Source organism: Neobacillus terrae (assembly GCF_011393025.1).
In the GTDB taxonomy this organism is placed as follows: domain Bacteria; phylum Bacillota; class Bacilli; order Bacillales; family Cytobacillaceae; genus Neobacillus_A; species Neobacillus_A terrae.
The window spans coordinates 344,132-459,474 of record NZ_JAAOEO010000001.1 but is presented as its reverse complement, the minus strand read 5'-3'; the positions used below and the strand labels follow the sequence as shown (position 1 = coordinate 459,474).

The 115,343-nt window shown below is 38.1% G+C and carries 106 protein-coding genes, 2 tRNA genes, 2 pseudogenes and 2 other annotated features (2 of these 112 running past the window's edge); of the genes and pseudogenes, 35 read left to right on the top strand and 75 right to left on the bottom strand.

The features are described 5' to 3' along the window. Positions 1-360, bottom strand: partial view of a GntR family transcriptional regulator gene (locus G8761_RS02360; protein WP_166023224.1) — the 5' portion only. It extends 354 nt beyond the left edge of the window; 360 of the gene's 714 nt are visible here — the first part of the coding sequence; it begins with the start codon at positions 358-360; its stop codon lies off the left edge, out of view. A gap of 187 nt (positions 361-547) precedes the next feature. Here G8761_RS02360 and G8761_RS02355 point away from each other — a divergent pair, with 187 nt between their 5' ends. After that, positions 548-1,606 (top strand): lactonase family protein, encoded by a 1,059-nt coding sequence (locus G8761_RS02355; RefSeq protein WP_166023222.1) that lies wholly within the window; start codon positions 548-550, stop codon positions 1,604-1,606. Positions 1,607-2,028: 422 nt separating this feature from the next. On the opposite strand, the gene G8761_RS02350 is transcribed toward G8761_RS02355, so the two are convergent. After that, positions 2,029-2,469: a peptidylprolyl isomerase gene (locus G8761_RS02350; RefSeq protein WP_166023220.1), complete on the bottom strand. Its 441-nt coding sequence runs from the start codon at positions 2,467-2,469 to the stop codon at positions 2,029-2,031. A 312-nt stretch (positions 2,470-2,781) separates the two neighbouring features. Between G8761_RS02350 and G8761_RS02345 the strand changes: the two genes are divergently transcribed. Continuing rightward, complete coding sequence (locus tag G8761_RS02345; RefSeq protein ID WP_166023218.1) at positions 2,782-3,432, top strand: MtnX-like HAD-IB family phosphatase; 651 nt, start codon at positions 2,782-2,784, stop codon at positions 3,430-3,432. Continuing rightward, positions 3,432-4,485, top strand: a pseudogene (locus tag G8761_RS02340) (iron-containing alcohol dehydrogenase family protein). Before G8761_RS02345 ends, G8761_RS02340 begins: the two are co-directional and overlap by 1 nt. Here G8761_RS02340 and mug read toward each other — a convergent pair. The 10 genes and pseudogenes from mug to G8761_RS02290 all read right to left on the bottom strand — a co-directional run bounded on the left by mug (position 4,477) and on the right by G8761_RS02290 (position 12,220). Continuing rightward, positions 4,477-4,979, bottom strand: a pseudogene (gene mug / locus G8761_RS02335) (G/U mismatch-specific DNA glycosylase). The pseudogenes G8761_RS02340 and mug overlap by 9 nt on opposite strands. A 16-nt stretch (positions 4,980-4,995) precedes the next feature. Next, positions 4,996-5,406 carry a hypothetical protein gene (locus G8761_RS02330; RefSeq protein WP_166023216.1) on the bottom strand — a complete coding sequence of 137 codons (411 nt, stop codon included), beginning with the start codon at positions 5,404-5,406 and terminating at the stop codon, positions 4,996-4,998. Positions 5,407-5,491: 85 nt separating this feature from the next. Continuing rightward, positions 5,492-7,042, bottom strand: a complete 1,551-nt coding sequence (locus tag G8761_RS02325; protein ID WP_166023214.1) for a glycine betaine ABC transporter substrate-binding protein — start codon at positions 7,040-7,042, stop codon at positions 5,492-5,494. Next, the gene (locus G8761_RS02320) at positions 7,035-8,183 is read right to left on the bottom strand and encodes an ABC transporter ATP-binding protein (protein WP_166023212.1); all 1,149 of its coding nucleotides are present in this window, start codon (positions 8,181-8,183) and stop codon (positions 7,035-7,037) included. Before G8761_RS02320 ends, G8761_RS02325 begins: the two co-directional genes overlap by 8 nt. A gap of 470 nt (positions 8,184-8,653) precedes the next feature. Beyond that, positions 8,654-9,196, bottom strand: a complete 543-nt coding sequence (locus G8761_RS02315; RefSeq protein ID WP_166023210.1) for a DUF2179 domain-containing protein — start codon at positions 9,194-9,196, stop codon at positions 8,654-8,656. Positions 9,197-9,332: 136 nt separating this feature from the next. Continuing rightward, entirely contained in the window at positions 9,333-9,761 is a 429-nt protein-coding gene (locus G8761_RS02310; RefSeq protein ID WP_166023208.1) for a cell wall hydrolase, read from the bottom strand. A gap of 132 nt (positions 9,762-9,893) precedes the next feature. Further along, the gene (locus tag G8761_RS02305; protein ID WP_207789049.1) at positions 9,894-10,412 is read right to left on the bottom strand and encodes a GNAT family N-acetyltransferase; all 519 of its coding nucleotides are present in this window, start codon (positions 10,410-10,412) and stop codon (positions 9,894-9,896) included. 18 nt (positions 10,413-10,430) lie between these two features. Next, positions 10,431-10,622, bottom strand: a complete 192-nt coding sequence (locus tag G8761_RS02300) for a hypothetical protein (RefSeq protein WP_166023206.1) — start codon at positions 10,620-10,622, stop codon at positions 10,431-10,433. 150 nt (positions 10,623-10,772) lie between these two features. Next, positions 10,773-11,264 (bottom strand): CDP-diacylglycerol--serine O-phosphatidyltransferase, encoded by a 492-nt coding sequence (pssA, locus tag G8761_RS02295; protein WP_166023204.1) that lies wholly within the window; start codon positions 11,262-11,264, stop codon positions 10,773-10,775. Between the two features lie 305 nt (positions 11,265-11,569). Further along, entirely contained in the window at positions 11,570-12,220 is a 651-nt protein-coding gene (locus G8761_RS02290) for a GDSL-type esterase/lipase family protein (RefSeq protein ID WP_166023202.1), read from the bottom strand. Between the two features lie 223 nt (positions 12,221-12,443). Here G8761_RS02290 and G8761_RS02285 point away from each other — a divergent pair, with 223 nt between their 5' ends. Next, positions 12,444-12,695, top strand: coding sequence for a sigma-G-dependent sporulation-specific acid-soluble spore protein CsgA (locus G8761_RS02285; RefSeq protein ID WP_166023350.1), 252 nt, complete (start codon positions 12,444-12,446; stop codon positions 12,693-12,695). 582 nt (positions 12,696-13,277) lie between these two features. On the opposite strand, the gene G8761_RS02280 is transcribed toward G8761_RS02285, so the two are convergent. The 6 genes from G8761_RS02280 to G8761_RS02255 all read right to left on the bottom strand — a co-directional run bounded on the left by G8761_RS02280 (position 13,278) and on the right by G8761_RS02255 (position 19,442). Beyond that, the gene (locus G8761_RS02280) at positions 13,278-14,189 is read right to left on the bottom strand and encodes a YitT family protein (protein WP_207789048.1); all 912 of its coding nucleotides are present in this window, start codon (positions 14,187-14,189) and stop codon (positions 13,278-13,280) included. 437 nt (positions 14,190-14,626) lie between these two features. Beyond that, positions 14,627-16,456, bottom strand: coding sequence for a DHA2 family efflux MFS transporter permease subunit (locus G8761_RS02275; protein ID WP_166023200.1), 1,830 nt, complete (start codon positions 16,454-16,456; stop codon positions 14,627-14,629). Between the two features lie 8 nt (positions 16,457-16,464). Next, positions 16,465-17,121, bottom strand: coding sequence for an HlyD family secretion protein (locus tag G8761_RS02270; RefSeq protein ID WP_166023198.1), 657 nt, complete (start codon positions 17,119-17,121; stop codon positions 16,465-16,467). Between the two features lie 6 nt (positions 17,122-17,127). Next, positions 17,128-17,571 (bottom strand): MarR family winged helix-turn-helix transcriptional regulator, encoded by a 444-nt coding sequence (locus G8761_RS02265; RefSeq protein WP_166023196.1) that lies wholly within the window; start codon positions 17,569-17,571, stop codon positions 17,128-17,130. Between the two features lie 365 nt (positions 17,572-17,936). Further along, positions 17,937-18,962 (bottom strand): low-specificity L-threonine aldolase, encoded by a 1,026-nt coding sequence (ltaE, locus tag G8761_RS02260; RefSeq protein ID WP_166023348.1) that lies wholly within the window; start codon positions 18,960-18,962, stop codon positions 17,937-17,939. Between the two features lie 141 nt (positions 18,963-19,103). Further along, the gene (locus tag G8761_RS02255; protein WP_166023346.1) at positions 19,104-19,442 is read right to left on the bottom strand and encodes a YmaF family protein; all 339 of its coding nucleotides are present in this window, start codon (positions 19,440-19,442) and stop codon (positions 19,104-19,106) included. A 148-nt stretch (positions 19,443-19,590) separates the two neighbouring features. On the opposite strand from G8761_RS02255, the gene G8761_RS02250 reads away from it, so the two are divergent. Genes G8761_RS02250 through G8761_RS02240 form a run of 3 tightly spaced genes read left to right on the top strand, consistent with a single transcriptional unit; the run spans position 19,591 to position 20,927 of the window. Next, the gene (locus tag G8761_RS02250) at positions 19,591-19,794 is read left to right on the top strand and encodes a DUF1657 domain-containing protein (protein ID WP_166023194.1); all 204 of its coding nucleotides are present in this window, start codon (positions 19,591-19,593) and stop codon (positions 19,792-19,794) included. A 47-nt stretch (positions 19,795-19,841) separates the two neighbouring features. Continuing rightward, on the top strand, positions 19,842-20,048 hold the full coding sequence (locus G8761_RS02245) for a DUF1657 domain-containing protein (protein ID WP_166023192.1): 207 nt from the start codon (positions 19,842-19,844) through the stop codon (positions 20,046-20,048). Between the two features lie 18 nt (positions 20,049-20,066). Continuing rightward, entirely contained in the window at positions 20,067-20,927 is an 861-nt protein-coding gene (locus G8761_RS02240) for a DUF421 domain-containing protein (RefSeq protein WP_166023191.1), read from the top strand. A gap of 39 nt (positions 20,928-20,966) precedes the next feature. On the opposite strand, the gene G8761_RS02235 is transcribed toward G8761_RS02240, so the two are convergent. The 6 genes from G8761_RS02235 to G8761_RS02210 form a co-directional block, all read right to left on the bottom strand. Next, the gene (locus G8761_RS02235) at positions 20,967-23,384 is read right to left on the bottom strand and encodes a molybdopterin-dependent oxidoreductase (protein ID WP_166023189.1); all 2,418 of its coding nucleotides are present in this window, start codon (positions 23,382-23,384) and stop codon (positions 20,967-20,969) included. Then, on the bottom strand, positions 23,384-23,821 hold the full coding sequence (locus G8761_RS02230; RefSeq protein ID WP_166023187.1) for a hypothetical protein: 438 nt from the start codon (positions 23,819-23,821) through the stop codon (positions 23,384-23,386). The genes G8761_RS02235 and G8761_RS02230 overlap by 1 nt, the downstream gene beginning before the upstream one ends. 216 nt (positions 23,822-24,037) lie before the next feature. Next, the gene (locus tag G8761_RS02225; RefSeq protein ID WP_166023185.1) at positions 24,038-24,505 is read right to left on the bottom strand and encodes a DUF1259 domain-containing protein; all 468 of its coding nucleotides are present in this window, start codon (positions 24,503-24,505) and stop codon (positions 24,038-24,040) included. Positions 24,506-24,660: 155 nt separating this feature from the next. Then, positions 24,661-25,317 (bottom strand): potassium channel family protein, encoded by a 657-nt coding sequence (locus G8761_RS02220; RefSeq protein ID WP_166023183.1) that lies wholly within the window; start codon positions 25,315-25,317, stop codon positions 24,661-24,663. Between the two features lie 23 nt (positions 25,318-25,340). Then, positions 25,341-26,684, bottom strand: a complete 1,344-nt coding sequence (locus G8761_RS02215; protein WP_166023181.1) for a TrkH family potassium uptake protein — start codon at positions 26,682-26,684, stop codon at positions 25,341-25,343. Between the two features lie 20 nt (positions 26,685-26,704). Next, entirely contained in the window at positions 26,705-27,985 is a 1,281-nt protein-coding gene (locus G8761_RS02210) for an ArsB/NhaD family transporter (protein WP_166023179.1), read from the bottom strand. Between the two features lie 619 nt (positions 27,986-28,604). Here G8761_RS02210 and G8761_RS26955 point away from each other — a divergent pair. The 3 genes from G8761_RS26955 to G8761_RS26945 all read left to right on the top strand — a co-directional run bounded on the left by G8761_RS26955 (position 28,605) and on the right by G8761_RS26945 (position 29,954). After that, entirely contained in the window at positions 28,605-29,000 is a 396-nt protein-coding gene (locus G8761_RS26955; RefSeq protein ID WP_338000903.1) for an MFS transporter, read from the top strand. A 64-nt stretch (positions 29,001-29,064) separates the two neighbouring features. Then, a complete protein-coding gene (locus G8761_RS26950) occupies positions 29,065-29,526 on the top strand; it encodes an MFS transporter (protein ID WP_338000905.1) in 462 nt (153 codons plus the stop codon). Positions 29,527-29,585: 59 nt separating this feature from the next. Next, on the top strand, positions 29,586-29,954 hold the full coding sequence (locus G8761_RS26945; RefSeq protein WP_243449866.1) for a PAS domain-containing protein: 369 nt from the start codon (positions 29,586-29,588) through the stop codon (positions 29,952-29,954). A 71-nt stretch (positions 29,955-30,025) separates the two neighbouring features. Here G8761_RS26945 and G8761_RS02200 read toward each other — a convergent pair whose 3' ends face one another. Then, complete coding sequence (locus G8761_RS02200) at positions 30,026-30,172, bottom strand: lmo0937 family membrane protein (protein ID WP_155899931.1); 147 nt, start codon at positions 30,170-30,172, stop codon at positions 30,026-30,028. Between the two features lie 251 nt (positions 30,173-30,423). Between G8761_RS02200 and G8761_RS02195 the strand changes: the two genes are divergently transcribed. Beyond that, on the top strand, positions 30,424-31,728 hold the full coding sequence (locus G8761_RS02195) for a NarK family nitrate/nitrite MFS transporter (protein WP_166023177.1): 1,305 nt from the start codon (positions 30,424-30,426) through the stop codon (positions 31,726-31,728). A 715-nt stretch (positions 31,729-32,443) separates the two neighbouring features. Here the strand turns inward: G8761_RS02195 and G8761_RS02190 are convergent. From G8761_RS02190 to G8761_RS26930, 3 genes are all read right to left on the bottom strand, one after another. Continuing rightward, positions 32,444-33,451: a 3D domain-containing protein gene (locus G8761_RS02190; RefSeq protein WP_166023175.1), complete on the bottom strand. Its 1,008-nt coding sequence runs from the start codon at positions 33,449-33,451 to the stop codon at positions 32,444-32,446. A 582-nt stretch (positions 33,452-34,033) separates the two neighbouring features. Next, a complete protein-coding gene (gene fdhF / locus G8761_RS26935; RefSeq protein WP_338000902.1) occupies positions 34,034-36,121 on the bottom strand; it encodes a formate dehydrogenase subunit alpha in 2,088 nt (695 codons plus the stop codon). Positions 36,122-36,286: 165 nt separating this feature from the next. Beyond that, positions 36,287-38,833, bottom strand: a complete 2,547-nt coding sequence (locus G8761_RS26930) for a PAS domain S-box protein (protein ID WP_166023171.1) — start codon at positions 38,831-38,833, stop codon at positions 36,287-36,289. A gap of 264 nt (positions 38,834-39,097) precedes the next feature. On the opposite strand from G8761_RS26930, the gene yhfH reads away from it, so the two are divergent. The 3 genes from yhfH (at position 39,098) to G8761_RS02160 (ending at position 40,830) form a co-directional block, all read left to right on the top strand. Further along, entirely contained in the window at positions 39,098-39,232 is a 135-nt protein-coding gene (gene yhfH, locus G8761_RS02170) for a protein YhfH (RefSeq protein WP_166023169.1), read from the top strand. Positions 39,233-39,567: 335 nt separating this feature from the next. After that, positions 39,568-39,822, top strand: coding sequence for a hypothetical protein (locus G8761_RS02165; protein WP_166023167.1), 255 nt, complete (start codon positions 39,568-39,570; stop codon positions 39,820-39,822). 822 nt (positions 39,823-40,644) lie between these two features. Beyond that, positions 40,645-40,830: a hypothetical protein gene (locus G8761_RS02160; RefSeq protein ID WP_166023165.1), complete on the top strand. Its 186-nt coding sequence runs from the start codon at positions 40,645-40,647 to the stop codon at positions 40,828-40,830. 45 nt (positions 40,831-40,875) lie between these two features. Here G8761_RS02160 and G8761_RS02155 read toward each other — a convergent pair whose 3' ends face one another. From G8761_RS02155 to G8761_RS02145, 3 genes are all read right to left on the bottom strand, one after another. Further along, a complete protein-coding gene (locus G8761_RS02155; protein ID WP_243449865.1) occupies positions 40,876-41,094 on the bottom strand; it encodes a cold-inducible protein YdjO-related protein in 219 nt (72 codons plus the stop codon). Between the two features lie 191 nt (positions 41,095-41,285). After that, on the bottom strand, positions 41,286-42,470 hold the full coding sequence (locus G8761_RS02150) for an MFS transporter (protein WP_166023163.1): 1,185 nt from the start codon (positions 42,468-42,470) through the stop codon (positions 41,286-41,288). Positions 42,471-42,626: 156 nt separating this feature from the next. Then, positions 42,627-44,555, bottom strand: a complete 1,929-nt coding sequence (locus G8761_RS02145; protein ID WP_166023161.1) for an endonuclease MutS2 — start codon at positions 44,553-44,555, stop codon at positions 42,627-42,629. A gap of 703 nt (positions 44,556-45,258) precedes the next feature. On the opposite strand from G8761_RS02145, the gene G8761_RS02140 reads away from it, so the two are divergent. Further along, complete coding sequence (locus G8761_RS02140; RefSeq protein ID WP_166023159.1) at positions 45,259-45,861, top strand: SCO family protein; 603 nt, start codon at positions 45,259-45,261, stop codon at positions 45,859-45,861. Positions 45,862-45,920: 59 nt separating this feature from the next. On the opposite strand, the gene G8761_RS27605 is transcribed toward G8761_RS02140, so the two are convergent. Next, positions 45,921-46,046 carry a hypothetical protein gene (locus G8761_RS27605; RefSeq protein ID WP_275940678.1) on the bottom strand — a complete coding sequence of 42 codons (126 nt, stop codon included), beginning with the start codon at positions 46,044-46,046 and terminating at the stop codon, positions 45,921-45,923. 368 nt (positions 46,047-46,414) lie between these two features. On the opposite strand from G8761_RS27605, the gene G8761_RS02135 reads away from it, so the two are divergent. Next, positions 46,415-48,034 carry an ABC-F family ATP-binding cassette domain-containing protein gene (locus tag G8761_RS02135; RefSeq protein ID WP_166023157.1) on the top strand — a complete coding sequence of 540 codons (1,620 nt, stop codon included), beginning with the start codon at positions 46,415-46,417 and terminating at the stop codon, positions 48,032-48,034. A 115-nt stretch (positions 48,035-48,149) separates the two neighbouring features. Here the strand turns inward: G8761_RS02135 and G8761_RS02130 are convergent, their stop codons facing one another. Beyond that, entirely contained in the window at positions 48,150-48,281 is a 132-nt protein-coding gene (locus G8761_RS02130; RefSeq protein WP_166023155.1) for a YuzL family protein, read from the bottom strand. 111 nt (positions 48,282-48,392) lie between these two features. Here G8761_RS02130 and G8761_RS02125 point away from each other — a divergent pair, with 111 nt between their 5' ends. Further along, entirely contained in the window at positions 48,393-48,635 is a 243-nt protein-coding gene (locus G8761_RS02125; RefSeq protein ID WP_166023153.1) for a YkuS family protein, read from the top strand. A 72-nt stretch (positions 48,636-48,707) separates the two neighbouring features. Here the strand turns inward: G8761_RS02125 and G8761_RS02120 are convergent, their stop codons facing one another. After that, positions 48,708-49,184 (bottom strand): Hsp20/alpha crystallin family protein, encoded by a 477-nt coding sequence (locus G8761_RS02120; protein ID WP_166023151.1) that lies wholly within the window; start codon positions 49,182-49,184, stop codon positions 48,708-48,710. Between the two features lie 125 nt (positions 49,185-49,309). Here G8761_RS02120 and G8761_RS02115 point away from each other — a divergent pair, with 125 nt between their 5' ends. The 3 genes from G8761_RS02115 (at position 49,310) to modB (ending at position 51,154) form a co-directional block, all read left to right on the top strand. Next, complete coding sequence (locus tag G8761_RS02115) at positions 49,310-49,573, top strand: hypothetical protein (RefSeq protein WP_166023149.1); 264 nt, start codon at positions 49,310-49,312, stop codon at positions 49,571-49,573. Positions 49,574-49,688: 115 nt separating this feature from the next. After that, a complete protein-coding gene (gene modA / locus G8761_RS02110; RefSeq protein ID WP_420800224.1) occupies positions 49,689-50,489 on the top strand; it encodes a molybdate ABC transporter substrate-binding protein in 801 nt (266 codons plus the stop codon). Then, positions 50,489-51,154: a molybdate ABC transporter permease subunit gene (gene modB / locus G8761_RS02105; RefSeq protein ID WP_338000901.1), complete on the top strand. Its 666-nt coding sequence runs from the start codon at positions 50,489-50,491 to the stop codon at positions 51,152-51,154. The genes modA and modB overlap by 1 nt, the downstream gene beginning before the upstream one ends. Positions 51,155-51,562: 408 nt before the next feature. Here the strand turns inward: modB and G8761_RS02100 are convergent, their stop codons facing one another. Together G8761_RS02100 and mprF are read right to left on the bottom strand one after the other, a co-directional pair. After that, positions 51,563-52,699 carry a D-alanyl-D-alanine carboxypeptidase family protein gene (locus G8761_RS02100; RefSeq protein ID WP_243449864.1) on the bottom strand — a complete coding sequence of 379 codons (1,137 nt, stop codon included), beginning with the start codon at positions 52,697-52,699 and terminating at the stop codon, positions 51,563-51,565. 282 nt (positions 52,700-52,981) lie between these two features. Further along, the gene (mprF, locus tag G8761_RS02095) at positions 52,982-55,519 is read right to left on the bottom strand and encodes a bifunctional lysylphosphatidylglycerol flippase/synthetase MprF (RefSeq protein WP_166023143.1); all 2,538 of its coding nucleotides are present in this window, start codon (positions 55,517-55,519) and stop codon (positions 52,982-52,984) included. A 306-nt stretch (positions 55,520-55,825) separates the two neighbouring features. Between mprF and G8761_RS02090 the strand changes: the two genes are divergently transcribed. The 7 genes from G8761_RS02090 (at position 55,826) to G8761_RS02060 (ending at position 62,918) form a co-directional block, all read left to right on the top strand. Then, positions 55,826-56,275 carry a cupredoxin domain-containing protein gene (locus G8761_RS02090; protein WP_166023141.1) on the top strand — a complete coding sequence of 150 codons (450 nt, stop codon included), beginning with the start codon at positions 55,826-55,828 and terminating at the stop codon, positions 56,273-56,275. 391 nt (positions 56,276-56,666) lie between these two features. Beyond that, a complete protein-coding gene (gene pflB, locus G8761_RS02085; RefSeq protein WP_166023139.1) occupies positions 56,667-58,892 on the top strand; it encodes a formate C-acetyltransferase in 2,226 nt (741 codons plus the stop codon). 58 nt (positions 58,893-58,950) lie between these two features. After that, positions 58,951-59,694 (top strand): pyruvate formate-lyase-activating protein, encoded by a 744-nt coding sequence (pflA, locus tag G8761_RS02080; RefSeq protein ID WP_166023137.1) that lies wholly within the window; start codon positions 58,951-58,953, stop codon positions 59,692-59,694. Positions 59,695-60,514: 820 nt separating this feature from the next. Further along, a complete protein-coding gene (locus G8761_RS02075) occupies positions 60,515-60,991 on the top strand; it encodes a hypothetical protein (protein WP_166023135.1) in 477 nt (158 codons plus the stop codon). A gap of 137 nt (positions 60,992-61,128) precedes the next feature. After that, a complete protein-coding gene (locus G8761_RS02070; RefSeq protein WP_166023133.1) occupies positions 61,129-61,425 on the top strand; it encodes a hypothetical protein in 297 nt (98 codons plus the stop codon). Positions 61,426-61,448: 23 nt separating this feature from the next. Further along, a complete protein-coding gene (gene yidC, locus G8761_RS02065; RefSeq protein ID WP_166023131.1) occupies positions 61,449-62,243 on the top strand; it encodes a membrane protein insertase YidC in 795 nt (264 codons plus the stop codon). 147 nt (positions 62,244-62,390) lie between these two features. Next, positions 62,391-62,918 carry a YhcN/YlaJ family sporulation lipoprotein gene (locus G8761_RS02060; RefSeq protein ID WP_166023129.1) on the top strand — a complete coding sequence of 176 codons (528 nt, stop codon included), beginning with the start codon at positions 62,391-62,393 and terminating at the stop codon, positions 62,916-62,918. A gap of 465 nt (positions 62,919-63,383) precedes the next feature. On the opposite strand, the gene G8761_RS02055 is transcribed toward G8761_RS02060, so the two are convergent. The 8 genes from G8761_RS02055 to G8761_RS02020 all read right to left on the bottom strand — a co-directional run bounded on the left by G8761_RS02055 (position 63,384) and on the right by G8761_RS02020 (position 69,256). Next, on the bottom strand, positions 63,384-63,980 hold the full coding sequence (locus tag G8761_RS02055) for a GNAT family N-acetyltransferase (RefSeq protein WP_243449863.1): 597 nt from the start codon (positions 63,978-63,980) through the stop codon (positions 63,384-63,386). Positions 63,981-64,049: 69 nt separating this feature from the next. Then, positions 64,050-64,253, bottom strand: coding sequence for a DUF6501 family protein (locus tag G8761_RS02050; RefSeq protein WP_027321608.1), 204 nt, complete (start codon positions 64,251-64,253; stop codon positions 64,050-64,052). A 30-nt stretch (positions 64,254-64,283) separates the two neighbouring features. After that, positions 64,284-64,535: a hypothetical protein gene (locus G8761_RS02045; RefSeq protein ID WP_166023127.1), complete on the bottom strand. Its 252-nt coding sequence runs from the start codon at positions 64,533-64,535 to the stop codon at positions 64,284-64,286. Between the two features lie 288 nt (positions 64,536-64,823). Beyond that, entirely contained in the window at positions 64,824-64,982 is a 159-nt protein-coding gene (locus G8761_RS02040; RefSeq protein WP_166023125.1) for a hypothetical protein, read from the bottom strand. Between the two features lie 321 nt (positions 64,983-65,303). Continuing rightward, a complete protein-coding gene (locus G8761_RS02035) occupies positions 65,304-65,606 on the bottom strand; it encodes a hypothetical protein (protein WP_166023123.1) in 303 nt (100 codons plus the stop codon). Positions 65,607-65,887: 281 nt separating this feature from the next. Then, the gene (locus tag G8761_RS02030) at positions 65,888-66,580 is read right to left on the bottom strand and encodes a Na-translocating system protein MpsC family protein (protein ID WP_166023121.1); all 693 of its coding nucleotides are present in this window, start codon (positions 66,578-66,580) and stop codon (positions 65,888-65,890) included. 112 nt (positions 66,581-66,692) lie between these two features. After that, entirely contained in the window at positions 66,693-68,339 is a 1,647-nt protein-coding gene (locus G8761_RS02025; RefSeq protein ID WP_420800223.1) for an AMP-binding protein, read from the bottom strand. A gap of 134 nt (positions 68,340-68,473) precedes the next feature. Then, positions 68,474-69,256: a VOC family protein gene (locus G8761_RS02020; RefSeq protein ID WP_166023117.1), complete on the bottom strand. Its 783-nt coding sequence runs from the start codon at positions 69,254-69,256 to the stop codon at positions 68,474-68,476. Between the two features lie 198 nt (positions 69,257-69,454). Between G8761_RS02020 and sda the strand changes: the two genes are divergently transcribed. After that, positions 69,455-69,580 carry a sporulation histidine kinase inhibitor Sda gene (sda, locus tag G8761_RS02015; RefSeq protein ID WP_420800222.1) on the top strand — a complete coding sequence of 42 codons (126 nt, stop codon included), beginning with the start codon at positions 69,455-69,457 and terminating at the stop codon, positions 69,578-69,580. Positions 69,581-69,924: 344 nt separating this feature from the next. Here sda and odhB read toward each other — a convergent pair whose 3' ends face one another. The 7 genes from odhB to G8761_RS01985 all read right to left on the bottom strand — a co-directional run bounded on the left by odhB (position 69,925) and on the right by G8761_RS01985 (position 79,174). Then, positions 69,925-71,220, bottom strand: coding sequence for a 2-oxoglutarate dehydrogenase complex dihydrolipoyllysine-residue succinyltransferase (gene odhB, locus G8761_RS02010; protein ID WP_166023112.1), 1,296 nt, complete (start codon positions 71,218-71,220; stop codon positions 69,925-69,927). Beyond that, the gene (locus G8761_RS02005; RefSeq protein ID WP_243449862.1) at positions 71,207-74,065 is read right to left on the bottom strand and encodes a 2-oxoglutarate dehydrogenase E1 component; all 2,859 of its coding nucleotides are present in this window, start codon (positions 74,063-74,065) and stop codon (positions 71,207-71,209) included. The genes odhB and G8761_RS02005 overlap by 14 nt, the downstream gene beginning before the upstream one ends. Before the next feature lie 335 nt (positions 74,066-74,400). After that, complete coding sequence (locus tag G8761_RS02000; protein WP_166023110.1) at positions 74,401-75,804, bottom strand: HAMP domain-containing histidine kinase; 1,404 nt, start codon at positions 75,802-75,804, stop codon at positions 74,401-74,403. Next, positions 75,804-76,481 carry a response regulator transcription factor gene (locus tag G8761_RS01995; protein ID WP_166023108.1) on the bottom strand — a complete coding sequence of 226 codons (678 nt, stop codon included), beginning with the start codon at positions 76,479-76,481 and terminating at the stop codon, positions 75,804-75,806. The genes G8761_RS02000 and G8761_RS01995 overlap by 1 nt, the downstream gene beginning before the upstream one ends. A gap of 39 nt (positions 76,482-76,520) precedes the next feature. Beyond that, positions 76,521-76,649: a hypothetical protein gene (locus G8761_RS27600; protein ID WP_275940677.1), complete on the bottom strand. Its 129-nt coding sequence runs from the start codon at positions 76,647-76,649 to the stop codon at positions 76,521-76,523. Positions 76,650-77,112: 463 nt separating this feature from the next. After that, the gene (gene mnmH, locus G8761_RS01990; protein ID WP_166023106.1) at positions 77,113-78,201 is read right to left on the bottom strand and encodes a tRNA 2-selenouridine(34) synthase MnmH; all 1,089 of its coding nucleotides are present in this window, start codon (positions 78,199-78,201) and stop codon (positions 77,113-77,115) included. A 391-nt stretch (positions 78,202-78,592) separates the two neighbouring features. Next, positions 78,593-79,174: a hypothetical protein gene (locus G8761_RS01985; protein WP_166023104.1), complete on the bottom strand. Its 582-nt coding sequence runs from the start codon at positions 79,172-79,174 to the stop codon at positions 78,593-78,595. Positions 79,175-79,362: 188 nt separating this feature from the next. Between G8761_RS01985 and G8761_RS01980 the strand changes: the two genes are divergently transcribed. After that, positions 79,363-79,971 carry a class I SAM-dependent DNA methyltransferase gene (locus G8761_RS01980; protein WP_338000900.1) on the top strand — a complete coding sequence of 203 codons (609 nt, stop codon included), beginning with the start codon at positions 79,363-79,365 and terminating at the stop codon, positions 79,969-79,971. A 106-nt stretch (positions 79,972-80,077) separates the two neighbouring features. Here G8761_RS01980 and trpA read toward each other — a convergent pair whose 3' ends face one another. The 11 genes from trpA to G8761_RS01925 all read right to left on the bottom strand — a co-directional run bounded on the left by trpA (position 80,078) and on the right by G8761_RS01925 (position 93,123). Continuing rightward, complete coding sequence (gene trpA, locus G8761_RS01975) at positions 80,078-80,860, bottom strand: tryptophan synthase subunit alpha (RefSeq protein WP_166023102.1); 783 nt, start codon at positions 80,858-80,860, stop codon at positions 80,078-80,080. Next, entirely contained in the window at positions 80,857-82,059 is a 1,203-nt protein-coding gene (gene trpB, locus G8761_RS01970) for a tryptophan synthase subunit beta (RefSeq protein ID WP_166023332.1), read from the bottom strand. The genes trpA and trpB overlap by 4 nt, the downstream gene beginning before the upstream one ends. Next, positions 82,059-82,682, bottom strand: a complete 624-nt coding sequence (locus tag G8761_RS01965; RefSeq protein WP_166023100.1) for a phosphoribosylanthranilate isomerase — start codon at positions 82,680-82,682, stop codon at positions 82,059-82,061. The genes trpB and G8761_RS01965 overlap by 1 nt, the downstream gene beginning before the upstream one ends. Continuing rightward, positions 82,679-83,470 (bottom strand): indole-3-glycerol phosphate synthase TrpC, encoded by a 792-nt coding sequence (trpC, locus tag G8761_RS01960; protein ID WP_166023098.1) that lies wholly within the window; start codon positions 83,468-83,470, stop codon positions 82,679-82,681. Before trpC ends, G8761_RS01965 begins: the two co-directional genes overlap by 4 nt. Then, complete coding sequence (gene trpD / locus G8761_RS01955) at positions 83,471-84,496, bottom strand: anthranilate phosphoribosyltransferase (protein WP_166023096.1); 1,026 nt, start codon at positions 84,494-84,496, stop codon at positions 83,471-83,473. Further along, a complete protein-coding gene (locus tag G8761_RS01950) occupies positions 84,468-85,079 on the bottom strand; it encodes an anthranilate synthase component II (protein ID WP_166023094.1) in 612 nt (203 codons plus the stop codon). Before G8761_RS01950 ends, trpD begins: the two co-directional genes overlap by 29 nt. Beyond that, entirely contained in the window at positions 85,079-86,476 is a 1,398-nt protein-coding gene (trpE, locus tag G8761_RS01945) for an anthranilate synthase component I (RefSeq protein ID WP_166023092.1), read from the bottom strand. The genes G8761_RS01950 and trpE overlap by 1 nt, the downstream gene beginning before the upstream one ends. 57 nt (positions 86,477-86,533) lie before the next feature. Continuing rightward, positions 86,534-86,781: a binding site (T-box leader), on the bottom strand. A gap of 27 nt (positions 86,782-86,808) precedes the next feature. Further along, positions 86,809-87,059 (bottom strand) — a binding site (T-box leader). 498 nt (positions 87,060-87,557) lie between these two features. Further along, entirely contained in the window at positions 87,558-89,498 is a 1,941-nt protein-coding gene (locus G8761_RS01940; protein ID WP_166023090.1) for a glycoside hydrolase family 15 protein, read from the bottom strand. Positions 89,499-89,573: 75 nt separating this feature from the next. After that, on the bottom strand, positions 89,574-90,395 hold the full coding sequence (locus tag G8761_RS01935) for a carbohydrate ABC transporter permease (protein ID WP_166023088.1): 822 nt from the start codon (positions 90,393-90,395) through the stop codon (positions 89,574-89,576). Between the two features lie 11 nt (positions 90,396-90,406). Beyond that, positions 90,407-91,708 carry a carbohydrate ABC transporter permease gene (locus G8761_RS01930; protein WP_243449861.1) on the bottom strand — a complete coding sequence of 434 codons (1,302 nt, stop codon included), beginning with the start codon at positions 91,706-91,708 and terminating at the stop codon, positions 90,407-90,409. A 110-nt stretch (positions 91,709-91,818) separates the two neighbouring features. Beyond that, the gene (locus G8761_RS01925; protein WP_166023086.1) at positions 91,819-93,123 is read right to left on the bottom strand and encodes an ABC transporter substrate-binding protein; all 1,305 of its coding nucleotides are present in this window, start codon (positions 93,121-93,123) and stop codon (positions 91,819-91,821) included. Positions 93,124-93,330: 207 nt separating this feature from the next. On the opposite strand from G8761_RS01925, the gene G8761_RS01920 reads away from it, so the two are divergent. Further along, positions 93,331-94,605, top strand: a complete 1,275-nt coding sequence (locus G8761_RS01920; RefSeq protein ID WP_166023085.1) for a bacillibactin exporter BcbE — start codon at positions 93,331-93,333, stop codon at positions 94,603-94,605. 243 nt (positions 94,606-94,848) lie between these two features. Here the strand turns inward: G8761_RS01920 and G8761_RS01915 are convergent, their stop codons facing one another. Genes G8761_RS01915 through G8761_RS01905 form a run of 3 tightly spaced genes read right to left on the bottom strand, consistent with a single transcriptional unit; the run spans position 94,849 to position 98,395 of the window. Further along, a complete protein-coding gene (locus G8761_RS01915; protein WP_166023083.1) occupies positions 94,849-96,720 on the bottom strand; it encodes a PTS fructose transporter subunit IIABC in 1,872 nt (623 codons plus the stop codon). Continuing rightward, entirely contained in the window at positions 96,720-97,646 is a 927-nt protein-coding gene (gene pfkB, locus G8761_RS01910) for a 1-phosphofructokinase (RefSeq protein WP_166023081.1), read from the bottom strand. The genes G8761_RS01915 and pfkB overlap by 1 nt, the downstream gene beginning before the upstream one ends. After that, positions 97,643-98,395, bottom strand: coding sequence for a DeoR family transcriptional regulator (locus G8761_RS01905; RefSeq protein WP_166023079.1), 753 nt, complete (start codon positions 98,393-98,395; stop codon positions 97,643-97,645). The genes pfkB and G8761_RS01905 overlap by 4 nt, the downstream gene beginning before the upstream one ends. 227 nt (positions 98,396-98,622) lie before the next feature. On the opposite strand from G8761_RS01905, the gene G8761_RS01900 reads away from it, so the two are divergent. The 3 genes from G8761_RS01900 to G8761_RS01890 all read left to right on the top strand — a co-directional run bounded on the left by G8761_RS01900 (position 98,623) and on the right by G8761_RS01890 (position 99,406). Next, positions 98,623-98,706, top strand: a tRNA-Leu gene (locus G8761_RS01900). A gap of 54 nt (positions 98,707-98,760) precedes the next feature. Next, positions 98,761-98,849, top strand: a tRNA-Ser gene (locus G8761_RS01895). A gap of 266 nt (positions 98,850-99,115) precedes the next feature. After that, a complete protein-coding gene (locus G8761_RS01890) occupies positions 99,116-99,406 on the top strand; it encodes a DUF6509 family protein (protein ID WP_166023077.1) in 291 nt (96 codons plus the stop codon). 438 nt (positions 99,407-99,844) lie between these two features. Here the strand turns inward: G8761_RS01890 and G8761_RS01885 are convergent, their stop codons facing one another. From G8761_RS01885 to G8761_RS01870, 4 genes are all read right to left on the bottom strand, one after another. Continuing rightward, positions 99,845-100,342 (bottom strand): metallophosphoesterase family protein, encoded by a 498-nt coding sequence (locus G8761_RS01885; RefSeq protein ID WP_166023075.1) that lies wholly within the window; start codon positions 100,340-100,342, stop codon positions 99,845-99,847. A 110-nt stretch (positions 100,343-100,452) separates the two neighbouring features. After that, complete coding sequence (locus tag G8761_RS01880; protein WP_166023073.1) at positions 100,453-102,279, bottom strand: hypothetical protein; 1,827 nt, start codon at positions 102,277-102,279, stop codon at positions 100,453-100,455. A gap of 377 nt (positions 102,280-102,656) precedes the next feature. After that, complete coding sequence (locus G8761_RS01875; protein ID WP_166023071.1) at positions 102,657-104,621, bottom strand: hypothetical protein; 1,965 nt, start codon at positions 104,619-104,621, stop codon at positions 102,657-102,659. A 22-nt stretch (positions 104,622-104,643) separates the two neighbouring features. Then, a complete protein-coding gene (locus G8761_RS01870; protein ID WP_166023069.1) occupies positions 104,644-105,873 on the bottom strand; it encodes an ATP-grasp domain-containing protein in 1,230 nt (409 codons plus the stop codon). A 154-nt stretch (positions 105,874-106,027) separates the two neighbouring features. Between G8761_RS01870 and G8761_RS01865 the strand changes: the two genes are divergently transcribed. Continuing rightward, positions 106,028-106,594, top strand: a complete 567-nt coding sequence (locus G8761_RS01865; protein ID WP_166023067.1) for a GNAT family N-acetyltransferase — start codon at positions 106,028-106,030, stop codon at positions 106,592-106,594. Positions 106,595-106,838: 244 nt separating this feature from the next. On the opposite strand, the gene G8761_RS01860 is transcribed toward G8761_RS01865, so the two are convergent. The 5 genes from G8761_RS01860 to ku form a co-directional block, all read right to left on the bottom strand. After that, positions 106,839-107,798: a nucleoside hydrolase gene (locus G8761_RS01860; RefSeq protein ID WP_166023065.1), complete on the bottom strand. Its 960-nt coding sequence runs from the start codon at positions 107,796-107,798 to the stop codon at positions 106,839-106,841. A gap of 71 nt (positions 107,799-107,869) precedes the next feature. After that, positions 107,870-109,540 (bottom strand): FAD-dependent oxidoreductase, encoded by a 1,671-nt coding sequence (locus G8761_RS01855; RefSeq protein WP_166023328.1) that lies wholly within the window; start codon positions 109,538-109,540, stop codon positions 107,870-107,872. 143 nt (positions 109,541-109,683) lie between these two features. Then, a complete protein-coding gene (gene glpK, locus G8761_RS01850; RefSeq protein WP_166023063.1) occupies positions 109,684-111,174 on the bottom strand; it encodes a glycerol kinase GlpK in 1,491 nt (496 codons plus the stop codon). Positions 111,175-111,239: 65 nt separating this feature from the next. Further along, a complete protein-coding gene (locus G8761_RS01845; RefSeq protein WP_166023061.1) occupies positions 111,240-111,896 on the bottom strand; it encodes a phosphatase PAP2 family protein in 657 nt (218 codons plus the stop codon). Between the two features lie 99 nt (positions 111,897-111,995). Beyond that, a complete protein-coding gene (gene ku, locus G8761_RS01840; protein WP_166023059.1) occupies positions 111,996-112,838 on the bottom strand; it encodes a non-homologous end joining protein Ku in 843 nt (280 codons plus the stop codon). A 133-nt stretch (positions 112,839-112,971) separates the two neighbouring features. Between ku and G8761_RS01835 the strand changes: the two genes are divergently transcribed. Then, on the top strand, positions 112,972-114,822 hold the full coding sequence (locus G8761_RS01835) for a DNA ligase D (protein WP_166023057.1): 1,851 nt from the start codon (positions 112,972-112,974) through the stop codon (positions 114,820-114,822). Positions 114,823-114,847: 25 nt separating this feature from the next. Here G8761_RS01835 and dapF read toward each other — a convergent pair whose 3' ends face one another. Continuing rightward, positions 114,848-115,343, bottom strand: the 3' portion of a protein-coding gene (dapF, locus tag G8761_RS01830) for a diaminopimelate epimerase (RefSeq protein WP_166023055.1). It continues 488 nt past the right edge of the window; the window shows 496 of its 984 coding nt (coding positions 489-984); its start codon lies off the right edge, out of view; the stop codon is at positions 114,848-114,850.

Below are 115,343 nucleotides of genomic sequence, written 5' to 3'. Positions count from 1 at the left end.
ATTAGTATCAATCGCCAGATGTTCCGCCACTTCCAATGATGGAAATTGAACCTCAAAATTAATGACCTTACTAGTTATGTTTTTATTTTTTAGCAAATTGGTTAAGCCCATTGCCTCATTACTTGCAACTTTAACCCTGCTATTTTGTATGGCAGACCGAACAATAAAAGTACCATGACCTCTTTTTCTATATAGAAGCCCCTCCATTACCAGGATATCTAGCGCTCTTTTCATTGTCATTCTGCTGCACCCAAATTCATTGGCAAGAGAGATTTCATCCGGTATCGGCTGATCAATAGAGTATTTCTTTTCCTTAATTCTGTTTCTCATTTCAGCCGAAATGGCTTCGTACTTATTCATGAAAGAACCACCCTAAATAAAAATATAGATAGTATATATATTATAATAGACCATATTATCAAAAATGGTTAAGTTTTTCTCCTTACATAAGAGATAACCATATGGCTTGAAAACCAGTAAAATTAATAATCTTTGGGGGTTATGATAAAATAAAACAAATCAAATTAATCTAAAGGAGAAAAAATTTATGACTTTCGAGACAAAATTCCAAGGATATATTGGTACCTACACTAAGGGTGACAGTAAAGGAGTTTATTCTTTTACACTGGATACTGATACAAAAACATTAATAGACGTAAAGGTAGCTGCGGAATTAGAAAATCCTACATATGTTAATATCAGCAGTGATAATCGCTTTCTTTATTCGGTCGAAAAAGAAGGAGACCATGGAGGAGTAGCTTCTTACAGTATTAATAATGCTGGAGACCTAACAAGTATTAATTCCCAGCTTTTAGAAGGAGCTTCACCTTGTCATGTGAGCCTTGATAGTAAAGCAAAATATCTTTTCAGTGCGAATTATCATAAAGGTGAAGTGGTTTCTTATTTATTAGATCCTGAAAGCGGTTCTATATCTCCAGCTGTATCGATCAATAAACACGAGGGTTCAGGTCCGGATCCAAGACAGGAAAAACCTCATACTCACTTTGCGGGTGTCACTCCTGATGAGAAATACGTTGCCGTAGTAGAGTTAGGATCTGATTTCGTTATAACCTATGAACTTAATCAGGAGGGAAAATTAACTGAAGTTAGCAGGCTTCACGTTAAGGGAGGCAGTGGTCCACGCCATATTACTTTCCATCCAAATGGTAAAATTGCATATGTAATGACTGAATTTAGTTCAGAAGTAATTGTTTTAGACTATGACACTGAAAACGGACAATTCACTGATAAACAGTATATTTCAACCCTCCCAACTGATTTTACTGAAAACAATCAGGGAAGTGCCATTCATATCTCATCTGACGGCCTCTTTGTTTATGCTGGTAATAGAGGTCATAATAGTATTGCTGTTTTCCGGGTTACAGGAGAAACAGGTGAACTTGAATTTGTAGAACTTGTTTCTACCGAAGGAGACTGGCCTAGAGACTTTTCACTTGACCCTAGTGAAAAATTTATCGTTGGCTCCAATCAAGAGTCCCATAACCTTGTACTATATGCCCGTGATCAGGAAACCGGCAAACTTACATTACTTCAATCTGATGTGACTGTTCCATACCCTGTATGCGTTAAGTTTTTAAACTACTAATCAATATCTAAACATTTAGAAAAACTTGGAATTCGACAAGTCCCTTTGGCGGATGCCCTAGTTTTTCTTATCACGCTCAAAACGGCACATCGTGTGCCTTTCGCCTGACTAGGACATCCTGTCCGTCGTGCGTTAAGAATTTATGGATATAAATTCTGATTAGCTAAAAAAGACAGGAATGGCATTTCATTGCCGTCCTGTCTTTTCATATTTTGCGGGCGTAATACAATCAGCTGACAATCACAATTCAATAATGAGAGCCTGTCGATTGAACACTTTGGTAAGGCTGTGGGTTTATTTGTCCATGAGCGTCCATTATATTTTTATTAATTGTAAAAACTTAAGTTCATCTGATAAATATTCATACAAAAATTTCAATAGCCAAAAAAAGAGAGAGTAAATATACTCTCTCTTAGATGAGATTACTCTTCATCAAATACTCTTACTTCTTTCATTTTGTCACCGTTTCTCATGTTCTTAGCAGTCTCAAGGCCTGATGTTACTTGCCCAAAAACTGTATGAACTCCATTTAAATGTGGCTGTGCCTCATGGACAATAAAAAACTGGGAAGAACCAGTATCTCTTCCTGCGTGAGCCATTGATAGAGATCCTGCAAGGTGTTTATGCGAATTACCTTCTGTTTCACATTTGATTGTTTTGCCGCTTCCACCCATTCCTGTTCCAGTTGGATCGCCGCCCTGTGATACGAAGCCTGGTATTACTCGGTGAAAGACAACACCATCATAAAAACCTGAATTAGCCAGATTTTCAAAATTAGCTACTGTATTTGGAGCTTCATTTGGAAAAAATTCAACCTCAATCTTTTCGCCGTTTTCCATCAATATGTATCCTTTTTTAGCCATAAGTTTCATCTCCTTAAAATAACAAATTCAACTAATCATACCACTTTTTTCTCACAGAAGAAAGCATCGTGCATTTGAACTGCTCTTCGTGGTATAATAAGAAAGCCTCTTCCGAACATTCGCTTGTTGCGGGACACTTAACCAGTTCGGACGGAAGAGGCTGGTGCCGGCTTAGCTGGCATCATACATACCGAACGGCCGGATGATTCATTCTGGCCGTTTTTTTGACTTTGCCTCTAATTATTTCGCATCTCTTTTCCAACTTGTTATAATGGTAAACAAATCTTTGTAATGTATGTCTGGAGGAGAATTATGAAAAAATGGGCGTTTGTATCTGACTTTGATGGTACTATTTCATATAAGGATTTTTACTGGATGGTAATTGAAAAATATTTTCCAGAGGGACATAACTTATATAAGCAGTGGAAATCAGGGGAAATCCTTGATATTGACTTTCTGCAGACTGTTTTTAAGTCTATTAATCAAAAGGAAGAACAAATTATCAATGATATTCATACCATTCCAATTGATGAATACGTTCCTTACCTTATTAAAAAGGTTCAGGAAAATGGCGGGGACTTTTACATCTTAAGTGCCGGAACTGATTACTATATATATCAAACCTTAAAAAAGTATGGTATTGAAAATGTAAAAGTTTATTCTAATTCCGGATCTTTTCATGAAAATAATGTCCACCTGGCACTGGAGGTAAACAGCCCGTATTATTCTCAGCGTTACGGCATTGATAAATCCAAAGTAATCCAGGAGTTAAAAGAAAAGTACGAGCAGGTATTTTTTATTGGGGACAGTGAACCGGATTCCCATCCTGCAGAATTTGCAGATGTAACCTTTGCTAAAAGTGAACTGAAGGATTTACTGGCTGAAAAAGGCATACCTTTCATTGCTGTGAATTCGTTCAAGGAAGTTGAAACCTATCTTGTCGATAAAGGGCTGATATCCTAATGGCAAACTCAATGATCAACATTCCTATACCCTCTATCCTTATGATTCGCCAGGATGCGTTATCCGAAATGGAGGAAGCCTTAAGAAAACACGGATTTCAAAAAAGCTCTTTTCATTTTTGATGATTTTACCTTTGATTCATTTAAAAACAGAGTTGCTCTATCACTAAAGGCTATTAAAGCCGCCTTTTTTACACTTCCATCTAATTTGGATGTTCAAAATTTAATTAAACTAGCTTTCTCTTTAGATCATTATGATGTCGTTCTGGCTGTAGGTGGCGGCTTAACCATTGACTGCGGAAAATATATTGCTCATACAAGGGATTGGCCTTTTATTAGCATTCCGACTTCATCATCTAATGACGGTTTTGCCAGCAGAAATTGTTCTCTTATGGTTGAAGGTAAAAAAACAACAATACCCGCAAGTGTCCCTCTTGGAATTATTGCAGATTTAGACATATTAATGAGTGCACCAGAAAGATTCATTTTGGCAGGTATTGGTGATTTAGTTTTAAATATTACCGCTTTGTATGATTGGGAATTCGAAGACCAAATGGGCAAAAGTACTGTTAATGCCTTCGCTTATATGCTTAGTAAAAAAGCCGTAAACAGTTTTCTTAGAACCCCGATGGACCATTTAAAAAGTCAGATTTTAATAAAAGAACTGGTAAGCTCCCTTACGTTAGGCGGAATTTCAACAGTGATAAGCGGGAACAGTGCACCCATTAGTGGTTCGGAGCATTTAATTTCTCACGCTTTAGACAAACTTTCGGATCCACCTCATATGCATGGAATTCAAGTAGGTTTAGCTACCTATTTAATGGCAAAGGTACAGAATCATCGTGCAGAAAGAATTTTTAAAATTTTCACCAGAACCGGTTTCTTTGATTATGTTAAAACTCTTCATTTTAAAAGAGAAGAATTAATAGAGGCTGTCAATCTGTCTCCCTCCATTAAACCTGGAAGACATACTTATTTACACGAAGAAGCTAATAGAGATAAGGCAAAGGAAATTCTTTCAGAAGATATCCTTCTTCAAAATTTACTATGTTAATAATGTAAGCAGCTGTTTATAAATATCCACTACCTCTTCAACCTTCATTCGTACCAGGCCGCTTGATGACGGTGCTACAAAATCCATGGTTCCAGAAACTGCCGAATTTTTCTGCACCCCCAAGGTACATTTTTATATCCGGTAAACTCCTGATACACGCCCTTACCCACATAACAAACAACTTTCGGCCTATATCTCTCGATTTTTGCCCGAAGTTCTTTTGCTCCCTCTTTATATTCCTCTTTCGTAATTTCATCTGCTGCCTTTGTGGGACGAGATACTATATTCGTTAATCCGTATCCTAAATCCAGCAGTTTATAATCTTCTTCATTCTTATACTTTATTGGTGTTAAACCAGATAAATGAAGAATTTTCCAAAAACGGTTATTAGGATTTGCATAATGGTGTCCCGATTCACCAGAACGTAAGCTTGGATTAAAACCAACAAAGAGAATTTTTAAATTATCTTTTAAATGGTCTTGTATAAAATCCATCTTCCTCACCTCTATCTTATCTATACTTATGTCTTCCGCTGAATCGTCGCCTGTAAACATATCTTCGAATATCTTTTTCTTTTATGTTTCCATCAAATGAAGAAAATAACAGGCTTTGAAATTCTCGATAATGTGACATTACATATAAAGCAAACTCTTTTCTTGTTTTCTTTTCGGCGTGTTTATATTCTTCTTTTTTGGTTATATCCCTAACTTGTTCCTTAATATATTCCTTTGTATCTTCCCATTTTTCCTTTCTGGAAGTGAGAATGTCTTTTGCATAATGAGGAAGTTTTTCAATAACCAAATCAATATATCCCTCCACCCACATCAGCATTCTGTCTTTCTCTGGCAGCTCGTAGATAATATGGAGAAGCTCTATTGGATCTGATTTGTCAGATGCTGCATACCGGCCGGCACGGTTCATAATATCACCCTTTTTTGAGATAGTTTACCTCCAATTATAAAAAATAAAAAATCCGGGAGATCAAAACTCCCGGAAATTATTACTTTTACTTTATAAGACCTTTCTTTTTCAAGAAATCTCGTGCAACCTGTTTCGGATCTGCTTTATCAAGATCAACACGTGCATTCATTTCGGCCATATCTTTATTTGTAATTTTGCCTTCAAGTTCGTATAGCACTTTTTGAAGCTTAGGGTATTTTTTAAGTGTATCCTTTCTCACAATTGGTGCTGCATAGTATGGCGGGAAGTACTTTTTATCATCCTTTAAAACACCCAGATGGAAACGCGGAATCCGTCCATCAGTAGTAAAAGCTGGTATGACCTGAACATCCCCTTCCTTCACAGCCGTATACATGAGGTTTGCATCCAGGCTTTCCTTGCTTTTAAAATTTAGCCCATATGTTTTTGAAAGGGCTGAATAGCCATCTTCTCGTTCATAAAAATCTGTTGGTGCCCCCAAAACAAGGTCTGGAGAGTGAGAAACCAGTTCCGAAACTGTTTTAATGTTTAGCTTTTTATACGTTTCAGGATTTAGGGCCATAGCATACGTATTCTCAAAGCCAAAAGGCTTTAGCCATTCAAGCTGGTATTTTTTATCATACTCGCTTTTAACTTTGTTATAAATTTGGTCTGCGTCCATTCCTGGCTTATACTTATCCTTCAGAACCGTCAAAAGCCCTGTTCCTGAATATTCAACATAAACATCGATGTCGCCTTTTTGAATGGCTTTTGTTAAAATCGGAGTTTCTCCAAGACCTTCATCCACTCTTACCTTGTAATTAGTTTTATCTTTAATATACTCTTCTAAAATATGAGGCAGGATGTATTGTTCCGTCCATTTTTTACCTGCAATTACTATCGCATCATCCTGTGCTTCACCTTTAAAGGAAAAGAATAACAAAAGTGCAGCTACTGGAAGTGCAATATAGCCAATTTTCTTTAAGGAAACCCTTTTTCTGCTTTTTGGATCAGTTGCAATTTCAATTCTTTTTAAAATCCAGTCACATAAAAGAGCAAGGAGCGCTGCTGGAATAGCTCCTGCAAGAACTAGTTCATTTCTTGTAGTGGACAATCCGCGGTAAATCAAATCCCCTAGTCCTCCCGCCCCAATAAAGGCAGCCAAGGTTGCCACTCCAATAGTCAAAACAGTTGCTGTACGCAATCCGCCCATAATAATAGGCAAAGCCAATGGGAGTTCAATCATCCGGAGGATTTGGTTTTTAGTCATTCCCATTCCCCGCCCTGCTTCAATAGCTGAAGCATCAACACCAGTAATTCCGATGTAAGTATTTCGTAAGATTGGAAGAAGAGCATAAATGGTCAAAGCAATAATCGCAGTTGTGTTACCTATACCAAACAAGGGCAAAAGGAAACCGAATAGGGCAAGACTTGGAACTGTCTGAAATATGGAGGTGACTCCGATAATCGGTTCTGCCAGCCTTCGTTTTCTTGAAATATATATTCCCAATGGGACGGCAATTGCTGTTGCAATAAGAATAGAAACAAGCGATAAAAACAAGTGCTCTTTTAAGCCCATTACTATATCAGGCAAGCGTTCACGAAAGGTTTCACCTAATGTTGTAAAGAAGTTATTCATTGATCTGGCCCCCTTTCTGTGTAGGTTCTGTATTAATGCCAGCCAGACCTCGCATCATTGTTGCACGCGTAATAAGTCCCGAAAGCTTTCCATTTTCAAGGACAGGGATAAATGTGGAACCTTCCATAGCAAAAATCTCCGCCACTTCTGTATAAGGGGTACTTCGTTCGACTGTACTATAATGAGTGTTAATAATATCTCTAAGGGTTTTATCTTCTTCTCCAAAATATCTTTGGACCGTTTCAATAGGAGCAATTCCAAGGAGTCGGTGTTCGTTATCTGTTACGAGAAGGCTATCAACCCGTGAACTTCTCATAATTTTCAAAGCTTCTGCAAGACCTCGGCCAGGACGTGCTGTTACAAGCTTGCTTATCATAAGATCCTCTGCTGTTGGTATATTTGAAACGCCATTTTCCAGCCTTTTTTCACCAATAAAGCCTCTGACAAAATCGTCAGCCGGATGCCGCAGAATTCGTTCAGGTGTGTCGAACTGAACAATTCTTCCTTCATTCATAATGGCAATTTTATCTGCTATTTTGATAGCCTCGTCCATATCATGAGTAACAAACACAATTGTCTTTTTAATTTTTTCCTGCAATTTAACCATTTCATCCTGAAGCTGTTCCCGGCTTATTGGGTCGAGTGCACTAAAGGGCTCGTCCATCAGGATAATTGGCGGCTCTGCGGCAAGTGCCCTAATAACACCTACTCTCTGCTGCTGGCCGCCACTCAACTCTGCAGGATAGCGATCCCGAAACGTTTTTGGATCTAATCCAACCAAATCCAGCAGCTCATCTACTTTTTTATCATATCGATCCTTTTCCCAGCCCTTGAGTCTAGGAACAAGGGAAATATTATCACCGATTGTCATATGAGGCAGCAACCCGATTTGCTGAATCACATAACCGATATTCCTGCGCAGCTTTACAGGGTGCTGTTTAGAAATATCTTCACCATTTATTAAAATTTTTCCATTGGTTGGTTCGATAAGGCGGTTAATCATTTTCATTGTCGTCGTTTTACCGCAGCCGCTTGGCCCTATTAGAGCAATGAACTCTCCTTTATTAATATGAAAATTTATATCCTTTAAGACTTCGAGTCCATTAGGATACTTTTTGGTAACTTGCTCAAAGGTAATCATCTTTTCCCCTCATTTCTCTTTTTCTTTATCTTGGGATAAAGCTAATTTCATATACCCTTATTTAGCAAGTTAGCAAACATTTTTCAAAAATAACTTTAACCTTAAAATACGCAAGCGCCCGTAAGGCCATTTGAAGAAAGGCTAAGTTCGCCACGTCCTGTGGCAACGCCTTTCTGACCCGCGTCCTGCGGGCCTCCACTTCGACTGAGAAAAAGGAAAAAGTAATGCGGAAGTGTCTTACCCAGGGACGACAAGCAAAAGACGAGCCGGCGAGAAGGTTGTTCTTTAACCTTCAGACGGATTTGCTTATGACCTCGAGCCCCTAACACTAAAGATGGACAGCATTAAGAGCTTAGCGATTCAATGTTCAGGGAGGAGAGGGACAGGCACTGGCCGGGCGAAGAAGCAAGATTAGATATATCTACGATTAAGTGTTATTTACCGTTAATCCCCAAAAAAAAGAAACCGGTTTATGAACCGGCTTCTTTGTATTTTTTTGCTTTTTTCTTCATTCGGGTGGTCATATACCCGCCTTGGAAAGAACGAATTTCAAAAGACACCAAAAAGGCTTTAGGAGCAATTTCATTTATAATTTTTAAAAATTCCTTTTCTCTTGACCTTTTCGCGACAACTTCCAGGCGGACACGATTGGAATTTATGCCTTCACCTACAAATACAGTTACACCAAAACCTGCTTCCCGCAGGGTTTCAACCAATTTATCACTTCGCTCAAGAAGGCTTACATTGTATGTAACATAACCAAAGGCTAACTTCCTTTCAATGTAGCCTCCGAGCAGAAGTCCCGCACTGAACCCCAGTACATAAGCACCTATATTCAGCCAGTTGGATAGATCCTTGAAGACAATTCCCAAGCTAATAATATAAATGATGCCTTCGATCAGTCCTGCACTGGCAGCTGATTTGGTTTGATTTTTTACTAGCAGGATGGTCCTAAGAGTTAATACCGGAACATAGATAATTTGAAGCGCAAAAATGAGAAGGGCTTCGAGCATTTTCGTATCCCCCTTTAAGATTAAACTATTCTGCAATAATAGCATAATTAGGGCACCCATTGTATTAAAATCCTTAAAATACCTTACTTGAAAAACAACAATAAAAGGAGCCCTATATCCTGGCTCCTTTTCCCTCTTAAAAAGTGTTATAAACGTTTTGGCATTCTTCTCCGGTTGGTTCATAAAAACAATGAAGCTTATACCGCCCCACAAATGGCTGGTCATACCAGGTTGGCGGACAATCCCCCTGTGGCCTGAAGTACCATAAACTATATTTAGCCGGCCAAATTCTTTGCCCGTTTATCGCTTTTCGGGCAAGCCTTCTTTCCTGCTCCCTTGGCCTTTGATAAAAATAACCATGTGTAACAGCCTCAAATGCATGCGCTTGGTATATCATTTGAGGAATGGTTCTTAACCCTTTAAAGTCAGAACAATTGGCCCTAATTCTGTTGATCCCAACATTTCCTACGGCCATCATCCCTTGGATTCCTTCGCCTTCAGCTTCCGCTCTTAATAAACGTGCCAATAAATCGATATCGGATTGTCTGGCTCTTACAACTGCCATTGCATCACCTCCAGTGTATCTCTTCATTATCTTATTTTTGAAACACTGGGAATGTTACGGAATAATTCCAATTGATTTTAAAATCCCGAAGCACAATGATTAAAAAAGAAACTCATTGTATTTCCAAATTACTCACACATTATTAAAGGCTTCTGGGTAACGAACCCGGCCGGAAATATCTTTTAATGAATCTTTCCTTAGTTCTTTAGCCATGAAAACATTGTCTGGCACATCAAAAGGCGGAGTTATTCCATAATTACTTGCTGGCAGAAATCCAAACTTCGGATAGAATCGGGAATGTCCCAACACGATAACATCATTAAAGTTTAATGCCCTGCATTTTTTCAAGCCTTCCCTTACAAGCAGGGAGCCTACACCTTGTCCTTGATAATCTGGCTTTACAGCCATTGGTGCTAAGGCTATTGTTGTGATAGTATCTTCATCAGTTTCTATAAAAACTTTGCTAAATAAAATATGCCCCACCACTTCATCCTCCTCATTTAAAGCAACCAGAGATAAACCGGGAATAAAAAATTCAGAATTTCTGATTGCATCAACAAGGTTTGCTTCTCCTTCACGCTCAAAGGCTAGATTGTTTACCTGTCTTATAGCTGAAAGCTGTTCAGGTATTTCCGTGTCAATTTTAATCAACCATTGTTTCCCCCTGTATTATCTGCGATTCACTTTTTTCTGTTTATTCATTACTTCATAAGATTTTTCAATAATATCCGTTAACACATCACTTTTATATATCCGGCCAAGTTTCGTATTATCCTGATAATATTGGACAATTTCATCCAGCTTATTAGAGGTTTCCTTTTTAATTCTTACGTTTAGTTGAATTCTATTTTCCTCTTGCATGTTCGTTTCCTCCTGGTCATGTTGATAGGAATTTGCTAGCTATTTGATAACTATTCGCTATCTATTTTTAAATACCTTCTTTTCATTTTTTAAAAACAAAAAAGACTGCCTATTTAGGCAGACCTTTTATGGCCAGTAAACTAAGATTCCTTAAAATTTTTTTATTCTTATCGGACTTACCATTAATCCTGCCAGAAGCAAGGTAATATAAGGGTTACTGTATAAAAACAGTCCCATTCCTGCCATTATTAACCCTGCTAATGTTATGGGTATTCCACAAAAATAGCCTACCGTTGGTTTTACACTGAATCTTGCGAGTCTTAAGGCTCCCATGGCTGGAAAAAACATAAAGGCCACAGAGGAGATCCATGATCCATCAGAGAGAGTATGAAACAGGATGGCAGGTGCTACACCAAAACTTACAATATCTGCAAGCGAATCCAATTCTACACCTATTTCGCTATTCACTTTTAGTTTTCTCGCTATTCGCCCATCAAAAAGGTCAAAAAATGCTGAGAGAAAAATAAAAACTGCTGCCAACCGAAAAAAACCGTTCATAATTAAAGTTATAGAAAAAATTCCTGATAATAAATTCCCAATAGTAAACCAATTCGGAACAGTTTTAACTACTTGTAATGGCAATTTCCTTCCACCTTTTCTTAAAGTCTTTCTAGTCATTCTATTTTCTGCTTTACGCACAGCAGTATGCTGAATTGAGCTATTTTATTTTTTGGCATTCCTTGTTAATTTTGTCTGGGTGTTTTTTAAAATTAGGTACCCTCTCCCAAATGTTTTGGAATCTTCCCCTGCAATGTCCGTCTGCCTTTACGCGCTTTTTTTGATGAGGTTCGTCCCTTCCTATCCAACCGGCTTTTGGCTACATCAACAATGAGCTTTAATTTTGTCTTTTTGGAAAGAGAAAGAGGGTACATATTGTCCCCCCCCCTCTATTCCTCTTCAGTGTCCTGAAGATGTTTATATCCAAGCCTATTTAAGAGCTCTGCAATACGCTCATATCCCATGTCGTTAGGATGGATGCCATCAATTGATAAGAATTCACTTTCGTAGCCCTTAAAGGCTTTTTGGATGTCTGCAATTCGGACATGTTCTAAAATAGCAAGTGTCTTTAAGTGTTTATTAAATTCTCCTACCCACTTAGCTGCTAGTTCTTCTTTTGGAAAGGGATTATATAGATTAACCATGCGAATGATATATGGACGATCAGCTTCATTTTTCCACTTATGAATGGTATCGAGTATTTTCGTCATATTGCTGATGCACAGTTTCAATGCCTTTTTAAAATCATCTTCATTTTTGTCTGTAAGATATTGCCTTGCCGCAAAAATAAGATCATTTCCACCAGCGGTAATTGTGATGATATCCGCCTCTTTAATTGATTCCTTAATGTAATTCTTCTTCATTTCTTTTAACAAATCTGCAGTTTTATATCCTGGATAAGCGAATACCCTTAAAAATACGGGTTCCTCCAAATCATATTCAGCCATGCTTCTAAATCTTTGTACGAACCCCGGTGAAAATAAAGATCTTCCAACCCCGGCTGATAAAGAATCACCGAGAGCTACATATAAATAACTCATTATTGCCTACCTCCCCCAATACCTCTAAAATAAAATATTCAAAAATAGGCGATTGTGCTATTAATCGGTGACTTAATATTTCAAAGAGCTGGCGGAAAAAAGCTAAGGGTTTCGAACGAATCGGATGTCTAAAGCTGAGATTTAAAAAGCAGTTAAATAATTGAGAGGAAAAAGGATAAAAATAGGTATGTTAGATAAACCGCTTACACAGGAAGGTGACAATATGGATAAAACACTCGGATACTTGAGGGAAACCCTTTCGAATTATTCAGAAGACAATTCTTTAGGCCAACATCTATTACATAAGCTTTTGAATCATAAATATGCTTCTGAAGGCGACTTTGTAAGGCATTTAACTGCAAAAGAAATCGACTTTTTAAACGGAATCCTAAAAAAGGAAATACAGTATGCAAAAGATGAACAGGATGAAAAAAGAACATATGAACTGAATGAAGTATTCGAACTGCTTTTTTAAGTAAGGCTTTGTTAAACTTGGTTGTTGATTTTCGCTCCACAAAGGAATGCTTCTAAGAAGAATTATTGCAGGGACAGGCCACCTTTTGCCTGTCACGAAGACACTCGCTTTCCGCGGGCAGGTCGGGAGCCTCCTCGTCACTTCGCTCCTGTGGGGTCTCCCTTGACCCGCTTTTCCCGCTGGAATCTCGTGTACTTGTTCTTCGATTAACATAGATAAAAATCAACACTGTTCTTTAACACAGCCTAAAGTAAAAAAGATGGCTATAAGCTGCCATCTTTTTTAACTTTAGTTAGGAAATTTCCTATTATTATTTCCGGGGCAAGCGCAAAGACCGACAAAACTCGCTCATATATTCATTCTTTTTTCTTCATTTTTTGACATATTTTCTGTATATCAAACATTCGTACTTTCATGTTGCAGATGTTAGCCGGAAATATTTCAATGAATTTATTTCTTTTCTAGAATGAATACCAAGATGAATTAATATTAGACAAATTTTGTCACGTTACAAAACTTTGAAAAGGATGACCACGGAAAAGTAGAAAATATTTCCAATTATTCATCTTCCAACAACTAGCTCTAATGAATGTCTCTTTTCTTAAATCGTCCTCCTCTTACTTCAGCAATATCGGAAACTGCTAAAAATGCAGAGGGATCGTTTTCGGAAACAATTTCTTTTAATTTTGCCTCTTCAAGACGATTTACCACGCAAAAGATCACCTTTTTATCGTCCCCCGAATATGCCCCTTCCCCATTAATATAAGTAACTCCCCTGCCCAGTCGGTCAAGTATAGCCTCGCCAATTTGATGAGCATTCTCGCTAATTATCCACGCGGATTTTGACTCATCTAGTCCTGTAATGGTAATATCAATTGTTTTAAAAGCTACATAATAAGCAATTAGAGAATACATTGCCCGGTCCCAGGTGAAGACGAATCCTGCAGTACCTAAAATAAATAAATTAAAAAACATTATTATTTCCCCTACGGAAAACGGCAGCTTTTTATTCGTTAAAATAGCAAGAATCTCTGTTCCATCCAATGATCCTCCATAACGAATAACCATACCCACACCAATCCCCAAAATAATTCCTCCAAATACTGAAGCGAGCAGAATATCCTCGGTTAAGGCTGGTACAGGATGAAGAAGTGCGGTAACAACCGATAAAATAAAAATTCCGAATAAGGTCGAAAATGCAAAGGTTTTTCCAATTTGTTTATATCCAATAAAGAAGAAAGGTATGTTTAATAAAAAAATGAATAATCCCAAATTCCAGCGAGTTATGTATGACAGCATAATGGATATACCGGTTATTCCTCCGTCAATAACTTTATTAGGAACAAGAAAAATTTCAAGGCCGACTCCCATTAAAGTGGCTCCCAGAGCTATAAGCAAAGCCCGTTGAAATATTTGAGTTTTTGAAAGCTTCCTATGCTGTTTTTTATTCCCAGACCTTGACGGATCAGGAATAACTATAGCTTGTTGATTCAATAATCCCAACTCCTTTCGTCCTTTTTCTAAGTATATACACAGTTAAAGGAATGTTGAACTCTTAGCTTTTTGAAAACACAAATCCCAAGATAGAAGGGCAACATTTTGTTGAGGTGGGGCAAAACTTATTAGACGTTCCCGCCTTCTAGTAAGTCATTGAATAGCACGGATGGGGCAAAAGATATGATAAGTGGGGCATTCATTTGAGGAACTGGGGCATATGCTCTGGAAGGTATAACAGATAAGTGAAAAATCCATAAACTCACCAGAACTAGAAAATGACTATTTTTTATTAAAAATATTTAAAAGAAACCTTTTTAAAAATACCCTCCTAATTCACCTAATAACCCGGAAAGTTATATCTATAAAGCGTTTATTCCGATTAAAGTAAAAAAGGCTGTACCAGCGCTAAATAAAGCACCGATACAGCCTTATTTTTATTGTTCTTTAACCTTAGCTCTTTTAATAAAAAAGGCGAGGATTAATGCAACAAAGGCTATTCCTGTTGCAACAATAAATGAATCGTTAATCCCGTCTATTGTTGCTTGTTTCATGGTTTGTCCGTATAGTGTTAGAACAGCAAGACTATTTCCTGCAGCTGAAGGAACATGAGCCATGGCAGCTAGTCCCTGGCCAACTTGAGCTATCCTGCTGCTAATAAATGGATTCTCTGTGGTAATTGTATTAAGGTATCCCCCATAATGAGTTCCACTTCTTGTCGTCATGACCGTTACAAGAAACGCTGTACCAATACTCCCTGCAACCTGTCTGGCAGTATTTGATGCAGCTGTTCCGTGGGAAGCAAGATGACGCGGAAGCTGATTCAACCCTTCAGTCATTACTGTCATCATCAGGAAGGACATGCCGAACATACGCATAACATAAAGTACTAAAATATGGCTGAATGTGCTAGACATAGACAGGTGGCTGAACTGCCAAGTTGTAATAACAGTAATGGTTAAACCAATAACAGCCAGCCATCTTGCACCCACTTTATCAAATAGCGCCCCAGCTATAGGAGACATGATTCCCATTACAATTGCTCCAGGTAAAAGCAGGAGACCTGATTCAAATGCAGAAAATCCTCTTATATTCTGAAGGTAGATTGGCAGCAAAATCATTGCACCAAACATTGCCATATTAATAATCATACTTATAATCGTCGTTAATGCGAAAATATCGTATTTAAAAACCCGGAGCTCCAGCATTGGTTTATCAGTTGTAAGCTCACGGAATGTAAAAGCGATTAGAGAAATGATACCGATTATGAGTGAAGTCACGACTATTGAACTGGACCAGCCATTATTTCCAGCTTCACTAAAACCATAAAGCAGAAAACCGAAACCAAGTGTTGAAAAAAGCACACCCGGAAAATCAAATTTTGGATTGGTAACTTCTGTGACATCCCGCATCCACAAGTAACTGAGAATTAAATCTAAGATTCCTATAGGAATTACTACATCAAATAGAAGTCTCCATGAATAATGCTCTACAATCCATCCTGAAAGTGTAGGACCGATGGCAGGAGCAAAAATCATTACAATGCCCATAATTCCCATAGCCTTTCCACGCTTTTCCGGTGGGAAGATGGTAAAGAAGACCGTCATTAAAAGTGGCATTATAATTCCGGCACCAGCTGCTTGAACTACCCGCCCTGCCATTAACATTGTAAAATTGGCCGAGACTGAGCAAACAATTGATCCAATCGTAAACAGTAACACGGAAGTTAGGAACAACTTTCTGGTACCAAACTTTTCGATTAAGTAAGCTGTTACAGGAATAAATATTCCATTTACAAGCATATATCCGGTAGACAGCCATTGAACAGTATTCGCAGAAATATTAAGGTCTGCCATTATATGGGGGATTGCTACGTTAAGCAATGTTTGATTCAGGATAGCTACAAAAGCTCCGAGCATTAAAGCAGCAAGTATTTTGCCGTTTCCGCTGTTATCTCCTGTCTCATTTCCCCGGTCACGGCGTGTTTTTGTATTCCTGCCTAATTCAGCTTCTTTTAGTTCTGCTCTAGATTCAACATATTCAAGTGCTGGTTCAGGAACCGCTGAATTTTCAAGCATTTCGTCTACTTGGTCATTAAGAGTATTATTGTCATTAGAGATTTCTGATTCCGCTGTTGGGTCAGAGGATAAGAATGGCTTCCTTCTTTCCTCTCTCTCTAATCTGCGTCTTCTCTTTACCAGCCTGATATTCAAAAAAGCCAGCAGCGCAAGGCATATTAGAACGTAAACCGTGATAGTAATTGCCATTTTATCACCTACTTATGAATTCTCACTGTCACGTTCATTCCAGGAACAAGTTCAAGTCCTTTGTAATTATCAATTGAAATTCTAACCGGAATTACCTGAGTAACCTTTGTATAATTTCCAGATGTATTTGTATTCGGAAGTAAAGAGAAAGTTCCTGAAGTTGCAAAGCCAATCTTTTCAATTTTTCCATTTAAATCATTGTTAGGGAATGCATCAACATAGATATCTACATCCTGGCCGACCTCTATATCATTAATATTTGTTTCTTCTATATTTGCAGTAACCCATAAGTTGTCAAGATCATACATCTGTGCAAGCGGAGTACCTGCGCCCACAAAAGAATTCTTTACAGCATTACTTTGTACTACTGTTGCATTTTGAGGTACAGTAATTTTAATTTCTGAAGGAGAAGCGGTACCTGTACCAGCTGCCATTACTGATCCAATTTCTTCATCCTTGCTGAATTTATCCCCAACTTTTCCTGTCCAGTCAATCAGTCTGCCGTTTGCCGGGGAAGCAATGGTTACTTGCTGTCCTGAAATCTGTGCGTTATCTGTGCTTAAATAGTTAACAGTCCGATTGTAATAGGAATAGGCAGCTAATCCCCCGCCCACCAAAATGATTAATAAAATAACGTTTAAAAGAACAAGTCTTCTTGCATTCATATGTTGTTATTCCTCCTCCATCGATAGCCTTGACCGCACCAATGCGTGCAATCTTAATAAGTTTTTGATTTCTTCCTCAGGCAGTGCCATAACACTGTTGATTCTTTGAATTATAAGAGATTCAGGGGATGCTAATACTGATTCGATAATTTCTTCCCCTTTTTTAGTCAAATGTATGGAAACGGCCCTCCGGTTTTCCGGCGGTACAACTCTGTCTACCAGCTCGTGCTGGACAAGCCTGTCAATTACTCCACTAACAGTGCTGTTGGTCAGCCGTAATTTTTCAGCTAAATCACTTAAACTGCTATCCGGATTATCCAGTAGTCTATAAAGGGTTTTTAATTGCACAACAGTAAGTCCAACCCTGTCTGCATCCTTTTTAATCAGCTTATAAATCTCTCTGTTTATTTCTGAAAATGATTCCAATATTTCGTTGTTGAAAGCGTACATGCCTGCCTCCCTTCTTTCCCTGGTTATATTACCCATCCGAACATTTCGTATACGAAACATACGGTTTACAAGAAAGTATTATAACTATAGCCAAAAGGTTGTGTCAACAAATAAACTCATATAACGATAATTAATATTCCCCACTTAGTTGATGAAAAACCAAAAATTGATGCTATGTAAGACATTTTGGTTCCCCTTTTGCATCCCTTATAAAAGTTGTTTTTCTAAGATCAGCGGAAATAGAAAAAAGCAGCAGGCTAATTTTGCCCGCTGCCATAAAATCTCTGAAATATCCCTTTTTGGTTTCGGGGATTGTTAACGTCTAACCAATATCATTCTTCAGAATTTTTCATATCTGCTATGCTCTACTTTTGTGCTGCTTGCTTTATCCCTGAAAGTGCCATTTCAATGTCTTTAGTATTGATATCAAAATGAGTAACAAACCTAACTCGGCTGCCTCCAAAAGTGCCCGCAAGAATTCCCTGTGACTTCAGTTTTTCTACAAACTGATCTGAAGTTATGTTCAATCCGCTGACATCAGCAACAATCATATTTGTCTCAACTTTATTAACAACACTTAAACCCGGCATATTACTAATTCCTTCAGCTAATTGTTGGGCATTCAAATGGTCCTCTCCCAATCTATCACGCATTTTAGTTAGGGCTATTAATCCTGGAGCGGCAATAATCCCCGCCTGCCTTAATCCACCTCCCAAGCGTTTTCTCCATTTGCGGGCTCTTCGGATAAATTCCTCAGATCCAACAAGCAATGAACCTACAGGAGCTCCCAAACCTTTTGAGAGGCAAATTTGAACACTATCACTGTTATTAGAAAAATCTGTTACTGGACATCCAAGAGCAGCTGCGGCATTAAACAACCGTGCACCGTCAATATGTACAGGAATATTATTTTCTTTTGCTAACATAAAAATCTCTTTCATATTGCTAGGTTGGATGACGGCACCACCTGCACGGTTATGAGTATTTTCGAGGCAAATTAACCCTGTTTCTGGATAGTGCTGGTCTTCTCCTCTAATGGAGGCTAATACATCGGCAGGATTCATTGCTCCATTTTCACCTTTTATGGTTCTTAGCTGTACACCTGCAAGAGCCGAAGGAGCTCCAGACTCGTAATAGAAAATATGGGATTCTTCCTCTAAGATGACCTCATTTCCCGGTCTGCAATGGGCAAGAATGGCAAGCTGGTTTCCCTGTGTTCCACTTGTCACGAAGAGTGCTGCCTGTTTTCCGAGTAATTCTGCAGCTGTTTCCTCGAGTTTTTTGACGGTAGGATCCTCTCCGTATACATCATCTCCTACTTCTGCCTGATAAGCAGCTTTTCTCATCTCTTCCGTTGGTTTAGTCACTGTATCACTTCGAAGATCAATCATCATAAAACCCATCCCTTTTTATGTATTAAAGCCTAAAAGGCATTCTTTAATTATAATGAAAGAAAAAATGAATTGGAACTATTGAAGACTGAATGTTTCAAAAAAGACAATTGGTATGGTCCCAATTGTCTTTTTTTCAAATTATTTATTTCCTGGTGCAGGATGGTCCACTCCTCTGATGTGGTGTTTATGACCGTCCTCTTCTGAAGTGTAGAAGTCATAGTAATGTACATGCATTCCATTTCCTACTGGAATAGCGGGGCCTGAATAAGCCTTATAATGATGGTTATGTCCGTTTTCAAACATGACATAGCCTTCGGTATAATGAATATGCCCGCCATCCTGTGTCTGAATCGGCGGTGAAGTAATATCGAGACATTGATGTACGTGCCCTGCGCTTACTGAAGTATAGTCTACAGAACCATGATTGTGGTGCGGTACAAACCCATTAACAAAATCATCTTTACCCGGTTTTGCCATCATTTTTCCCCCTTTACTCCATATAGCTTAAATATATGAACGAATTAAAAAAAATTGCATTAAATCCCTACCTAAAAAGCATACATATCATTTTAAATAAACGACATACTACATTTGTAAGTTAATTTAATTTGAAAAGGGGATTATTATGACCGTTATTGCTCAGGTAAAACAGGCTGTTGCCGGGTTAAAAAGCGCCCAGGCAAGCTTTGAAACTTTTGCTTTATCAACTGATAACCAAAATGCAAAGCAGCTTTATCAAGATGCTGCTCAGCAAACACAAACTATTCTCGATAACCTCGAACCTCGTCTTCAGGAAATTGAACAAGAAGAACCACAATATAAACAGTAATTTTGACAGGCTGGCGCTTAGCCAGCCTCTTTGAAAGGATGTTAAGAATGACTGTAATTTCAAACGTGAAACAATGCCTATACAGTCTTAAGGGTATTGAATCTCAACTCTCAATTTTGGCATTAAATTCAAACCATGAAGATGCCAGCAAAGTTTTTCATGAATCCATGCTAACTATTAGTGAAATAAATAAAGAACTTACCGATCGGATGGAAAACTTGCAAAGAGAAGAACCTCAGTATAAAAACTCATAAAGTGGAGGTGGAAAAAGTATGCCAGGATGGATCGATATTATCATACGGTCTTTTATTTTTATGATTATATTATTTCTTGTGACAAAGATGCTTGGCAAAAAGCAAATTTCCGAACTTTCCTTTTTAGAGTATGTTTCAGGAATTACCATAGGAAGCATTGCAGGTGAAGCAATTACAGGACTCGAAGAAAGTATGATTAATGGTGCCGTTGGTATATTTTTTTTCGGTGGTCTTACTTTTTTGGTTGACGTCTTTTCTTTAAAAAGTAAATCCTTCCGGGATATTGTGGAAGGAAGAGGTGCTGTAATCATTAAGGATGGAAAAATTCTCGAAGATAATTTAAAAAAAGAAAAGTATACCATTGATGAACTCTCAGCTCTGCTGCGGCAAAAAAACATCTTTCGGACTGCAGATGTAGAATTTGCCGTACTTGAACCTCGCGGAAATCTGAGTGTTTTGCTAAAAAAAGAGAATCAGCCATTAACACCAAAGGATTTAAATTTAAAAACAGCCAATGAGAAGGAACCTCAAACTGTTATAATGGACGGAAGTATACTCAATGAGGCATTAAGAGCTTCAGGTAAAAGCAAGGGCTGGCTAGAAACAGAACTGGAAAAAATGAATCTATCCTTACCAAATGTTTTTATGGGACAAGTTAATTCTTATGGGGAACTGACAGTAGATATTTACGACGATAAAATTAAAGTCCCTTCTCCTCAACAGCGACCTCTTTTACTAGCCACCTTAAAAAAATGCCATGCAGATATGATGAGTTTTTCACTTCAAACTCAAAGCCAGGAAGCTAAAACAATGTTTCAAAAAAACGGAGAGAAACTTGAAGAAACAATAAAAAAACTTTCACCCTATTTAAAAGGCTAAAAACAATACCCTTTTCCTTGAGAAAAAGGGTATTGTTTTTTATTTATATGGAAGATATTCAGGCAGCGGAACATTTGCAATGGAGAGAGGTATTTCCAGCTTGATTCCCATTTGAACATCATAAGGAGAGACAAGCCTATTAACCTTTTGAATAGCATCAATACTAGTACCAAATTGTTCGGCAATAGTACCGAGAGTTTCATTTTCGCCAACTAAATGAGTATCTCTCATTTTTTCTATTCTGCATGCAGACTGCTTAAAGGTAGGCTGTTTGGATAGCGGATCTGTAAAATCTGCCGTTAACGCATTTGCTGCCTCCTTTTTATGCCAGCTTCCGTAATGAAAAGGAACAAAGATTAACCCTTTTTGAACTGTTTCTCCAATTCTCACTGGTACTTCAATTTCCCCTCTTGGAGAAATAATCCTAACCTTCTCACCTTCTATCAGCCCTAGTTCAAGAGCATCTTCTGTATTAATTTCCGCATATCCATTTGGTGCTGCAGTCTGCAGGTATGGAGAACGGGCGGTTTTTGTCCTTGTATGCCAATGCCAGACCAGCCTTCCTGTTGTCACCCATAAAGGGTATTTCTTATTTGGCTGCTCTACAGGAGGGAGGTACCTTGTTGGATGGAGTATGGCCATTCCATTTGGATTTAATTCCTCAAACTCTTCCTTCGAGAGCGGTCTTCCTGTAAACTGATCTTTTGTGAAGGATTGAGTATAGGAGGTTTCTGTTGGAAAGTGTCCATCAGAGTATAATCGGGCGGTTCCTTCTGGTGCCTTTTCTGTAACAGGCCATCTCAATCCATTGTATTGTTCTAGCTTTTCATAAGTAATTCCAGTCATGTCACAAGGCCTTCCCGCTGAGACCTTTTTCCATTCTTCAAAGCATTCTTCTGGTGTTGAATATTGGATCAGAGGATTCCCATCCTTGTCCTGAAAATCCATTCTTTGGGCAAAATCAAGCAATATCTCAAAATCAGATTTCACTCCCATAGGGGGCTCCACTGCTTTCCTTAATAAATTAATCGTCCTGTCCGCATTTTCCATCGTTCCTTCTTTTTCTCCCCATAGTGCTGCTGGGATTACAACATCTGCAACAACTGATGTTTCTGTTAAAAATGGATCCTGTACAACAACAAAGGTTTTTTCAAATGCCTTTCTTGCCCTCGCCCTATTTGGAAGTGAAACCATTGGATTTGTTCCTATGTTCCAGAAAAACTCGATCTCACCATTTTCCATCATATCTATTTGCTCTTCTATTCCTTTTTCAGGCCCTACTGGTAAATCCATTTCCTTAACGTTCCAAAGTTCGGCGATTTCTTTTAGATGTTCCGGATTATTTGAATTTCTGTTTGCCGGGTAAGTACCTACGCCTCCAGCTGTACGATTTGCAGATGAGCTTGGCTGACCTGCCATATGGAGAGGCCCCGAGCCCGGTTTGCCGATAAGTCCCCTAATTAAATGCAGATTATTAATCGCTACACATGCTGTGGTGGCATCAGCACTTTGGTAGGTTCCCTGAAGGGTAGTGGTCACCAGTGAGTCAGTTTGTCCAAGGATATCTGCTGCTTCTTTTATTAATCCAGCAGGTATTCCAGTAACTTTACTAGTATGTTCCAAAGTCCACTCTCCAAGTGGCTCTGCCATTTTTTCAAAACCGATTGTATTGTTTTCGATAAAATGGTGGTCTACACGACCCTCTTCCAATACTAATCTTTGGAGACCGTTTAATAATGCAACGTTTGTTCCCGGATACAATTGCAGATGCAAGTCTGCCATACGGGCGGTAAGAGTTTTTCTCGGATCCACTACTATAATATACGGCTTTCCTGTTCTTTTTTTTCGTTCCATTATTCTTTCAAATAGGACAGTTCCTGTTTCAGCAGGATTATGCCCAAACATGAATAGGGTATCTGTTTCATCAACATCATCAAAAGAGGCCGGAACCCCATCAGAACCAAAGGATTGTAAAAGGCAAAATTCAGTAGTAGCGGTACAGAGCCTTGTATTGGCGTCAAGCAGGTGCGTTCCAATTCCCGCCCGGCCAATTTTTGCAATGGTATAATAATCTTCCAGGAAAGCCTGTCCCGTAGAATAAATAGCTATCCCATTACGGCCCTTCTTTTTTAACGTTTCCTTTGCTTTTTGAACCATAAGTTCCATTGCTTCCTCCCAAGAAGCTGGTACGAGCTGCCCAAATGCATCCCGAATCATCGGTGTAAGGAGCCTGTCTGGACTATTATTTGCATGCCATTGATTTTCACCCTTTGGTCCCAGTCTTCCTCGGTTAATAGGGTGTTTGGAATTACCTTTAATCCCAACAACCTTATTATCTTTTACTGCAATATGGCATCCGCAGCCTACTGAACAGATATTGCATGTGCTGTAAACCCATTTATCAACTTCTCCCTGGGTATATACATTCATATCAACCCGTTCTTTTTCCCAAGCCATTATTGACCACCCTCTCTTTGTGTTTTAGGCAAATATAACTCTGGCACTGCATATTTAATCTTTTCTGGACCGAATTGCTCTTCCAGCTCCTTTGCTGCTTCCTTCAGGTTCTTTTTAATCCTCTGAAATAATAAATCTAAATCGTTAACATGCTCAGCTGCACTTTCATCCTGCCAGGTTAGGGCTCTTCCCCAAGCCCGAAAGGTTGAATCAGCTATAGAATCGTCATGATATAAAATAGAAATTTCTTTCTTAAAGGATTTAAAATCTTGTTCCTTCCTTTGTAAAGAATCCATAAGTTTTCCACAGGTATCCTTTTGTTCTTCCAGCACTGTACGAAAAAGAATAGCTAATGGATTTTCGGCATCCTGGCTTTCCTTGATAATTTGATCAGAGTCATCCCTAACTCTCATAAAAATATTCTTTAATCTGTCCATTCTGGCCCGCCCTTCCTTTAAGTTTAGTTTTATATATCTAGTAGCCCTATCAAATAAGGTTAAACCCGCTCACGTAATTTTTAATGCAATTCTCATTTCAAATTACTGCTGCAGGGGCTTTCCTTAAAAATATTTATATAAAAAAAAGCCCAAAGCTGATAACTCAGCCTAGGGCGTTATGAAACATTTATACATGTAAAGGAAGGTGGGGGATTCCTAAAAAAGCCCAGCCTCCTTCGCAGCCTTATAACTATTTCTTGCAAACTCGAATGGATCTCCAACCTTTTCCCAATGCATATACATCAGACGTGGTTCGTCAAACAGCCAATGATTGTGGACAGCTGTCACTGTAATTCCTCTTCTTCTCAGAGCAGTCATGAATGGGTTTATTTCTCTTTCCAGTACAACTGATTCACCAAGGTTCAGCGTTCTTCCTTTTCGATTGTCTTCAAAGGATAAGGCAAATGGGAGTGCTAATGGGGAACGGGTATGGCGGCCTAAAATGGTGGCATTTATATCCCGCAGTCTTTGAACAACACAGACCGGAGTTGATGTAATGACCTCACCTCCAATGATGTTTGCCAGTCTCTGGCAATCATTTTCAATGGATGCGGAGGGAGATACCTCCGACCTCCTATTATTCCTTCCAGGTTCGTCATTATAGTAATAATCATAGGTTCTCATTTTTTTCACCTCATTTTTTCTAATATTTTATTCTCTTAATGGGGACGAGTTTGGACATTTATCAAACTTCATATGCCCTTTTTTTAAAAACCAAAAAAAGAGGTAACAAAATGACCTTTGCTGGGCCTTTCATTACCTCTTTCATATGCTTTTCATTAATCAGTCATATTTGCAAAACGTGCCAGATCAGCATTTTCACCAATAACTACAAGAACATCATCCTTAGCAATACTTTCGTCTGGGGAGGGGGATATTTTTATAGTGCTATTATGCCGTATAGCAATAACACTTAAATTGTATTTTGCCCGTAAGTCCAGTTCTCTTAGTGATTTATTACTCATACAATCAGGGATTTTTATTTCTTCAACACTATATTTATCGGAAAGTTCAATAAAATTAAGTACATTCGGTGATAAAAGCTGATGGGCAACTCTTTCTCCCATATCCCTTTCCGGGTGAACAACCCAATCAGCTCCCACTTTATAAAGGACCTTTCCATGAAGCTTATTTAAAGCTTTAGCTATAACTTTCTTCACACCGAGTTCCTTAAGGAGAAGAACTGAAAGGATGCTTGCCTGAATATCATTTCCAATAGCAACAATAACAGTGTCAAAGTTTCTAATTCCGATGGATTTTAATGCTTCTATTTCAGTCGTATCAGCAATCATGGCATGAGTCACCACAGAATTGGCATCTTCCACTCTTTCTTCGTTAATGTCTATACCGAGTACTTCCTGCCCAGCATCGGAAAGCTTGGTTGCGATACTTGTTCCGAATCTCCCCAGCCCGATAACAGCATACGAATTTATCAAGGACTTTCCCTCCTCTGTTCTTATTAGCCAATCATGATTTTTCCTTTTGGATAACGGAAAGCATCAGGTGATCGTTTAATGGATACCGCGTAAAAAATGGTTAAAGGACCAACTCTTCCGGCAAACATTGTAAAAATAATAAGAGCTTTTCCTAAATGTGACAATTCAGGGGTAAGTCCCATAGAAAGGCCAACTGTAGCAAAGGCAGATGTAACCTCATAAAGAATCATTAGAAAGTCTCTACCATGTTCAGTAATGGTTAAAAGCATGGTTATTACCATAACAAGGAACAAACCGCACAAAGTAACTGTCAAAGCTTTATAGATTGTTTCATAATCAATCCTTTGACGATAAAAAATAACATCCTCTTTCCCTCTAATCTGAGACCAAACAGCTCCAAGAAGGGTAGAAAACGTGGTCGTTTTAATACCGCCTCCTGTTGAACCCGGAGAGGCTCCGACAAACATTAAGAATATCGTTAAAAAGGTAGAAGACTGAGTCATATCAGGCAAACTTAGGGTATTGGCCCCCGCTGTTCTTGGTGTAACGGATTGGAAAATAGATGCCAGAATTTTTCCTGAAAAAGAAAGCGGCTTTAATGTTTTGGGATTGTAAAACTCCAGGAGGAAGAAACATAATGCTCCACCCACAAGCAATAAGAAGGTGGACATTAAAACAACCTTTGTATGGAGTGATAAACGTTTTGTCTGCTTGTATTCAACTACTTCATTCATAACAATGAATCCGATTCCGCCTAGTATTATGAGAGCAGACACGGTTAGTGTAACAATAGGATCTTCTACATAGGCGGTTAGGCTGGTGAAATGCCCCATAATATCAAATCCAGCATTATTAAACATAGAAATAGAATGAAAAACCCCAAAGTAAATCGCCTTGCCAATTGGCATATCAAAAGAAAAACGGATTGAAAGTAAAAGGGCACCCGCTGCTTCTATAACGGCAGTAAAAATTAAAATCCTTCTTGCCAGGCGTACAATCCCTTCCATAGAAAGATTATTTAAGGATTCCTGCAGGAGAATCCTTTCTTTTAATGAAATTCTTTTTCCGAGAAGAAATGCAAACAACGTAGCAAATGTCATAAATCCCAGTCCGCCAATTTGAATGAGAGAAAGGATAACTATTTGCCCAAAATGCGTAAACGTTGTACCAGTATCAACTACAACTAGACCTGTTACACAGGTAGCTGAAGTGGCAGTAAATAGGGCATTTAAAAAATGAAGCCCTTTTCCATCAACTGTTGAGACTGGAAAAGTCAAAAATAAAGTTCCTAGTAATATGATTCCTGCAAATCCAAGAACTAATATTTTCGGGGGATCAAGAAAATACTTTTTTCTCTGCATATTCATACTTCCCTACTATAATTTTTTTATAGCAAATATCTGAGATAGACATAAATCATTGAAATGAAAATCGAAACCAGCATTAATGGAAAACCAATAAAAAGAAATTTAACAAAAGAAATATTATGGCCTTCTTTTGCTGCAAGCCCCGCAACCACCAGGTTGGCAGAAGCTCCAATCAATGTACCGTTCCCTCCAAGACAGGCACCGAGGGACAAACTCCACCAAAGCGGGTCTAAATTGTTAATACCCAAATTCCCCATCTCTTTAATCATAGGAATCATGGTAGCAACAAAAGGGATATTATCTACGAAGGAAGAGACGATGGCACTCATCCAGAGAATTAGTAAAGTTGTGGATTTTAGTTCTCCCCCAGTCCAAGACATTGCTTCTCTTGCAACCGAAGCTATTAATCCCGTTTCAACAAGCCCGCCGACAATCACAAACAGTCCAATAAAAAAGAAAAGGGTTGTCCATTCCACTTTTTCAAGTGCCTTTTCCAAATACTTATCACCAGTAATCAACAGAAGCAGAAATGCGCCAGCCAAAGCAATTGTAGCTGTTTCAATGCCTATTAATTGATGAAGAAAGAACCCGCCTATTGTAAGAACAATAACAATAAGGCATTTTCTTAAAAGTGCTTTGTTTCGAATTTCTGAATAAGGATCTTTTTCCAACAGACTGTCGATTAATTCCGGTGTTGTTTTTAATTGCTTTCTATATATGAGCGTAAGAATAAATAGAGTTACAATCATAATTATGATAATGACAGGCGTAAGGTTGTTGATAAAAGACAAGAAAGTCAGCTTTTTAACAGCGCTTCCGATCATAATATTGGGAGGGTCACCAATCATTGTGGCTGTGCCCCCAATATTTGAGGCAAATATTTCCGAAATTAGATATGGCATTGGATTCACTTTAAGCTGAACTGTTATGCTTAACGTAACAGGAACAACAAGCAAAACGGTTGTCACGTTATCAAGGAATGCTGAAGCTATTGCTGTGAATATACTTAATGCCACTAGTATACTGAGGGGATTTCCTTTTACCTTTTGTGCAGACCAGACAGCAATAAACTCAAAAACACCTGTTTGAGAAGTAATCCCTACAATTACCATCATTCCGATTAATAATCCAATTGTATTAAAATCAATGTGATGCAAGGCGCTTTCCTGGTCTAGTACACCGAGTGCTACCATAAGGATTCCGCCAATCATTGATATAATGGTCCTATGTATTTTTTCAGAAATAATAAATCCGTATGTAACTAGAAAAATAATAAGTGCAATACTTTCTTGTGCTTCCAACCCTTTTCACTCCAGTTCTGTAACCTTATTTTTTGGCTTTCTCCCGGAATGTATTCCCATAAAACAAAAAACACCTGGGAATACCAAGGAAGTTTACAGCCTTTTTAATTGATTTTCCCAGATTGCTTATGAAGTTAGCTGTCAGTTTCGGCCTCCCTCCTGAAAAAATGCCTTAAGGCATGCATTATTCTCAAATGGGAATCACCCCAAGTGGATTACCATGTGTTGGTTTCCCCGCTTTTGAAGATTAAGCGAAATTATTTATACAAGGAAAAATATACTACTACCAATATTAACAAACAAGCCAACTGCTGTCAGGATTTTATTTTTGAATATTTAGAACTATAAAATATGATTATTAAAATAGGCTTTTCTTCCATTCTAAACATGTGGTATTTTTAATTCGAAATACACTCAGGTTTAAATATGATTAGGTTTTTTAAGGACAAAGAATTTGACCTCAATGGGGAATGAAATGACAATCGAAAAAAAAACAGCTTTTCTTGCAAACGGCAAACCTGATTGCTGGCTTTATGGTTTGGGTACTGCTTTCTTCCCTAATGCCTTTTATTAAGAAAGATATACCTCTATCACTAACCCAACAGTCTTGGGTACTGCGGTGCCAGTCGTTCTGTGCTCCTTGCTAAGAATACCTATTGGTTACTGGACAAATAAATATGGAGCAAGGGTCCTATTTCTCTGGAGTTTTGTTATTCTTCTTATTCCTATTGCTATAATTTATTTTGCCACATCCCTCTTTACACTGCTTATTGGCGAGGTTCTTTTGGGAGTAGTAGGCGGGGCTCTTTTTTCAGTAGGAGTTACCTCGCTTCCTAAATACTATCCAAAAGAAAAACAAGGATTAATTAATGGTATCTATGGCTCAGGAAATATTGGAACGGCTCTCACAGCCTTTATCGCAAATCTTTGCAGCTTCTTTTGGCTGGAGAAGGACTACAGCCATTTTCTTTGCTGGAATAGTTATTTTTATCTTTTTAACCTTCTTAATTGGTGATCGCAAAGAAAAGAGAGTAAGTGTACCATTTTATGATCAATTCATTGAAGTTAGAGATAACTGAATATTATGGTTACTTTGTTTATTTTATATTATAACCTTTGGCTCCTTTGTTGCATTTACTATTTACCTTCCTTCCTTTTTAATTAATCAATTTGATTTAAACAAAATTGATGCTGGGATTAGGACAGCGGGATTTATTGCAATTGCTACTATATTTAGGACTGTTGGTGGGTGGCTTGGTAACAAAATCAATTCATTATTCATATTAATGGCGGTTTTTGCTGGATTAACATTCTCTGGTTTCCTTTTATCCTTTACACCTTCTTTACCTATATATTCTTTTGGATGTCTCCTTGTGGCCTTTTGCGCAGGAATTGGGAACGGAGCAATTTTTAAAATAGTGCCGGTATACTTTTCGAAACAGGCAGGGTTGGTTAATGGAATAGTAAGTGCCTGCGGCGGAATAGGTTGTTTCTTCCCTCCGTTAATCCTTACTCTTTTATTTAGTTTAACAGGTCATTAAGCTATTGGGTTTATGACTTTATTGAGTTTTCCCTAGCCAGTTTAATATTGGTTTTTTGGATGTTCTATCAGGATAAGTTAAAACTAGCTGAAAAAATTATTGACCATTCATTTGAAGGAATTCTCATAACTGACTCAGAGGGAATAATCCAAAAGGTTAATTCATCTTTTTCTAGAATTACTGGTTTCTCACATGAGGATGTAATAAAAAAAACTCTAAGCGTCCTTCAATCAGGTGAACACGTTTTTATAGAAAAATGTGGGAGAATTTTCAGCAAAAACGGAATCTGGAACGGTGAAATTTGGAATAAACGCAAAAACGGGGAATCTTATAAGGAAGACTTGACCATCACCGCCATCAAAAATGAAGCAGGTGAAACACAAAATTATGTAGGTATGTTCACGGAGATTCATTCAAAGGAAGAATAGAAAAAGGCTTTCCGCTAAGCGGAAGGCCTTTTTTGTGAATAGTTTTTTAAGTTAAAACTTTCAATTACAATCTATCGTGATGCCTTGCCTCTAATAAAATTGAAGATGAAAACTACCACTGCGGCTACCAGTAGAAAATGTATTAGTCCTCCGGCAATGTGGAAAACAAGACCCAATACCCATAAAACAAGTAAAATTGCTGCTATTGTCCAAAGCATAATATTCATCCTTTCTTGTGTGTTTAGAAGTATACTACCCCTCTTTTACTTTTTAAAAACAATTATTAATTGGTTAATTTACAGCCTTCTTGTAAAAACGTTACAATTTTTTGTCTTTCTAATTGAGTTCACATTTCCTTCACAGCTTTTGTGAGGTACGTCACAATTTTTCGAAACCATTCTCATTATTATAAACAATATAAATAACCCACTAATAAAAACAAAAATGAAATACATGGAGGAGAATTACAATGGCAGGAATTACTTATTGGAATCCAGAAGATAAAAAGTTCTGGAAAGAGGAAGGAAAAAAACATGCACAAAGGAATTTATGGATTTCAGTTCCATCTCTGATGCTTGCTTTTATAGTCTGGCAGATCTGGTCTGTGGTTGCTGTTCGCTTAAATGATATTGGCTTCCATTTTACAGAAGAACAATTATTCACTCTGGCAGCTATCCCAGGTCTTGTAGGTGCAACACTACGCTTCCTATACACTTTTGCAGCAGGTTCAATTGGAGGTAAAAATTGGACTGTAATTTCAACTGGATTATTGCTGATTCCTGCAATAGGCATTGGGTTCGCAGTTCAAAATCCTGAAACACCATTTACTATTATGCTTTTACTAGCTGCGCTTTGCGGGCTTGGCGGAGGAAGCTTTTCATCTTCATCAGCTAACATCAGCTTCTTCTTCCCAAAAAAGGAAAAAGGTACTGCCCTCGGAATTAACGGTGGTTTAGGAAATATGGGTGTCTCTGTAGTTCAATTTGTTACACCATTAATTATTACATCTGGAACCTTTGCCCTAGTTGGCGGTAAACAAGTATTATCTAATGGCCAGCATGTATGGCTTCAAAATGCAGCTTTTATCTGGGTTATTCCTATTATTGTTATGACATTGCTTGCAGCTTTTAAGATGGATAATCTTCCTAATGCGAAACAGTCAGTAGCAGATCAATTTGTTATTGTAAAACGCAAGCATACTTGGATTATGACAACTCTATATGTGGCAACATTCGGTTCATTCATTGGTTATTCAGCAGCATTCCCGCTTTTATTAAAATCCCAATTCCCAGAACATCTCTCCCTTGCTTTCCTAGGTGCACTGGTTGCAGCTGCTGCAAGGCCGGTAGGAGGATGGCTGGCTGATAAAATGGGAGGAGCTAAGGTTACAGCTTATGTTCTTGTGGTTATGGCTATTGGGGCAGTTGGAGTAATTTACTTCCTGAATGGAAAACAATTTGGCGGATTTTTAGGAGCTTTCCTTCTTCTTTTCCTTGCTTCAGGAATCGGTTCTGGTTCTACATTCCAAATGATTCCAACTATCTTTATTCCTAAAGAAGCTGCTCCTGTTATCGGTTTCTCAGCAGCATTTGCAGCATACGGTTCCTTCTTTATTCCTAAGTTATTTGGCTGGTCTGTAAAGGCAACTGGTACTCCTGTAACAGCTTTTTACTTCTTCATTGCTTTCTACGTAGTCTCATTTGCTCTAAACTGGTACTTCTATCAAAGGAAAGCCACTACAGCTGTTAGTCAAATGGTAAAGCAGGCCGGTTAATCCGGTCTGTTTTTTTGTTGTTAGACGCTGTATAAACTTTTTGCTAAATACACCCGCATTCCTCGGGTGACTTTGAAGTTTCGTCATCACTTCGCTCCTGCGGGGCCACCCCTCTCGAGTCTCCGCCTTCAGCAACATTGTTAAAAATCACCACTACTTTTTAAATACGAGACTGTTGTTAAAAAGTGGCATCTTTTGTGCGAGAGTTTATTTACCTTCTTAAAAAGGTATGAAGATAGCAAATAAGGTTTATCATTTTAAGTGAAAAGCATTTTTAAATCGCTAAAGCGAAGTAGTACATTTCTTTTTCAAGGTCGGGTATTCAATTAATATATCGTGTTCGGGCATTCTTTTAATAAGTCGTGTTCGGGCAAGCGGAGTCGGGCATTTCACTAGCAAGTCGGGCATTTCACTAGCAAGTCGGGCATTCTTTAGTAAATTAGTGCATTCTTTTGATAAAATCGTGCATTTACCTTATCAATTTTGATTTGAAGCTTTATGGGGTATATTCGTCAAAAATCTTGCGTATTGCTAAATGCATAGAGTCTAATTTTATTAAAAATAGAACTTTTTTAAAAAATATATAAATTAGAAACTTATTTTAGCAAAAAATCGTTTATTTACTAGAATGTCTTTCTTGTTTATCCAAAGGGGTATACCACTCAATACTAAAAAGGTTGTCCCATAAAGGACAACCTCTAGCTCTTTTATTCTATTAATCTAGAAGAGTAACTTTTATTTGTCTTGAACCCCATTTCACCGCTTCATCTTGTGATGAAATAAAGACATCAATTTCATTACCTTTAATACCGCCGCCAGTGTCTCCTGCAACTGCATATCCATATCCTTCTACATATACCTTGGTTCCTAGAGGGATAACTGACGGATCCACAGAAATAATCTTGGCATTTGGATTTTGTTTAAGATTAATACCAGTAGCTGTCACTCCAGAGCAGCCTTCACAAGATGCAGTATAAGCTGTAGCTTTAACTGTAATAACTTTACCTTCAACTGCTTCTGTTTTGGCAGTAGAAGTTTCAGGCTGAGTTGGCGCTGGTGCTGGTGCCAGTTTTGGCGCTGGTGCTGGTGCCGGTTTTGGCGCCGGTGCTGGTGCCGGTTTTGGAGCCGGAGCTGGTGCAGCTGGTTTGACTGCTGGTACATCTGGTTTTTCAACTGGTGCCGGTTTGCTTACAGGCTGAACAGCTTTTGGCTGCTGGGCTACAGCTGGCTTTGTAACTGCAGGCTTGGAAGCAGGTGCAACAGCCGGTTTTACTGCAGGCGTACTTTGAGCTTTAGCCGTACTTTGTGCTTTTACCTGAACTGCAGGCTTGGCTTGCTGGATTGCAGCTTCTTTTACAATGTTATGACCGCTCTTAAATATTTCTAAATTTAGGCCTGGTTTAATTAAATCACCATGTAGCTGATTCCAGCCCATAAGTTCATTTAAAGTAACACCATAGTTTTTAGCAATATCCCATAAAGTATCTCCATCTTTCACCAAGTAGTTTGCTTCTGGTGAAACTGTAAGGACATCCCCCGGATGAATTAAATCAGTAGATAAGTTATTCCATTTCATTATGTGTTCTACAGACTCGTTATGTACTTTAGAAATCTTCCAGAGTGAATCGCCTTTATTTACTGTGACTTCTGCCGCCTGTACATTAGCACCTACAGTTCCTGAGAGTGCAGCGACTGCTATTAATGTTTTAAATGTTTTTTTCATTTTCTTACCTCCCATGTTCTAAGCAGCTAACATAAAATATCTTAACATGAAAAACTGAAATACAAAGAACAGGCGTGTTATAAAATGGTTACAAGAATGGCAGCTATATTACGATAACATTTCAAAATAACTGAATATTCAAACTATATTTATGGTTTTTAGGACTAACACTCCATCTCTGGAAATATTTAAAAAAGGGGTTTTTCAAATCCTTTGTTTTCAAGTTTCCAACATAAACATAGTGAAAACTTCATAAAAACGTCTAAATTCAATGCGCCTACTTCGTGAATATAATTTGTATATTTTTTATGTAAAAAAATCACAAAGTATTATTCTTTTATTTATATGTAAAATCCTGAGGAGAAAAATGATTTACTTCTTAATAATGATTCTTACACTTTTATTTGCTGAAGCGCATTAAATAGTTTACCAAAACTCCGCCTATTAATCTTCACAAGACAAGGCTTGATCAAATGATTTTTGTATTGCTAAATTCTTTATTAGTCTTTTCAACTTACCTTTTGACCAATTATCATTTTTCATAAAAAGCCGACGCCACTTGGCAGCCGACTTTTTTAGTATTTACTCATCCAATTTTCGGATCTTAACTGCACATGCTTTAAACTCTGCAGTTCCTGAAACAGGATCAAATTCATTAAGTGTTAGGACATTGGTTGGTACCTCACTCCAGTGGAAGCTCATAAACACCAATCCAGGAACCACCTGTTCCGTTATCTTTGCTTTAACTTTTACTTCTCCTCGGCGTGATTCAACCAATACTGTTTCCGCATTCTCTATTTTAAGCATTGCAGCATCCTGAGGATGAATATCAACAGTTTCCTCTGTTTGTTTAAGCTTTACACCATTAGCGTAGTATTTAGTTTGGGAATGAGTATTGTACGACTCATACCTTCTTCCAGTTGTCAGCATAAAAGGATACTCTTTATCAGGCAGTTCCAGTGGGGGAGTATAATCTACTGGTATAAATGGAGATTTAGAAGCCTCCATTCCTTCCTGATAAAACCTTTCATGCATAATCAATGTTCCAGGGTGTGATTCATCGGGACAAGGATAATGCAAACTGTACTCCTGGTCAAGCCTTGTATACGAAATTCCTCCGTACATCTCCCATGCGAGCCTGCGGATTTCATCCCAAATCTCCTCGCTGTTATGGTAGTCCAACTGATATCCCATTTTCGTAGATAGCTCGCAAAGTATCTTCCAGTCTTCTTTTGTGTTTGGATGGGGTTCTACTGCCTTCCTGACTCTCTGAATCCTTCTATCTGTATTTGTATATGTTCCGTCCACCTCTCCCCAGGAACATGCAGGGAGAACGACATCTGCCAGTTCAGCAGTTTCAGTGAGAAAAATATCCTGCACAATTAGCAAATCAAGTTTTTCGAGAAGCTTTTTTGTATGGTTCATATGAACATCAGCCATTAAGGGATTTTCTCCTATTACATACATTGCCTTTAATTCGCCTGCCTCGAGACGGTCAAAGGTTCTTGTTTGAGTATCTCCCACTTCTTTATTAATTGTAACCTTCCATTCTTTTTCATATCTTAGCCTGTTTTCTTCCTTTACAATACTCATGGCACCTGGCAGCTGATTAGGAAGGCACCCCATATCACCTGCGCCCTGTACATTGTTCTGGCCTCTTAAGGGCATTATTCCACTGCCCTTTTTTCCGATATTCCCCGTAAGTAGCGCTAAGTTACCAATATCAAACACATTATTTACACCGCAATGATGTTCGGTAATTCCAAGAGTGTAGGCAATCATCGCGCTTCCTGCGCCAGCATACTCTCTTGCAGTGTCGATAATATCTTCAGGACTTATCCCTGTAATAGCTGATGCATATTCAGGAGTATAAAGTTCAACTTTTTCTCTTAATACCTCTACATCATTAGTATATTTAAAAATGAAGTCTGGGTTATACAGTCCTTCTTTTAATATGATTCGAATCAAGGCATTTATTAAAGCAATATCTGTGCCTATATTTATTTGGAGATGTCGGTGGGCTGATTTAACCATATCAATTTTTCTCGGGTCAATAACGATCATTTTTAGGCCTGCTTTTACTGCTTTCTTTATTCGGTTAGCAATTATAGGATGGGCCTCGGTTGTATTAGAGCCAAACAATAATAATACATCTGCTTCATAAAAATCATCCAGTGTATTTGTGGGGAATCCACTGCCAAAAATAGTTGCCAGACCGGCAACGCTTGGAGCGTGTCACGTACGGTTACATCCGTCTATATTATTGCTGTCGAGGACAGTCCTCATGAATTTTTGAGTAATATAATTGGATTCATTTGTTGTTCTTGCACACGCAAACATGGAAATCGCTTTACCGCCCCACTCCGATTTAATTTTGGCTAACCCTTTAGCAATAAAATCGTAGGCTTCCTCCCATGTTACTTCTGTAAGCTGACCAGATTTCCGTAACATAGGTGACTTGAGTCTTTTTTCTGCATGAACGTACTCATAGGCAAATGCGCCCTTAACACAGGTTTGTCCTTTATTCACTGGGGCATCCTTATCACCACGGATTTTCTTAATTCTGTTGTCCTGAACTTCTGCAATTAATCCGCAGCCGGTGCCGCAGTACCCGCAAACGGTTTTAATAAATTTTGGCTCCCCCACTCGTTTCCCCTCCAATAAAAACATAAGTACTTATATAAACATATTAATTCATTCTGTTTTAATTGCCGAAAAAATATATGGCAATAAAACAACAATTAAAGCACTACCAAATTTATACCTCCTCTGATTTATAGGTAAAAAATAAATAAAAAAACGGGAGAAAGAAGTCTCCCGTTTAGTCTTGTATTATTATGCTGTTTTGGCAGGAAGGACGATATTGAATGTAGTACCTTTATTCGGTTCGCTTTCAACAAAAACCTTGCCATTATGGCCTTCAATAATTTTGAAACTGACCATTAAGCCAAGCCCATTACCATTCTTCTTAGTTGTATAGAAGGGTTCTCCAAGCTTTTTAAGCTTTTCTTCAGGAATACCAACGCCTGTATCCTGAATCGAAATCTGGACATTTTTATCATCCATAGTGGTTTTGACAACAATATCTCCACCGTTTGGCATTGCCTCTATTCCATTTTTTATAAAGTTAAGAAATACCTGTTTTAGTCTGTTCTCATCACATTCAACCTGAATAATCTCATGATTGCAGTCACTATGAAGACGTATATTTTTCTTTCTTGCTTCAAACTCAAGAAGAGAAACAACATTTTTGATAACCGGCACAATATTTTTTTCCTCAAGTTCAACGGCTTTTGGTTTGGCTAAAACCATGAAATCCTCAACAATAGTATTGACTCGTTCAATTTCATCCAGAATAATACCTAGAAACTCAAGCCGTTCAGGATCTTTTTCATCCAGCTGGAGGAATTCCGCGTATCCTTTCATAGAAGTTAAAGGATTCCTGATTTCATGGGCGACCCCGGCTGCCAGCTGCCCAACTGCTGCCAGCTTATCCTGCCGGTGCAATACCTCTTCGGTTTTCTTACGCTCTGTAATATCATTTCGAATCGCGACATACTGGTAAGGCTTGCCTTCTTCATTTAAAAAAGGAACGATAGTGGTATCAACCCAATAAAGGCTGCCATCTTTCGCTTTGTTGCGTATTTCACCTTTCCAGACCTTTCCATTCCCGATTGTTTGCCATAAATCTTTAAAAAACTCCTTCGGATGGTAGCCAGAGTTTAAAATACTATGAGTTTTTCCAATAAGTTCGTCACGGGAATATTTGGAAATCTCACAAAACTTATCATTTACACTAGTTATAATCCCTCTTGAATCTGTAAAAGCAACGATTGCAGATTCATCTAGCGCAAATTTAATATCACTAATTTCTTTTAAAGTTTCTTTTAAGTGACCCTCAGCCGTTTTTCTATCCGTTATATCTGAACGAATAGCAACATACTGATATGGCTTCCCCTTCGAGTTCATAAATGGGACAATTGTGGTGTCTACCCAGTAAAGGCTGCCGTCTTTTGCACGATTACAAATTTCACCCTTCCACACTTTTCCTTGTCCGATCGTTTTCCACAGATTTTTAAAAAACTCCTGAGGGTGAACACCTGAATTCAAAATCCGGTGATCTTCTCCAATAAGCTCATGCCGTTTATATTTTGAGATCTCACAGAACTTTTCGTTTACACTCGTAATAGTGCCTTGGGCATCTGTAATGGCTACGATTGAGGATTGGTCCAAAGCAAAGTTAATGTCTTTCACGTCTTTAATTTTTTCGAGCAATCTTTCTTCAGACTTTTTCCTATTAGTTATATCGTATCTGATGGATACATATTGGGTTGGTTTCCCCTTTTTATCCAGGAAAGGAACAATTGTAGTATCCACCCAATAGAATGAGCCGTCTTTTGCCTTATTTCGAATTTCCCCCCGCCAAATTTGACCGCTTTGGATAGTCTTCCAAAGACCAATAAAAAATTCTTTAGGATGATAGCCCGAATTCAATATTCGGTGGTTTTTACCCATTATTTCATCTTTTTCGTATTTAGAGATTTCAACAAATTTATCATTAACATAAATGATATTACCCTTAGGGTCGGTAATTCCAACAATAGCGGATTCGTCCAAAGCTAATTTAATATCCTTAAGATTTGTATCTGAGGCAGACAGACGTTTACTGATTAAGGCACTGGAACCAATCAGGCCTCCAAATATAAGGATTGAAACAAATAGGACAAGATAAATAATAAAATCTTCCCGAAGGAAATTTCCATTCGCAAAACCACTAAGATTGAAAGCCCCGGAAGAAGCTCTTTTTAAAAGAAAATGCGCTTCTACAACAGCAAGAGTCAATATGATGGAACTAATGGGTTTAAGCCAAGCCTGGCCCTCCTCAGAAAAGTTTTTTGAGTAAAAAAGGATCCATAATGAAAATAAAAAGACACCAAAAGTAAGTATTCCTGACAAGCCCAGTAAAAATGGATTGTAACTCGCTGACATCTCCATAGAATACAGACCTATCAGATGTATAGAAAACACAGCCAGCGTGAGTAAAATGGAGGCGGCTGCTAAATGAACGCGCTTAAGTTCCTTTCTCAGCAAGGTGTAAAATCCCATACCTGTAAAGGCCACACCCATAAAAATTGAAAGTATGGAAAGAGGTATATTTATTCTTGAAAACCGTCCAATATCAACGGCTAAATAACCCATAAAATTCATTACCCACATTCCAATTCCCATAGAAATCGTACCGCCAAGGAAAAGGGTCCGTTTATTACTGTTCGAAAACCTTAATAATGTAAACATATCAAGTGCTGTATATGAAGCCATAATCGTCAAGCCTATGGCGAAAACAATCAAAAAAGGATTAAAGTTGTTTATAATATCATTCATCCCCTTGCATCAACCCCTTATAAATTCGAGATTCTAATACGATTGTAATGGAAAGAAATTTTTTAGGGAAGTACCAAAACATAGGAAGGAATATTTTTTTAAGGTATTTATCGTATATATATATGAAAACTGGCGTTTATATACAAAAATAAAAAATTTTTAGAAAACAAGAAAAAAAGTCTACACTTTTTTAATTTTTTTGTTTATACTGTACTATAACAGGTTAAATAAAAATAAATTGTATTATAAAAGGAGGAGTTAAACATGTTACAAAGTCCAGTTGAATTTTTCCGCAATCTTCCAAAGAAGGTTTGTCCAGAATGTGGCCAGCATATGCAGGAACAGGCTGAATCCTATCTAATGGAATGTGACCGCTGCCTTTCCAAAAAAGAAGAATAGTTAAAATTAAAGGCGGCCAAATGGCCGCCTGTTTTCTTTTTTTTTGTTCTGATCACTTCTACTGTTTGATTACTGATTTTCGTTTTTAGACGCTCGTTTTCAAAAAGCGAACAGGAGGGCTGCTTTTCCTGCCGAACTCCTCGACTTCCGCTTCAATCAATACAGCTACACAAACCAACAATTGAAACTTTAAAACACTAGATCTCATGAAGCGCCTTTAAGATCATATTATTATTCACTCGAAGGTAATTCTTACTAATTATCATTATTTATATGAATTTTTTTCCGTTTTGCCTATAATTAGGGAGATTGGAACGGAGGGATATTTCACAAAGATGTTTTTGATTAAATGGAGCTATACAAAAAGGTATAATATTAAAGGGATTTTTGATCGATTTCCAAACTCTCCTGTTATTTTTAGGCAAATTAAGGATTATTATTTTATATACAAAATAAATTGGGATCTGGATGATCCTCCTGTTGGCAGAGAAGATTTAGAGGAAATGGAGCTTCTTCTTAATGAAGAACTGGGAACGAGCAGCTATTATTTTCAAAGGAAAAACTATATCAATAAGACAGGAGCTTCTTAATTGGACGGGCTTATTGTTTTTATTAGAAAAACTTGGCTTTCTCCAAGCCCTTACCCTACTTTTTCTTATCACGCTCAAAACGGCACATCGTGTGCCTTTCGCCTGACTAGGACATTCTGACCGTCGTGCGTTCAGAATTTATGAATAAGAGTTCTAGCTTAGCTTAAAAATAAACTCTCCGTAAAATTACGGAGAGTTTTCTTTTTAACAGTTTTAGAGACCCAACCATTCTATTGGCTTATTATTCCTATTTCAAAAGATTAAGCCAATAGGTGTATGTTCCGCTTTTTTATAAAAAGCTTTAACCTCCCAAAAGTTGTTGGAGGCAGACTTTTTATTTATTAATTGGATTCACATAACACTTTTATTAAGTTTTAGGCTTACACTTCCCTATCGCCAATTATCAAGCACTTCCTTCATTTATCTGTTTCAGAAATATCATTATACAAGCAGCAGACCTTGTTAATTCTATTTCGTCCCCAGGATTTTATCTGTTAGTTTTCCGAAATAAACAGATAAATCTTCAAAAGAGGGAAAGCCTGATATAAGAAGAGAAAATTATTCGTTCACTATGATCGGAACGACACAATGATTAGGCCTCTAAAAAAAGTTAAATTATTTACTTTACATTATTATCTTATCACTAACATTCATTTTTATAATGAGATTTGTGACAAATTTTTAAAATTATTAGTTCTGTTATACGATAATGGTTTTGATTTGAGTTTCCCCGCTTTTACTCCTTGTCGTTGCATCTATATGGAACACTGTATAATAGATCCTCTTTAGACGAAACCTTTTATAAAAGGGGTGAAAATTGTAATGACGGATAAACATAAATATTTAAGCACTGCTGTTGAAAAAGAGCAAATTACGATTGAAAACGGCGGGAACTTTCCTAATAAGAAAAGCATTCATGGCGATTCTGTAGATGAACATAAATATTTAGAAGAAGCCAACATGTATTTAGCGGGTAAAGAAATAGGCCAGCAAAATGAAAATCAATAAATACTTAGACATTCAGCTGGCCTTTTACTTCTGTATTATAACAGATTAAATTTTAGGAAGATCTCTAAATTCCATAATCGTTTCATTACCACACATCGGACAAAGCAAATCATCAGTTGCAAAATCTTTTCTCATCCAGCCTTTACAAGAATCATCGGAGCATGAATAAACTTCTGTACTTACCAAAATGTTTTCAATGGCGTCTTCTTGGTTCCTCTTTCCATAAAAAATAGAAATCGCCTCCTTTACTATTAGTATGCCCAAAGAACCATTTTCCATTTATGGATTGAATAAGTTAAGGGACTGAGCAGTTCATGATTTTTATCTTTTGTGGTGTTTTCCACTGTACAAAGTATTTTGTTCTTTACATTATCAGGAATATAAAAGTAAAAGAGGAGCTCAAAGCTCCTTTTTATCTTATTTGCAAAAACACATTATATTCTTTATTGCTCATTTTATTCTCCTACAGCAATTTTACGAATAGACATACTGCTTTTTTCTTCCTTAATAAGCCATAATGTAAGCAAAACTCCGAGAAATGCAAGTACTGCAAAAAATAGATAAACCCCAAAAATGGAATAACTGTCATAAATCAATCCGCCAACAAAGGTGCTAAACCAGTTCCCTAAACCGTTACCAATGGCAGAATAAATTGTAACTGCTGTTGCTGTAATATGTGAGGGTGTAATTTCCCGTATATATTGTAATCCTGCCGGAATAAACAAACCGAGAGAAAAACCCTGGATAACTGCTGAAGCATAAACCAATGATAAGCTAGGCTCCATAAAGTAAAATAGCCATCTAACCAGCGAGACCGTTCCTGCAATTGCAGCAATGGGTAGAAGACCAAATTTGTTAATACCTCTTCCTGCTACTCTCATAAACGGAATCTCTGACATCACCGCAATAAAGAAGGCAATTCCTATACCAGTGTATGTACCGCCCAGATCGTCTACAAACAAACCAAAGTAGGTGTTATTGGCCAAATTAGGACCAAAAATCAAAAAGGTAACAAAAAGAAAGATTACAAATTTCTTAAGTTTAAAAAGATCTTTCATTCCTGAAAAGATTTTTACGTTTTCTCCTGTATGTTCTTTTGGAAGCCTAAAAGCTAAAATAGAAGCAAGCGACAAAGAAACAAAAAATGAAAAGAAAATAACTGCGGGAGAAAATTCTGAAAGCTTCCCCATAATAAAAACGGCCAGTCCAAAACCTAATGATCCGAACAATCTGATATTCCCGTAATTATAATTTAACCTGCTTGAGAACTTTAAGGAAATACTATCAGAAACAGGTATGATGGCACTTTGAAAAATTGCTACCAGAACAGCCGTCAAAAAAAACATAGAGTAAGAACCGAAAAGGTAATAACCAAACCCACCAACTCCAGCCAAAAAGGTGGTAAATGTTAAGACTTTGGTAGGCGAATGGGTTAAATCGGAAATCATCCCCCAAAGTGGCTGAAAAAAAATCATAACAATAGGGCCAATTGAAAGAATTGTACCAATTTGATACCCATTTAATTTTTCAACTTCTGATAAATAAACGCTTAATAATGGATATAAACTGCCTACACCGAAAAAGGACAGCAAATAAAATCCCTGAAGCGAGAAGATATTTCTTCTTTCTTTTCTTTCCATTAACTAAATCTCCTTTATAAAACACACTTCCATATTTTGCTTTACTTATTGTAACATGACCACGTCATAAATGTACTTAAAATCAAAGGATTTCTAATTATCAGAAAATATCGGTGGATTTTGAAGAAAGGGCCGTAGATCCTACCGACCCTGATTTTATTCAAAATGTTCTATGACAATTCCTTCCTCATGTTTACGTGATAACAAAGAATTTTTCTTCCTGTTCTCTTTCGATTCGAAGATAATATCAAAATCATAATCTTCAGGATATAGCTCCCTGGCAGGAATATAAAGCTTCATTCTCTTTTGATTGATGCTGATTTTTTCTCCTTTAACTTGAACCACATAGTTCCCCTTCTCATCTGGCCCTTTATAGACAATTCCAAATTCATCGGTGTTGGTAAGAAGAACATTGTCACCCTGTATAAATTTTTGTAATTTCGGGGTTGCTGATTCCACTTTTTTTTCTCTTCGTTGATGTCTGTTTATGATGATTTGCTTTTCTATTTCTCTTTTTTCTACTGTATCTATTTCCTCCAAAGGGTACTCCTTGTTTTCCTTATAGGTAATCAAATGTGCTTTTTCTATTATTTTAAGATGAATCCCAAGTTTTAATGCTATGGCAAACGCTTGACTCTCGCCGCCCTTGCCTATAATAAGCTTGTATGTTGGCCGTAATGTTTCAAGGTCAAATTCCATCGAACCATTAAGAAAACCGGAATGATTATCCGCAAACTCTTTAATTTCGCTGTAATGAGTGGTAGCTAAAAGAGTTGCACCCTTATCATAAAGCTGTTCAAGAATTGCAGCAGCAAGCCCCATTCCTTCCCTTGGATCCGTCCCTGAACCTAATTCATCCAACAGGACAAGAGAATTATCATTCGTTTCCTTTAAAATTTCTATTATATTAACGATCCTTGAACTGAAGGTGCTTAAATTGTCTATAATACTCTGACCATCACCAATATCGACAAGGACCTTTTGAAATATACTTAAAGAACTGCCCTCCGCTACTGGCACATGCAACCCTGATTGGGCCATTAAGGTTAAAAGCCCAACTGTTTTAATTGAAACTGTTTTTCCACCAGTATTTGGGCCTGTAATTACTAGAGCATTTTCCTGTCTTCCAAGTTCCAGTGTAAAGGGACAAGCTTTATCTCCCAGTAATGGGTGACGAGCTTCAACAAGATGGATATAGTGAGTTTCGTTTAGGGCTACAGTTCTTCCGTTCACATGTCTGCTATGTTTTGCCTTAGCAAAAAGAACATCGTAATGAATCATCGTTTCAATTGATAACCTTAGCTGCGGTTCCTTGCTTTCCACTAGTCCTGTTAAAAAAAGAAGGATTTTATGAATCTCAGCTTCCTCTTCTGCCACCATCCATTCATGCTGTTCTTGGTAGACTGCAATTTCTTCAGGTTCAATAAAAACAGTTGACCCTGAGGCGGAAGTATCTAATACAGCCCCTTTAATTTTGTTCCTGTATTCCTTCTTCACGGGAATGACAAATCTGCCATGCCTTTGACTTACAACACTCTCTTGAAGATATAATTTGTATTTGTTGGATCGAACCATTTGCTGCATTTTTTCATTTAATCTTTCCTTTTGGATAGACAGCTGTTTTCGTATACTCAATAATTCTTTACTTGCATAATCATCCACCTGACCATTGCGAATACAGCGAATAATCTCAGCTCCAAGTTCAGGCAGTTCCTCAATTGTATTAACATAAGAAGAAATCCTTGGTCCTATGAATTCTTTATCGCTCATATACCGCCGCATCTTTCCACAGCAATCCAGAAATTCGGCGAGTTTTGTTAATTGGTCCGGACGTAAGGCCACCCCCTTGTTTAAGCTTGTCATTAACAGTTCTACACCGTCTAGGCCATGGACAGGAACACTTGCACTCTTTTTTAGAATTTCCACAGCTTCTGTGACTTCCCCAAGCATAGCTTCAATTTGTTTTAGGTTTATGGAAGGAACAAGCTCTACGATTCTTCTCCTGCCCTCCGCTGTCAAAGCGTAAGCTGACACAGTTTCCTTAACTTTTAAAAAATCAAGTACTTGAAAGGTTTGTTTATTCAATGTTGTTCCTCCTGAAAGTTTAATAAAAAAGGCCGTAATGAACAATGTCATTACGGCCTTGAAGACAGAAATACTCTTCTTCCTTTTCACATTTCCAAAATACAAAATAAAAAGCTGTATACACAGAGGTACACAGCTATACTTTGTCAATTCAGTATGCTTTTTCTATGACCATTGTTCTTAACTTCCCTTTCAACCACAGCTAAATAAACCTATGTGTTTTCCACAAAAAGGCTGTGAGAATCAAAACGGGATATCCAATTAGTGGATTAGTTAAGAACGGCACCTAACATAAAACATACTCCTTTATCAATCAATTTATTAGAATTATATAACACTTCCATTATATAGTCAATTCGACAAAATATTCCACAAAAAATCTTTTTTTCGTGAAAATTCATAAACAGGTAACAAAGATAAAACTTTCCCTTAAGCTTTTATCGTTATAATAAAGAAATCAAGGTCATCTAAGAATTTTTTAATTCAAGGAAGGACAAAAAGCTAGGATATTTTTATTATTCTCTCCGGGTATATACAAATTTATAAAATGACTTCGGAGGGTCAGGAGCTTTGTCTCTGGTGGTTTTATACTCAAATTAAGAAAGGGTATAAGCTCCTCAAATGTCCTTAATGGATATAGTTCACAATTTATCCATATCTTTTTTGCATAAAGTTCTTTATCTTATTTATGGGGGGAGAGAAAATGAAAAAAATTTATGTGATCAGCAGCTTGCTCATAATCATTGGCATTCTCGGTGGAATTTCTTTTTTCCTAATCCGTGATGCATCGGCCAGGATTCCTGATAATGCGGCTCTTACTACCCAAAACAATGAAACTTATCGTTTTGGTGATGACCATAAAAAGCTAAAGCTCGTGGAATTTATCTATACCCATTGCCCTGATATATGTCCGACTACTACACAAAAAATGCTTCTTTTACAGAGGGACTTGAAAAAAAGCGGAGCGTTTGGAAAACAAATTGAGTTTGTAACGATAACAATTGATCCATACCGGGATACCCCTAATACACTTAAAAAATATATGTCTTCCTTCGGCATAAAAAATGATAGTAACTGGAAGTTCCTAACTGGACAAAAAGAAACTATTAAAAAAGACCAAAAAAAAATCAAACAGGTAGCAAATGCTCTTCAATTTCAATACACCGATCCTGGAAATGGCTTTTTTGTACACAGTACTTTTACTTATCTTGTTGATGAAAACAATAAGTTTATTAAAAAATTCCCTATGGGAGAAGAATTTAACCATAAGGAAGTATTTAACTATATAAACGATCGGCTAAATTAATCAATTACCGAAAAGAAAAAAGCGGTTATCCTCGGGGATGGCCGCTTTTTTCTTTTGTACTATGTTGGATTATTTTTTAACTGCTGTAATGATAAAAGATAATTGGATTTCGGTTTAGTCAAACTGGCCTTTATTCCTGCTTTTTTTAATTTGTTTACTAGGTCGGAAATTGGTTTCTTAGCCATTCTACTCACCTTCTTTATTTGCTGGTCACAAATTCAATTTTACACTAAAAGTATGAATAAAGTGTGAAAACTTTTAAAAAAATTGGATAATTTTTCAGGCATCTTATCATTTAAAAAGTTAAATATAATACAAAATTATAGTGGTGTTATTCCCGGAAAATGTAAATTACAAACCTTGGTTTAATTAATTTTTTAATTAATAAAAAAGGAAAAGACCTTTATTTGGCCTCTCCTGCCCTTTTCTTTCCAAAATGCCCCTATTAAATATCCAAATTAATACAATTTCACACCTTCAGCTAAAAACCATTCGCTATGACCTTTTTTTAATGATATAATTTTTGAGATATTTATATATGGAGGATTTAAACATGATTACGGTAAGTAACGTAGGTTTAAGATATGGTGATAGAAAATTATTTGAAGATGTAAATATAAAGTTTAACCCTGGCAATTGCTATGGCTTGATCGGTGCAAACGGTGCCGGAAAATCAACATTTTTGAAAATTTTATCCGGGGAAATTGAACCACAATCCGGAAGTGTTTTCCTAGGCCCTAATGAAAGACTGGCTGTTTTAAAACAGAACCACTTCGAGTACGAGCAGGACGAAGTTTTAAAAGTCGTTATTATGGGACATGCCCGCCTGTTTGAGGTAATGCAGGAGAAAGATGCTATTTACATGAAGGAAGACTTTACAGATGAAGACGGCATGAAGGCTGCTGAACTTGAAGGAGAATTTGCCGACCTTAACGGCTGGGAAGCTGAATCAGAGGCTGCAATTCTGTTAAAAGGCCTCGGTATTGAAGAAGACCTTCACACAAAAAAAATGGAAGAACTAACTGGCTCAGAAAAGGTAAAAGTTCTGTTGGCCCAAGCTCTATTTGGTAAGCCTGATGTCCTTTTGCTTGACGAACCGACAAACCACCTTGATATTAAGGCGATTCAATGGCTGGAAGAATTCCTAATTAACTTTGAAAATACTGTTATAGTTGTATCCCATGACAGACATTTCTTAAATAAAGTTTGTACACATATTGCTGACCTTGACTTTGGTAAAATTCAGATTTATGTTGGAAACTATGACTTCTGGTATGAATCCAGCCAGCTGGCTCAAAGAATGGCACAGGATGCTAATAAGAAGAAAGAAGAAAAGATCAAAGAACTTCAAAGCTTTATTGCTCGATTCAGTGCAAATGCATCGAAGTCCAAACAGGCTACTTCACGGAAAAAGCTTTTGGACAAGATCTCACTTGATGATATTCGGCCATCTTCAAGACGTTATCCTTATGTAGGCTTTACGCCTGACCGTGAGATCGGAAATGATCTCTTAAGGGTTGAAGGTCTCACTAAAACAATTGATGGTGTTAAAGTTCTTGATAATATTAATTTTGTGATGAATAAGGATGACAAAATTGCTCTTGTAGGAACAAATGAGATTGCTATTACCACTCTTTTTAAAATTCTTATGGGTGAAATGGAAGCTGACAGCGGCACAGTTAAATGGGGTATCACAACAACTCAGGCATATTTTCCAAAGGACAATTCTATGTTCTTTGAAGATAGCGAATTAAATCTTGTTGACTGGCTGCGCCAATTTTCTCCTAAAGATGACAGCGAAAGCTTCCTAAGAGGCTTTCTCGGAAGAATGCTATTCTCAGGTGAGGATGTCCTTAAAAAGTCCAGTGTGCTTTCTGGTGGAGAAAAGGTACGCTGCATGCTTTCTAAAATGATGTTAAGCGGTTCTAATGTTCTTTTGCTGGATGAACCGACAAATCACCTGGACCTTGAATCAATCACTGCTCTGAACAATGGTCTAATCAACTTTAAAGGTTCATTAATATTCTCTTCGCATGACCATCAGTTTATCCAAACGATTGCGAACCGTATTTTTGAACTTACTCCAAAAGGACTTGTTGATAAGCAAATGACTTATGATGAGTACCTCGAAAATGCAGAATTGCAAAAACAAATATCGCTTATGTATCAATAATAAGAAAAGCGGAAGCGCCTGAGCTAGACAATTTAATAGGTAAAACTTTATACTTCATTACATTTAAAATTAAAAAGGTGCAAAAAGAACCTGCTTGGTCTTTTTGCACCTTTTTTTAATCTCTTTTTTGTTTTTTTCGTGAAGAAGACACACTTTTGCTTCCAGTTTCTGTTTGTGTGGTCCCTTGCCCTTCAACCTGGCTTGAGGCAAGACCAATAGTTGATGGATCCTGTTTTCTTTTGGACATGTCAGCACCTCCACTTTTAGCTTCCTGCAGATTGAATCAAGTTATGCAGAAAAGGCAAGGAATAATTGATTTCCACTTAGGCAAGCTAAGTTTAGGAGGAGGTGTTTGGAAATGGCGAAAGTAGGAGTAGAACAATCACTTACAAATGTCCAGCAGGCACTGCGAGACAAAGGATATGATGTTGTGGAGTTAAAGCAGGAATCTGATGCGCAAAATTGCGATTGCTGTGTATTGACTGGCCTTGATTCAAATGTAATGGGTATTCAGGACACTGCAATAAAAGGTTCTGTTATTGAAGCAAACGGACTATCGGCTGATGAAGTATGCCGTGAAGTTGAAAGCAGGCTTCAATAAGCATATTCATGTAAGATCCCTAAATATTTGTACCGTTCCTGCTTTCCCAACATGCAGGAACGGTAGGTCTTTTTATTCTATATTAATTGGCTGAACATATGAGGGGGGTTTTAAATAACTTACGATTAATATCCCATTCCAAAATTTAGCCTGAATCTCTTCTGGCTTTATCTCATCAGGAAGCTTGATACTCCTCTTGAATTCCCCATAAAATCGCTCAGAATATTTTTTTCTGAACTCAGAGAAAAACTGCATCGAAACTCCTTTTATTAATAACGAGTCCCCATTAAGCCCCAGCTCAATATCTTCTTTTTTAACACCTGGTATTTCAACCAATATGATAACTTCTTTATCATTTTCCAATATGTCAATAGGAGGGAAAATGTCACCTTTCTTTCCTTGGCTCATATTTTCGCCATCTGTAGGCTTTTCTCTTTTTTGTTCATCCATAAATCCTGCCATATCCTGATCAAAAATCGTTTTCCAAAAATCGTTTCCATGCATGCTTTGTGCGATATCCAGCCACTGCTTCAGCTTATCCATATCCATCCATTTCATCTCCTTCTCAGGTACCTCTGGCAAGAGAATGTTTATTGTCCTATTTGCAGTTTGCTTTTCCTCATATTTGTCCTATGCATGCATATATTTTAGAAGCAAGCAAAGGAGGAAATTACGTGCCTGCTCCAATACCGTATATTAATATAAATATCTATATGATTAAAATTAATTCCTTCGAAAATGCTTCGGCAGTTAATATCGGTCAAAATCTTCTTGCAGACTGGCATAATTCTGATAAAAAAAACCAGGGCTTTGGGCAAAACTTTGGAGATGGCAGTCAATTTTGTGCAACGAGAAGCATGGTAGATGACCGTGACCAGATTGACTCGCCATCTTCGTTTGTATCCCATCCCTATGTGGGTGAAAACGACGATTGCTGAAGACTTTTTTTCTCAGCCTGCTCCTGCAGCAGGTTTTTTTTCGTGCAGTAATCTTTGCTTTTATGAAGAAGAAGATTCCTATATAATTTTCTTATGTCTATACTACTTTGATTTTCTGGAGGATTTTATGAAAAAGCTTTGCTTTACACTGTTACTTTCGTTTTCACTCCTTATCGTTCTAAGTGCATGTGCCGCGAAGGATGTACCATCACAAAAACAAGAAGAATCTGAAATAACGATTTCTGCAGCAGCAAGCTTAAATGATGCACTTAAAGAAATAAAAACCACTTTCGAAAAGAAACACAAAAACATCCACCTGTCCATTAACCTCGGAGGTACAGGAGCCTTGCAGCAGCAAATTATTCAAGGTGCACCGGTCGATGTTTTTATTTCGGCAGCAAAAGACAAATTTGATGATTTAATACAAAAAGGGTTAATAAAAAAAGAAGACAGCAAAGATTTATTGGGGAATAAGCTTGTACTCATCACTCCTAAAAGACATTCCGCTATTCAGTCTTTCTCCGATTTATCGGACAATAGGGTTTCGAGGGTTGCAATTGGTACACCCGCAACAGTTCCAGCAGGAATGTATGCGAAGCAGGCACTGCAAAAATATCAAGTTTGGGATAAACTCACACCCAAACTTATACAGGCTAAGGATGTCAGGCAGGTACTTACATATGTAGAAACGGGAAGTGTTGATGCCGGTATCGTATATCTTACAGACGCAAAAGTCTCCAATAAGGTGAAGATTGTTGAGACAGCTTCCGAAGATATGCACGATCCTATTATATATCCAGCAGGTATAATAAAAGAAACAAAACACCATAAAGAAGCAGCTATCTTTTTGAAATACTTAAAAAGTACTTCAGCAAAAAAGACATTTGAAAAATATGGATTTATAGTATTGGATTGATGAGTATGTTTAATAGTGATTTTTGGTTTCCCTTAAAATTATCTGTTCAAGTTTCTTTAATATCTGCGTTTTTTGTATTCCTTTTTGGAATTATAATAGCGAAACTTATGTCTGGTCCGAACTTCAAGGGAAAAACTTTATTGGAAACTGCCTTTCTACTTCCTATTGTCCTTCCACCAACAGTAATAGGTTTCTTATTAATAGTTCTCTTAGGTCCACATAGCCCTGCTGGGGCACTGGCGGAAAGGATAATTCAGCATTCCATAATGTTTACAGCTTGGGCTGCAGTGCTTGCTTCCTCTGTTGTGGCCTTCCCTCTAATGTATCAGACTGCTAAAAACGGGTTTCAATCTGTAGAAAAAGAAATAGAAGAAGCAGCGAGAGTCGACGGAGCAGGAGAACTGCTGACCTTTCTTTATGTATCTCTGCCTTTATCCTATAAAGCTATAATCAGCGGTACGATTCTTAGTTTTGCCCGAGCTCTTGGCGAATTTGGAGCCACCTTTATGTTTGCGGGTAATATCCCTGGGAAAACCCAAACAGCTTCTACAGCTATTTATATTGCAATGGATTCGGGAGATATGAAAACAGCATGGACTTATGTGATATGTATGATTGCTATTTCTTCCATCATGCTATTTACCACTAATCTGGTTAAAAAATAAAGGTTATTTAGAACTCATCGGAGTTTATTTTGCATCTTTGTTTTTTGAGGCGGAAGGCGGAAGGCGGGAGACTCCTCGAAAATCCTCAATTATGCTTTAGCATAATTTTGTTAGATGTATATTCAAGAAAGTTTTCCTTATGCTGCTGCATTTCCTTTGTGAGATGTAAATTCAGGAATGATGCTTGTGCAGTCGTATTTTCTTTGTGCGTTCAGTTACTTCTGATGGCAAGTTCAATAGAGTTGCGAGAAAACGGGTTCATGCGAAACCACCAGGCGTGCAGCTTCAAGTAAAAGTCTTCAGAAAGCGAGCGAAAACCATCTGGCAAGTATAATTATAAACCATGAATAGATCATAAATAGAGGGTATTCCAAACTTACAGTTTGAAATACCCTCTTTCTTATCTGCTTAGCTTCTGATTAATTTTCTCTTTAAAAACATGAATAGAAAAATAGCAAGAACAGGAATGATTCCATAAAACAAATTCAAGTGCATATTTTCTGTATATTCTTCCTTGTGTTTCTCATTTGGGATCTTTTTTTCGGTCAGCTTGATTTGCTGTAGTATATCCCCATTCTTATTTTCTACGTTAAGCATACTGCTTTTTTTATCTACTTTTTCTACCTGATCATTCAAAGGTTTAGTAACCATTGTCTCTTGGGAAACAAGGTAGAGATTTTTTCCACTTTTAAACGTTTTGTCCTTTGGCAGAGTCTCATGGCCGAAGGAAGAAAATCCATAATTAAATAATTTTACGGTGTCCTTATAAATATCTTTCTTATGATCGGCCTTAAGGGCAACGACGACTAGCTTTAATTTTCCATTATCAGCAGAAGTAGCCAGTGTCTGTTTTGACTCATCGATAAATCCTGTTTTTCCGCCAGTGACATACTGAAAAGGAACCTCACCATTTAACATGCGATGTTTAGAAACTAAAGTCGTTTTCCAAGATTGTCCGACCCAATTTAACTCTTTTAATCCAAAGACTTCTGAAAAGACGGGATTTTGCAGAGCATACTTTGTAATCAGTGCCAAGTCCATAGCAGTTGTATAGTGATTTTCATTGAAAAGACCATTCGGGGTCACAAAATGGGTGTGCTGCACCCCAATATTTGTTCTTAGATACTCGTTTAGCTCTGTTTCAAACTGCTCAACTGTACCTCCAAGATGTTCCGCAATCGCAACTGCCGCGTCGTTTCCTGAATTAATAAGCATTCCCTGAATGAGTTTTTTTAATTGGACCTTTTCTCCAACGTTTAAATAAACCCGCGTCCCCTCTGTTGTGGCAGCATTCCTGCTTACGGTGACGATATCATTGAGATTACCTTTTTCAATAGCATAAATAGCCGTTGCTATTTTTGTTAAACTAGCAGGATATAATGCTTCATCCGGATTTTTGCTATATAGAACAGCTCCTGTTTCTGTATCTATCATTACAGCTGCTTCACTTTTTATATTTATTTTTTTATCCTGGCGGGCAAACGCACCTGTCTGAGTTGAGAAAAACATTATAAATGCCATTAGGCACGCAACAAATTTCGTCAATTTTTAACACCTATCTTCCACTTTAGTCCTATTAATTTTAACAGATTCGACAAACTAATAAACCATTTTCTTTAATGTTTAATCTATGTAAGAAAACAGTAATAATCCATTCTTATAGAAGATTTTAAATCCAAATATGATTAATTGTCCTGCATGACCCCAATGAAGGATAGCTATCTTATACACTTCAATAGAGCCAACTAAATATAAAAATGCACACATCATTATATATAGATGACGTGTGCATTACTTTGAAAATATTTTTATATTGTGTTTTAGACTTTATTGTTTAACCCTCTTTTTTGAAATCAAAAGGGTGATTTGTGCCATTGTAAATGGCAGGGATGACTTCTTTCGATATGCCAGATACTTAGGTTCCCATATGTCAGTAAATTTTTGTTTAAACATCCTTAAGCCCTGAAATTGATATATAAAATGACCATGTAAAAAGATCTGTGCAGCCACCCTTTCACTTAAAAAAGAAAATCTTGAAAGACCTACGTTTGCTAATGGCGCCATTCCCATATTAAACCTTTTGTAACCTTTTTGATTAGCCCATTCGAATAGAGAAATAAAAAGATAATCCATTATTTCAGTGGGTGCATCAGGACTAAAACGGATTAAATCTACCGAGATGGTTTGGCGGTCATCATATATAGGCATGATACTGGCAAAGCACAAAATTTTCTTATCTGGGTCCTCGACAATCGCTAATTCAGCTTTATTCAGATAAACTTCATCAAAGAACCCCAGAGAAAAGCCCTTTTCCTTCCTTTCCTGCAGCCATTCATTAGAGATATCTCTTAATGACTTAAACAGTTCGTCCGAAAAAGGCGGTTCGGCAAGCCTAAATCGGTAATTGTCATGCTCGAATTGATTTTGAATGTTTCGTAACGATTTCATCCTATTTCCCTTAAGATTAAATTCATCCAATTCCACAAATGCTTCTTCTCCGAGCTTAAAAAAGTCATAACCATTGCCATGTAAAAATGGCAGCAGGTCATTACTCACCTGATAAAACACCAATGAATAGCCATGAAGGTCCGATATTTCCTGAAATTCTTCTATAGCCTCAACCATATCATTTTTTTCTCCAACAGGGTCCCCGAGGATAATAAGCTTATCTGCATATTGTGCATAAGAAAACATAACATTTCTTTTACTGTTCCAAAATACATATTTATCATGTAAGAATATAAGATGGGATAGAACTTTCCCTTTATATTTCTTCAGATGAGCCAGTATTTCCTTTTCCTGACCTGCAGTTTTCTCCATTTCCCAATCTTTCGGTTTACTTATCAAATAGCCAAACATCAGGACTAAAAATGCAATTGTGAGTCCGAGGAGTGCACTGTTAAATAAATCATAATAATTAGTTATAAAATAGGGCCTTAATTTTGGAGGAATATTAAACTTCGCAGTTGGAAGATTGAGATATCCTATAATCAAATACATTGAAGTAATAATAACAATCAAAGTCAGATCAAATATCGTCTTCCCCCAGGTCATCACGTAGCTTTCCCTATAAAATTTATTTCGTGACATTCTTAAAAGTAAAGCCACCACAAGTAAAAAAGCAGCCTCTTCATAATCTATTCCCTTAAAAATTGAAAACAGAGCTGCAAACGATAACGCAATCATCGTTAGCTGGTAGGCCCTTTTTACACTATATTCAATTCCGCGTGACAGCCCAAGCAGTAAAAATCCCGCTGCTACCGATAGGCGATGAGATAAGTCCACAATGGGAAAGGCCAAAAACTCCTGAATGACTTTTAAACGTGAGACCACCCCAGGAACAGATGCAGATAACAACATAATCAATCCCGATATAAAAACAAGAGCTGTTAATACTGTATGGCTTGCATTTTGAATAATCGCATTGGGAAGGTTATTCCAGGATTGATTCCATCTTTCCCAATATTCCTTAATAAATAAGATGACACTTATCAAAAAAGGAAGAACATAATAGCCCATCCGGTAAAATAATAGTAAAACCAAAACCTTTTCATCTGGGATATTTAAATCGTGCATTCCCCAAATAAATATCAAATCAAATGAACCAAGACCACCAGGAATCATACTGATGATTCCTGCACAGGAAGCTACAATAAAAACAGGCAGAAGCCCTGTAAAGCCAATGGAAATCCCCAATATACCGCATAAAATCCAAATAGCAAGAAAAACAGCCGCCCATTCAAGCAATGAAACAAGAGTAAGTTTTACTCCTGTATCAAGAGATATGAGGATCTTATCGTCTTTTTTATGCTTAACTACATGAATTACAGCAAAAACAGGCAAATAGAGCCCTACACCTAAAACGGCAAAATAAAGCCATTTTGTATCCAAAAATAGGGGGAAATCACGAAAGCCCAAAACTATAAACCATGAGATAAGAGATATTCCAGTCAAATAAAAGAGGGAGACAGAAGCTATCCCTCCCAATAATCTCCTTTTATCCTGTTCAAGTTTATTGTAAAAATAGGTTCGAAGCATCGCACCAATTATCCCGCCAAATCCAATTAAATTTGAAAAAGAATTGGCGATAAACGACTGTTCAAACAGTTTTCGCGAAGGAACTTTTAAATCTAATATCTTTACAAGTATAAAATCATAAAAAAACATTGGAGTAACCGCTAACAATGTGACTGCAAAAATCAGGACCACTTTACCAATATGAAGCTGGTTAACTTCATTTTTAAGCAAATGAACATTAATATTTCCAGCAAATTTATTTAGTTCATATACCGCCAAAATCAACAAGAGGAGTGGAAAAATGAATTTAGCAGCTGTAAAAACTTTTTCTTTTCTAATTGCACTCATGCTGATTCTCCCTTTTTTCCTCTGATTCCTGTATTTACTATAATCTTTTCTGGACAAAAAACAAAGAAAATTATTCGAAGATCCCTTATTCACCGTTCTGTTCATCATTTCTTTTTAAGCCTTTGTACTGTTACCTTTTCTTCCCCTTAGTTCCCCTCGACCATCATATAAATGATGAAAAGCATATAGAAACTTGGTCCTTCCATACATTTACGGGTCATTTTACAAGTTAGTCCAAAAAATCAGACAAGTTTTCACCTTATACCCGTATATATAGTACTAGGACTAGTATGAGGGGGTTGTATTATGAATTTCTTTGTAATAAAGAAACAAACAGTTTTACTGCTTTTCCTTATCTTTATAACTGCTGTTTCCTTTTCGGTATGGTACATGCTAAAGGCAGCGGATACCGTTGTTTTTAACCAGGAGAATTCAAACATCCGTGAAATCCATTTGGTTACTGGAGAATATAAAACCAAATTAAGCACCGGAAAAGAAATTGAAGCTTATAGATGGGATCCTGGTACAATTTCTATTGAAAAGAATGAAAAAGTAAGACTTGTTATTTATGGAGTCAATGGAGAAAGTCATCCTTTTCATATTGAAGGAACCAGTATAAAAGGAACCATAAAAAAAGGACAAGAAACTGTTATCCCTCTTACATTAAAAAAAGAAGGAACTTACCGCCTTATATGCCATGCACATCCAGATAAAGACCATAATGGTCCTATGATTGCCTATATTGTAGTAGATTAAAACAACAGGTACACCACCTGTTTTTTTTTATTCCACCTCTTATCTCCCTTCTTACTCGGCCCCTTTACAAATTTCCTGTTGCGATTTCTAAAAAGTGGTGTTTTTTGAGTTTCTACTATATTCATATTTATATCCTTGATTTTATCTTATATAACAGATTTTTATAATTACATATTTTTTATAGTACAGTTTAATCCATAAGTCCCTTTATACAAAAAAAAAACTTTCTCCTTTACAGTTATCAGCCCCTAAAAACCTAGATTTCACAATATCTTAACAATTACCCCCTAATTCACGTGACTTTTATCACTTTTTAACTGTGATACTCAAGGTAAGATAATAATGTTAAAGCTGTTATATAGTTTTAAAAATAAACTAGAGGTGAATCACCATGGAACAATGGAGAGGTTTTGCAAAAGGCACATGGACAAGAGAGGTTAATGTCCGCGACTTTATTTTGAATAATTATACTCCTTATGAAGGAGATGACTCTTTTTTACAAGGAGCTACAGAAGCAACAAATAAGCTTTGGGAACAGGTAATGGATCTTACCGTGAAGGAACGTGAAAACGGCGGAGTATTAGATATGGATACTGAGACAGTATCTACCATCACTTCTCACGGACCTGGATATTTAAATGAAGAACTTGAGAAAGTAGTAGGTGTACAAACTGATAAGCCCTTTAACCGTTCCATGCAGCCATTTGGCGGTATACGTATGGCGAAAGCCGCTTGTGAAGCATATGGATATACTTTAAATCCAGAAGTAGAAAAAACGTTTTCTGAATTTAGAAAAACTCACAATCAAGGGGTTTTTGATGCTTATACCGATGAAATGATGCTGGCCCGTAAAGCTGCTATTATTACTGGCCTTCCTGATGCATACGGCCGGGGACGTATTATTGGAGACTACAGACGTGTTGCTCTTTACGGCGTTAACTTCCTTATGCAGGAAAAACAAAAAGACTTAAAAAACACAAGCAGTGTTATGACAGAAGAAAATATGCGCCTGCGTGAAGAAATTGCCGAACAAATCAGAGCGCTCAAGGAATTAAAAGAATTAGCTAAGAGCTATGGCTTTGACATCTCAGAACCAGCAAAAAATACTCAGGAAGCATTCCAGTGGCTTTATTTCGGATATCTTGCTGCCATTAAAGAACAAAACGGTGCAGCAATGAGTCTTGGACGTGTCTCTACTTTTCTTGATATTTATATTGAGAGGGACTTAATGGAAGGCACTTTAACAGAGGAAGAAGTACAGGAAATAGTTGACCACTTTATTATGAAGCTTCGCCTTGTTAAATTTGCTCGGACCCCTGATTATAACGAATTATTCAGCGGAGACCCTACCTGGGTGACAGAATCTATAGGCGGTATGGCAATGGACGGTCGCTCCCTGGTAACGAAGAACTCTTTCCGTTTCCTTCATTCACTGGATAATCTGGGTCCTGCACCTGAGCCAAACCTAACAGTTTTATGGTCATCTCAGCTCCCAGAAAACTTTAAAAAATACTGTGCAAAGATGTCTATTAAAACAAGTTCAATCCAATATGAAAATGATGACATCATGAAGCCTGAATACGGAGATGACTATGGAATTGCCTGCTGTGTTTCAGCAATGGAAATCGGCAAGCAGATGCAGTTCTTTGGTGCCCGTGCAAACCTGGCAAAAGCCCTCCTTTATTCCATTAATGGCGGTATAGATGAAAAACTTAAAATACAGGTTGGCCCATCATATCAGCCTATTACCTCTGAAGTACTAGATTATGAGGAGGTAATGCAAAAGTTTGATAATATGATGGATTGGCTTGCAGGACTTTATATTAATACATTAAATATCATTCACTATATGCATGATAAGTACAGCTACGAAAGAATTGAAATGGCGCTGCATGATTCCAAGATCCTTCGTACAATGGCAACAGGAATTGCCGGACTTAGCGTAGTTGCAGACTCACTAAGTGCAATTAAGTATGGCCAGGTTAAAGTAATCCGCGACGAGAATGGAATCGCTGTTGACTTTGAAGCTTCAGGAGATTTCCCTAAATACGGAAATAATGATGACCGTGTGGATAGCATTGCAGTTGATATTGTCGAACGCTTTATGAAGAAGCTGCGCAAGCATCATACTTACCGGGATTCTCTGCACACTATGTCCATTCTCACAATTACTTCCAACGTAGTTTATGGGAAGAAAACAGGCAATACTCCGGATGGACGTCGCGCAGGTGAGCCTTTCGCGCCAGGAGCAAACCCTATGCATGGAAGGGATACTAAAGGTACTCTAGCTTCTCTTTCTTCCGTAGCAAAGCTTCCTTACACTTATGCAATGGATGGCATTTCAAATACTTTCTCCATTGTGCCGAAAGCGCTGGGCAAAGAAGAAGAAAACCAAATCCGCAATCTTGTTTCCATTCTTGACGGCTATGCCATTACGGCAGGACACCATCTAAATGTTAACGTATTTAACAGAGAGACTTTGCTGGATGCAATGGAGCATCCTGAATTATACCCTCAATTAACAATCAGGGTTTCAGGTTATGCGGTTAACTTTATTAAACTGACTAAAGAACAACAGCTTGATGTTATTAACCGAACCTTCCATGAATCTATGTAACTGAAAATTAACCTGAGGCTAAAGGCCTCCGGTGTACTACCGAAAGGGGAAAATCATCATGAACGGAAATATTCACTCTATTGAAACTTTGGGCACAGTAGACGGGCCAGGTATACGTTATGTAGTATTTACACAGGGCTGCCTTCTTAGATGCCAATTTTGCCATAATGCCGATACATGGGAAATTGGAAGCGGCAAACCGATGGCTGTTTCCGAAGTCATGAATGATTTAACTTCCTATCTCCCTTTCATTAAGGCATCAGGCGGGGGGATTACTGTGAGCGGCGGTGAACCATTACTTCAGATCCCCTTCCTGCTGGAACTTTTTAAGGCTTGCAAAAGTAAAGGAATTCATACAACCATTGACTCTTCTGGAGGATGCTTTTCAAGCTCTACCCATTTTCTTGAGGGCCTCGAGGAATTGCTTCAGTACACCGATTTAATTTTACTTGATTTAAAGCATATTAATCGGAAAAAACATATTAAACTAACCGGGATGGCCAACGACCACATTTTAGATTTTGCCAAATTCCTATCAAGTCATAAGGTTCCTGTGTGGATACGTCATGTGCTTGTACCTTCCGTTACAGATGATCCCACCGATCTAAAGGAACTCGGCGAGTTTATCGGCTCCTTAGAAAATGTTCAAAAAATAGAGATTCTCCCTTACCATAAGCTCGGAGTTTATAAATGGGAAGCTCTTGGCCATGAATATCCATTAAAGGATATTGAACCCCCTTCTGAAGAAAAAGTACAATATGCTTTAGAGATGTTAACTAAACATTGGAGAAAACCTGTTTAAAAGAAAAATGCCTTTTTTGGCATTTTTCTTTTTTAGCTTATCAGAATTTATTCATAAATTGTAAACGCACGACGGACAGGAAGTCCTAGTCAGGCGAAAGGCACAGGATGTGCCGTTTTGAGCGTGATAAGTAAAACTAGGGCATCCGTAAAAGGAGCTTGGCGAATGCCAAATTTTTCTAATGTTCGAATTTACTTTATAATTAGATTAGAGGTGAATTACGATGGAAGCTTCTTTTAAAAAATCTAAGTTTTTACTTTTCATTTTAATCTCTATCCTTATTTTTATTTCTAATTTTGCATTATATAGACTTTCATATGTACAGCCATTACCAGAACATATTGTTATAGGTACCCTGATTGACCTATTTATCATGATTCCCCTTTCTGCTTGTTTCATTTTCTATCTGAACCGTTTTTCAATACAGAAAATAGGTTTATTAATCCTTCTTTCATATGGAGCAGCTTATTTTATTATCCCGAAGGACCTTTTAAAAAACGATCCTTTTGTTCCTTTTTTTCTTGGTATATGCGAAGGAGTATTTTTTTTAATTGAACTTTATACTTTTATATGCTTAGCTAAAACACTCCCTCCCCTCATAAAGAATTTTAAAAGAATTAATAGAGGAAATTCATATTTTCTCTTAAACATAAGAAAAGTTACGAATAATGATTATTCGAATAATCGTCTGAAAGGCATTTTATCCACTGATATTTCTTTATTTTATTACGCCCTTTTTTCTTGGAGAACAAAAACCTCTCATAGTAAAGGCAGACTTTTTACCTATCATAAAAAAACCAGTTCATTGGTGATGAGGGTTATGCTGATTCATGCTATGGCTATTGAAACAATAGGGCTTCATTATTTCCTTCATCAATGGAATCCGATAGCTTCCTCTATATTATTGATTTTTAATATTTATGGTATCTTGTTTTTTCTTGCTGAAATTCAGGCAATCAGACTTTCTCCATTTCTTGTCACTGAGGATGAACTTATCCTTCAAGCAGGACTATCAAAAGGAATGCAAATCCCCCTTAGAGAAATAGAAGAATTCAAGACATATTCCGGACCAGATATAATTCCAGGCAAGAAAAAAAACAATATTTTTGATGCCCGTCCATCTGATTTCATTATGGAAAAACCACAGTTTCAAATTAAGCTTAAAAACAAGTTACGCATTTTTTATATGTATGGTTTACGGGGCAGCGTTAACCAAATTATCCTGTCAGTAGATAACCCAGGGGAGTTTTCCTCTTATTTGAAAGATAAACTAAACCGTTTAACCGATTCGAAATAAAATCCGACTTTACTTTTGTATAGTGAATAAATTATTATTGTGCCGTCTTTTAGCTTTGGTTATATATAATATTAAATTGATTCTTGTCCCTTTCTCCTTTATACTCATATCATGGCTACAAAACGAGGTGAATGATTTTGATCCAGATCCTGATTGACTTAACAGACTTTAATACACTTACAGCACTTTATATAAGTATATATATTGGAATGACTATTAAACTTCTCTGGGCATGGAGTGCCGAGAGTTCTTTTCTTGGCTCAATTACTGATACTGCAAACACAAAAATCGTTCAGCCATTCTTTTATAATAGCGAAAAAAGCAATAATCACAGCAATCATATTTTAATGTGGATTATAAAATATATCCGCAGAAAAAAAAGCTCGCAGGATGGCCGTGAAGAACACTCTTCCTTTTTGCTTTATACATTATAATTTTTTAAACTTCAGGAGGAAATATGAAAATTAAACGTTCTTCATTTACAATAATAGGATTATTAACACTAACTACTTTATTACTCTCAGCATGTTCAGCTCAAAATGGTAAAGGCGGCAGCGGATTCTTCCACACTTATCTTGTTGAACCTTTTATCAAGAGTATTCATGGACTTGCTGGTATCTTTGGCGGTAATTACGGCTTATCTATCATTGTTATTACACTTCTAATCCGTCTTGCATTAATGCCTCTTATGCTGAGACAATATAAAAATCAGATGGGCATGAAAGAAAAGATGGATAGCTTGAAGCCTGAAATGGAAGCTATCCAGAAAAAGATGAAAACTGAAAAGGATCCAAAGAAAAAGCAGGAGCTTCAGCAGGAAATGATGGGCCTTTACCAAAAGCACGGAGTTAACCCTTTAAATATGGGCTGCCTCCCAATTCTCATCCAGATGCCGATCCTGACAGGTTTCTATTACGCAATTAGAGGAAATGCAGAAATTGCTTCCCACAACTTTCTTTGGTTCAGTTTAGGAAAACCTGATATTGCCATTACCCTTATAGCTGGTGTAATTTATTACTTACAATTTAAAGTTTCACAATCAAGCATGCCTCAACAGCAGCAGGAACAAATGAAATACATGGGGCTTCTTTCCCCAATTATGATTGTTATGTTTTCGCTTAAAGCACCAGCTGCACTTCCCTTATATTGGGCAGTCGGTGGTACCTTTTTAACACTCCAAACTTTGATCAGCAAAAGGCTTTACCAGACTAAAAAAACGCCAGAGGTTCAAGCTAGTACTGGTAAAAAATAAAAAAACAAAGAAAAAGCGTCCAATGGATGCTTTTTCTTTGTTTTTTACGCATTTAATTAAACAATATATCCTTCTTTTCTTTCCTGAATAGTTTTCAAGAAATTAGGAATGCTATCGGTGATTAGTGAAAATAAGGAGTGAAAAATAATGAAAGCAAAATGGATTTTTCCTTCGGTCCTTTTATTTGGACTGTTAATCGGAGGATGTGCGAGAAATAATGCTAATGAAAATGCTGGCAACAATAATGGAACACAGCCAACAAAAGTTAATTACAACACAAGGGATGCTGTTCCACGTGTTAGAAATGTCGGAGATAATAATGATGTTAGAAATCTCAATCAGGATAACAAAGCAAAAGTAGCTGACAGAGCAGCAGAGAAAATAACAGGAATGAAAGAGGTAGACCGGGCTGTTGTGATTGTTACGAATAACAATGCTTTTACAGCTGTACAATTAGCTGATAACAAGCACCTATCTAACAGTCTGGAAGAAAGAATTTCTAAAAAGATTAAATCCACTGACAAGGATATTGGTCGGGTGTATGTGTCAGCAAATCCAGATTTCTACGAACATATGACTGATTACGGAGACGACTTGCGAAATGGCCGTCCAGTAAAAGGATTTTACGATGAATTTTCACAAATGGTTAGAAGAATTTTTCCGGATTTACAATAAAAGTTAACAGTGGCCTGCGGCTAAAACGAGGGCACTTAAAAAGGCTCCTTAAATGTAAGGCTCTGTTAAATTTGCCTGTTGATTTCCGCTTCAGGTGCTCGCTTTCCGCGGGCGGTTCGGGAGCCTCCTCGGCTGAGCGCCATCTTCGCTCCAAACAACTTAGTTGAAAAATCAACAATCTGCTTTACCATCCGGGTTAAAGCACAGGCACGAACTACAATGAATCCTTGAACCTTGTTGGCATGGAGTTCAAGTATCCATGGTCATATTCACCGTCAATATAAAAAAGATATTAAAAATAATGGATGAAAAAACAAGATACTCAGAGGGAAAAAAGAAAAAAGACGACCTAATTCATTCAAAAAAATGAATAAAAGATCGTCTTTTTTAATTTTTAAAATTTTAATGATATGAAAAATATAAGTTTTTCAGCAGCCTCGGAGAAACCACAGGCTCATTTTGTTATTATTTATCAGTGTTCATTTTGGACTGTAGTTTTTCTTTTGCTGTGGGCCATTCTTCTTTTAACATGCTGTAAACAACGGTATCTCGGACATATCCATCCTTTAAAATACGATCCTTCCTGAGTACGCCTTCTTTTATTGCACCCAAACGGGAAATAGCATTTTGAGAACGGATATTACGTAGGTCTGTTTTCCATTGAACACGGTTTATATTGAGTATTTCGAAAGCATGTTCAAGCAGCAATAACTTACATTCAGTATTTACCTGTGTACGCCATACATCAGGATGATACCAGGTCCACCCAATTTCAAGGCTTTTATTGTCCTCAGAGATATCTAGGTACCGAGTACTTCCTATTATCTGACAGCGTTCTTTATCAAAAATGGTAAAAGGATACTGTGTACCTTTATCTCTTTCAGAAATGGCAGCATTTATGGCTCCCTCTATTTCCTCTTTGGATCTAATCTTTGTTGCCATGTAGGACCAAATAATATCCGGCAGTGCTGCCTGCCATAAGCCATCTGCGTGTTCCATATCCATGGGGGTCAGCTTTACTTTTTCCCCTTCAAGAATAATATTTTCCTTTGAAATAACCAATTCATTCTCCCCCTGTCCAGTATATTATTTATGCAAAAAGACTGCCCGATAATCAAGGCAGCCTTTCTTTTATGCATCAGCGAAGTAATCTTTATAAAAACCGCCGACTTTTCCAGTATTATCAACAATAAAATAAAACTCTTCGGTTTCATTTTTTACATCGTAAACGTTTCCTGGAGTTAATGCATTATTTACAATATACTTTTCAGCGTTTGTATGAATACATTTTACTTTTTTAATGGTTTCACGTTCATGCCAATTTAAGTGAATCATTTTCTGCCACCCTTCAAACAGTGATTATCACTAGTATAAAGAATGAAGCTGCCGTTCTGCAACTAAATTAAAAGAAGATTTTTTTAAAAATGGCAGACGGGTTTTCTTTTTAATCCAATTTATTTTAGCTTCTTCAAAGGTTATTATTTCTCCAGTAAGTACATTTTTAAGGGTGACATACTTAACATTACAGATTTTATCCAATCGTAAAAATTGAAGATTTTCATATCGATTCTGATCATAGGCAAGTTCGTAAAAGCCATTATCCATGGATGTTTTCATTATACATACCCTCTTTCTAAGATCATGGCTTTATCTATTTACCACCTCAACGGCTTGTTTCAAACATTATATATAAACAGAAAGTTCAGTTATTACTTTTACAATTGATTAAAAGAAGTGTAAGTGCCTGTTAATGGGTTGAGAGGATAAAGTCAGAGATTCCTATACAATCAACAACATTTTTTAACCGACACCCATGCAAAAATATTGGCTCACAAAAGAATGAAATAAGGGTTATCCACGCTTATATCTGGGTTGAGACAAAATAAAAAAAGTCAGGTTTCTGTCTCAACCTTTCTCACATCGGAATTTAGGCAGATGCATTTGAAGCCTGCATATGGCTGGCTTTCTAATAATTGGCTCTTCTAAATAAAAATTCACATTATTTTTCATCTCAATTTCTCTCTGCTTTTGAAGCATTTCAGCGATATACATTTGTTCAAACAATTAAATCCTCTCCTTTTTAATATTTCTTTTTCTCTTTATTTTAAGAAAGAATGAAAATAGAAACATTGTAGGAAAGGTTGAATTTAATCAGTCTTTAGACTGAAATTTAATTCGCTCAAAGGTTCAGTAACAATTATCCTCTCTTAGAATGATAAGGACTTCCCCGGAAAAGCTGGTGCTTTTCCTTCGTGCGATGTTATCGCTGACGAAGCCTTCCTTATCCTGTCCGTATTGCTTTCAAAATTTTGTATATTAATTCAGATTAGCAAAAAAAAAGGAACAGCAGCAGCTGGCCCTTTTAAGTAACACACCTGTATTAGTTTAGGAAGAAGAAATATTATGCCTTGTGTAATAATTGCCATAGCGGTACAGTATATCTAAAATTAAGGTCTGATTTTCAAAAATAAATTGAAAACTAGTATTTGTTGAATGACATTTCTTATTGAAACCTATTGCTAATTCCCTGGCAGTCCATTCAATAAAGTCCTCTATCTCACTTTTTTTAATAATACCGGGTTTTGACATGCTTGCATCTTTCGAACGTTTTTGGCTAATATAATTGTCAATCCTTGATAGTATTAGAGTTTCTTTGTTTGAATCTTTTCCAATAGTCATAAGCTGCACTTATCATTCCTTTTATAGATCCTTATTTTTGGACAATAAAAAAGTCAGAAAAGACTATAAATAGTCCTTTCTGACGTATGCCTGGTTTTATACCCGTTCATCGTATCAGAATTTATTGTCAACTTTTCAAGTGAAAAATCTTAAAATTAATTAATCTGCTTCATGATTGGTTCTTTGCCCAATTCATTTTCCAACAGATTCCCACATCTACTAAGATATTCTAACACCTATTGAGAACCTTATCAATACCTTTTCAAATAATCGTTTTCCCTAAGAAATTATTATGGTTTCAGCATAAAAATAGTATAGCTTTTATCCTCTTCAAATTTCCAATCAACAAAATAATCTGTTATCCGAACATTTAAATATTCTTCAAAGTTATTAACGTGCAAATATAACACTCTCTTCTCAAGATTCCTTTTAACTATCTTTAAGGTTTCCTCACAGCCAAAATGAATTAATTCCTTTTCAATTGGAACAAGAATCTTTTCTCTGATAAAAATTAACGTCCGTGGATTAAGCATTAAAGATGTAATCTCTCCAGGAGGTTTTTCTACCTCTTTGCTGACTTGGATCATTTCCTGATTAACTTTTTCCTCGTTTGTGTAACTATTAGTTTGCCCTTCGCTTGCCAGCTCAATATCCTGTGTAACCGCCAAAAACATACCTGTTTTTGCTTCTAAATTCCAATCATAATAGAATTCTATAACTTTTTTTTCAGTTATCAGTTCAATTTGTGACTTAATTTCCAATAAAAGAGTTTCCATCATTAAATCTCTTGTTTTGTGAACAAAAAATGCTTTATCATTCATCATTAGAGACTTTTCCATTGGTGATAAAAAATTGGAAATGTGAAAAACAATAAAAGGGGTTGAAAATGTACAAAAAACATTTCCTGGCCCTCTCCCAAAGTTATCTCTTAACACACGTCCAACAAAACTGCTCATTTCAGTTTCCTTCTTCTTAATTTCCATAAGATCCCCCACCACATAAGATAAGTTAGCTATTCCCTATATTGCACAAAAATAAAACACAATGTTAAGGCCTTCCGTGGTAAAAAAATGAAAGCTGCCAAAAAGGCAGCTTTTATAAATATTTCGCTTCAATTCCTTGAGCAAGCACTTTCGCTTGTTCCCTCAGCCGGAACTTTTGTATTTTACCTGAAGCTGTCATAGGGTATGAGCTAATAAATTCTATATACTTTGGTATTTTATGTTTTGATATTTTTCCTGCGCAATAATCTCTAATCTCTTTGGCATTTAAATTTGCTCCCTCTTTCGGGATGATCCATGCCATTACTTCTTCACCATATACCGCATCCGGGACACCAACAATCTGGACATCCACTATTTGAGGATGTGTATAGAGGAATTCTTCAATTTCCCTAGGATAAATATTTTCTCCGCCTCTTATAATCATGTCCTTTAAACGGCCTGTAATTTTACAGTACCCATTTTTATCCATGACTGCTAGATCACCAGTATGAAGCCAGCCCTCTCCATCAATAGTCTCTCTTGTTGCGGCTTCATTTTTATAATATCCTTTCATAACATGGTAGCCTCGTGTACAGAGTTCGCCTTGAACTCCTCGGGGAACCTCAATATTTGTTCCTGGTTCAACAATTTTCACCTCTACATTAGGAAGAGCCTTACCAACCGATTCCACCCTAACTTCAATTGGATCGTCCGTTCTTGTTTGGGTAATTACTGGGGATGATTCCGTTTGTCCGTATGCAATAGTAATTTCAGCTGCTCCCATCTTTTCTATAACTGCCTTCATAACTTCTATTGGACAGTTGGAACCTGCCATAATCCCTGTTCTAAGAGTAGATAAATTATATTGTTCAAAATCAGGTTCATTGAGCTCTGCGATGAACATGGTAGGAACACCATGAAGGCCGGTACATTTTTCATCCTGGACAGTTTGAAGAACTTTTTTAGGGCTGAATTCCTGAACAGGCACCATTGTTGCCCCAACTGACACACAGGCCATCGTACCGAGAACACACCCAAAACAATGGAAAAAAGGAACAGGAATGCAAAGCTTGTCATTTCTGGTTAGCTTCATACAATTAGCGATATTAAATCCATTATTAACAATATTTAAATGTGTTAACATTACACCTTTTGGAAAACCAGTCGTTCCGGAGGTGTATTGCATATTAATGACATCAGCAGGATCAAGAGAATCAATTCTCTCATCCAACTCTATTTCTGAAACAGATTCACCAAGCTTTAGTAAATCTCCCCAGGAAAATGTGCCTGGATATTTCTTTTCTCCCATTACAATAACATTTTTTAAATATGGAAGACGGCTGCTTTTTAGTTTACCCGGTTCAGATGTCCCTAGCTCCGGTACAATCTCATATAGCATATCAATGTAGGAAGATTCTTTATAGGTATCCATTAAGATAATGGTAGTAGAGTCAGATTGTCTTAGGAGATATTCCAATTCAGCAGTTTGGTAGTTTGTATTCACTGTGACTAGTACTGCTCCCATTTTCCCTGTACCAAATTGAGTGATTAGCCATTCTGGGGTGTTTGAAGACCAAACAGCCATATTTTCTCCCTTTTTAATCCCGGCCTTGATAAATCCTTTTGCTGCTTTCCTGCATTCGTTATTAAATTGACTGTAGGTCCATCTTAAATTTCTGTCAGCATAAACAACTGCTTCATGGTCTGGATGCGATTTCGCCTTTTCTTCTAATAATTTGCCGATAGTTATATCTAATATAGCAGACATTCTTGACCCTCCCTATATATAAAAGTATTCACATAAATGTTATCATATTTATATGAATATTCAATTAATTTAGTATCATTACTTTCAAAAGAGTATTCTGCATAGCCTGCAAAATGCTTCTGATATTATTTATAGACATCTTCGAAATAATGAATAGAATGCGGCAAAGCGGGCTTAAGCTGGACAAGAAAAGGTCTCTCTCCTTTTCGTTTGAGAATACTGTCTAACTTTTTATCTCTATCTGTCTCGAAGAAAATTAATTTTATGTTCCCTGCCCGAATAGTACATTTATTAATACCGTTTTCTTCCTCTTCCTTCACATGTGATTCAAACAGCCTGCCCCAATCCTTAGCAGCACCTTTACTGTTATTTACGACGTAGTGGATTTCTTCAACAGAAGCTCTTTCCTGCCAATTATTCCATACCCCCATCTTTTTAAAATCCAGCCATCTTTCATCATTATTTTTTTCCCATTCTATAAAAAAAGGATAAGGGAGTCTGCTCTCGGTTTGAATAAAAAGCATTTTCCAACGGATGACCATCCCATCATTTCTATTACGCTCTCCTTTATAAATAGGGGAAACAGAATATCCCTTTTTTTCTAATTCGGTTTTTACGGAATTTATATTTGTTGTTCGAAAACAAATTTGCCCCAGCCCCTCATAAGCAGCTATGTCCTTTGTCAGTTGCATAATTAGGGGATTATCACTTTTTGCTGCCGTTACTTCAGAATTAATTGAAAGAAATTCTATATAGGAGAGCCCCAAATACATAAGAGAATTACAGGTGCCCCAGTCCTGATGATTCCCCCCAGGAATAGCTTTTAATCCGAAGGCCTCCCAATCAGACACTGCCTGTTCTGGGTCTTTTTTTAAAAAGTTAACTAAATGATCGAGTTCTATATCCATTATTCTATCTCCTCTTTTCTTGTTTTTTTTGACTATTTTACCATTTCTAGAAAAACCAGAGGATTTTTTAACTCAGCCAAAAGTACCTTTTATAATTTTTTTTAAAAAAGGGGTTTTCAAAAGGCGTAAAAACTATTACAATATTTAAAACTGAATATTCAATCCACTTTTCAGAGGAGGAATGCAAAGTTGAGAATTATGAGTAACGAGCAGTTAGTCGTATCGTATCGGGATGCATTGAAAACCGGAAATGAAAAGGAATGGATTAAATTTTTAAAAGATGAAATTCAACGCCGTGGATTAAGGCCATTTAAAAAACGTTAATACCGAATGGGGAAAGCCGCCGAATAATCGGCGGTTTTTAATTTTTTATCCATGCTATTATTTACAATGATTCTAATTTTAAAAAAGAGGGCTAGTTCTATGGCAATTGTTATTATTACAGCAGGAATTATTTTGGGCTTATTAGCAGGAAAAGCTCTTAAGTATTTTAGCTTTTGCTAATGATATTGAAAACAAGCCCATGATGCTAAAATCCTATTTGTATTGTAATACAAAGGTTCCAAAAAACTACCATAAAAATCTCTGTCCAAGCTGTTCTAAACCGCTGGAATAATATTTGCACTTATGCAAAAAGGCTGCCCTAACAGGACAGCCTTTTTCTAATATCAGCCCAATAGAAGAAAATCTGGATCTTCTAATAGCTCCTTCACTTTTGCAAGGAAACTAACTGCTTCCTTACCGTCTACAATTCTATGATCGTACGAAAGGGCGATATACATCATTGGTCTATTTTCCATTCTTTCTGCATCAATGGCAACTGGACGAACCTGAATTTTATGCATACCCAAAATCCCTACCTGTGGTGCATTGAGGATTGGAGTTGAAAGCAGTGAGCCAAACACCCCTCCATTTGTGATTGTAAAGGTACCACCCTGCAAATCCTTAAGGGATAATTTATTGGCACGGGCCTTTAATGCAAGGTCCGAAATATCCTTTTCAATTTCCGCAAATGATTTTCGGTCAGCATCACGTACAACAGGAACTACAAGTCCTTCTTCAGCAGCTACAGCAATTCCAATATCATAAAACTTTTTAACGAGGAACTCGTCACCGCTAATCTCTGCATTCAAATAAGGGAACTTCTTGAGCGCAGCTACTACAGCTTTTGTAAAGAAAGACATGAATCCAAGACGGACGTCGTTTTCTTCAAAGAATTTATCCTTTCTGCGCTTGCGCAGTGCCATTACAGCTGTCATATCAACTTCATTGAAGGTTGTAAGCATAGCAGCTGTCTGCTGTACTTCTACAAGCCGCTTAGCAATTGTCTGTCGTCTTCTGGACATTTTTTCGCGGATAACTGGCTTTGAATCATTCTCTGCACTTTCGAAAAATGGCTTAGCCGCCGGAGTTGGCTTTGGTTCTGCATTTGGTGTTTTCTGCTGGTTATTCTGCTGAGGCTGGAATGCTTCTACATCTTGACGGCGAACCCTGCCAAGCGGATCAACTGCAGGAACATTCTCAAGGTCAATACCTTTTTCTCTTGCAAGCTTCCTTGCTGCAGGAGAAGCAATTACCTTTTGTTTTCCAGCATCATTATTTGTTTCCTCCTGTGAATTAGCTGCTGCATTTGATTGCTGAGCGCTTTCTTTAGAAGTAACTTTATCGTCAGATGATACTCCCGGCTCTGCATTGGCTGGCATTGGTTCCTGTACGGAAGCCTGATCCCCTGATTCATTAATAACAGCAATGGTATCCCCAACCTGAACTGTATCACCTTCATTAGCGTTCAATTCGGTAAGAGTTCCTGAAAAATCTGAAATGATTTCAATATTAACTTTATCTGTCTCAAGTTCTACAAGGTATTCACCTTTTTCAACATATTCCCCTTTTTTCTTTAGCCACTGAGCAATTGTTCCTTCTGTAATAGATTCTGCGAGTTCAGGAACTTTAATTTCTGCCATTTGATTCTCCCCCTTGTTCACTTCTAGTCAGGCTTTTTTGTAAAATTAAGTTCTGTTCTAGTTTATGGACAGTTGGATCGCCGCCCGCGGGGCTTGACCGCCTTCTGCGTCCAACATATTCAACCTTTATACCATTTGGAGCAGTTTCTTGGATACGAGGTTCAACAAAATTCCATGCACCCATATTTTTAGGCTCTTCCTGAACCCAGTAAATTTCTTTTAAATTAGGATATCGTTTCAAAGCTTCTCTTACCTTTTCCAAAGGAAATGGATAAATCTGCTCCACTCTTAATATATGAAGCCAATCAGTCTGTCCCGCTTCCTTAACTCTCTCCGATAAATCGATGGCAATTTTTCCAGAACAGAGGATAACACGTTCCACATTTTGAAAGTTAGTTCCTAAGCCAGGTTCCTCTATTACAGTGGAAAATTTACCTTCACTTAGTTCCTTTGCAGTAGACATAACCATTGGGTTCCTTAAAAGGCTCTTTGGTGTCATAATAATCAGCGGCCTAACTTCTTCTTGTTTTAAGATGGCTGCCTGCCGCCTTAAAATATGAAAATACTGTGCTGCACTCGTTAAATTTGCGACTGTCCAGTTGTTTTCTGCTGCCAGCTGGAGATAACGCTCAAGGCGTCCGCTGGAATGCTCCGGTCCCTGACCTTCGTAACTATGAGGCAGCAGCATTACAAGACCAGATTTCTGACCCCATTTAGCCCGTCCGGCTGCAATAAACTGGTCGAAAATCACCTGTGCCACATTGGCAAAATCACCATATTGAGCTTCCCAGATAACCAGAGTTTCAGGAGCAAAAACATTATAGCCGTATTCAAAGCCCAGTACTGCTGTTTCTGTTAAAGGGCTATTAAAGAGAGCAAAGGAAGCCTTCGCTTCAGGATATTGCTGAAGTGCGGAAAAACGTTTACCTGTATTATGATCATGAAGCACTAGGTTACGCTGAGCGAATGTCCCTCTTTCTGAATCCTGACCTGTAAGGCGGATTGGAGTCCCGTCAGCGAGAATGGATGCAAATGCAAATGACTCCGCTAATCCCCATTCAGCAAGGCTCTTTTCCTTAAAGGTTTCGGAACGTCTTTTCAGGATTTTCTCTAATTTAGGAAATACACTAAATTCATTAGGCCAATGAAGCAAATGTTCGTTGATTGAATTTAACTTTTCCGCTGGTACACTAGTATCTACTTTCGGCAGACCATGTTCTACTGTTTCCGGCGGTACTGGTACAGAAACTTGATGATCATCCTTTGGAGGTACTTTTTCATATGCAGCTTTCAGGCGTGATTCCACCTCGTTTTGCAGGTTCTTAAAGTCACTCTCGGAAATTCCACCCTTTTCGATTAAGGTTTTAGCGTAAAGCTCCTTAATTGTCAAATGCTCATGAATCTTTGTATACATTAAGGGGCTAGTTGTCATCGGTTCATCCATTTCGTTATGACCATATCTTCGATAGCCGACAAGGTCTATCAAAAAGTCTTTTTGAAATGCTATTCGATATTCAACAGCCAGAATAGAAGCAGCAATACATGCTTCAGGATCATCTGCATTTACGTGTATTATTGGAATTTCAAATCCTTTTGCCAGGTCGCTTGCATATAAAGTGGATCGGGAATCAGAGGATTCCGTCGTAAACCCAATCGTATTATTGCTGATAATATGAATAGTTCCGCCTGTTCTATATCCATTTAGTCTGCTTAAATTTAATGTTTCAGCAACAATGCCTTCACCAGGAAAAGCTGCATCACCATGAATTAATAATGCAAGTGATGATTTAAAATCTCCTCGAGGCTCACCTGAGACCGTCCTGTCCTCCTGGGCAGCCCTTGTAAACCCTTCCACGACAGCTCCGACAAATTCCAAGTGACTTGGGTTATTAGCGAGTGTTACTTTTGCTGTTGCAAGATTTTCCTCTTTTATTTGGCGATTGAGGCCAAGGTGATATTTTACATCCCCAGTCCAGCCATAGTTAATTCCGCTGGAACCTTCAGAAGGAACAAGATCCTTATTAGGAGCATGCTGAAACTCGGAAAAGATTTTTTCATATGGTTTATTTAACACATGTGCGAGAACATTCAAACGGCCCCTATGTGCCATTCCGATATTAACTGTTTCCGCTCCTTCACGAACGGCTTCATAAATCATTTCATCAAGCATCGGAACCATAACGTCCAGGCCTTCTATTGAAAAGCGTTTTTGACCTGCGAAGGTACGATGGAGAAATTTTTCAAAGTCCTCTACTTCGGTTAACCTCTTTAATAACCGAAGTTGCTTATCCTTGGAAAGACCTCTAAATAGATTTCCGCTTTCTGCCTTTTGCTGCAGCCATTTTTTTTCATCTGCACTGTGGACATGATGAAATTCGAACGCAATCGATTTTGTATAGACTTGTTTTAAATGTTTGTAGGCTTCCAAGGCATTTGAAAAAGATAAATTTTGATCTTTTAAGAAAATACTTGGAGGCATGATTTTAAGATCTTCCTCACTAAGGCCGTAATGTTCGAGTGTAAGGTTTTCCTGCTTAGGCCTTTCATTTCCCAATGGATATATTTTCGCTTCTAGGTGACCATATGAGCGAATATTTTCTGCAAGGCGTGCCGCCGCAACGATCTTCTCGAAAGAAATATTATCGGCTTGATAATTTGCTTCACGCAAAGGTACTTCCTCAGCCTTTACAGTTTCAATAGGAAGCTGGTCAAAAATCATTCTCATTTCGGGATCTACTGATTCTGGATTTTCTAAGTATTGTTCATAGATTCCCATAACATAGCCAAGATTTGGCCCATAAAAACTTTCTAGAAACTTTTTACTTTCTTCCCCAGGCCGTTTCAAAACTACCACCCCATTATCTATGTATTTGTAAACTGGCCCTGCCAATTTTTACCCATAGTTTCAATAAACAAAAAAGGCCTGTATACTAATACCCTTTATCTATTAAAACTAACTGGTTATTTTAAAAATATAAAATATTTTTATTCTACAATAAAAAATTATATTACTTTCTCGTGATAGATTCCACTGAAACACATATATTTTTTTCTTGAAAACCTTACCAAGTTCGGTAAATATAAAAAAACCGGAAAAAATCCGGCTTTTTTTGGAATATAATATTAAAATTGTATTGTTTATCTTTTGTTCAACTTGATTCGATTTATAGATTCTCTATTTTAGTTTTTAATGCTAGGAAATAATATTTCAACGATAGTTCCTTTTCCTTCTTCACTATCAATTGAAATAGTACCGTTATATTTCTCGACCAGCCTTTTCGCAATGGAAAGCCCAAGACCAGTACCACCTTTTTCTCTGCTTCTCGCTTTATCAATTCGATAAAATCTATTAAATACCTTGGACACTTCATCAGGTGGAATCCCTATTCCATTATCTATAACTTCTATACAAATTAAATCTCCCTTTTGCTTGGCAGAAACCACTATTGTTTTCACCCTCTGGGAGTATTTGACCGAATTATCCATAAGTATAATGAGTATTTGCTGCAAATGTTCACTGAAAATGGAAATATAATCAAGTGGTTGTTTAATCTCTGCCACTAATTCAAAATCAGGATGTAGCACCTCAAAGTTTTTAACCACCTGGTGAATAATTAACTCCGGATCTGTTTTCTCGTTGGGCTGCATAATTCTGGAATTCTCCGCCCTAGTTAAGTCAAGTAAATTAAATACTAATTTTTTCAGACGAGAGAGCTCTTGCATTGATGCAGACAGTGACTCATCTAAAATTGCCTCATCCTTTTTGCCCCAGCGATTCAATAAGGCTACATGGCCTTCCAAAATGGATATAGGAGTCCTTAATTCATGAGAGGCATCTTCTACAAATTGTTTTTGCTGCAGGAAGGAGCTTTCAATTTCATCCATCATATCATTAAAAATATTTGACAGGTCTGCAAGTTCATCATTTCCTTCAGGAACAACCATTCTCTCCTGGAACCTATTTTCTTTGATTCTTTTCATTGTTAAAGTAAGCTCGCGAACAGGTGTTAAAAATTGCTTTGCCAATATAAAACCAGTCAATGCACTAAATAAAATAGCAGCAATCCCAAAGGTTGTCATAATGATAAATAGTTCATCCATCATTCTTCCATACGATGTAAGTTCTCTAACAATTTCAATTGTACCATGAAAATTTCTTGTATTAATTGGGGTTCGTACAACAATGGTTTCATTTTCTTCAGAAGTTATATGATCCAATGTTTTTTCAGATGCAGGTAAGGGCTCAAGAGTGGGGAAATTTCCATTTTTATCAGAAATAATTACTTTTCCCTTGTTATCATAAACCCTTATCAGCTGGTTTTTGTCATTCAACCGATTTAACAGACTGCTGTTCTTTTGTATATAAGCAACATCCAGACGATTTTCTTTTTCTTTATAATAAGATGTAATCTCCGACAATGTTTTATGGACAGACGCTTCTTCGCGTTTAAGCATCCACTTGGAAACCATATGGAATTGAAGGAAATTAACGATAAAGAATGTGAAAAATATCGCAGTTGAACTGCTTAAGATTAACTTCGAGCGCCATGGCATTTTTTTAAAAAAGAAAAAAGGCTTTTTCATTATCTCATCACATATCCTGTGCCACGCACCGTTTGAATATAACTCTGCTCACTATCATCGTCGATTTTATTCCTTAAATAACGGACGTAAACATCCACGACATTTGTCTCAACACCTGTATTATAGCCCCAAACTTTATCTAGCAAGACTTCCCTCGTTAACACAATATTAATATTGCTGATGAAAACCACTAATAAATCGTACTCTCTCTTTGTCAGATTTAATACGCGGTCTCCCTTTTTTACTATGCATGATTCCAATTCCACGGAAAGGTCTTTAAAGGTTAGAACTGTCAGTTCAGAATGTGAAAGCTGATCCATTCTTCTAAACAATGACCTTAGCCTCGCAAGCAGCTCCTCGATAGCAAAGGGTTTCACAATATAATCGTCTGCTCCGCTATCAAGGCCGGAGACACGGTCAAGAACGTCATCTCTTGCCGTTACCATAACTACTGGAAGCAATGGTTTGGTTTGGCGGATTCTTCTGCAAACCTCAATCCCGCTTAATTCCGGAAGCATGAGATCGAGCAGAACAGCATCCCATTCCTCAGTAACCGCTGTATTCAATCCTGTTCTGCCGTCTGAGCAGACCTTTGTTTCATAGCCTTCATACTTTAATTCCAGTTCAATAAATCTTGCCAGGTTTTTTTCGTCCTCTATTATTAAAATCCTTGCCAAGGCATTTCACTTCCAATTTATAAATAGTAACTCCTGTGCTTATTTTATCCTATGTTTATCCTGAATAAAATCAAAGAAGGCATGCGCGATCTCAATTGATTGAAAAGATATCAATGAAAAAGCCGTTATAGCAAAGAAGACTACCGGCACTAAACGTATCCACCACATTTTCTCTCCTCCTTATGATACTCTGATCAAATAAATTGGCAGAAAAAATTGATGGAATTGTTATTATCATTAGAGTAATAATGATTTCATCATATACCTGTTAATTTAGATGTTGATGAGAAAATTATGAGAATTCCCTGTGAACACGAAAAGAGGACACCTACATGGTAAACATCTATAATTTCCTAAACAGCGAGAAAATACAATGAATTGGCGATTGATACTATCGACAACATTTGTATAAGTGAGCCTAAAAAAGAAAAAACACATGCCGGGGGGACATGTGATAATTAGAGAGAACCATCATTATTGGTTAGACCGATTTCTAGCAGCAAAACAAATCTGATCTAAGCAACAATGAATTTAATATCAGCTGTTCTGAAATAAAGTTCTCAAATAATTTATTTATACTCGTTCATCTTAGCTTTCCAATACGAAAAGGGAATGAGAGAAACATTAGAATTTAATTAGAAAGCTCTCTACTAATACCTGATGGGTCTGGAAGCAAAGAAAATTTCTCTTCCAAAATCTCAGCGATTCTTTCCGCTGCTTCCTCATGGCTTAGGGAATAAATATCATAAAAATCCCCCTCATATTCCTGAAGCTTGTGATCATATTTTGGATCATAATAATCTCTTAATAATACCTCAATCATATCCTCATATTTTCGTTCTTCCAGGGCGTTAGTCAAAGCACTTCTAGCCTCTTCATTCTTTAATCTTCTAAAAACCTTTTCAAGGGCTTCCTCTATTTGTTCATGATATCCTATTTCACTTTTGAATGGCTCAATATATTCCTCGGTAATATGTTTGATCCTTTGTTCCATAGTTGTTGAAAGGTAGATATGCACGCCTGTCCGTTTCTTCTCCATTAGCTCATCTGGCTGTACGCATTTTCCAACTCTCTTGCTTTCTGCCTCCATAATAAAATATGGGGAACCCTGAAGTTCTGTAAGACGCTGGAATAAAAGAGCATCAAATGTTTTTTGATTATTCCCCTGACCCAGACCAACGGTGCCAAAGATAGAGCCCCGATGGGCCGCCATTCCTTCCAAATCCATAATTGGATAACCTTTTTTAGCAAGGATTTTTAAAATTTCCGTTTTACCCACTCCTGTTAATCCGTGCAAAACAACTGCTTTTTCTGGCAGAAGAGTAGGGATTAATTTTAAAATGGCCTGACGGAAGGCCCGATAGCCACCTGACAGTCTTCGAGCATGAAGACCAGAAAAGTCAAGGAAGGAGGTAACAGCTTTACTCCTGTTTCCACCTCGCCAGCATTGAATAACAGGTGTCTTTCCCTCCGATACTTCTTTAATTTCCTTAAGCAATTCAGGTAATTTTGGTGAGACAAGTTCCATTGCGCGCCATTTAGCAGCAGCCTGGCCTTCATTTTTATATATAACTCCTATTTCATGTCTCTCTTCGTCAGTGAACAATGGGACATTAATAGAACCTGGGATAAATCCATCTTTATATTCAATAGGTGCTCGTACATCTATAACTACAGGATCTTTTAAATCTAAAAGTTCCTCAATAGTAATTTCTCTCATTTTAAACAAACTCCTTAAAACTGTATTTACATTACTATTCTAAAGGAAAAATAACGTCTTGGAAACTTCCATAACCTATCATACCTTATTTAGGAGTTTTGACAGAAACTATAATAGATAACCCCAAATAAAAAAGCTGCTCTTTTTGGCAGCATTTCTACAAGTATGTGAAAGAAACCTTTTTCTTATTTACATCCACTTTTTTAATAAAAAGGCACTGTTATACTTTACTGTTGATTTTCAGCTCCACAAAGGAATGCTTCTAAGCAGAATCATCGCAGGGACAGGCACCCTTTTGCCTGTCACGAAGCCACTCGCTTTTCCCGAAGGAGTCCCGCGACTTTCCACTACAACCAACATAGGTAAAATCAGCATTAATTGTTAACGTAGCCTATTGAAAAGAAGATGCTGTAAGCTTTTCAATAGCCCTGCAAAATTTCTTCCATTGTGGAGGGAACGCTTGCATTCCCTCGCTTTTATATACTGTTTTTTTTGTCTTCAATTCCACGAACCAGTTTGTACCATCCAGAATAATTCCTTCGTTTGTTGGATAAGAAGGTTCCCAATCCCATAGCTTCATTGAAAGTATATCCCTTTTAAATTCTTCGAAGTCACCTGGCAATTTTGATTGATATAAATCTCCCGTCTTTATTTCTCCATCTCTATTTCGAGTCCAGACAAGATAGGTAAATCTCTTTTGGAGAAAATTAACTCTTACTTGATAACAAGGACCACTAAAACCGCCTACGTATGCTTTTAAAAATTCAGGGTATTTTTCAGGAAGTATAGAGATTTGTTCATTTTGATTATAAAATAAATCTTTTTTTCGAGTGATTACAGACTGAATCTGTGAGGGTAAAAATGGCCTAGCCATTTCAAGGTCCTGTACATGATTTAATTCCCTGCATATATCAGTAACGGGCATAGGTCCTTTTTCCTCTAAAATAGATATAATTATTTCATACACTTTCATTTTTCATCCCCCTGCAGGTTAAACCTTGTTAAAAGTTTATCATGAAATGAAGGTATCTGGTATCTCCTTTGAGTATATGGTATACATCCACATTCTGCTATAACAAAAAGCTCGATAATATAGGGAATATTTGATTAACTTCACTGACAGTTAGTTTTCATAAAAAAGGGTATAAGAGAGTAAAAGAGGTGTTTACCCTGATAAACGAAATGGCAAAGAATTTTGAGAAGCCACGGGGCTTTCTTGGTAAAATTACAGGATTGATTATGTATTTCGAAAACAGAAAGATCAATAAATGGACTATCGACCAACTCAAAATCCAAAAAAACGATCGTATCCTAGAAATTGGATACGGACCAGGATATGCAGTTCAATTCATTTTGGATCATTATAAGCCTTTAAGGGTAGACGGAATTGATGTATCAGAAAAGATGAAGGACACAGCATCGAAACGAAATAAAAATTGGCTGGATTCCGGAACGCTTCGATTATTCAGTGGGGATGTTTCCCAATTTGAAACCTTAAGCAACACCTATGATAAAATCTTCTCTGTGAATAACTATCCGCTCTGGGAGGAACAAATGAAATCACTCAAGCAGCTTTTCCATTTTCTTAAACCAGGGGGCAAAATCATTTTAACCGTACAGCCCCGGGAAGAAGATGCTACTGACAAAACCGCACGCCTTTTAGGAGAAAGCATGAAACAGGATCTTCAAAATGCGGGGTTTTCCAAAATTAACATTTCATTTAAGAAGGTAAGACCGATTTTAACCGTTTGTGTGAGCGGTGAAAAATAATAATAACATGCTGATGTACTAGGAATTATTGATAGGCATGATGCGACATGACGTCTCAAACAAAAAAGTCCACTCAGATGAGTGGATTTTTTTAAAAGTCATTCTGTTAAATCATAGTTTCTTTATGAAGGGAGGATACTAACTTTTCAATACCCTGCAAATCGTTTTTAATAAAAAGCTCAACAATTCTGCTTCCTACTACAACTCCATCACAAAAGGATGCTAATTCGCGAGCCTGTTCTTCGTTAGATACTCCGAAACCGGCAAGAACAGGAATGGCAGAAAGCCTTTTAACCTCCTCCAAGAACTCTCCAATTCCTGACTGGTATTCCTTCCTTGTTCCTGTTATCCCTTTAACGGTAACTGTATAAAGGAAGCCGTTTCCCTTTTGAGAAATCATTTCTATTCTTTCTGGGGGAGTAGCCAGGGTAACAAGTCTGATCAGTTCAACATTCGCTTTTTCCAGAAGAGGGGCAATGATATCCTCCTCCTCAACCGGAAGGTCCGGAATAATACAGCCATCTATTCCGGCTTCTCTTATGTCCTCTGCAAATCGCTCCACTCCATAGGAAAGGATTGGATTCAGATAGGTCATAAATAAAATGGGTACGGAAATGTTTCCCTTTGTTCTTTTTAGCTCAACTATTACATCCCGTAAACTGACTGAGTTGGCAAGCGCCCTTATTCCAGCCTGCTGAATGACAGGTCCATCAGCAACTGGATCCGAAAAAGGAATTCCAACCTCTATTAAAGAAGCTCCGAATTTTTCAAGTGTTAATAGCCGATCTGCCAAACAGCCGAGTCCGCCATCCCCCGCCATGATATACGGTACAAAAGCCTTTTGCCCGTTTTCTTTTAGTTGTTTGAAGGTTTCCTGAATTCGATTCATTGTGATTCCCCCCTTTTTATAATGCTCCTTACTGTATCAACGTCTTTATCTCCACGGCCAGAAAGACAAATAATTAAAGTTTCTGTTTCTTTCATTTTTGCTGCCTGCTCGAGAGCAAAAGCGACAGCATGGGCGCTCTCAAGAGCTGGTATAATTCCTTCAAGCTGGGCTAGCAGCTGAAATGCGGATAATGCTTGTTCATCTGTAATAGAATCATATATTACACGTCCTGCATCCTTAAGATAGCTATGTTCTGGACCTACTCCAGGATAATCGAGACCCGCCGAAACTGAATGGGCCTCCTGAATTTGTCCATCTTCATTTTGCAAGAGGTACATCAAAGAACCATGGACAACTCCGGGCCTTCCTTTTGTAAGTGACGCAGCATGATATGGGGTATCTATACCTCGGCCTGCCGCTTCGACACCATATAACTTTACGTCCGTATCTCCGATAAAAGGATAGAACATCCCCATTGAATTACTTCCTCCACCAATACAGGCAACGACAGCTTCAGGAAGCTTTCCCTCTCTTTCAAGGATTTGTTCACGTGTCTCATTGCCTATTACACTCTGAAAATCTCTTACCATCATTGGGAACGGATGCGGTCCCATGACTGAGCCTAACAGATAATGGGTATCGTCAGCATTGGCAACCCAGTAACGAAGTGCTTCATTTACAGCATCCTTTAAGGTTGCACTGCCTGATTTCACACTAACTACCTTTGCTCCCAGGAGTTCCATTCGGAACACATTCAGGGCCTGTCTCTTAACATCCTCTTCACCCATAAAAACAATACAGTCAAGCTTTAATAGTGCACATACTGTTGCTGTAGCCACTCCGTGCTGCCCTGCCCCAGTTTCAGCAACAATTTTCCTTTTTCCCATCCTCACAGCCAGGAGAGCCTGACCTATAGCATTGTTAATTTTATGGGCTCCTGTATGGTTAAGATCCTCACGCTTTAGATAAATCTTTGCTCCCCCAGAATGCTTTGTTAGGTTTTCAGCAAAGAACAGCGGTGTGTCACGCCCTACATATTCTTCAAGAAGCCTTTTCACTTCTGCCTGAAACTCCGGGTCCTTTTTTGCCTTTTCGTATTCTATTTCTAGTTCAAGTACCGGCTGCATAAGAGTCTCTGGTACATATCTTCCTCCGAACATTCCAAAATGGCCTCTTTCATTTGGCAGTGCGTAATCTATCATTGTGTAATCCTCCCTTTGTTTTTTTTAGCTTGCTCTATAAATTTCCTGATTTTTTTTATATCCTTTATTCCGTTTGTCTCTACTCCACTGCTTACATCAACCATTACTGGATTTATTGTTTGGATTGCCTCCTGAACATTTTCAGGATTTAGCCCACCTGCCAGAATAATAGATTTCCCGTTTAATGTTTTTGAATCTATTTCATTCCAATTAAAAGAAATGCCATTTCCGCCAATATACTTACCTTTAGGGCCATCCAGCAGAAGGAAGTCAGCCGGATAGTCAGTTATATAAGATAAATCCATTCCTTCCTCGATACTTACAGCTTTAATAACCGAAAAAGGAAGGCTTTGGGATAATTCATGGCTTTCATTGCCATGAAGCTGTATGTGAGTTAATCCAACATAATCTGCAATCAGTTCCATGTTTTCTTTACTCTCGTTAACGAATACTCCAACTTTCATTATATTGGATGGCAAAATCTCAGCAATTTCCCTTGCTGTTTCCTCATCTATTTTGCGTTTGCTCTCAGCAAAGACGAAACCAATGGCATCAGCACCAAGATCCGCAGCTGCCAAGGCTGTTTCTTTATCTGTAATCCCACAGATTTTCACCTTCATTTTGCTGCTCCCTTCAATAACGGGACCCTCAATTCAGTTAAATTCTTTTGAATATCTCCGCTTCTCATGAGGGCTTCCCCTACAAGAATTCCATTCGCGCCCGCATTTCGAACTTTTTCTGCATCTTCTTTAGTGAAAATACCGCTCTCACTGATTAAAAAACAGCCTGAAGATTTTACTCTCCCAGCCAATTGCTGGGTGGTCTCTAAAGATACATTGAAATCTCTAAGGTCGCGATTGTTAATACCTATTAGCTGAGCCTTTATCCGTAAGGCCTTATCCAGTTCTTCAGCATTATGAACCTCTACAAGCGGCTCAAGGCCCTTACTTTTAGCGTAGTTATACAGCTCAAACAGCTGATCTTCATCCAAAGCAGCAGCAATTAATAATATTAAATCTGCTCCGCTTGCATTGGCAAAATCGATTTGAATTCTGCTTATGATAAAATCCTTGCAAAGAAGCGGAATCCCTACCGCTTCCCTAATTACTTTTAAATCTTCAAAAGAACCCTTGAAAAATGTTTGGTCTGTTAAAACGGATATGGCTGAAGCTCCGCTCTCTTCGTATTGCTTTGCCTGCTGTACCGGGTCTGCGGCTCCATTGATTATCCCTTTTGATGGCGAAGCTCTTTTAAATTCGGCTATAACAGCAAGATCCTCCGCTTTTCCCAGCTTCTCTATTAATGACCTTTTTGGTAAAACCTCGTCTAATTGTGTTGTTTTATTTTCTTTTAATTTTCTTATTTCCTTTTCTTTTTCCTTTAAGATTTTATCTAAAATGGTTCCCATTCAGATTGCCTCCTGCCTTACCTTTTTTGACTTATCAACTAACTTCATGAGTTTTTCCTTTGCTGCTCCGGAGTCTATACTTTCTTTAGCAATCTCAATACCTTCTTTAATGGATTGGGCCTTTTCAGCTGCATAGATTCCCAGCCCGGCATTCAATAAAACGGTTTCCCTGTAAGCTCCCTTTTCACCTTTAAGAACTCTTAGAAGGATATCAGCATTCTCCCTGGCTTCCCCTCCAATGATGGCACTGTTGTCAAAACGAGAAAGACCCACTTCCTCCGGATAAAAGGAGGACGATGAAATTTGCCCATTTTCCAAAACACATAAATGGTTCTCTCCTTGTAAGGATGCCTCATCCATGGAACCTGCCCCATTGAGGACAACTGCTTTCTTTCTGCCTAAAGTTTTAAGCACCTCACCAAATAGCGGGAGTAGATCTTTCCTATAAACACCCAGTAATTGATAATCTAAATCTACTGGATTCGTAAGCGGCCCGATAAAGTTAAAGATGGTTGGAATTCTTAACTGCTTTCTAACCATCATAATTTTTTTCAACTTTGGGTGGACATATGGGGCGAACAAAAAGGAAATGCCGATTTCCTTTAAATTTTCTTCCGTCTGTTCTGGAGTAAAATCAAGCCTTACTCCCAGATGTTCTAGAACATCGGCGCTCCCGGTCCTGCTTGAAATGCTCCGGTTTCCATGTTTGGCTACAGTGATTCCTGCACCGGCCAATACAAAAGCAGATGTAGTGCTGACATTGAAGCTTGAAGATCCATCCCCGCCTGTTCCGCAATTATCTAAAACATTCCTTAATCCTTGTGTAACTGGAAGAGATTGTTCCTTCAAAGCCCGAACTATCCCAGCAATTTCTTCAACTGTTTCACCCTTTGCCTTCAATCCCATTAGGAATGCAGCTATTTCGCTTTCCGATACGTCTTCATATAAAACACTGCGAAATGCTTCTAGCATCTGCTCTTCTGAAAATGATTTTTTTTCAGCCAATTGGAGCAAATAGTTTTTCATTTTCACTCTTCCTTTCTATTTCAGCTATAAAATTTTCAATTATTTTTTTCCCAGTAGGTGTTCCGATGGACTCAGGGTGAAACTGCAAACCATAAACCGGATATTCCTTATGCTTTACAGCCATAATTTCCTTATCATCCAAAGAAACGGCCGTACATTCCAGTTCTGCTGGCAGGCTGTCTTTAGTAAGCAAAAGCGAATGGTACCTCATTACTTCTAAAGGGGTTGGCGTTGCGGCAAAAAGATGGCTGCCGCTATGTTCGATTAAAGAGGTTTTTCCGTGTTTGATTGTATTTGCTCTACCTATTGTTCCACCGAAAGCAAGCCCGATCGCCTGATGTCCCAGGCAAACTCCCAGAATGGGAAGTTTTTGATAAAAAGCCTTGATTACGTCTATACAAATACCAGCATCCTCGGGTCTTCCGGGCCCAGGTGAAAGGATAATAGCCTTTGGCCTCATTTCCTCTATTTGCTGGATGTCTAAACTGTCATTCCTGACAACTTTCACTGTTTCTCCAAGTTCACCAAGATATTGATAAAGGTTATAGGTAAAGGAATCAAAATTATCAATAAGTAAAATCATCATTTTCCTCCTAAAAAGGATTTCAGTTTATTGATTGTCTCTTCATATTCGCTAACAGGCTGTGAGTCAAGGACGATGCCTGCTCCTGCCTGAATATAGGCAGCTCCATCTTTTAGAATGGCTGTTCGGATCGCTAACGCAAAATCCATATCTCCTCCGGCCGACAAATAGCCAACTGCTCCGGAATAAAGCCCTCTCCTGCTGTTTTCCAAGTTATTTATTATCTCCATGGCTCTTACTTTGGGAGCTCCTGAAACGGTCCCTGCTGGAAGGCAGGCTGCCAGTGCATCTATTGCTGTTTCGCCTTCTTTCAATTCACCCGTTACTTCTGAAACAAGGTGCATGACATGCGTGAATTTCTCCACTTCCATATACCGCTGCACAGAAACTGTGCCGAATTCACATACCCTGCCTAAATCATTTCTTCCAAGATCCACCAGCATTCTGTGTTCCGCGAGTTCTTTTTCATCCGTTGCCAGTTCCCTTGCAATTTCCACATCTTCATCAGTACTGTTTCCCCGTTTTTTTGTCCCGGCAATGGGATTAACCGTTACTTTCTTTCCCCGGGTCTTTACGAGGCTCTCCGGAGATGAACCAATTACGGTGTACTCCTCAAAATCGATATAAAACATATACGGTGTTGGATTGGCTGCCCGGTGCTTCCTGTAAAGAGAAAGCGGAGAACCTTTAAACTCCGATTTCATTCTTTGTGATAAAACCACCTGGAATATATCACCATTTATGATATGTTCTTTTGCTGTTTCAACTTTTTTAATAAATTCATTTCGTTCTAGCAGAGGTTCAAACCCTGACAGGCTCGCCTCCTCCATCTCCTGGTAAGGAACAGCCGCTTTAAGTTCTTCCTGTCTTTTTTCTATTCTTTTTCTAATGCTTTCCTCGGTGCTTTCTTCAAGTAAGGGCATTCCAGCAATGTAGACCTTTTTTTCAAGATGGTCGAAAATAACCATTTCTTCATAAAACATTAGGTGTACATCCGGCATTTGAAGCTCATTTTTCAATTCCCCGCCAATGTTTTCAAACTGGCGAACGATATCATAACCTATATATCCTACTCCGCCTGCAAATAATGGAAGTGAAGAATGAAATCCTTCGATTGCAGGCAGTAAATTTTTTATTATTGAAATGGGATTTCCTTTTAATATCCTTTTCTCACCATTAGGCTGAATAATTTGATTTGTCTCTCCGTAGCTGACAAGTTCGAAAGCCGGGCTGCAGCCTATAAAGGAATATCTTCCTTCCTCCTTGTGTTTAAGCGAACTTTCCAGCAAAAACTTTTTATTTCCGCTTAATTTTTGAAGTATCCCAATGGGTGTAAATGTGTCCCCCTCGAGTTCAACGCAACAGAAATTTTCTTGTGATGTTTTTGGTGTATTCATTTTCGCTTTCCTTTCCTGAAAAATAAAAAAGTCCCCTATACACATAATGGTTTGTGTATAGAGGACGATTAACTAACCGCGGTGCCACCTCAGTTGAAACAGGAGGATTCCTGTTCCCTCTTTCGGATACAAGGACTAAATGTCCGATACCCTATCCTTTTAACGGTGGAATTCCGTGCTGCCCTACTATGGTTCAAGCAGCCTCTCGCAAGCCCATTCGACAAATGGTTTCATGCCGGCTTCCACCTGCCCCGGCTCTCTGGAAAGAAACATAAATGTCTACTCTTCTTGCTCAACAATTTTCATATTTAAATACAAAAAGGCCCCCATCCAAAAAGGACGGGAGACCCGTGGTGCCACCTTCATGAGCTATTAAAAACAGCCCGCTCTACCGATATCAAAGCTTATTAGCTTGAATACCTGTCTCTTGTAACGATGAGATCTTCGCCAGAGCCTACACCATTTTTCAGGTTCGGTCCGGAAGCTCGGAAGTCCATTCACTAATACGTCTGCACTGATTTTCACCAGCCATCAGCTCTCTAAAGCATCCGTAAAAGCTACTACTCTTCGTCTTAGCTATTTCGTATTCCTTATATTGTTTTCTATATTAAGCTAAAGGGTTTAAGGTGTCAAGAATTTTTATAAAATTTGTTTAATGTTCTTTTATTGATTATGTTTCTACCCTCATGTAGTCTTAACCAATTCCTTTTAAAAGGCTTATAAAGACAAACTTTTCCTTTTCTTAAAGGGAACGTTCTTTATAAGCCTAATTGAGGACTAACTCTAGGTTATCAAATAGTCTAAATAATCTTTCTTTTTAACTCTATTCGTAAACTTTGTTGTTTAAAACATCAAAAATAGACTCGCTTTCCGCGGGCAATCCGCGAGCCTCCTCGGTCGCAAACGACCTGCGGGGTCTCGCCTGGCTTGCTTTTCCCGCAGGAGTCTCGCCTATTTTTGCTCACTGTCTTTTCAAATGCAAAAATCTCCTAGAAAAGAGCCTTCTTTTTTCAAAACATTGACTCAATCTATTTAACCCTTATTTGTTAAAATTTAAACTTAGAGTAGTCTTTTACCTCCCCTACAATTCAATACCTTTTTTCTTCATTTCAATAACTGTAAGGACAAACATAGCATGAGACCAGGTAAGTGGTAATACCCAAGCTGGCTTTCCTGTTACTTTGTTTATCTGTTCCGGAAGAAGGTCCAGTTCTGTAGAATATTTCACACACCAGTCCAGCAGCTCTTTCGCCTTTTCAAGCCTATCTATGTGTGTATAATATAAAGCCAGCCAAAGTGTGGCTAAAATCCATGGGTTTCCTCCAATGTAAATATCTCCCGGATAGCGTTCGATGCCGCCAATCAACTGAGAGGTGCACAATGCCTCGATGGTTTCAGCAGTTCGAATCATACGCGGCTCATTGGCATCTATCATTCCAAATGGTACGTTAAGACCTAACAAACTAATATCAACCATATCGTCTTTTTCGAGCTGATAAACGGGGTAGCCTTTACTATCCTCAGATGCCCGAACCTCTTTGCCGGCTGCCTGATGACGGGCAAATTCCGCATGATCAATGGTTAGAAAAAACGCTCTATAGAAGGACCCTATATCTTCGTTATAGCCCTTTTCCAGGATGGTTTTCTTCATTTCTTCAGCTGCTGACTTGTAGCGTTCAGCGAGCTCTTCCTCGCCATTCTTAATGGCAAATTCTGCTGCTCCCATCAGTCCTCCATAAACAGCTGAGGCAGAGTAAAAATGCTCACCGTCCCGCTTTTCCCATAAATCCTTACTTGGCAGCGGCAGCTTTGTGTCCGGATCAATAAAGCTTACAAGAAAATCTGCACCCTTCCTTACGGTCGGCCACATATCCATCAGAAACTGATAATCCTGTGTAATTTCATAATGCTGATGTATACCCCAAAGAATTGAGCCCGTTTCGTCAATCTGCAGCCCCCATGTTGGTGCCAGGATAATATCAAGATAATAACGCTGCTCCCAGGCACCCGACTGGGATTGAATACTTTTTAGCCAGTAAAAAAACTTTCGAGCCCGATCATGATAGCCCGCCTGATCCACTGCTGATGAGATAAATGCAGCATCTCTACCCCAACAATAGGCGTAGCCCCCGGAGAAATCATAGTCTTCATCCACCTCTGGACCTGCAATAAAACCGCCATCCCGGTTGTGCATCAGGTGAAATACAAGCAGTGATCGTTCATAGATATTATTAATACCGGGATCTTTTATCTCGAGGGGATCAGCCTCATTTAGATAATGCTTCCAGTAATTATCAGTCTTTATAAAATGCGATTCATAAGAGTCTCTTTTTGCCTCGGTCAGCAAAGCAATAGCATTCTCGTGGCCATGAGCTGCTGTAATAAATATGGAAAGGCATTTTTCATCGCCCGGTTCTAAATCCATTTGTTCATATTCGATACCGCTCGATGAACGATTAATAATTCGTGAACCGTTCAGTTTTCCGTATACAACGTCATCCACCGATGCGCCACATTGTAGTTTTTTTACCTCCTGGTCAGAACCTACGGCGAAAGCGTACTCTCTATGATAGTGAACCATGCAGTCTGATGATTCATCAAAAAATACGGTCTGATACCGTTTCTTTTCGTCGATCATAAAATCGCTATATACCGTAACTGCCAGTGACAGCGATTTAGAAGATTCATTTTTTATAGAAATGTGCCGGACCAAAATATTTTTATCAGGCAAAACAAAATCTGTTTGACTCACACGCAGGTCAAGGCTGTCCATAAATGCCTCGGTCTCAAGAATATTTGTTTTCGGTAAATATCTCTGCTTGTGGGTCCACATATCATCATGAAAAAAATAGGTGCGATCGGAGCCGGGAAGACCTCTAATCCCGACATAGAACCGGTTTAAATGTTGTGGAAAATCGATGTTCGGCCAAACAATCCTTTGTGCCTGGCCATCTTTTGTCAAAGATACAAGCATACTTGAATTTCCGAGTATGGCATCTGTTAAGTAAGGTTTTTTTTGCAAAGCTGTCTCCCCCTTTATATATTTAATTCCCGAGCCAGCTTCCCGGAAAACCCCATATTTTTTTGTTTCGTACTATCAGCCTTTTACAGAGCCAGATGTGAGACCTGAAATAATTTTCCGCTGGAAAAGCAATACGATAATAACAATTGGAATTGTAACGATGACGGTAGCTGCCGTAATGTCGCCCCAGGGAATCGTATATTCACTTTGGTATAGAGAGATTCCGACCGGTACCGTACGTGCCGTTTCTTTTGAATTTATAGTTAAAGCAAATAAATATTCGTTCCATGCCGCTATAAAGACTAAAATGGCGGTCGTAAAAACACCCGGTGCTGCCAGCGGAAAAATAATTTTGCGGAATGTTAAAAAAGGTGAAGCGCCATCCATCTTTGCTGATTCCTCCAGGTCCCGGGGGATTTGCTGAAAAAAGGTGGATAAAAGCCATATTGCCAGCGGTAGGCTGAACGTGATATATGGGATAATCAAGCCTGTATACGAGTTACGAAGGTTAAATTCCGTTACAAAATTATATATAGGCGATATTATTGCAATGTGAGGGAACATAGATGATGCAAGTATAATCCCCAAAATAATCCCCTTTCCCCTAATGGGAAGCCGCGTCAGTGAATAAGCACTAAACGACGCAAACACAACAGATATTAAGGTTGTAAAAGCAGCAATGACAAAGCTGTTTGTCATGTACTTAACAAGCGGCCTGGTAGTTAGTGCCGACCGATATGATTCAAAGGTTGGATGGCTTGAAAACCATCTAAAAGAGCTGAAAATATCCCCCTGCTGTTTAATAGAGGTTAGGAACACCCAGAGAAATGGAAACATAACGATAAAAATAAACAAAGCAAGTAAAAGGTAAAAAACAGTTTTGTTTTTTGACTCCATTTTGTCATCCCCTATATTTTCACTTTTCCTTCAAACAAATCGGATCCGATAAACTTGACATATATAAGGCTGATCAAGGCAACCGAAACAAACACAATAATCGACAGTACGGACCCTTCCCCGAAATTTTGCTGGGCAAAAAGTGTTTTATAGGCATAGATGGATATAACTTCGGTTGAATTGGCCGGTCCACCGCCTGTTAATACGTAAATTAAATCGAATACTCTAAACGCATCAAGCGTTCGGAAGAGCAATGCAACAAGAATACTCGATTTTAAAAGAGGAAGGGTTATCCTGCGAAATTGCTCCCATTTGGTTGCACCATCCACAGAAGCAGCCTCGTACAGGTCCTTTGGTATTGTTTGCAATCCTGCCAGAAGCAAAAGTGCAATATAAGGCATCGTTTTCCAAATATCAGCTAAGATTACAGCAGACATTGCTCCCGAACCAGTGGTAAGCAAATTCCCCGCATTTGGTACCAAATGGATTTTTTCAAAGAAGTGGGCAATGATTCCCGACTGCCCATCATATAAAAATTTCCACATCATAGCTGATACTGCTGTTGGAATTGCCCAAGGAATAAGCACAGCAGCCCGAACGATACTTCTTCCAAAGAAGGCACGGTTAATGAGAAGGGCAACCAATAATCCAAGCACAAGCTCGAATAAAACAGAAAAGAAGGTGAAAACGAATGTATTTAGCAAGGACTTCCACATGCGTCCATCTTTAAGATAAACGCCATAATTGGATAGTCCTACAAAATTTTCTGCAAGCATTTCTTTTGAAACAGATTTAGCTAGATCCGCTGAATCATCCCCTAACTTTTTTATTTCCTTTGACCCTTCCACTTTATTAAGTTCTTTAGACATAGCCAGCATGTCGGAACGATACCCTTTAATAACAGAGTCATCGGCCTGTGCATATTTTAAATTCTCATCCTTTACTGGCTTAAAGTTCTGTACCATTTCATCGACTTTATTAAATTGGTCCTTAAAACCTGGCTGCTTCATTAATTTTTCATGGTCTTTCTTCAGTGTATTTATCCAGTTTGCAGATGACTTTCCGGGTGATTTAGACTGTAACTCCTCCAGAGACTTCCTCAAATAATAATAGTCGTTGGCATACCGTTCCACATCAACATTGGACTTTAGCATTCGTATCGATTTAGCTGGATCATTAAGCTTATAGTCAAAAAGGCTGTTCCAAAAAGACATCGTAATAGGCCAGATAACAATTACCAGAATGAGGAGCAGGGATGGTAAAACGAAGACATACCCAAGCTGTTTTTCACTAAGCGAAAAATTTCTCTTCAATGGAATCACCTTTTTCTTAAAAGTCCGTTTAAAAGTTAATGACTCTTACAAATGCGAAAGAATGGGAGACGGCTGTATGCCTATCTCCCCTTTAAATCGGCAAAGGCTTTTTACTTAATAGCAGCCTTTATTTTCGTTTCCATATTCTGTACGGCCTGTTCAACACTTTCACTATTCGATAGAGCCTTTGAGACTTCAATTTGAATGATATCGGAGATTTTTTGGTAATTAGGTGTTACAGGTCTTGGAATTGTACTGCTGAGTGTTTTTATAAAGAAAGGCTCCTTAAACAGCGGCCTGGCCTTTTGGACTTCTGGTTTATCATATAGCGCCTTAATAGTAGGTGCACGGCCGCCTTCCACTGCTGAAATGGTCTGGCCATCAGGGCCCGTCATGAATTTAACAAATTCCCACGCCTCTTTTGGATGATCTGTATAACGGTTAATCATTGCCATATAGCCGCCAAGTGTAGAAGCTGAACCTTTATCTCCCTTTGGAAGGGTGGTATAACCGAATTTTCCTTTTACCTTAGAATCTGACGCATCATCAGCTGTTTTAGCCATATATGGCCAGTTTCTTGCAAGGGCAGTTTGTCCCTGATTAAATGCTCTTTCTGTTTCTGTTTCCTGATACGTTAGCAGGTTATTAGGTGTTATACCGGAGTTAGCTACTTCTACCATCTTTTTTAGTCCTTTAATTGTCTCAGGGCTATTTACAACTACCTTATTATTTTCATCAATAATTTTTCCTCCGTAAGAACCAATGAACTCCATTGCGTTTACCACGAGCCCTTCATATTGGTTGGCCTGCATCACATAGCCAGCAGTAGTGCCACCTTTGCCTTTTGCCTGTTTAGCCTGAGCAATAAGCTCGTCCCAGGTTTGCGGGGGATTTGGTATTAAATCCTTCCGATAGAAGAGAATCCCTGCATCCATGTATTTCGGCATCGCCCACTGCTTGCCGTCAAACTTAGCAGCCTCCACAGTACCAGGGAAGTAATTGTCCATTTTGATATGGTCTTTGTCAATAAAGCGGTCCAATTCCATTGCATAATTGGCCTGAGCAAATTCTGCCGGCCAAACCACATCCGCATCAAACACGTCAATCTCCGAGCTTTTACTGCTAAAGGCAGTAACGTATTGATCATGCTGCTGACCACTGCTGTTAGGCATTTCAAGATAGTGGATTTTAATATTGGGATGAGATTTTTCAAAAGCATCAATTAATTTTTTTGTACTCCCAGTTGTATCAGCACCTCGAGCATATGTAATTTCGACGGTTTTTCCCTTACTGTCACCTTTACTGCTTTTTTCTGACGTGTTGCCCGTAGTCTTAGAACTACTATCTGAACAAGCCGTAAGAGAAAAAGCAAGAAGTGAAGCAGTTGAAAGGGTAATAATTTTTTTCAATCTCATCGTATTCCTCCTTAAAAATTGTATGTTAAAAAAGCGATTACATATTTCTTTTTCCTTTCTCAAAAGATATAAACCTGAATATTCCGATTTTTATGCTTAGAAAAGAAAAGTATTTCTTTAGCCCCCCTTCCATAAAAAGGCTTTTTAATTTTTGAAAATGAAGCAAATATTAATGTTAGAAATAAAAAAAAGGCGGGATTTGTCCACATGGAGAATGTTGAAAGTATATACGGGGCATCTAAGGCAGTAAGGAACTCCCACTCAAAAGCCAAGAAAAAGGGAAAGAAGAAGGGTTCTGTTATTGCTATATCTTCTATTCCACTTGTAATGACATTGGGAAATTCAATGTTAATACCGGTTCTGCCTGCGATGGAAAAAAGTTTATCCATAACCGCTTTTCAAACTAGCATGATTATAACAGTTTATTCTATTGTGGCTATTATCCTTATTCCCATAGCAGGATATATTTCCGACCATATTGGCAGGAAAAAGGTTATCATTCCAAGCTTAATTATTGCAGCAATCGGCGGAGTGATTTCTGCATGGGCTGCATGGAAAATGGACAATTCATATTGGGTAATCCTTATCGGACGTTCATTGCAGGGTGTGGGTGCTGCTGGTGCATTTCCAATTGTCCTTCCTCTCGTTGCGGACATGTTTAAAAGCGAAGATGAAGTTAGCAGTACACTGGGTATTATTGAAACCGCCAACACATTTGGTAAAGTAATCAGTCCTGTCTTGGGAGCTTTTTTAGCAGGTTTTATATGGTATATACCATTTTTTTCAATACCAATCCTTTGTGCCATTTCAATTCTAATGATGCTGTTTATGGTCAAAAGTCCTAAGACTGATCAAAAACCGCTCCCGTTTAAAGAATTTCTCACCAATCTTAAAAAAATCCTTGGCGAAAAAGGACGCTGGCTATATGCAATCTTTTTCATTGGGGGCATACTTATGTTTGTCCTTTTCGGCATCCTGTTTTATTTATCCGATAAATTTGAAAAAGAATATGGAATTAAAGACATTAAAAAGGGACTATTTTTAGCTATTCCTCTCGGAGCTCTATGCCTATCTTCATTTTTGACGGGTAAATTTATAAAGAAAAACAAGGTCATGATGAAATGGATTAATCTAGGAGGAACTGTTCTTGCAGCAGCGGCCATAGGAGCACTTTATTTCTCAGATAATCTTTGGTTCATGATTATGATGTTTTTACTTGCCGGAATTGGTATTGGCGTTGGACTGCCATGCCTGGACGCCTTAATTACAGAAGGAATAGAGAAAGAGGAAAGGGGAACAATCAGTTCCATTTATAGTTCCATGCGATTTATAGGGGTTGCAGCAGGTCCTCCTGTAGTCGCCCTTCTAATGAAAAAATCCGATAACTGGATTTTTATCGTACTTGGCGGAGTGTGTATACTTGCTGCCATTGTAGCCTTAATGGCTATTCGTCCGGGTGCTAAGAAAACAAGCAAAGCATAAAAACGCCGGGGGAAATCCCGGCGTGATTTATTTAGCTTAGTAAATTTTGAACGCCAGATGGAGAAAATGTTTCTAGTCAGGCGGAAAGTACAGAGACAAGGCAAAGCTTTATCAGCTTTGCCCCGCACAAAAAAATCATTGTTTTTTTGCCGTAGTCGTGCATTCTTTTAACAAAGTTCACATTTCCCTGAAGGTGCCATATAATCCAACTACGCCTCTTCTCTCACCAATGGCCTAGTTTTTTTATATTTTATTTTTGACAGGTTTCTTTAAAATTCCAAGCAGAACCGCAGTTACTACTGCACCAGCAAGGATAGCTAATGCATACTGTAGTACACCATGTTCAACTAACGGTACTACGAAAATTCCTCCGTGCGGTGCTCTTAAGCCAATTCCAAAAGCCATTGATAGAGCTCCTGCTACGGCAGAACCTGCCATAGCCGCAGGAATTACACGTAAGGGATCAGAAGCTGCAAACGGGATGGCTCCCTCAGTTATAAAGGATAGCCCCATGATATAGCATGCCTTTCCTGCATCTCTTTCCTGTGTTGTAAATTTGTTTTTAAATAAAGTTGTAGCAATCGCAATTCCCAGCGGCGGAATCATACCAGCTGCCATAATAGCGGCCATTGGCTGGTAAACTCCGCTTGCAAGTAAACCTGTACCAAAAACATATGCTGCTTTATTAACAGGGCCACCCATATCAAAGGACATCATTAAACCAAGAACAATACCAAGCAATACAGCGTTACCGGTTCCAAGGTCAGTCAGCCAGTGTGCAATTGCTTTATTCAGTATTCCAACCGGCTTATTCACTACAAAAAGCATGATAAATCCTGTAATGGCTATGCCAAATAACGGATATAAAAGAATACTTTTAATTCCTTCCAATGATTGTGGAAGTTTGGAGAACAATTTCTTTAATAGAACAATAACATAACCAGCTAGGAAACCAGCAATCATACCACCAAGGAAGCCTGCACCGCCGCTTGAAGCAAGCATACCACCAACCATACCTGGTGCAAATGCAGGACGGTCTGCAATACTCAAAGCGATAAATCCTGCAAGAACGGGAACGATTAATCCAAATGCATTTCCTCCGCCAATGGTCATTAATGCTTCTGCAAATTTATTATAAGTTGGATCACCAGGCTTAAAGGAGTTATATCCGAACATGAAACAAATGGCAATTAATATACCTCCGCCAACTACAAATGGAAGCATGTTTGAAACGCCATTCATTAAGTGTTTGTAAAAACCAGTACGGGTTTCTTTTTTATCAGAAGATGCCTCTTCCTTTCCTGAAACTCCTTTGTATACAGGTGCATCCTGTTTTAGTGCTCTTTCAATTAATTGCTGAGGCTTTCTGATACCATCCGCTACAGGTACCTGAATAACATGTTTGCCTTTAAATCTTTCCATTTTAACATTAATATCAGCAGCGATGATAACTGCAGCTGCATTCTCTATCTCTTCATCTGTGAGAACGTTTTTTGCTCCTCCAGAGCCATTTGTTTCAACCTTAATATCAACACCCATTTCAGCTGCTTTTGCTTTTAACGAGTCTGCAGCCATATAGGTATGTGCAATACCTGTCGGACAGCCTGTTACAGCCACCACGGTGTTTTTCTTACCTGAAAGATCCTGTTCCTCCTCCTCTTCATGGTCATAACTATTAATTATGTCTAGTACTGTTTCAGGAGAATCAGCATTTAAAAGTTTCTCACGTGCTTCCTGGTTCATCAAAATGGATGACAACCGGGCTAAAGCTTCCAAATGAGTATTATTTGCACCTTCTGGCGCTGCAATCATGAAAAACAAATGTGCAGGCTGTCCATCTAGAGATTGATAATCCACCCCTGCTTTAGACTTTCCAAAAACAATAGCCGCGTCTTTAACAGCCTTCACTTTAGCATGCGGAATGGCAATTCCATCACCAATTCCTGTTGTACTTTGTTCTTCCCGATTAACAATGGCAGCTTTAAATTCATTTTTGTCTGTGATTTTCCCTGCCTTATAAAGTACTTCTGTGAGCTCATCTATAGCTTGTTCTTTTTGTGCAGATGTCATAGTTAGAAGAATAGTCGGTTTAGTTAGCAGTTCAGTAATTTTCATTAACTCTCCCCCTCTTGAAAATCAGTTATTTTTACCTGCGGAAGTAATTCATCGATTTGTTCTTTTGTACATAAACCGATTGAAAAAGCAGTTGCACTTCCAGAAGCTACCCCATATTTAAAAGCCTCTGCAAAGTTTCTTGTTTCCTGATATTTTGCAAGAAAGCCTGCAACAGTTGAATCCCCAGCACCTACTGAGCTTTTTACTTCTCCTGCTGGAACCTCAGCTGAATAGGTGATTTCATTATTTAAAAAAACAGCGCCCTTCTCAGCAAGCGACACAATAACGTTTTGAGCTCCTTTTTTCAGCAGCTCCCTGCCGAAATAAATGGCTTCTTCCTTAGTACTTATGGTTGTTTCAAATAGTTCTCCAAGTTCGTGATGGTTTGGTTTAATGAGTAAAGGCTTATATGGCAGAACTTTTATTAGTAAATCTCCTTCAGCATCAACGATAAATCCAGTGCCATTTTCCGTGCATATCTTTACTAAATCTTCATACGTGGTTTTCGGCATACTGGAAGGAATGCTCCCGGCAAGAACTAGAATATCTTCATTGGACAATTGAGCAGCCTTGTTTTTAAGTGCTTCTAAGTCCTCGCTGCTGATTTTTGGCCCACGTGCATTTATCTCAGTTTCTTTTTTAGATTTCACTTTCACATTTATTCGAGTATCTTCCTCCACCCAGACAAAATCTGTTTCAATATTCTCGCGGGAGAGGTATTCATCGATGTACCGGCCTGTAAATCCTCCTGCAAAACCGAGCGTTATGCTTCCAACACCCAATCTATTCAAAACCCGGGAGACGTTAATGCCTTTACCTCCTGGGAATTTCGTTTCCTTAGAAGTTCTATTCAAACCGCCTAATTCTACTTGTTCCAATTCAACAACGTAATCAACTGATGGATTTAAAGTTACTGTGTAAATCATGATGTCACTACCTTTATTGTTGTTTTGCTTTTATAATGTTTGCTTATATCTTCTTCCAGCTTATTTGTAATAATAACTGCCTGGTTAAGATCAGCGATTTTCCCAAAAGAAATTTCTCCAAATTTCGAATCGTCAGCAAGAATGAACACATCTCTTGAAAGGTTTATAGCCTTTTGCTTAACCATAGCCTCCTCCTGATCAGGAGTTGTGTATCCAGATTGAGGATGGATGCCGTTGACCCCAATAAAGGCCTTGTCAAATCGGTACATCTCAAGGCCTTCCAGTGCCCCCCGGCCAATAAGAGCATTTGTCGAAGGTTTAGCATAGCCGCCTAAAAGATATGTTTTGATTCCTTTGTTCAATAAGTCACTCAAATGCATAAAACCATTTGTAACAACAGCCAAGTCTTTAACATCAAGAAAATCAATCATCTCTTTTGTAGTTGACCCGGCATCAAGATAGATACTGTCACCCTCTTCAATTAAGCTGGCTGCATATTGTCCAATTAATCGTTTTTCCTGAAGGTTTATGGATGCTTTTTCAATCATGCTTGGTTCCTGAAGCTTCCCCTGAAGCCTCGCTGCCCCGCCATGAATTCTTTTTAAAAACCTTGATTCCTCAAGCTGGGAAAGATCACGTCTTATGGTTGATTCAGAGGTATTAGTTAAATCAATAATTTCCTGGATTTTTATAACACTCTTTTCTTTTAGCAAATCCAGTATGATTCTATGACGCTGTTGCGTTAACACTTTTAGCACCTCTTTTCATCTTTCTCTGCCTTCATTATACTGTAAGCGATATCATGATTCAATCATTTTCTATCAAAATCATCTAAAAACAGTCATATGTGTGAACGTTTTTGAATGTATACTGAATATTTTATTTATCAGCAATTCTTTTATTATTTATTAAGCGAAAATTTCCTAATGAAATTTCTAACTAACTATGTTATATTATTAAAGCAGACATTTAACACGCGGGTGTGGCGGAATCGGCAGACGCGCTAGATTCAGGTTCTAGTGGGGGCAACCCCGTGGAGGTTCAAGTCCTCTCATCCGCATATAAAAACCCAACCAATTCTGGTTGGGTTTCTGACTTTCTTTATCTTTATTATGGAGGAGTACCCAAGTGGTTATAAGGGGGCGCACTCGAAATGCGTTAGGGCGGGCAACCGTCGCGTGAGTTCGAATCTCACCTTCTCCGTCAAAAAAGCTTGCTCAAAATTATTAGAGCAAGCTTTTTCTTTTTCCCATCTATTCATTCATCTGCGATATCCTGCCTATTCCAATCTTTTTACAAAGTCATGAATAAATAAGCCCAAGCTCCTCGCTCAATCTTAAAACTGAAGTTAATGATTATTTTTGTGAAAATAATTAACATTTAATTATTTGCCTTTTTTCCGCGTCTTTACAAGATTTTATTAAAAGAGTGTATAATAGTGGAAGAGAATATAGAAAAAGGATGATTTGATGAATATAACAGGCCATACTATTGAAAAACTTGAAGATCCATTTGGACTTTTATCAGGCGACCGCTACGAGTTCTTTTTGGATATTGATGTAGATGAAGATGACGAGCTTTACTCCGAAAATGGAATAGGTTTAAAAGTAATCTATGGTGTTGACGGAGATAACTTTAAAATTCTGCAGTATCACTTTTATGAAAAAGGTCCAGAGAAAGTTCTCGACTTTGAACTTGAAGAGGACGAAGAGGCAGATGTTAATCTTTACTGCAAACAAGCAATAACAGATTTCGTTTGAATTCTTGAACTAAAACGTTAGAAAAGCAGGGATTTTCCTGCTTTTCTTTTCATTTATTGACTCTTTTGTAAAGAAAGGCACAAGCGCCCTGTTCAGATGATGAAAGGCTAAAAACGCCACGTCCTCGAAAAGCTGCGCTTTTCTTCGTGCGATGTATAAGCTGCCGGAGCGTTCCTTGTCCTGATTTCTGAAGTGATTTGGCTTATGGAACCCCGTGCTGTTCGAATCATCACCTCTCGATCATGATCCTCACAAGATATTCAAAGAAGTATATTCTCGCGGAAAGCTGGCTGGGCGCTCCTCGAAAAGCTGCGCTTTTCTTCGTGCGATGTATTGCTGACGAAGCGTTCCTTGTGGAGCTGGATTATAATAACCTAGTTCGGATTTATCCACAAGGTGAAAATCTATAATTTTCTAATCGACGATAAAAGTTTCTGCCTACTCCTTTGAATCGTAAAAAACATGTTCGACATGCAAAGTTTCCCCTACTGTTATTACCCCATAGGAATACTGTTCTTGTCTCCGTTTGTCTGTTGCAGATCCTGGATTAAATAAAAGAATTTCCCCGGCCCTTTTCTTCAGGGGAATATGTGAATGTCCGAAAATGATCAAATCCACATGATCATCTTTAAATGCACGGAGGGCACGCTTTTCAGTTGTCTGTCCTTTCCCATGCCCATGAATAATCCCGATGTGAAATTTACCAGCTTCGATAATTTTCTTTTCAGAGAAAATTCCTTTTATATCTACTCCGTCGACATTCCCATAGACTCCCTCGACTTTACCGTATTTGGAAAGCTCCTCATAAACCTCCACTGTTTGCCAATCACCCGCATGCAACATAAGGTCTGCAACGACAAGGTCCTTTAATAAAGCAGTGGGTAGTTTTTTTGCTCTTCTCGGTATATGAGTATCTGAAACAACAACTATTTTCATAAGGTTCCTTTATTAATACAAAGATATTGTTTTTTTATTTTTATATTCCCGAACCACCTCTTCTTAATCTGAACAAAAAAAACAGGAAGAAATTTATCTCCGCTGTTCTCTCAAGAGGTTTCCTCAGGATAATGAAAAGCATATAAACAACTTATAAAGTCTTCGAATGGAAGTGAGGCCTCTCCCTCTAATTCTCCATTTCCTTTAACGCTAGTAACAATCGATCCTGCCCAGGTTTGCCTGCTGTCATTGTTAGGATTGTAAAAATAAACACGGGAAATTTGATCCTGGTCAATCCCTACTCGCTGGATTAATATCGCATGCGCCCCCATGTTATTCCCTTTATCATCTAAAATGAAAATGCCTGCAGGCTGAGGTAAAGAATCATGGATAGCAAAATGACTTGCAGGATGATAATACTTTCTAAAATGGCTGTAAAAGTTCAGGTCATTATAAATACTCGAAAAACCAGAAAGAACATGAGGGCCGTAAAAAGCTGGGTTGACCCATTTATGCGGATCATCTTTCCTTCCGCCTGCCATTTTCAGCATTTCATTATAAACACAATGGAGATGCGGAAGAAGGATTACAGAAACAGGGTCCATCGGAATAGATAAATTTAAAGAATACTTCTCTAGAAGGGAGGAAGATAACCTTATTCCCTCAAATTCCATTTCAATATGATCCAGAGCAACAGCCTTGCTTAAAAGCTCCAACAAATATAATGGATGTGTTTGAGCCCAGTAACTAAGGGCCCTGGTTGACTGGCAGGTTGGATTATGGCCCTGAGCAATGCCGAGCGGGGATCCAAGCAGACATATAGCACCTGCAATTATCACTGCTCTTACCTCGGACGGTGAAATTTCAAATGATTTCTCAATCCTTCCCTGTACTGTAATACTAATAGGTACTGATGCAAGAGAACGCAGACTATAAAGTATATCCTCTGACATGATGTTTTCTTCTATTAATTTTGAAAGTCCGTAAACACTTTGATGTGTTGTAAAAATGAGTGATTTATCTATTAAAAACCGAATTTCTTCGAGGCAGCCCAGTAACTGATTTCTGCCATTTTGTCCTAAACCTAGTACATCTCCCAGCAAATGAGGGTAATTCTCTGATAAAAATTTAGTTATAGAAACATGATGATTTGATACAATCCCTGTAAGGAACATGGATTCCGCAAACTGTCCTGCTTCAGCCTTCAGCTCATTCTCATTGCATCCAGAAAGACAAGCCATATAATGATCCTCATGCAATTGACTTAATTTTGTTGGAGTATGGAGGGCATTTTTAAAAAGAAGATATTTATGCGGGATTCGATTAGTCTGTTTTGACAGCGTCTCTCCAGCCTCAATCATGGTTACTATTTTATTGTTTACAATTGGTCTCTGTGCAGACAATTCTTCAATTTCTATTATGAATTTATCAAAAATCTCCGGGCTTGCATGGTATTTTGCTATAAAAGTAAAAAAGCGGTTCAGTGTTTCAATATCTCTGTTCTGTAGCCTTGTTAATTCATTTATCTTTGGAAATACCAAGTCTAAATTCAAGACTAGAACCTTATCAATAAATCGGGATGCTGCTTCCCTGCTAAAGCCAGTTTTATCAAAAATTCCAATTGAAATAGCCAGCACCCGAATATCACTTAGCATTTCACATACCGCTGTTAGTCCCCCGGCCAGGAGAGTTCCTCTTACAAGTCCAGGCTTAAGAAGAACTGGATCCCCCCAGGGCGTGGACGAAAACAAGCCCGCTTGCTCAAATAATGGTGCATAGTAAAGAGCCGTCTCAAACCCTGTTTCTGTATTTAGCAAATCTCTGGCATAGCTTATACATTGCTTTCGAAGATTTATGTCACCCTGAGCCCCCTTCGATGCTAATGCATTTAGAGTGCCAAGAAAAAGTCCATCTAAAGATTGCTGTTTTAAGCCCAATTGACACCCCTCTTTTTCGAAAGTTTTGGTCCTTTTCAGCTTCGCCAAGCAAGGGATTTTTAAATCACAAGGCTGTTTTATATTTTAAGTGTTCCAGGAGTTTTCTCTCCTGGCTAAAGCTTCCGCCTTCCGAAACAAAATCCCGATTTACACCTTGTATATATAGGATAGTATTGTTATGTATGAAATGTGCCCGATATTTCTAATGAGCCCCATTTTCTTTTAAGAATAGGCTTTGTTATACTTGCCTGTAGATTTCCGCTCTCGACATTCGTTTTCTGCTCCCATCAACTTTGTACAAAATTATTAATAGCTTTAACACAAAGTAAATGTAAAAAACTGCGCTCCTTTTTAGGGACGCAGCTTTTTGATAATTGTTATGAAAGCCAAGTATAATCCTGTCCCCAGCTTTCCTGGGCCATCTTCCGAACTTCCTCAACTATGCTGTCTTCAACCATATAGGTATCTCCCTGTTCATAAGGATTATAATGGAAAGCATACATACGGGATACAAATTCAGCGAAAGGCAGCGATGACTCGCCTTCGAGCTCCCCATTGCCACGAACGCTCGGTTCAACGCCTTTGCCCCAGTTCTGGCCGCTGTCATTATTCGGATTGTAAAAATAAATCCGATATTCTCCTTCAGGATCCTTGTCAATCCGTTGGATGGAAACAGCATGAAGTCCTAGCAATTTCCCATGAACGTTTGTGATATAAATTCCTACCGGGTTCGGATAAATTAGCTCATAACCCTCATTGTAGTCAGGATGATGTGTTGCATAAAACAATCTTACAAACGCTTCATAATTTACAACGGCTCCGGTTAATGGATCAATAAGATTTTTGAAGCCCCTTGGAATCCATTCTCCGTAAAACTCAGGGTTAACCCATTTATGGCCATCTTCTCCACGCAGAAACGTCCGTTTCATCATCTCATTATAGACTTTATCCAAATGAGGTACTAAAACCACTGAAACAGAATCCAGTTCATAATGGATTTCATCCGCAACTCCACCTTCAATTTGGCTGGAATGAATCACTTCTCCTTCAAAAGTTATGTCAATATCATTATCCCTGGCAGCACGGGCGAGTAAATCTAATAATTGGCCGATACCATGCTGTGCCCATAGGCTGATTGCCCTCGCTGACTGGCAGGTCGGATTTAAACCCTGACCTACACCCAGTGGCTGACCAAGAACACTAGCTATCCCTGCAAGAAGTACTCCATTTGCAGTAATACCGCCTTGCTCATACTCTGGCTTAAGCAAAGCTTTTTTCACCTTTGGATGAATATCCAGTTCAAATAACCTTCTAATACCCGGAATAATTGGATCCTGAGTAAGAACACCCCTATTCAGCATGCGCGAAAGTCCATAAATAGACTGACGTGTTTCAGGATGAATACCTAGCTGAATGAAATCATGAATAAAGGAAGTATTAGCATTGAAACTTGCCGTTCCCGTTTCAGATAATTCTAATGCAGCTGGAATAAGATCTGGGTTTGCGCGATTTAAGAACCTGATAAATATTGCGTGATAAGGTGACACAAGCCCAGTTTCGTTCATTGAGGAAGCAAATGCCTCTGCTTCCTTCGCCCATTCACTCTCGCTTGCTTCTTTTAATGCTAAACGGTACTCGCGCAGACTGTTGTATTTTTCGCTTAAGGGAGAAACAGCGGCCAATGCTTTAGCATATTTGAGCAAGGCCTGTTTTGATTCCTCTTCAATATTGGATTGGGTCATATGATTGGCCATATTTATCATTTTTTCAATTCTGCTTGTCATTATTGGCCGTTGAACAGTCAGCCGGTCAATCTCGCTAACAATTTTTGCAGCAATTGCATTAAAGGAAAGTTCTTCACCAAGAAACTGAAAAAGTCTTTCCGCTCGTTCAATATGTTCACCAGTATTAATACGGGATGCTTCTGTTTCTGGAGGAAACAGAAGGTCCAGATTCAGGGCTAGAACCTCATTTAAAAAGTCCTTTGCTTCGGAGGCACTAACCTTTTCGTGTTCATAATCTCCTTTAGCAATGGAGAGCATTCTCATTTCACTCAGCAGTTCAATGATCGAATTAACCCCCTTTACCTGAAAGGAACCTCCGACAAATGGAGCCTGCAGCTTGGAAGCATCTTCCCAGGGCCCGCCATTAAATACTCCTGCTTTATCGAATAACGGCGCTTTTTCATAGATTGCTTGGAGGCCTTCCTTACTCCCGGCAAGCTCGATTGAAGTCTGGAAAACGTCCGTTTGATACATGCTTTTAGCAAATGGTTTAGCGCTTTCAAGCCTTTCGAGGGCTTGTGTAAATTTATCTGTTAATGCTGTGATTTGTGCTGCCATTTAGTACTTCCCCCTAAAATGATTAAAGATAGAAATCGTAATCCTCATATTCTTTTAAAAGCTCTCTCATCCGGCCGCTGTCATCTCCAAAGAAAAAAATGGTTCCATAGTGATTTCCGAATCCAACACGTTCTGCAACCTTGGAGGTAACGGGAATAAACATGTCATGGCGCTCAAAATAAGGATCTTCTTTAAGTTCTTCAGGAACATTCAATCTATCAATAATGTGGACCCTTGGGTAGACCATCAAGCTTCCCGCATAACCTTTTGCAGATGTAACTTCCTCAGGGAAAAAGTCCTCAAGCACATCTTCCGGGGTATCTGGGTCACTGCAGAGAATTTGAGCCTGAAATGCGCTAAAGCCATAGGCGCGCTCAATCAGTTCGAAAATATGGCCGCCCGGAACCCTTGCAGCCACCTCACCAAAGTTAATCGAACCGTCCGGTGAAATAAAATATTCAGGATGGATTACACCATATTTAATTTCAAAAGAATCAACCAGCTTTTCAATTTGTTCACGAATTTTCGGTCTCCATTCTTCGAGTGAAGGGGAAGCAGGGATGAAATTCGAATGTCCGAGCTGAACATACTCCGTTATATTTAAAAAACGAACTTTTCCATTGTGGATAAACGCTTCACAGGAAAACTCCTGTCCGTCCAAGTGGCTTTCCATCAAACAAGGAAATTCATCAGCAGACATTAATTCAATGTCCTTCGGATCCTGAATCATTCTGTGCCCAACTGTGCCTGCTTTATTCAGCGGCTTAACATGAATAGGATCATTCACATCTCCATCAAGCTTAATAAGGGCTTCATTAACTCTTTTCAAAAAGCGATAAACGTCTTCCTTGTCATATGCTTCTTCAAAAACACCAACTTTGATTCCAGCCATTTGGGCCTTTCTTTTCATTAGACCTTTATCCCTTAAAAGTAAAGAACGATTGAAAATGCGGGGGTCGTTTTGAAAACGGGCATTAAGTACCCCTGCCCATTCTACTGTTTCTTCGTATATTGGAACGGCAAGCTTAGTATTTAAATCTGCCAACTTTTGATAAAGCTCATCTGATTTTTCGTTTAGGCGTTCAAACTGCCAGGCAACAAAGTTAATATCATTGCTATCAGCAAAGGCCTGAAATTCAGGCGGCCCGACTACTACAAAAGGGCGATTTAGTTTATCAATAGCTTCAATTGCCTGAAGACTCCATCCTAATAATGCAGTTAATTTCTCATTTAAACTCTCATTAATTCCCATTTTTTTCCCTGCCCTGTCTTTAAAATAATAGCTTTTAACCACTTCTATATTTCCAATTTAAAAGACTATTAAACTTAATTTTTCAAATATTGGTTTAATCTCTCATTTTTACAGGTATCTAGTATATTGGAAAACTTTCCAAAGGAGCGAGATTATGGCCGACTGGTATGAAAAACTAACATTCTACTTCCCTGAAATAGAAATGAAAATAAAAGGGCAAATGGAGCAGTTATTTTTGGATAAAGACGGGATATACAAAAGAGATGAAGGAATTGATTATGTATTAATTTACCTTGAAAAAGAGGATTTTATTTTTATAGATTATATTCTGATAACTGGATCAAACAGAGGGAAAGGCGCTGGAAGCAGGCTGATTGATAGGCTAAAAAGAAAAGGTAAACCGATTATTCTTGAAGTAGAGCCTATTAATTCTCAAGATCCCGATTCGAAAAAACGAGTACGATTTTATGAAAAAAATGGCTTTAAAATGGCACGTTCTATTACTTACCAGCGCATGCATATTGTGACAAATGAACTTAATGAGATGGATATATACTATTGGTCTCCTGAAAAAATTTCAGAAAACTGGATTTTTGCTAAAATGAAAGAAACCTATATTCAGGTCCATACTTATAAAGCTAAGGATATTTACGGTAAAGAAATGCAGCATGTTTCTGAAGTCCTTTATCTCAACAAAAATATCTTAAGACGGGCAGAATAGTCTGTTCATGAATCTAAAAACAAGGCTCTTTTCTAAGAGATTGTTTAAATTTAAAGAAACTGTGAACAAAAATAAAAGAGACTCCTGCGGGAAAAGCAAGCTAGGCGAGACCCCGCAGGTCGTTAGAGACCGAGGAGGCTCGCGGATTGCCCACGGAAAGCGAGTCTATTTTTGCGTTTATAAACCACAAAGGTTACAACAAGAGCTAAAAACAAACACGCCTGGAATAATATCCCGGCGTGTTTTAGCGTTGATTTTGTGTCTTTTTTAAGAATACGTCCATAAAGTTTTGAAGAAGCTTTGGAATGTCTGCTTCCATCCCTATAAAATCGAGAGTCTCTTTTGGTTCCTCATCTGGTTTAGGGCGAAAATCAGCTATGCTTTTTCCACGGGCATTTCCAAATTGCTCGACCCTTACTCTTCTTGGCAGGTATCTTACCAGGTCCGGATTGGTCAAAGCGATCAAGGGAACTACATCATGAATAGGCGCACCCTTAATTCCGGGAACAAGCTTTTGATAAGCTGAATAATAGTAATCATATGCTGGTTTCAACAATGGCTTAAAAGGACTGGGGCTATTTATAGACAAAAATTCAATCATTTCAGGGGTAACAATCGCCCGGTTTGTTATATTCAAAGGGTGAAGGAAAATATTCCTGCCTTTTTCCATAACCGTGTAAGCTGCGATTGGATCAGCATAAAAATTTGCTTCTGCTTCAGATGTCACATTCCCTGGTACAAGGAAAGCTCCACCCATAATATAAAAGGCAGATACATCTTTCAATGCGTCAATTCCATATAAAATAAAGGGCAATGCAAGTTCTGTAAGCCTCCCAACCCCAACGATATAAAGGTTGTTTTTGTATAGGTTTACAAGCTCAATAATTTTATTGATATCATATAAATTCAGATTTGTAAGGTTTGCTGGCGGCCTAATCGGACCAAGTCCCTCTTTTCCATGTATTTCAGGATAATAGGAGGTTTGCTCACCTGATAACGGTCCAGCTGCTCCGGCGATAATAGGGATATCCTCCCTGCCAGCAAGCTTTAGTAAATAAGCGGTGTTCCTAACGGACTGTTCCTTCGTTATATTTCCATAGCCACTTACCACACCAACAACTTTAATCTCAGGGTTCATTAATGCATACATTAAAGCAAAAGAATCATCCACACCGGAATCAACAAACATGAGGACATTAAACATAGCAATACCTCCCCAGCCTACTTTTACAGTTTATGCAGTTAGGGGTTTTAAAAAAAATTAATTTATTATCATTACAGAAGCTCTTGCGAATTTGCAGGAATTACAGCATCCATTATTGCCTTTTCCACGTCTTGTTTATATTCTTCCATTTGTGCTTCTGTCCAGAACAGCCGGTGTCCCATATACTTGATTACAGATTCCATATATTCTTTAACTCTGTTTATATTAAATAATAGATCTCCTGTCCTTCTAAGGATAAAGTCAAGCGGATGGACAATCATCTCATATTCCAGCGCATACTCTAATTTGGCAAATAAATATTTAGGAAGCCCGTACATATTTGAAACTTCCGCTTTATTTTTAATAATATCAAATAAAATCGGCGAATTGGTGCCATAAATTGTTGCGAGTTCCCTAGCTTCGGTTTCCGATAATCCTTCGTTTATTCCTTCTTTAACTCTTTCCTTCACAAACTCAGGAAATTGTTTCGAACCCCCAAAGTCACCGCCAGAAATAGGAAGATTCTTTGTGCTGCACTCAGAAAATGGCCCTTCTTTTTCAAAGATTAGCTGATTTGCCAGCAGATCAACAACCGTTTCTGCCATTTTTCTGTATCCAGTTAGTTTTCCGCCGGCAATTGTAATTAGGCCAGAATCAGAAGTCCATATTTCATCCTTCCTTGATATTTCTGAAGGGTCCTTCCCTTCTTCATAGATAAGCGGTCTGACCCCTGCCCAGCTTGATTCTAAATCCCCTTCAGAAGCCTTAACCTCCGGGAACATAAAATTGATAGCTTTTATAAGATAGGTCCGGTCACTTTCGGTTATTTTAGGATTTAATGGGTCACCATCGTAAAAAGTATCGGTTGTTCCAATATAGGTTTTCCCAGCCCGGGGAATGGCAAATACCATTCTTCCGTCTGGTGTATCAAAATACACAGCCTGGTTTAGAGGAAAGCGGGAATGATCGATGACAAGATGTACCCCTTTTGACAGCTTTAACTGTTTTCCTTTTTTTGAGCTGTCCATTTCCCTGATAAAATCAACCCACGGGCCTGTTGCATTTACTACTTTTTTCGCTTTAATTGTATAAGCAGTTTCATCGAACATATCTTTTATTACAGCCCCACTGGCTTTTCCATCCTCGTATTGCAAAGCCTCAGCTTTAACATAATTCAATACATCCGCACCCTGTTCAGCTGCTTTTTTTATCACTTCTATTGTAAGCCTCGCGTCATCCGTTCTATATTCAACATAATACCCTCCACCTTTAAGTCCTGCTCTTTTTATTAAGGGCTCAAGTTCTAATGTTTCTTTTCTGCTAAGTATTTTTCTGCGCTCATTTTTTCTGACGCCTGCAAGGAAATCATAGATTCGAAGACCAATTGATGTACTAAATTTGCCAAAGGTTCCTCTCTGGTGGATAGGCAGAAGCATTTTCTCCGGCACAGTAACATGAGGGCCGTTCTCGTACACGATTTCCCTCTCTTTCCCTACTTCGGAAACCATTTTCACTTCAAACTGTTTTAAATATCTTAAACCCCCGTGAACAAGCTTTGTAGACCGGCTTGAGGTGCCTGCGGCAAAATCCTGCATTTCGATCAAAGCTGTTTTCATCCCCCTGGTAACTGCATCAAGAGCAATTCCTGCTCCTGTTATCCCACCACCAATAATTAAAACATCATAATTCTCGAGGGACAGTTTTTCAAGTATCGCTTTTCTATTAAAATTTGTGAGGGCAATCATAAGGCTTTTCCTCCTTAAAAAAAGAAAGAGACTACAAACAGCACGATCGTCTGCTGCGATTATGCGCCTGCGTCCCTCCTCCTCCGGAAAATATTAACTTTTTATTTTATTACCCAATTAAGGGTTTCATACACATTTACTTATTTAAAGGCCATCGCAGCCTTAACTGCTTTTTTCCATCCAGTATATAAGGTATCCCTTTTTTCATCAGCCATTGTGGGTGTAAAGGACCGATCAATTGCCCACTGTGAAGCTATTTCCAACTGGCTTTCCCAGAAGCCCACTGCAAGGCCAGCCAAATACGCTGCACCTAAGGCAGTCGTTTCATTGATTGTTGGCCTCTCAACAGGTACATTAAGAATCCCACTTTGGAATTCCATTAGAAGGTTATTATTAACAGCCCCTCCATCAACACGGAGTGTCTTTAATTTTATTCCGGAATCTGCTTCCATTGCAGAAAGGACATCTTTTGTCTGGAAAGCAAGAGATTCCAATACTGCCCGAATAAAATGCTCTTTAGAGGTTCCTCGTGTCAGCCCAAAAACAGCCCCACGTACTTCACTGTCCCAATATGGTGTTCCAAGGCCAACAAAGGCAGGAACAACATAAACTCCGTCTGCCGTATCCACTTTCTTTGCATAATCCTCACTGTCAGAAGCACTTTTCAGCATCCTTAATCCGTCCCGGAGCCATTGTATAGCGGAACCCGCAACGAATATGCTTCCTTCAAGGGCATACTCAACCTTTCCATTCAGCCCCCATGCAATGGTTGTTAAAAGGCCATTTTCTGAATGGACTGCCTTTTCACCTGTGTTCATTAGCATAAAACAGCCGGTTCCATATGTATTCTTTGCCATGCCTTTCTCAAAGCACGCCTGGCCAAATAAAGCAGCCTGCTGATCTCCCGCTGCTCCGGCAATCGGAATCTCCTGGCCAAAAAAGTGAGCAGGCACTGTCTTAGCATATTGTTCTGATGAAGGGCGAACCTCTGGAAGCATGGATTTAGGAACAGTGAGTATTTCAAGCAATTCTTCATCCCATTTGAGATCATAAATATTGAACATTAATGTCCGCGAAGCATTTGAGTAATCTGTTACATGCGCCATCCCTCCGGAAAGCTTCCAAATAAGCCATGTATCTATCGTCCCAAACAAAAGCTTACCCTGGTTTGCTTTTTCCCTTGCTCCATCCACATTATCAAGAATCCATTTTACCTTTGTTCCAGAAAAATAAGCGTCAACTAACAAACCGGTTTTTTCCCTAAATAAACTTTCATATCCAGCTGACTTTAATTCTTCACATATGCCGCTTGTTTGGCGGGATTGCCAAACAATAGCATTATATATTGGCCTGCCTGTTTCTTTTTCCCAGACAACGGCAGTTTCCCGCTGATTTGTAATACCAATCCCAGCGATTTCATCTGAACTAATTCCAGATTCTGAAAGACAGGAAGCGATCACAGATAATATAGAACCCCAAATTTCATTTGCATTATGCTCTACCCAGCCAGGCTTAGGAAATATTTGAGTAAATTCTTTTTGTGCTGTATGTACAATCTCCCCAGCCTGATTAAATAAAATCGCCCTTGAGCTAGTAGTTCCCTGGTCAAGGGATAAAATATATTTACCCACCGCTGTCCCTCCCATTTCTTTTTCCTTAATTAAAACTATAACAGATGGAGAGTTAGAGCCGGAAGCTATAAACCTTTTTTATACTCATAGTACCGAAACATAATAATACAGCAGACCAGCCATGTGCCTCCTGCCGTAAAACCTCCAATAATATCACTCGGAAAATGAACCCCCAGGTAAATCCGGCTAAGTCCGATCAGGAATATCAAGACAAACATAAGAGTGGCGCCCGTTATTTTTCTCCATTTTTTATGGTAATAATGAATTAAAATATAGGCAATTGCTCCATAAAAAATAAATGATCCCATGGAGTGCCCGCTAGGGAAACTAAAACCCATTTCTTTAATTAAAGGTTTAATATCCGGCCGTGTTCTTTTAAAAATATGTTTAAGCAAAGAATTAAATAACGAACCAATGCCAGAGGATAATAAAATAAAAATTCCCAAAGCCCTTTTCTTAAGGAGAAAAAGAATTAAAGTGGCAAGGATAACCGCGATAATTAACCATTTTACTGATCCCAGAAAGGTAAAAAAAAGCATAATTTCGGTCAATTTGGGTGAGATAAACCCCTGTACATAATGGATGATTGTTTGATCAAATTTAACTAATTTATTCTCTCTCATTTCATTTGCTACTAGGATAAATACACCTAAAAAGGTTCCCAGAATAACCAATATAACGCTCAAATAGATTGCACTTATTTTTTTCTCTTTCTCTTCCATCGTTCTGACCGCCTTTTCCTGTTTTCAACATTATTACATTTTAAAAATTACCTTTGCAAAAATATTGAACCGGTTTCCTGAGGGAAACCGGTTTGTTTTTTATGCCCGCTTTTTTGTTTTAACTGCTGCCCTTTTCTTTGGAGCATGTGCTTTTTCCGCTTTTTCAGGTTTTGTCCTGTCAATTGACGCCTGTAATGCGGCCATCAAATCGGTAACATTTGAAGCTGCTTCTTTAGGCGCTGCAGGAGTAACAACTTCCTGACCTGTTCGTTTCGCTTCAATAAGCTCAAGTAATGCATTTCTGTATTCATCTATATATTTTCCTGGTTCAAATTCTGTTGTCAGCTGGTCAATCAATAAAATGGCGGTATCCAATTCCCTATCTGTGACTTTATCCTCTGCTGGTACATTTGGTACATCAGCCGCTTTTCTGACCTCATCTGGATAATGGATTGTTTCCATAACAAGGGTATTTTCGTAAACCCTGATTACCCCCAGCTGTTCCTTTGAACGAATAATCATTCTTGCAATTCCAACCTTTTGTGAGTCCTGCAGGGCTTTTCTTAAAAGTGAATATGCTTTTGAACCCCCCTCATGGGGAGACATAAAATAAGTTTTATCAAAATAAATGGGATCGATTTGTTCCATTTTCACAAAATCAATAATCTCTACTGCCCGGTCTTCATTTTCCTTTTTTAGTTTATCTAGGTCGTCATTCTCCAAAACCACATATTTTCCTTTTGTATACTCATAAGCCTTAACGATATCTTCAGGCTTTACTTCCACTTCGCAAACTGGGCATACTTTTTCATATTTAATTGGTGAATGGCATTCCTTATGCAGAGTACGCAGTTTAATATCCTTATCCTCTGTTGCCGCATGAAGCTTTATCGGAATGTTTACAAGTCCAAAGCTAATACTGCCTTTCCATATTGTGTGCATATATATCTCCATCCTTTTTTTATTATTTTTCTCAAATGCAAATTCCTCATTCTTATCAACTTATGGAAGGATGAAATCCCACTAACTTACTAAAAATAATAGGACAGAATATTTTCTAAAGGAGCATCTGCGAATGAAACCAATGCTGCCTACACTTACCTTTGATACACCTTCAAAGCCTGATTGGTTTTATGAAGTAAAATACGATGGTTTTCGTGCCTTTTTGGAATGGGATAGCAGCGGAATTAAGCTAATTAGCAGAAACGGTAAAGACCTTCTTCCGCAATTTCCTGAAATAGAGAACTTTCTTCTTCAGTATGAAAAGTTATTTAGTCCATCTTTGCCGTTAATCCTTGATGGTGAGTTAGTGCTTCTTGAAAATATTTACAAAGCGGATTTTTCGGGAATTCAAAAAAGAGGAAGAATGAAATCAATTAAAAATATTGAGGAACAAGCAAAAAAAAGCCCTTGCCGGCTGCTCGCGTTTGATGTCTTGCTCCTTAGCGGAAAACAGCTTTTTTCTGCGGGGTACCTTGAACGGAAAAAAGAACTGGCAACCCTGTTTGATTCTCTTCATTTTGATAAAAAACCGAATCCCGATTCAGAACAGCTGCTTCAATTCGTTGAGCCTTTTAAGGATTTTAAAGAATTGTGGGAAAAAGTTGTTTTATATGACGGAGAAGGAATTGTTGCTAAGCAAAAGGGCAGTACCTGGGAAGAAGGAAAAAGAACAACATCGTGGCTAAAATATAAAAATTTCAAACACTTTAATTGTTTTATTACAGATCTCGATAAGACCAATCAGTATATTGGTGTAGGAGTCTATAAGGGAACTGAAGTAGTTAGGATTGGACATATTTTGTTTGGCCTTAAACCAGATGAAAAACAAGCTCTATTTGCAACACTCAAGCAAAATAGCCGGCATGAGGATAGCAAATATATTTATGTTGACCCGGCAATCTGCCTGGAAGTGAAGTATTTAGAGCTTTACGAAAACCAATTGAGAGAACCTCATTTTGAAAGGTTCCGTTTTGATCTAACTCCCGCTGAATGTACTTATGATAAGTTTGTATTGCAGAAAAAAAACCTGCCAAAGGAATTTGAAATCACACATCCAGAAAAACCTTTATGGCAGGATAAAGACATAAGCAAAATGGATTATATTAATTATTTGCTTGAGATTTCACCTTATATGCTGCCTTTTTTAAAGGACAGGCTGCTTACCGTAATAAGATTTCCACACGGGATGTTTGGCGAACCTTTTTATCAAAAAAATTGTCCTGATTATGCCCCTGATTTTGTAAAAACAGTCCAGGCAGATGATATTGAATATATCCTGTGCAACAATCTTGAAACACTTTTATGGCTGGGTAATCAGCTCGCGATTGAATTTCATATTCCATTTCAAACCATAAAAAGCAGCGGGCCGAGCGAAATAGTGTTTGATCTCGATCCTCCATCAAAGGAAGCTTTTCAGCTTGCCGTCCATGCTGCAATCCTAATTAAGGAAGTGCTGGATGAATTAAACTTAACCGGCTTTATTAAAACTTCCGGGAACAAAGGTCTCCAGGTATATATCCCTCTTCCGGAAAACACCTTTTCTTACGATGACACCAGGCTTTTCACCAGTTTTATTGCAGAGTACCTTATTTCAAAAAAACCGGACTCCTTTACTGTCGAAAGACTAAAAAAGAACAGGCAAGGCCGGCTTTACGTCGACTATGTTCAGCATTCTGAGGGAAAAACAATTGTTGCTCCCTTCTCTCTCAGAGGCAATGAACGGGCTGGCATCGCAACCCCTTTATTTTGGGATGAAGTTAACTTAAGAATGGATCCTAAAGATTACACCTTTATCACAATAAAAAAACGAATGGATTCTCTGGGCAACCCGTTTAAGGATTATTTCATTGCAAAAGCCAACCAGCCTTTTGCTCCGATATTGGAATTTTTAAAGCAAAGTAAAGGAAGCAAGACCCGGATTTAATTTAAAAAAGGGATAAGGCTGGACCTTATCCCTTCATATTTGTATCTAAAAACTGCTTTACTTCACTTTGAAGTTTTCCGTATGATACCTGTTCACCAAAATCTGCTTTTGGTCCTGTTGTAAATGAGTAGTCATCCATATCAATGGTTACTCCAGCTCTATACATAAAGGTGGCATTTCCAATAAGGTCTATTTTATAGCCATCCTCGTATTTATGGGCAATACATTGAACCATCCCCCCATTATTATAAACATTGACCTTTTCCTCTAAATTGTTTAACCCTAAAAGGCAGGTAACAAGGGTGGAAGCTGACATGGCTGTTCCGCAGGCATTTGTAAAGCCAACACCTCTTTCAAAGGTACGTACATATATGTTTCCTTTAGAAATAGATTTTACAAAGCTGACATTTACTCCGTCAGGGAACCATTTATTTGGACCATTCAGTTTACTGCTTAGTTCTCCTTGAAAGTCGCCTTGAAGGTGTTTTTCCTCTACCATTGCAATTAAATGCGGATTAGGA

Excerpts from the sequence above, each read along its gene's own strand:
- modB (WP_338000901.1), top strand. The coding sequence starts at position 50,489 with ATGAGTATGTTTAATAGTGATTTTTGGTTTCCCTTAAAATTATCTGTT.
- G8761_RS02000 (WP_166023110.1), bottom strand. The coding sequence starts at position 75,804 with ATGAAAAAGCCTTTTTTCTTTTTTAAAAAAATGCCATGGCGCTCGAAG.
- G8761_RS02050 (WP_027321608.1), bottom strand. The coding sequence starts at position 64,253 with ATGATTCACTTAAATTGGCATGAACGTGAAACCATTAAAAAAGTAAAA.
- mprF (WP_166023143.1), bottom strand. The coding sequence starts at position 55,519 with ATGAGTGCAATTAGAAAAGAAAAAGTTTTTACAGCTGCTAAATTCATT.
- G8761_RS02130 (WP_166023155.1), bottom strand. The coding sequence starts at position 48,281 with ATGTCCAAAAGAAAACAGGATCCATCAACTATTGGTCTTGCCTCAAGC.
- G8761_RS02315 (WP_166023210.1), bottom strand. The coding sequence starts at position 9,196 with ATGCTCGAAGCCCTTCTCATTTTTGCGCTTCAAATTATCTATGTTCCG.
- G8761_RS01920 (WP_166023085.1), top strand. The coding sequence starts at position 93,331 with ATGGAGAATGTTGAAAGTATATACGGGGCATCTAAGGCAGTAAGGAAC.
- G8761_RS02255 (WP_166023346.1), bottom strand. The coding sequence starts at position 19,442 with ATGGCAAAACCGGGTAAAGATGATTTTGTTAATGGGTTTGTACCGCAC.
- G8761_RS02090 (WP_166023141.1), top strand. The coding sequence starts at position 55,826 with ATGAATTTCTTTGTAATAAAGAAACAAACAGTTTTACTGCTTTTCCTT.
- G8761_RS01935 (WP_166023088.1), bottom strand. The coding sequence starts at position 90,395 with ATGGAGTCAAAAAACAAAACTGTTTTTTACCTTTTACTTGCTTTGTTT.
- G8761_RS02300 (WP_166023206.1), bottom strand. The coding sequence starts at position 10,622 with ATGCAAGAGGAAAATAGAATTCAACTAAACGTAAGAATTAAAAAGGAA.
- G8761_RS01965 (WP_166023100.1), bottom strand. The coding sequence starts at position 82,682 with ATGAAGGTGAAAATCTGTGGGATTACAGATAAAGAAACAGCCTTGGCA.
- G8761_RS02290 (WP_166023202.1), bottom strand. The coding sequence starts at position 12,220 with ATGAGTTATTTATATGTAGCTCTCGGTGATTCTTTATCAGCCGGGGTT.
- G8761_RS27605 (WP_275940678.1), bottom strand. The coding sequence starts at position 46,046 with ATGGCTAAGAAACCAATTTCCGACCTAGTAAACAAATTAAAAAAAGCA.
- pfkB (WP_166023081.1), bottom strand. The coding sequence starts at position 97,646 with ATGATTTACACAGTAACTTTAAATCCATCAGTTGATTACGTTGTTGAA.
- G8761_RS02140 (WP_166023159.1), top strand. The coding sequence starts at position 45,259 with ATGAAAAAAATTTATGTGATCAGCAGCTTGCTCATAATCATTGGCATT.
- G8761_RS02240 (WP_166023191.1), top strand. The coding sequence starts at position 20,067 with ATGCCAGGATGGATCGATATTATCATACGGTCTTTTATTTTTATGATT.
- odhB (WP_166023112.1), bottom strand. The coding sequence starts at position 71,220 with ATGGCAGAAATTAAAGTTCCTGAACTCGCAGAATCTATTACAGAAGGA.
- mnmH (WP_166023106.1), bottom strand. The coding sequence starts at position 78,201 with ATGAGAGAAATTACTATTGAGGAACTTTTAGATTTAAAAGATCCTGTA.
- G8761_RS02355 (WP_166023222.1), top strand. The coding sequence starts at position 548 with ATGACTTTCGAGACAAAATTCCAAGGATATATTGGTACCTACACTAAG.
- G8761_RS27600 (WP_275940677.1), bottom strand. The coding sequence starts at position 76,649 with ATGTGGTGGATACGTTTAGTGCCGGTAGTCTTCTTTGCTATAACGGCT.
- trpE (WP_166023092.1), bottom strand. The coding sequence starts at position 86,476 with ATGAATACACCAAAAACATCACAAGAAAATTTCTGTTGCGTTGAACTC.
- pflA (WP_166023137.1), top strand. The coding sequence starts at position 58,951 with ATGAACGGAAATATTCACTCTATTGAAACTTTGGGCACAGTAGACGGG.
- G8761_RS02200 (WP_155899931.1), bottom strand. The coding sequence starts at position 30,172 with ATGCTTTGGACAATAGCAGCAATTTTACTTGTTTTATGGGTATTGGGT.
- trpC (WP_166023098.1), bottom strand. The coding sequence starts at position 83,470 with ATGGGAACCATTTTAGATAAAATCTTAAAGGAAAAAGAAAAGGAAATA.
- G8761_RS02265 (WP_166023196.1), bottom strand. The coding sequence starts at position 17,571 with ATGTACGCTTTCAACAACGAAATATTGGAATCATTTTCAGAAATAAAC.
- G8761_RS01875 (WP_166023071.1), bottom strand. The coding sequence starts at position 104,621 with ATGGCAGCACAAATCACAGCATTAACAGATAAATTTACACAAGCCCTC.
- G8761_RS02135 (WP_166023157.1), top strand. The coding sequence starts at position 46,415 with ATGATTACGGTAAGTAACGTAGGTTTAAGATATGGTGATAGAAAATTA.
- G8761_RS26930 (WP_166023171.1), bottom strand. The coding sequence starts at position 38,833 with ATGAATGATATTATAAACAACTTTAATCCTTTTTTGATTGTTTTCGCC.
- G8761_RS02045 (WP_166023127.1), bottom strand. The coding sequence starts at position 64,535 with ATGAAAACATCCATGGATAATGGCTTTTACGAACTTGCCTATGATCAG.
- G8761_RS26945 (WP_243449866.1), top strand. The coding sequence starts at position 29,586 with ATGTTCTATCAGGATAAGTTAAAACTAGCTGAAAAAATTATTGACCAT.
- G8761_RS02160 (WP_166023165.1), top strand. The coding sequence starts at position 40,645 with ATGACGGATAAACATAAATATTTAAGCACTGCTGTTGAAAAAGAGCAA.
- G8761_RS02345 (WP_166023218.1), top strand. The coding sequence starts at position 2,782 with ATGAAAAAATGGGCGTTTGTATCTGACTTTGATGGTACTATTTCATAT.
- G8761_RS01985 (WP_166023104.1), bottom strand. The coding sequence starts at position 79,174 with ATGAAAGTGTATGAAATAATTATATCTATTTTAGAGGAAAAAGGACCT.
- G8761_RS02020 (WP_166023117.1), bottom strand. The coding sequence starts at position 69,256 with ATGGATATAGAACTCGATCATTTAGTTAACTTTTTAAAAAAAGACCCA.
- G8761_RS02235 (WP_166023189.1), bottom strand. The coding sequence starts at position 23,384 with ATGGCTTGGGAAAAAGAACGGGTTGATATGAATGTATATACCCAGGGA.
- G8761_RS02245 (WP_166023192.1), top strand. The coding sequence starts at position 19,842 with ATGACTGTAATTTCAAACGTGAAACAATGCCTATACAGTCTTAAGGGT.
- G8761_RS02150 (WP_166023163.1), bottom strand. The coding sequence starts at position 42,470 with ATGGAAAGAAAAGAAAGAAGAAATATCTTCTCGCTTCAGGGATTTTAT.
- G8761_RS02350 (WP_166023220.1), bottom strand. The coding sequence starts at position 2,469 with ATGGCTAAAAAAGGATACATATTGATGGAAAACGGCGAAAAGATTGAG.
- G8761_RS02195 (WP_166023177.1), top strand. The coding sequence starts at position 30,424 with ATGGCAGGAATTACTTATTGGAATCCAGAAGATAAAAAGTTCTGGAAA.
- G8761_RS01845 (WP_166023061.1), bottom strand. The coding sequence starts at position 111,896 with ATGGAAGAGAAAGAGAAAAAAATAAGTGCAATCTATTTGAGCGTTATA.
- G8761_RS02230 (WP_166023187.1), bottom strand. The coding sequence starts at position 23,821 with ATGGACAGATTAAAGAATATTTTTATGAGAGTTAGGGATGACTCTGAT.
- trpD (WP_166023096.1), bottom strand. The coding sequence starts at position 84,496 with ATGAAAAACTATTTGCTCCAATTGGCTGAAAAAAAATCATTTTCAGAA.
- G8761_RS02120 (WP_166023151.1), bottom strand. The coding sequence starts at position 49,184 with ATGGATATGGATAAGCTGAAGCAGTGGCTGGATATCGCACAAAGCATG.
- G8761_RS02330 (WP_166023216.1), bottom strand. The coding sequence starts at position 5,406 with ATGAACCGTGCCGGCCGGTATGCAGCATCTGACAAATCAGATCCAATA.
- trpA (WP_166023102.1), bottom strand. The coding sequence starts at position 80,860 with ATGAATCGAATTCAGGAAACCTTCAAACAACTAAAAGAAAACGGGCAA.
- G8761_RS02125 (WP_166023153.1), top strand. The coding sequence starts at position 48,393 with ATGGCGAAAGTAGGAGTAGAACAATCACTTACAAATGTCCAGCAGGCA.
- sda (WP_420800222.1), top strand. The coding sequence starts at position 69,455 with ATGAGTAACGAGCAGTTAGTCGTATCGTATCGGGATGCATTGAAAACC.
- G8761_RS02285 (WP_166023350.1), top strand. The coding sequence starts at position 12,444 with ATGGATAAAACACTCGGATACTTGAGGGAAACCCTTTCGAATTATTCA.
- G8761_RS01925 (WP_166023086.1), bottom strand. The coding sequence starts at position 93,123 with ATGAGATTGAAAAAAATTATTACCCTTTCAACTGCTTCACTTCTTGCT.
- G8761_RS02165 (WP_166023167.1), top strand. The coding sequence starts at position 39,568 with ATGTTTTTGATTAAATGGAGCTATACAAAAAGGTATAATATTAAAGGG.
- G8761_RS01890 (WP_166023077.1), top strand. The coding sequence starts at position 99,116 with ATGAATATAACAGGCCATACTATTGAAAAACTTGAAGATCCATTTGGA.
- yhfH (WP_166023169.1), top strand. The coding sequence starts at position 39,098 with ATGTTACAAAGTCCAGTTGAATTTTTCCGCAATCTTCCAAAGAAGGTT.
- G8761_RS02270 (WP_166023198.1), bottom strand. The coding sequence starts at position 17,121 with ATGAATGCAAGAAGACTTGTTCTTTTAAACGTTATTTTATTAATCATT.
- G8761_RS01950 (WP_166023094.1), bottom strand. The coding sequence starts at position 85,079 with ATGATTTTACTTATTGATAATTTTGATTCCTTTACCTATAACCTTTAT.
- G8761_RS02310 (WP_166023208.1), bottom strand. The coding sequence starts at position 9,761 with ATGGCAGTTGTAAGAGCCAGACAATCCGATATCGATTTATTGGCACGT.
- G8761_RS02075 (WP_166023135.1), top strand. The coding sequence starts at position 60,515 with ATGCTGATTCATGCTATGGCTATTGAAACAATAGGGCTTCATTATTTC.
- G8761_RS02325 (WP_166023214.1), bottom strand. The coding sequence starts at position 7,042 with ATGAATAACTTCTTTACAACATTAGGTGAAACCTTTCGTGAACGCTTG.
- G8761_RS02320 (WP_166023212.1), bottom strand. The coding sequence starts at position 8,183 with ATGATTACCTTTGAGCAAGTTACCAAAAAGTATCCTAATGGACTCGAA.
- ku (WP_166023059.1), bottom strand. The coding sequence starts at position 112,838 with ATGCACACAATATGGAAAGGCAGTATTAGCTTTGGACTTGTAAACATT.
- G8761_RS02225 (WP_166023185.1), bottom strand. The coding sequence starts at position 24,505 with ATGAGAACCTATGATTATTACTATAATGACGAACCTGGAAGGAATAAT.
- G8761_RS01865 (WP_166023067.1), top strand. The coding sequence starts at position 106,028 with ATGGCCGACTGGTATGAAAAACTAACATTCTACTTCCCTGAAATAGAA.
- G8761_RS02275 (WP_166023200.1), bottom strand. The coding sequence starts at position 16,456 with ATGGCAATTACTATCACGGTTTACGTTCTAATATGCCTTGCGCTGCTG.
- G8761_RS01915 (WP_166023083.1), bottom strand. The coding sequence starts at position 96,720 with ATGAAAATTACTGAACTGCTAACTAAACCGACTATTCTTCTAACTATG.
- G8761_RS02215 (WP_166023181.1), bottom strand. The coding sequence starts at position 26,684 with ATGAATATGCAGAGAAAAAAGTATTTTCTTGATCCCCCGAAAATATTA.
- pflB (WP_166023139.1), top strand. The coding sequence starts at position 56,667 with ATGGAACAATGGAGAGGTTTTGCAAAAGGCACATGGACAAGAGAGGTT.
- G8761_RS01860 (WP_166023065.1), bottom strand. The coding sequence starts at position 107,798 with ATGTTTAATGTCCTCATGTTTGTTGATTCCGGTGTGGATGATTCTTTT.
- G8761_RS02250 (WP_166023194.1), top strand. The coding sequence starts at position 19,591 with ATGACCGTTATTGCTCAGGTAAAACAGGCTGTTGCCGGGTTAAAAAGC.
- G8761_RS01835 (WP_166023057.1), top strand. The coding sequence starts at position 112,972 with ATGAAACCAATGCTGCCTACACTTACCTTTGATACACCTTCAAAGCCT.
- yidC (WP_166023131.1), top strand. The coding sequence starts at position 61,449 with ATGAAAATTAAACGTTCTTCATTTACAATAATAGGATTATTAACACTA.
- G8761_RS02190 (WP_166023175.1), bottom strand. The coding sequence starts at position 33,451 with ATGAAAAAAACATTTAAAACATTAATAGCAGTCGCTGCACTCTCAGGA.
- G8761_RS01870 (WP_166023069.1), bottom strand. The coding sequence starts at position 105,873 with ATGGGAATTAATGAGAGTTTAAATGAGAAATTAACTGCATTATTAGGA.
- G8761_RS01885 (WP_166023075.1), bottom strand. The coding sequence starts at position 100,342 with ATGAAAATAGTTGTTGTTTCAGATACTCATATACCGAGAAGAGCAAAA.
- G8761_RS02030 (WP_166023121.1), bottom strand. The coding sequence starts at position 66,580 with ATGGAAATTAAGAAGAAGGAAACTGAAATGAGCAGTTTTGTTGGACGT.
- G8761_RS02060 (WP_166023129.1), top strand. The coding sequence starts at position 62,391 with ATGAAAGCAAAATGGATTTTTCCTTCGGTCCTTTTATTTGGACTGTTA.
- ltaE (WP_166023348.1), bottom strand. The coding sequence starts at position 18,962 with ATGATTGATCTTCGAAGTGATACAGTGACTAAACCAACGGAAGAGATG.